At 73.2% G+C, this 92,439-nt stretch carries 73 protein-coding genes and 7 pseudogenes; 43 read left to right on the top strand and 37 right to left on the bottom strand.

Annotated features, from left to right (window positions below; genetic code table 11):
- From KSNIM_RS01515 to KSNIM_RS01425, 19 genes and pseudogenes are all read left to right on the top strand, one after another.
- A pseudogene (locus KSNIM_RS01515) lies at window positions 1-574 on the top strand (hypothetical protein); the annotation flags it as partial.
- Entirely contained in the window at window positions 571-834 is a 264-nt protein-coding gene (locus KSNIM_RS01510; RefSeq protein WP_263101366.1) for a hypothetical protein, read from the top strand. The pseudogene KSNIM_RS01515 and the gene KSNIM_RS01510, both read left to right, overlap by 4 nt.
- Entirely contained in the window at window positions 831-1,466 is a 636-nt protein-coding gene (locus KSNIM_RS01505) for a hypothetical protein (protein ID WP_263101365.1), read from the top strand. Before KSNIM_RS01510 ends, KSNIM_RS01505 begins: the two co-directional genes overlap by 4 nt.
- Window position 1,467: 1 nt before the next feature.
- The gene (locus KSNIM_RS01500; protein WP_263101364.1) at window positions 1,468-1,848 is read left to right on the top strand and encodes a hypothetical protein; all 381 of its coding nucleotides are present in this window, start codon (window positions 1,468-1,470) and stop codon (window positions 1,846-1,848) included.
- Complete coding sequence (locus tag KSNIM_RS01495; RefSeq protein ID WP_263101363.1) at window positions 1,841-2,968, top strand: hypothetical protein; 1,128 nt, start codon at window positions 1,841-1,843, stop codon at window positions 2,966-2,968. The genes KSNIM_RS01500 and KSNIM_RS01495 overlap by 8 nt, the downstream gene beginning before the upstream one ends.
- A complete protein-coding gene (locus tag KSNIM_RS01490; RefSeq protein WP_263101362.1) occupies window positions 2,965-3,492 on the top strand; it encodes a phage baseplate assembly protein V in 528 nt (175 codons plus the stop codon). The genes KSNIM_RS01495 and KSNIM_RS01490 overlap by 4 nt, the downstream gene beginning before the upstream one ends.
- Window positions 3,493-3,495: 3 nt before the next feature.
- Window positions 3,496-3,813, top strand: a complete 318-nt coding sequence (locus tag KSNIM_RS01485) for a hypothetical protein (RefSeq protein ID WP_263101361.1) — start codon at window positions 3,496-3,498, stop codon at window positions 3,811-3,813.
- A 10-nt stretch (window positions 3,814-3,823) separates the two neighbouring features.
- Window positions 3,824-4,189: a GPW/gp25 family protein gene (locus KSNIM_RS01480; RefSeq protein WP_263101360.1), complete on the top strand. Its 366-nt coding sequence runs from the start codon at window positions 3,824-3,826 to the stop codon at window positions 4,187-4,189.
- The gene (locus KSNIM_RS01475) at window positions 4,186-6,930 is read left to right on the top strand and encodes a putative baseplate assembly protein (protein WP_263101359.1); all 2,745 of its coding nucleotides are present in this window, start codon (window positions 4,186-4,188) and stop codon (window positions 6,928-6,930) included. The genes KSNIM_RS01480 and KSNIM_RS01475 overlap by 4 nt, the downstream gene beginning before the upstream one ends.
- A complete protein-coding gene (locus KSNIM_RS01470) occupies window positions 6,927-9,515 on the top strand; it encodes a putative baseplate assembly protein (protein WP_263101358.1) in 2,589 nt (862 codons plus the stop codon). The genes KSNIM_RS01475 and KSNIM_RS01470 overlap by 4 nt, the downstream gene beginning before the upstream one ends.
- Window positions 9,512-11,674 (top strand): hypothetical protein, encoded by a 2,163-nt coding sequence (locus KSNIM_RS01465; protein WP_263101357.1) that lies wholly within the window; start codon window positions 9,512-9,514, stop codon window positions 11,672-11,674. Before KSNIM_RS01470 ends, KSNIM_RS01465 begins: the two co-directional genes overlap by 4 nt.
- 16 nt (window positions 11,675-11,690) lie before the next feature.
- Window positions 11,691-14,948, top strand: a complete 3,258-nt coding sequence (locus tag KSNIM_RS01460) for a right-handed parallel beta-helix repeat-containing protein (RefSeq protein WP_263101356.1) — start codon at window positions 11,691-11,693, stop codon at window positions 14,946-14,948.
- Window positions 14,949-15,035: 87 nt separating this feature from the next.
- Window positions 15,036-15,545 (top strand): hypothetical protein, encoded by a 510-nt coding sequence (locus tag KSNIM_RS01455; protein ID WP_263101355.1) that lies wholly within the window; start codon window positions 15,036-15,038, stop codon window positions 15,543-15,545.
- Entirely contained in the window at window positions 15,542-16,789 is a 1,248-nt protein-coding gene (locus KSNIM_RS01450; protein ID WP_263101354.1) for a DUF4255 domain-containing protein, read from the top strand. Before KSNIM_RS01455 ends, KSNIM_RS01450 begins: the two co-directional genes overlap by 4 nt.
- Complete coding sequence (locus KSNIM_RS01445) at window positions 16,786-18,801, top strand: AAA family ATPase (protein WP_263101353.1); 2,016 nt, start codon at window positions 16,786-16,788, stop codon at window positions 18,799-18,801. Before KSNIM_RS01450 ends, KSNIM_RS01445 begins: the two co-directional genes overlap by 4 nt.
- Complete coding sequence (locus tag KSNIM_RS01440; protein WP_263101352.1) at window positions 18,798-21,989, top strand: DUF4157 domain-containing protein; 3,192 nt, start codon at window positions 18,798-18,800, stop codon at window positions 21,987-21,989. Before KSNIM_RS01445 ends, KSNIM_RS01440 begins: the two co-directional genes overlap by 4 nt.
- A gap of 131 nt (window positions 21,990-22,120) precedes the next feature.
- Complete coding sequence (locus KSNIM_RS01435; protein ID WP_263101351.1) at window positions 22,121-23,248, top strand: acyltransferase family protein; 1,128 nt, start codon at window positions 22,121-22,123, stop codon at window positions 23,246-23,248.
- A gap of 138 nt (window positions 23,249-23,386) precedes the next feature.
- Complete coding sequence (locus tag KSNIM_RS01430) at window positions 23,387-23,788, top strand: YciI family protein (protein ID WP_263101350.1); 402 nt, start codon at window positions 23,387-23,389, stop codon at window positions 23,786-23,788.
- Complete coding sequence (locus KSNIM_RS01425; protein WP_263101349.1) at window positions 23,785-25,041, top strand: RNA polymerase sigma factor; 1,257 nt, start codon at window positions 23,785-23,787, stop codon at window positions 25,039-25,041. Before KSNIM_RS01430 ends, KSNIM_RS01425 begins: the two co-directional genes overlap by 4 nt.
- Before the next feature lie 460 nt (window positions 25,042-25,501).
- Here KSNIM_RS01425 and KSNIM_RS01420 read toward each other — a convergent pair whose 3' ends face one another.
- The 4 genes from KSNIM_RS01420 to KSNIM_RS01405 form a co-directional block, all read right to left on the bottom strand.
- Window positions 25,502-25,927 (bottom strand): hypothetical protein, encoded by a 426-nt coding sequence (locus tag KSNIM_RS01420; protein ID WP_263108261.1) that lies wholly within the window; start codon window positions 25,925-25,927, stop codon window positions 25,502-25,504.
- Between the two features lie 481 nt (window positions 25,928-26,408).
- On the bottom strand, window positions 26,409-27,170 hold the full coding sequence (locus KSNIM_RS01415) for a YqjF family protein (protein WP_263101348.1): 762 nt from the start codon (window positions 27,168-27,170) through the stop codon (window positions 26,409-26,411).
- Between the two features lie 110 nt (window positions 27,171-27,280).
- Complete coding sequence (locus KSNIM_RS01410) at window positions 27,281-28,069, bottom strand: hypothetical protein (protein WP_263101347.1); 789 nt, start codon at window positions 28,067-28,069, stop codon at window positions 27,281-27,283.
- A gap of 88 nt (window positions 28,070-28,157) precedes the next feature.
- Window positions 28,158-28,640 carry a SigE family RNA polymerase sigma factor gene (locus tag KSNIM_RS01405; protein WP_317633978.1) on the bottom strand — a complete coding sequence of 161 codons (483 nt, stop codon included), beginning with the start codon at window positions 28,638-28,640 and terminating at the stop codon, window positions 28,158-28,160.
- Window positions 28,641-28,974: 334 nt separating this feature from the next.
- On the opposite strand from KSNIM_RS01405, the gene KSNIM_RS01400 reads away from it, so the two are divergent.
- From KSNIM_RS01400 to KSNIM_RS01380, 5 genes are all read left to right on the top strand, one after another.
- A complete protein-coding gene (locus tag KSNIM_RS01400) occupies window positions 28,975-30,039 on the top strand; it encodes a ParB/Srx family N-terminal domain-containing protein (RefSeq protein ID WP_263101345.1) in 1,065 nt (354 codons plus the stop codon).
- Between the two features lie 235 nt (window positions 30,040-30,274).
- Complete coding sequence (locus KSNIM_RS01395) at window positions 30,275-30,811, top strand: hypothetical protein (RefSeq protein WP_263101344.1); 537 nt, start codon at window positions 30,275-30,277, stop codon at window positions 30,809-30,811.
- Window positions 30,812-31,280: 469 nt separating this feature from the next.
- Window positions 31,281-32,072: an alpha/beta fold hydrolase gene (locus KSNIM_RS01390; RefSeq protein ID WP_263101343.1), complete on the top strand. Its 792-nt coding sequence runs from the start codon at window positions 31,281-31,283 to the stop codon at window positions 32,070-32,072.
- 279 nt (window positions 32,073-32,351) lie between these two features.
- Complete coding sequence (locus tag KSNIM_RS01385; RefSeq protein ID WP_263101342.1) at window positions 32,352-33,035, top strand: hemerythrin domain-containing protein; 684 nt, start codon at window positions 32,352-32,354, stop codon at window positions 33,033-33,035.
- An 82-nt stretch (window positions 33,036-33,117) separates the two neighbouring features.
- Window positions 33,118-34,029, top strand: a complete 912-nt coding sequence (locus KSNIM_RS01380; protein WP_263101341.1) for a TIGR03619 family F420-dependent LLM class oxidoreductase — start codon at window positions 33,118-33,120, stop codon at window positions 34,027-34,029.
- Window positions 34,030-34,073: 44 nt separating this feature from the next.
- Here the strand turns inward: KSNIM_RS01380 and KSNIM_RS01375 are convergent, their stop codons facing one another.
- Together KSNIM_RS01375 and KSNIM_RS01370 are read right to left on the bottom strand one after the other, a co-directional pair.
- Window positions 34,074-37,469 carry an AAA family ATPase gene (locus KSNIM_RS01375; protein ID WP_263101340.1) on the bottom strand — a complete coding sequence of 1,132 codons (3,396 nt, stop codon included), beginning with the start codon at window positions 37,467-37,469 and terminating at the stop codon, window positions 34,074-34,076.
- A 278-nt stretch (window positions 37,470-37,747) separates the two neighbouring features.
- Window positions 37,748-38,638: a S41 family peptidase gene (locus KSNIM_RS01370; protein ID WP_263101339.1), complete on the bottom strand. Its 891-nt coding sequence runs from the start codon at window positions 38,636-38,638 to the stop codon at window positions 37,748-37,750.
- A 754-nt stretch (window positions 38,639-39,392) separates the two neighbouring features.
- Here KSNIM_RS01370 and KSNIM_RS01365 point away from each other — a divergent pair.
- On the top strand, window positions 39,393-41,315 hold the full coding sequence (locus tag KSNIM_RS01365) for a lamin tail domain-containing protein (protein WP_263101338.1): 1,923 nt from the start codon (window positions 39,393-39,395) through the stop codon (window positions 41,313-41,315).
- A gap of 132 nt (window positions 41,316-41,447) precedes the next feature.
- On the opposite strand, the gene KSNIM_RS01360 is transcribed toward KSNIM_RS01365, so the two are convergent.
- The 9 genes from KSNIM_RS01360 to KSNIM_RS01320 form a co-directional block, all read right to left on the bottom strand.
- Window positions 41,448-41,750 (bottom strand): protealysin inhibitor emfourin, encoded by a 303-nt coding sequence (locus KSNIM_RS01360; protein WP_263101337.1) that lies wholly within the window; start codon window positions 41,748-41,750, stop codon window positions 41,448-41,450.
- Window positions 41,751-41,831: 81 nt separating this feature from the next.
- Complete coding sequence (locus tag KSNIM_RS01355; protein ID WP_263101336.1) at window positions 41,832-43,040, bottom strand: M4 family metallopeptidase; 1,209 nt, start codon at window positions 43,038-43,040, stop codon at window positions 41,832-41,834.
- Between the two features lie 759 nt (window positions 43,041-43,799).
- Window positions 43,800-45,386, bottom strand: a complete 1,587-nt coding sequence (locus tag KSNIM_RS01350) for an alpha/beta hydrolase (protein WP_263107793.1) — start codon at window positions 45,384-45,386, stop codon at window positions 43,800-43,802.
- On the bottom strand, window positions 45,386-46,738 hold the full coding sequence (locus KSNIM_RS01345) for an alpha/beta hydrolase (protein WP_263101335.1): 1,353 nt from the start codon (window positions 46,736-46,738) through the stop codon (window positions 45,386-45,388). Before KSNIM_RS01345 ends, KSNIM_RS01350 begins: the two co-directional genes overlap by 1 nt.
- Before the next feature lie 812 nt (window positions 46,739-47,550).
- A complete protein-coding gene (locus KSNIM_RS01340; RefSeq protein ID WP_263101334.1) occupies window positions 47,551-48,588 on the bottom strand; it encodes a polyprenyl synthetase family protein in 1,038 nt (345 codons plus the stop codon).
- A 320-nt stretch (window positions 48,589-48,908) separates the two neighbouring features.
- Entirely contained in the window at window positions 48,909-49,892 is a 984-nt protein-coding gene (locus tag KSNIM_RS01335; protein WP_263101333.1) for a hypothetical protein, read from the bottom strand.
- A gap of 121 nt (window positions 49,893-50,013) precedes the next feature.
- Window positions 50,014-50,427, bottom strand: coding sequence for a hypothetical protein (locus KSNIM_RS01330; RefSeq protein WP_263101332.1), 414 nt, complete (start codon window positions 50,425-50,427; stop codon window positions 50,014-50,016).
- Between the two features lie 387 nt (window positions 50,428-50,814).
- Window positions 50,815-51,255: a nucleoside deaminase gene (locus tag KSNIM_RS01325; RefSeq protein ID WP_263101331.1), complete on the bottom strand. Its 441-nt coding sequence runs from the start codon at window positions 51,253-51,255 to the stop codon at window positions 50,815-50,817.
- The gene (locus KSNIM_RS01320) at window positions 51,252-52,070 is read right to left on the bottom strand and encodes an LLM class flavin-dependent oxidoreductase (RefSeq protein WP_263101330.1); all 819 of its coding nucleotides are present in this window, start codon (window positions 52,068-52,070) and stop codon (window positions 51,252-51,254) included. The genes KSNIM_RS01325 and KSNIM_RS01320 overlap by 4 nt, the downstream gene beginning before the upstream one ends.
- A gap of 93 nt (window positions 52,071-52,163) precedes the next feature.
- Between KSNIM_RS01320 and KSNIM_RS01315 the strand changes: the two genes are divergently transcribed.
- Window positions 52,164-52,625 (top strand): Lrp/AsnC family transcriptional regulator, encoded by a 462-nt coding sequence (locus KSNIM_RS01315; RefSeq protein WP_263101329.1) that lies wholly within the window; start codon window positions 52,164-52,166, stop codon window positions 52,623-52,625.
- A 404-nt stretch (window positions 52,626-53,029) separates the two neighbouring features.
- Complete coding sequence (locus KSNIM_RS01310; RefSeq protein WP_411543636.1) at window positions 53,030-53,350, top strand: UBP-type zinc finger domain-containing protein; 321 nt, start codon at window positions 53,030-53,032, stop codon at window positions 53,348-53,350.
- Between the two features lie 190 nt (window positions 53,351-53,540).
- Here the strand turns inward: KSNIM_RS01310 and KSNIM_RS01305 are convergent, their stop codons facing one another.
- Window positions 53,541-54,683, bottom strand: a complete 1,143-nt coding sequence (locus tag KSNIM_RS01305; RefSeq protein ID WP_263101328.1) for a hypothetical protein — start codon at window positions 54,681-54,683, stop codon at window positions 53,541-53,543.
- Window positions 54,680-55,198 (bottom strand): SigE family RNA polymerase sigma factor, encoded by a 519-nt coding sequence (locus KSNIM_RS01300; protein WP_263101327.1) that lies wholly within the window; start codon window positions 55,196-55,198, stop codon window positions 54,680-54,682. The genes KSNIM_RS01305 and KSNIM_RS01300 overlap by 4 nt, the downstream gene beginning before the upstream one ends.
- A gap of 554 nt (window positions 55,199-55,752) precedes the next feature.
- Between KSNIM_RS01300 and KSNIM_RS01295 the strand changes: the two genes are divergently transcribed.
- The 3 genes from KSNIM_RS01295 to KSNIM_RS01285 all read left to right on the top strand — a co-directional run bounded on the left by KSNIM_RS01295 (window position 55,753) and on the right by KSNIM_RS01285 (window position 58,321).
- A complete protein-coding gene (locus KSNIM_RS01295; protein WP_263101326.1) occupies window positions 55,753-56,445 on the top strand; it encodes an SDR family oxidoreductase in 693 nt (230 codons plus the stop codon).
- A gap of 742 nt (window positions 56,446-57,187) precedes the next feature.
- Window positions 57,188-57,733 (top strand): hypothetical protein, encoded by a 546-nt coding sequence (locus KSNIM_RS01290; RefSeq protein ID WP_263101325.1) that lies wholly within the window; start codon window positions 57,188-57,190, stop codon window positions 57,731-57,733.
- A 387-nt stretch (window positions 57,734-58,120) separates the two neighbouring features.
- Window positions 58,121-58,321, top strand: a complete 201-nt coding sequence (locus KSNIM_RS01285; protein WP_263101324.1) for a hypothetical protein — start codon at window positions 58,121-58,123, stop codon at window positions 58,319-58,321.
- Between the two features lie 148 nt (window positions 58,322-58,469).
- Here the strand turns inward: KSNIM_RS01285 and KSNIM_RS01280 are convergent, their stop codons facing one another.
- Both KSNIM_RS01280 and KSNIM_RS01275 read right to left on the bottom strand, forming a co-directional pair.
- Complete coding sequence (locus KSNIM_RS01280) at window positions 58,470-59,561, bottom strand: SDR family oxidoreductase (RefSeq protein WP_263101323.1); 1,092 nt, start codon at window positions 59,559-59,561, stop codon at window positions 58,470-58,472.
- Window positions 59,562-59,643: 82 nt separating this feature from the next.
- Entirely contained in the window at window positions 59,644-60,225 is a 582-nt protein-coding gene (locus tag KSNIM_RS01275) for a TetR/AcrR family transcriptional regulator (RefSeq protein ID WP_263101322.1), read from the bottom strand.
- A 361-nt stretch (window positions 60,226-60,586) separates the two neighbouring features.
- Between KSNIM_RS01275 and KSNIM_RS01270 the strand changes: the two genes are divergently transcribed.
- Window positions 60,587-61,027: a VOC family protein gene (locus KSNIM_RS01270; protein WP_263101321.1), complete on the top strand. Its 441-nt coding sequence runs from the start codon at window positions 60,587-60,589 to the stop codon at window positions 61,025-61,027.
- A 144-nt stretch (window positions 61,028-61,171) separates the two neighbouring features.
- Here KSNIM_RS01270 and KSNIM_RS01265 read toward each other — a convergent pair whose 3' ends face one another.
- The 4 genes from KSNIM_RS01265 to KSNIM_RS01250 all read right to left on the bottom strand — a co-directional run bounded on the left by KSNIM_RS01265 (window position 61,172) and on the right by KSNIM_RS01250 (window position 65,789).
- A complete protein-coding gene (locus KSNIM_RS01265; RefSeq protein ID WP_263101320.1) occupies window positions 61,172-62,011 on the bottom strand; it encodes a DUF5995 family protein in 840 nt (279 codons plus the stop codon).
- Window positions 62,008-62,574, bottom strand: coding sequence for a hypothetical protein (locus KSNIM_RS01260; RefSeq protein WP_263101319.1), 567 nt, complete (start codon window positions 62,572-62,574; stop codon window positions 62,008-62,010). Before KSNIM_RS01260 ends, KSNIM_RS01265 begins: the two co-directional genes overlap by 4 nt.
- 196 nt (window positions 62,575-62,770) lie before the next feature.
- Window positions 62,771-65,392 (bottom strand): lanthionine synthetase LanC family protein, encoded by a 2,622-nt coding sequence (locus KSNIM_RS01255; protein ID WP_263101318.1) that lies wholly within the window; start codon window positions 65,390-65,392, stop codon window positions 62,771-62,773.
- Window positions 65,393-65,486: 94 nt separating this feature from the next.
- Window positions 65,487-65,789, bottom strand: coding sequence for a hypothetical protein (locus KSNIM_RS01250; RefSeq protein ID WP_263101317.1), 303 nt, complete (start codon window positions 65,787-65,789; stop codon window positions 65,487-65,489).
- A 641-nt stretch (window positions 65,790-66,430) separates the two neighbouring features.
- Between KSNIM_RS01250 and KSNIM_RS01245 the strand changes: the two genes are divergently transcribed.
- Window positions 66,431-66,691 carry a hypothetical protein gene (locus KSNIM_RS01245; RefSeq protein ID WP_263101316.1) on the top strand — a complete coding sequence of 87 codons (261 nt, stop codon included), beginning with the start codon at window positions 66,431-66,433 and terminating at the stop codon, window positions 66,689-66,691.
- Window positions 66,692-66,897: 206 nt separating this feature from the next.
- On the opposite strand, the gene KSNIM_RS01240 is transcribed toward KSNIM_RS01245, so the two are convergent.
- Window positions 66,898-67,263, bottom strand: coding sequence for a spore-associated protein A (locus KSNIM_RS01240; RefSeq protein ID WP_263101315.1), 366 nt, complete (start codon window positions 67,261-67,263; stop codon window positions 66,898-66,900).
- Window positions 67,264-68,309: 1,046 nt separating this feature from the next.
- Here KSNIM_RS01240 and KSNIM_RS01235 point away from each other — a divergent pair.
- Window positions 68,310-71,468, top strand: coding sequence for a hypothetical protein (locus KSNIM_RS01235; protein ID WP_263101314.1), 3,159 nt, complete (start codon window positions 68,310-68,312; stop codon window positions 71,466-71,468).
- 90 nt (window positions 71,469-71,558) lie between these two features.
- Here KSNIM_RS01235 and KSNIM_RS39325 read toward each other — a convergent pair.
- Together KSNIM_RS39325 and KSNIM_RS01230 are read right to left on the bottom strand one after the other, a co-directional pair.
- Window positions 71,559-71,813, bottom strand: a pseudogene (locus KSNIM_RS39325) (FAD-dependent oxidoreductase); the annotation flags it as partial.
- Window positions 71,814-72,020: 207 nt separating this feature from the next.
- Window positions 72,021-72,923: a LysR family transcriptional regulator gene (locus tag KSNIM_RS01230; RefSeq protein ID WP_263101313.1), complete on the bottom strand. Its 903-nt coding sequence runs from the start codon at window positions 72,921-72,923 to the stop codon at window positions 72,021-72,023.
- A gap of 187 nt (window positions 72,924-73,110) precedes the next feature.
- Here KSNIM_RS01230 and KSNIM_RS01225 point away from each other — a divergent pair, with 187 nt between their 5' ends.
- Window positions 73,111-73,404: a DUF1330 domain-containing protein gene (locus tag KSNIM_RS01225; RefSeq protein WP_263101311.1), complete on the top strand. Its 294-nt coding sequence runs from the start codon at window positions 73,111-73,113 to the stop codon at window positions 73,402-73,404.
- A 318-nt stretch (window positions 73,405-73,722) separates the two neighbouring features.
- Here KSNIM_RS01225 and KSNIM_RS01220 read toward each other — a convergent pair.
- Window positions 73,723-74,552: pseudogene (locus KSNIM_RS01220) on the bottom strand (oxidoreductase).
- A 92-nt stretch (window positions 74,553-74,644) separates the two neighbouring features.
- Here KSNIM_RS01220 and KSNIM_RS01215 point away from each other — a divergent pair.
- Complete coding sequence (locus tag KSNIM_RS01215) at window positions 74,645-75,223, top strand: TetR/AcrR family transcriptional regulator (RefSeq protein ID WP_263101310.1); 579 nt, start codon at window positions 74,645-74,647, stop codon at window positions 75,221-75,223.
- 325 nt (window positions 75,224-75,548) lie between these two features.
- On the opposite strand, the gene KSNIM_RS01210 is transcribed toward KSNIM_RS01215, so the two are convergent.
- A complete protein-coding gene (locus KSNIM_RS01210) occupies window positions 75,549-76,280 on the bottom strand; it encodes an SDR family oxidoreductase (RefSeq protein ID WP_263101309.1) in 732 nt (243 codons plus the stop codon).
- A gap of 124 nt (window positions 76,281-76,404) precedes the next feature.
- On the bottom strand, window positions 76,405-77,112 hold the full coding sequence (locus KSNIM_RS39005; RefSeq protein ID WP_317633977.1) for a transglycosylase family protein: 708 nt from the start codon (window positions 77,110-77,112) through the stop codon (window positions 76,405-76,407).
- 570 nt (window positions 77,113-77,682) lie between these two features.
- On the opposite strand from KSNIM_RS39005, the gene KSNIM_RS01195 reads away from it, so the two are divergent.
- The gene (locus KSNIM_RS01195; RefSeq protein ID WP_263101308.1) at window positions 77,683-78,024 is read left to right on the top strand and encodes a hypothetical protein; all 342 of its coding nucleotides are present in this window, start codon (window positions 77,683-77,685) and stop codon (window positions 78,022-78,024) included.
- An 87-nt stretch (window positions 78,025-78,111) separates the two neighbouring features.
- On the opposite strand, the gene KSNIM_RS01190 is transcribed toward KSNIM_RS01195, so the two are convergent.
- Window positions 78,112-78,576 (bottom strand): rhodanese-like domain-containing protein, encoded by a 465-nt coding sequence (locus tag KSNIM_RS01190; protein ID WP_263101307.1) that lies wholly within the window; start codon window positions 78,574-78,576, stop codon window positions 78,112-78,114.
- Between the two features lie 2 nt (window positions 78,577-78,578).
- A complete protein-coding gene (locus KSNIM_RS01185; RefSeq protein ID WP_263107790.1) occupies window positions 78,579-79,115 on the bottom strand; it encodes a cysteine dioxygenase in 537 nt (178 codons plus the stop codon).
- Window positions 79,116-80,088: 973 nt separating this feature from the next.
- Here KSNIM_RS01185 and KSNIM_RS01180 point away from each other — a divergent pair.
- From KSNIM_RS01180 to KSNIM_RS01160, 5 genes and pseudogenes are all read left to right on the top strand, one after another.
- Window positions 80,089-80,205, top strand: a pseudogene (locus KSNIM_RS01180) (MerR family DNA-binding transcriptional regulator); the annotation flags it as partial.
- 523 nt (window positions 80,206-80,728) lie between these two features.
- A complete protein-coding gene (locus tag KSNIM_RS01175) occupies window positions 80,729-80,881 on the top strand; it encodes a hypothetical protein (RefSeq protein ID WP_263101306.1) in 153 nt (50 codons plus the stop codon).
- A gap of 84 nt (window positions 80,882-80,965) precedes the next feature.
- Window positions 80,966-82,177 (top strand): LLM class flavin-dependent oxidoreductase, encoded by a 1,212-nt coding sequence (locus tag KSNIM_RS01170; RefSeq protein WP_263101305.1) that lies wholly within the window; start codon window positions 80,966-80,968, stop codon window positions 82,175-82,177.
- Window positions 82,178-82,202: 25 nt separating this feature from the next.
- Window positions 82,203-83,582 carry an NtaA/DmoA family FMN-dependent monooxygenase gene (locus KSNIM_RS01165; RefSeq protein ID WP_263101304.1) on the top strand — a complete coding sequence of 460 codons (1,380 nt, stop codon included), beginning with the start codon at window positions 82,203-82,205 and terminating at the stop codon, window positions 83,580-83,582.
- Window positions 83,579-84,277, top strand: a pseudogene (locus tag KSNIM_RS01160) (LLM class flavin-dependent oxidoreductase); the annotation flags it as partial. The gene KSNIM_RS01165 and the pseudogene KSNIM_RS01160, both read left to right, overlap by 4 nt.
- An 89-nt stretch (window positions 84,278-84,366) precedes the next feature.
- Here the strand turns inward: KSNIM_RS01160 and KSNIM_RS01155 are convergent.
- Window positions 84,367-86,685, bottom strand: coding sequence for an arylsulfatase (locus KSNIM_RS01155; protein WP_263101303.1), 2,319 nt, complete (start codon window positions 86,683-86,685; stop codon window positions 84,367-84,369).
- Between the two features lie 500 nt (window positions 86,686-87,185).
- On the opposite strand from KSNIM_RS01155, the gene KSNIM_RS01150 reads away from it, so the two are divergent.
- Window positions 87,186-87,500, top strand: a complete 315-nt coding sequence (locus KSNIM_RS01150; protein WP_411543635.1) for a winged helix-turn-helix transcriptional regulator — start codon at window positions 87,186-87,188, stop codon at window positions 87,498-87,500.
- 106 nt (window positions 87,501-87,606) lie between these two features.
- On the opposite strand, the gene KSNIM_RS01145 is transcribed toward KSNIM_RS01150, so the two are convergent.
- From KSNIM_RS01145 to KSNIM_RS01130, 4 genes are all read right to left on the bottom strand, one after another.
- Window positions 87,607-88,380, bottom strand: a complete 774-nt coding sequence (locus tag KSNIM_RS01145) for an amino acid ABC transporter ATP-binding protein (RefSeq protein ID WP_263101302.1) — start codon at window positions 88,378-88,380, stop codon at window positions 87,607-87,609.
- On the bottom strand, window positions 88,377-89,276 hold the full coding sequence (locus tag KSNIM_RS01140; RefSeq protein ID WP_263101301.1) for an amino acid ABC transporter permease: 900 nt from the start codon (window positions 89,274-89,276) through the stop codon (window positions 88,377-88,379). The genes KSNIM_RS01145 and KSNIM_RS01140 overlap by 4 nt, the downstream gene beginning before the upstream one ends.
- A complete protein-coding gene (locus KSNIM_RS01135) occupies window positions 89,273-90,160 on the bottom strand; it encodes an ABC transporter substrate-binding protein (RefSeq protein WP_263101300.1) in 888 nt (295 codons plus the stop codon). Before KSNIM_RS01135 ends, KSNIM_RS01140 begins: the two co-directional genes overlap by 4 nt.
- A 431-nt stretch (window positions 90,161-90,591) precedes the next feature.
- Window positions 90,592-91,263 carry an MBL fold metallo-hydrolase gene (locus KSNIM_RS01130; RefSeq protein ID WP_263101299.1) on the bottom strand — a complete coding sequence of 224 codons (672 nt, stop codon included), beginning with the start codon at window positions 91,261-91,263 and terminating at the stop codon, window positions 90,592-90,594.
- Between the two features lie 291 nt (window positions 91,264-91,554).
- Between KSNIM_RS01130 and KSNIM_RS01125 the strand changes: the two are divergent.
- Window positions 91,555-91,800 (top strand): annotated as a pseudogene (locus KSNIM_RS01125) (flavodoxin family protein); the annotation flags it as partial.
- Between the two features lie 170 nt (window positions 91,801-91,970).
- Here the strand turns inward: KSNIM_RS01125 and KSNIM_RS01120 are convergent.
- Window positions 91,971-92,096, bottom strand: a pseudogene (locus KSNIM_RS01120) (peptide ABC transporter ATP-binding protein); the annotation flags it as partial.
- Window positions 92,097-92,439 lie beyond the last annotated feature (343 nt).

Raw genomic sequence — 92,439 nt, 5'->3', positions numbered from 1 at the left:
GGTCGCGCCCGCCGCGATGCGGGACGTGCTCCCCGGCGGCGCAGGCCGCCCCGGGGAGGAGGCCACCGTGCCGTACCGGCGGCCGCTCGCCACGCCCCTTGCCGCCCCGACCGAGTCCGCCGCCCGGCCGCCGGCCGACACAACGGCCGCACGGACCTCTGCCACCCGCAGCGACACCTCCCCGGCCCCGGCCGGTGGACCCGGGCGGGGCGAGCACCGACCACCACGGCGCCCCGCGACGCCCGACCGGGACACCGCACGGCCGACGCGGCGCGAGGAAGCCACCGCCGCCCCCGTCGTCCGCCCCGCACCGGCCCCCGCCCCGCTCCCGCCGACCCTCGTGCCCCGGCCCGTGGCACACCCGTCCCTCGCACACCCGTCCGCGGTCGCCGCCGCCGAGCCGGCCCCTGCCGTCACGATCAGCATCGGCCGGATCGAAATCCGTGCCGTCCCCCCGGCGACACACCCGCCCACCGCGCCGGAGCCGGACGCCGCCGTCAGGGACACGGCCGGAGCGGGCAACGGCACGCTGTCGCTCGGCGACTTCCTTCGCAGCACCCGGGACGCACGATGAACGCCGACCGGCCGCGGGTGCGGATCGTCGTCGACGAGGTCGTCCTGCGCGGCCTGACACCTGCCCAGGCCGCCGCCGCGGTGTCCGGCCTGGAACGGACGCTCGGCGCCCTCGCCTCCGGCGCCGACCCCACCCGGCTCACCGACCGCACCGTCCCCGTCGTGCGCCACCGGCTCGCCCGCACCCCCGCACGGAGCGCCGCCGAGATCGGGACGCAGGCCGCGACGGCGATCTGGACGGCGCTGGGAGGCGAACGGTGATCTCGCCCCGCGTCGTCAAGGCGGGCCTCGTCCAGGTGGACACCACCACCGGCCGCGCCCTGCAGAGCATCGCGCTCCAGTACAACCCGGACGCCCTCACCCGCACCGTCACCGTCCAGGCCGCCGGCGCCGACCCCGGCCAGGCACTGCGACTGAAGGGCGTCGCCGTCGAGACGCTCCGCCTGGAGGCGGAGGTCGACGCGACCGACCGGCTCGAGTTCCCGGCCGCGAACCCGGGCACGGTCGAGTTCGGCATCCATCCGCAGCTCGCCGCCCTGGAACTGCTCGTCAACCCGCGGGCCGCCGCACTCGCGGAGAACGACGCCCTGGCCGGCCGGGGCGTGCTCGAGGTCCTGCCCGTGGAAGCACCACTGACGCTGTTCGTCTGGAGCCGGCAACGCGTCGTGCCGGTCCGCGTGACCGAGCTGTCCATCGCCGAAGAGGCCTTCGACGCCTCGCTCAACCCGATCCGCGCCAAGGTCACCCTCGGCATGCGGGTGCTCTCCGTCGACGACCTCGGATTCGCCCACCGCGGCGGAGCGCTGTTCATGAGCCACCTGCGCAACAAGGAGGCGCTGGCCGCCCGCGCCGGCTCCGCCGCCCTGACCACCCTCGGACTGGAGGTGATCTGAGGTGCCCGACCCGCTCCAGGCACTTCTCGCGGCCGGTGCCGTACCCACCGCCTCGCTGCCGCCGACCAGCCGCTACGCCGAGGTCGGCGTCACGGTCCACGTCCGCCAGGTCGGCCCGGGCGAGGAACCCGCGCCGCCCGTGCCGTACTTCCGCCGCCGACTGTGCCCGGCCTCCGACCGCTTCGCGCTGCTCCACGAGTACACGACCAGCGACGGCGACCGCCGGGACCTGGCCGCGGCCGCCCTGCTGGGCGACCCGGAACTCTGGTGGCGGCTCGCCGACGCCAACGACGTCGTCGACCCCGCCCGGATGACCCTGCCGCCGGGGCGCCGACTGCGCGTCACCCTCGCCGAAGGCGTACCCGGAGCCGCCGATGCGTGACCTGCCACCGGGCCCCGTCCGACTGCACCTGTTCCTCGGCCCGGCCGTCCCCGTGCCCGCGCCCCGCTTCGTGCTCGACGCGCTGACCGGCCTCAAGGTCGAGAGCGGCTCCGGCGACGCCCAGAGCGGATTCGAGCTGACCTTCTCCGTCCCCCAGGACTCCCCGGTCCAGGCGTTCTTCCCGGTCACCGTGCCGGTGTTCCGCTGCGTCGTCGCGGTCACCCTGCGCGGAGTCACCGAAGTCCTCGTCGACGGCGTGGTGACCCACCAGGACATGACGACGGCCGGCCCCGCGTCGGTGCTCCACGTGAAGGGCAAGGACCTCACCTGCGTCATGGACCTGGTGCCGATGGACGGCCTCCCCTACCCGGCGATGTCACCCGCGGTGCGCGCCCTGGCCGTCCTCGCCAAGTACGCGGCACTGGGCTGTACGCCTGTCGTGATCCCGAGCCTGCTGGAGGACGTGCCGATCCCCGTCGACCGCATCCCCGTCCACCAGGGCACCGACTACGCCTACCTCACGGCCCTCGCCAAGGAGGTCGGCCACGTCTTCTACATCGAACCCGGACCGGTGCCGGGGGTGAGCAAGGCGTACTGGGGACCGGAGATCCGGTTCGGAGCGCCGCAGCCCGCGCTCAACGTCGGGCTCGACGCCGCCCACGACAACGTCGCCACCCTCAACTTCACCTTCGACAAGGAGAAGAGGGAGCTTCCCATCGTCGCGATCCAGGAGCGCACGAGCAAAGCGCCGCTGAACCTGCCCGTCCCCGACATCGCCCCCATCAGGCCGCCCCTGGGCCTCGTCCCACCGATCCCGCCGAAGCTGCACCGCATGACCGACACCGCGAACCTCAGCCCGCTCGCCGCCGTGATGAAGGGCGTCGCCCACGCCGCCCAGCACTCCGACGCCGTCTTCGGCACCGGCACCCTCGACGTCGCGAAGTACGGCCACGTGCTGCGCTCCCGCAGGCTGGTGGGGGTGCGCGGCGCCGGCACCGCCTTCGACGGCCTCCACTACGTCACCCGCGTCACCCACGACATCCGGCGCGGCTCCTACACCCAGACGTTCTCCCTCGCCCGGAACGGCGTCGTCCCGACCGTCCCGGCGGTGCCGGCATGACCCGGACGGAGACCCCCGCCGTGACCGGCTACCTCGGCAAGTACCGTGGCACCGTCGTCAACAACGTCGACCCGCTGCAGATGGGCCGCATCCAGGCCCTCGTCCCGGACGTGTCGCCGAGCGCCTCCTCCTGGGCGATGCCCTGCCTGCCGCTCGCCGGGATCAACACCGGCGTCTTCGCCGTGCCGCCCATCGGCTCCGGCGTCTGGGTGGAGTACGAGCACGGCGACGCGGACTACCCGGTCTGGGTCGGCGGGTACTGGGGCAGCCCCGCCGAAGTCCCCCTGCTCGCCCGCACCGTGCCGCCCGGGATCGCCGGCATCACCCTGCAGACCACGCTGAAGAACGGACTGGTGATCAGCGACGCGCCGGGCCCGACCGGCGGGATCCTGATCACCACCGCGACCGGCGCCATGATCTCGGTCAGCGACGTCGGCATCGTCATCAGCAACGGCAAGGGCGCGACGATCTCCCTGACCGGACCGGCCACCGACATCAACCTCGGCGCCCTGACGGTGGTGTGACCGATGCCCGGACCGATCCTCCACCTCGGCGCCACCGTCCTGTGCACCCACGCCGGACAGGCCGCACCGACCACGCCCTTCCCCCGGGTGACCGTCTCCGGACAGCCCGTCGTCACCCTCGCCACCCCGTACGTCGTCGCCGGGTGCGGACTCACCGGCACCCCCACCCCGCCCTGCGTCACCGCCCAGTGGCTCGTCGGCGCCGCCCGCGTCCTGGCCGGCGGCACCCCCGTCGCCCTGCAGACCGGCACCGCGATGTGCACCCCCACCGGCACCCCACTCACCCCGCTGGCCGCCCAGACCCGGGCGATCGCCTCATGAAGGAGGCGCCATGACCATCGATCACCCCTACGACATCGGCGGCAGCGGCCGCACGGCGACGACCGACCCGGACGACCACGTACGGGACATGATCGAGCAACTGCTGCTCACCACCCCCGGAGAACGCGTGATGCGGCCCGACTTCGGAGCAGGGCTGCTGCAACTCGTCTTCGAACCCGGCGGCCCCGAGGCGGCCGCCACCACGCAGTACCTCGTGCAGAGCGCCGTCGAACAGCACCTCGGCCAGGTCCTCACCGCCGACCGGATCGAGGTGGAGGTCGCCGACTCCGCCCTGCTGATCACCGTCTCGTACGTCGTGCTGCGGACCCGGACCCGCCACGTCGCCACCTTCCGCACCCCCGGCGGCCGCCCGTGACCCGCTACCCCTGCGCCGAACCGCACCGCCTGCTCGCGCTCCAGCAGGCCGGCCCCCTCAGCCACCTCAACGGCATCGAGTACGTCGAGGTCCTCGACACCGCCGCGCCCACCCGGGAACTGCGCCAACGCATCCTGCACGTCCGCCTCGTAGGGCCCGTGCCCGCCGGACTCGACCGGCACAACGTCCTCGTCGAGGGCGGCGAACGCATCCCGGCCGTGACCGTCGAGTGGGCCGCCCCGGGCAACAGCCCCGACGTGCCGCCCGAACTGCTCGCCGGCATCGACGAACCCGACCGGGTGCTCGTCGTCCGCACGGTGCAGCGCGGGGACTTCTCCACCTACCGGCTGCGCCTCGTCGCCGACCCCGCATCGGGCCTCCCGTACGCCGGCTTCGACCCGCTGCTCGCCGAGGCCGAGTTCGCGTTCAAGGTCGAATGCCCGAGCGACTTCGACTGCGCCCCCGACCGCAGCTGCCCGCCCGAGCCGCCCGACACCCCCGCGATCGACTACCTCGCCAAGGACTTCCAGGGCTTCCGCCGGCTGATGCTGGACCGGATCTCGCTGCTCGCACCCGAGTGGACCGAGCGGAACCCGGCAGACGTCGGAACGACGCTCGTGGAACTGCTCGCCTACCTGGCCGACGGGCTGTCCTACCGCCAGGACGCCGTGGCGACCGAGGCCTACCTCGGGACCGCCCGCAGCCGGATCTCACTGCGCCGGCACGCCCGGCTCGTCGACTACCGCGTCCACGAGGGATGCAACGCCCGCGTCTGGGTGCGGCTCGGCGTCGCAGGGGGAACCGCGGTGGCGCTGCCCGCCGGCACCGCACTGCTCACCACGGTGCCGGACGCGCCGGCGGTGCTGACCCCCGGCTCCCGTGAGCACCGCGCCGCCCTCGCGGCCCGGCCGGTCGTCTTCGAGACCGTCGAACCGGCCGTGCTGCACGCCGATCTGGCCGAGATGCGCTTCCACACCTGGGGCGACCGGGGCTGCTGCCTGCCCGCGGGAGCCACGTCGGCGACGCTGCGGGGCGCCCATCCGCAGCTGAGGGCGGGGGAGGTCCTGGTGCTCGCCGAAACCGTGTCGCCGACCACCGGACGGGCCGTCGACGCCGACCCGACCCGGCGCCGGGCCGTCCGACTCGTCGACGTCCGGAGCTCCGAGGACCCGTTGGGCGGCCTGTTCGAGGAGCCGCGGACGGCCGATCCACTGCCGGTGACCGAGATCGCCTGGCACGAGGACGACGCACTGCCGTTCCCGCTCTGCCTCGGCGTCGCCGAGGGCGCCCTGGAGACGGCGCGCGCCTGGGGCAACATCGTCCTCGCCGACCACGGGCAGAGCGTCCCCGGCCCGGGCAGTGGGGGCGAACCGCTCGGCGAGGTCCCGGGGCCCCGCCTGCTCAGACCGGGCGGGACAGGCCGGGGCGGGACCGCCCCGCCGGACCCCGTACCGGCCCGCTACCGCCCCGCGCTCGCCCGCGGCCCCCTCACCCACACCGTCGCACACCCCGCCGCCGTCCTCTTCCGGCAGGCCGCCACCGCAGCCCTGATGGCCGAACTGACCGCGCAGGTCTACGGCGAGGAGCTGCGGACACTGCTCCGCTCCCACGACCGGCAGCCGACGGGCGGGACGGTCACCGTCCGCGGCGCCGACCCGCTCTGGTCGATCAGCGACGGCACGACCGTGCTGCGCGTCCGCCTCGCCGGGGAGGACCTGCTCGTGTCGGAGCAGTCCCCGCCCGCCTCGGCCGTCCCCGCCGCCGAACCCCGCGCGGCGCGTCCGGCCGTCGTCCTCACCGGCGAACAGGGCACCGACCGCCGGGAGTGGCAGGCGCGGCCCGACCTGCTGGACAGCCCGGCGGCGGCCGCCGAGTTCACCGTCGAGACCGAGCACGACGGGACGGTACGGCTGCGCTTCGGCGACGACGAGCACGCGATGCGCCCCAAGGAGGGCACGCGGTTCTCCGCCCGCTACCGGGTGGGCAACGGCCGCGCCGGCAACGTGGGCGCCGAGTCGATCACCCACGCCGTGACGGACGTCGTCGGCATCGTCGCGGTGTCCAATCCGCTCCCCGCCGCGGGCGGGACGGACCCCGAGTCCGCGGAGGAGATCCGCCGCGACGCGCCCCGGGCCTTCGCCGTGCAGGAACGCGCGGTCACCGAGGCCGACTGGGCCGAGGTGACGGAACGCGTCGGCGCGGTGCAGCGCGCGGCGGCGACCTTCCGGTGGACGGGCTCCTGGCACAGCGTGTTCGTCACCGCCGACCGGCGGGGCGGCAAGCCCGTCGACGCGGACTTCGAACGGGACCTGCGCGCCCGCCTGGAGCGTTACCGGCTGGCCGGCTACGACCTGGAGGTGGACGGCCCGGTGTTCGTACCGCTGGAGATCGGGCTGCGGGTGTGCGTGGAACGCACCCACCTGCGGTCCGACGTCGGCGCGGCGGTGCTCGCCCGGCTCGGCGACTCCACCCTGCCGGGAGGCGCCCGCGGCCTCTTCCACCCGGACCGGCTCACCTTCGGCCGGCCGGTCCACCTGTCCACGGTCCTCGCCGAGGTGCACGCCGTGCCCGGCGTGGAGTCGGTGGACGTCCACACCTTCCAGCGGCAGCGCCTCCCGGAGACCAGCGGCCTGGAGACCGGCGTCCTCGAGATGGGCCGGCTGGAGATCGCCCGGCTGGACAACGACCCGAACTTCCCCGAGCGCGGCATGCTCGGCCTCACCCTGGGAGGCGGCCGATGACCGAGCCGATCCCGGCCGGAACCGACGGGACCTGCGGCTGCTGCTCGGGCACCTCCGCGCGCACCCCCGGGACCCTCGGGAACCGCCCCGGCCTGACGGAGATCGCCTACCGCAGCGGTGTGCACGGCGACTTCCGGTCGAGCATGGTCACCGCCCTGTCGGACGCGAGCCGACCGGGGCTCGCCCGGCTGCTCACCCGCGACCCCGGCGACCCGACGATCGCCCTCATCGACGCCTGGGCGGTCGTCTGCGACGTCCTGACCTTCTACAACGAGCGCCTCGCCAACGAGTCGTACCTTCGCACGGCCACCGAACGCGCCTCGCTCCAGGAGCTCGGCCGACTCGTCGCCTACCGTCTCGCGCCCGGCGTCGCGGCCGAGACCCACCTCGCCTTCTCGCTGGAGAAGCCCCCGGAGACCGGGCAGCAGACCGGACTTCCCCCCGACCCCGGTCTGCTCCCCCCGGCGCCGCCCGCCGCCGTCGACCTGCTCCCCGGGCTCCGCGTCCAGAGCGTGCCGGGCCCCGGCGAGGCGCCGCAGCTGTTCGAGACGGTGGAGGAGCTCACCGCCCGCGCCGAATGGAACGCCCTGCCCGTCGTCCCCACCAAGCCCCACCCGCCGGTCAGGGGCAGCGTCGACGCCTGGTTCGACGGCGACGCGCTCGCCCTCCGCCCCGGCGACGCGATCCTCTTCGCGACCGACGACCTCGCCCACGACACGTGGGACGTGCGGCTGGTGACGGCCGTCGAGCCGGACCCGGCGAACCGGCGCACGCACGTCCGCTGGGACGGGGGGATCGGCCGGGACACCCAGGACAGCGCACCGGTCACCCGCCCGGGGACCTTCGTCCTGCGCAGACGGCTGCGGGTGTTCGGGCACAACGCGCCGGTGTGGCGGGCGATGAACGAGGAATTCCGGAAGGGATACGCCGCGGTCCACGGGGGGAATGCGGACGACAACGAGTGGCCGGCCTTCCACGCGGTCACCGAGCTCACCGAGTCCGGAGAGACCGTCGTCGACCTCGACGGATCGCAGCCCGACATCGTGGCCGGCTCCTGGGTGGTGCTCTCCCAGGAGAGCGTCGACGGCGGCACCGACGTCCACCGCGAGCTCTTCGAGGTCGTGGACCGGACGGAGTTCTCCCGCGCGGAGTTCGCCGTGTCGGGCACCGTCACCCGGCTGAGGCTGAAGGGCGAGCAGCGCCCCCAGGGCGCGAGACGGGCGGACGGCCAGGACTTCCGGACGCCGCGCGGCGTGACGGTCCTCGGCCTGTCCGAACCGCTCACGGTCGTCGAGGCACCCGACCCGGACCCCGTGACCGCACCGGACCTGCTCGTCGAGGGCGACGCCACCGCCATGCTCCCGGGGCGCCGGCTCGTCCTGTCCGGCCGGCTCGACGGCGGGACGGGGGAGCCGGCGGCCGAGGTCGTCGTCCTCGACTCCGCGCGGGACGCCGGCGACCGGACCCTGGTCACGCTGACCGAACCGCCCCGCCACCGCTACCGACGCGCGACCGCCGTCCTGTTCGGGAACGTCGTGAAGGCCACCCACGGCGAGACCGTGCACCAGGTCCTCGGCGACGGCGACGCCCGCCGCCCCTTCCAGACCATGCCGCTGCTGTACGGCCCGCTCACCCACGTCCGCGCCGACACCCCGCAGGGCTTCGCCTCCACGCTGACCGTCCGGGCCGACGACGTCGCCCGCCGCGAAGTACCCACCCTGTACGGCGCCGGGCCCGGCGACCGCGTCTGCACCACCCGCGACGAACCCGACGGCTCCGTCGTGGTCGCGTTCGGCGACGGCGTGCACGGAGCCCGGCTGCCCTCCGGCTCGCACAACATCCGTGCCACGTACCGCAAGGGCACCGGCCGGGCCGGCAACCTGCCGGCCGACCGGCTCTCCCAGCTCATGGACCGGCCCCTCGGCGTCAAGGCCGTCACCAACCCGGTCGCCGCCGACGGCGGCGTCGACCCCGAGGACCAAGGGCACGCCCGCGCCTCCGTGCCGCTCGCCACCCGCACCCTCGGCCGGGCCGTCGCACTGCGCGACTACGCCGACTTCGCCCTCGCCTTCGCGGGCATCTCGCTCGCCCGGGCCGACGTGCTGCGGCTGCGGGCCGGCCGGACGATCGTCGTCAGCGTCTGCGGACCCGAGGGCGATGCCGCCCCCGCCGTCACCGTCGCCCATCTCACGGCGGCCCTGCGCCGGTACGGCGACCCACTGGCCCGCGTCGAGGTCCTGCCGGCCCGTCAGGCACGCTTCCGACTGGGCCTCAAGGTGAGGGTGGACCCGGATCGCGAGGCGAAGACCGTGCTCGCCGCCGTCGAGACCGCCTTGCGGGCCGCCCACGCGCCGCTCGCCCGCGGCCTCGCCGCACCGGTGCACCGCTCCCGGGTGGTCGCCGTCGCAGCAAGCGTGCCGGGCGTCGTCGCCGTCGACCTGGACCTGCTCTACCGCGACCGACCGGGCCTGGAGAGCCGTCTCGTCGCCGCGGAGGCATCGGTCGACACCCGAGGCAGGGCCGTCGCGGCAGAGGTGCTCGCCCTCTCCGAAGCTCCCTTCGACCGGCTGCAGGAGATGCCGTGACCACACCTCAGCCCGAACCCGCCGCCGCCGACCGGCTGTACGCCCTGCTGCCGGCGGTGTACCGGCTGCGCGACGCCGAACGGGACGGCGTGCTGCGCGAGTTCGCCGCCGTGCTCGCCACCCAGCTGGAGGTCCTGGAGGAGGACCTGGAACAGCTCTACGACGACCAGTTCATCGAGACCTGCGCGCCCTGGGTGGCACCGTACATCGGCGACCTCGTCGGCTACCGCCCGCTGCACGGCGTGGCGGACAAGGTGCGCTCGCCCCGCGCAGAGGTCGCCCACACCATCGCCTACCGCCGCCGCAAGGGCACCGCCGCCGCCCTGGAGCAGCTGGCCCGGGACGTCACCGGATGGCCGGCCCGCACCGTCGAGTTCTTCGAACGCCTGGTGACCACCCAGTACATGAACCACACCAGGCCGCACGCACGCGCCACCCCCGGCATGCGCGACCAGGAGGCCCTGTCCTGGGGCACCCGGATGAACGGGGCCTTCGACGACCTCGCCCACACCGCCGACGTGCGCGCCGTCGCCACCCCGCCACCGCGCCGCGCGGGTCGCTACGCCGTCCCGAACGTCGGCATCTTCCTGTGGCGCACCCAGGCCGTGCGCCTCGACCGGACACCGCTCACCCCGCACGCCGCCGGTGACCGGCGCCGCTACCGATTCGACACGCTGGGCAGCGACTCGACACTCTTCGGCGCGCCGCGCACCGAGGAGGAGATCACCCACCTCGCCGAGCCCGAGGACGTCCCGCTCCCGCTCACCCGCCGCCGGCTCGCGGCCCACCTCGACGCCTCCTACGGCAGCGAGCGTCACCTCCTGCTGTCGACGGGCGTGCGCAACGCCGCCGGCACCTGGGACTTCACCCCCGTGCCGGCCGCCGACGTCACCGTCTGCGACCTGTCCGACGTGCCCGGCGGCGACGCATGGGCGCACGAGCCCGCCCCGGGCAAGGTCGCCGTCGACCCCGAGCTCGGACGGGTGTCCTTCGGCACGGCCGTCCCCCAGGGCACCAAGCCCGTCGCCACCCACCACTACGGACTCGCCGTGCCGTTGGGCGCCCGGGGTTCGGCGCGCAGCGCGGCGACGCCACCCCCGCCGCACCGCGAGGCCGCCGACGGCGCGGCGCCACAGGCCCTGCTCGACGGGCTCGCCGGCGGCGGCACGCTGCGCCTCACCGACTCCGACCGGTACCAGGACCTGCACACCGTGCGCACCACCACGGCCGGGGCGGGCAGCCCCGACACCGTCGTGTGGGTGCGCGCAGACGAGGGCGCCCGTCCCACGGTCGTCGTCCCGGACGGCCTGCGGCTCGCGATGGGCCCGCGCACCACGGTCGTCCTCGACGGGCTCCTGCTCGCCGACGGACCCGTCGTCCTGGAGGAGCAGGGCGACGGCGGCAGCCGCACCGTGGAACTGAACGACTGCACCCTCGTCCCCGGCCAGAGCCGGACCGCGGACGGGCGGCCGGCCCACCCCGAGCGGGCCTCCCTGCTCGTCCTCGACCCCTTCGCCACCGTGCGGCTGAACCGATGCGTCCTCGGGCCGATCGTCGCCGTCGAGGGTGCCGACATCACCCTCACCGACTGCGTCGTCGACGCCTCCGCCCCGACGGCCGTCGCCCACTGCGGACGCGCCGCACCGCCCGACGGCGGCCCGCGGACCGTCCCCGACACGACCGCGCAGGCCACCGGCGGCGGCGTGGAGCCCGGCAGCCGCCTCCACCTGTACGAGTCCACCGTCGTCGGCGGCATCCACGCCGTCGAGCTCGACGCGTCCAACTCCCTGTTCGTCGCCGAACTCGCCCCGGGCGACGCCCGGGAGGCCGCCGTGTGGGCCCGCCGTCGCCAGCAGGGATGCCTGCGCTTCAGCTACCTGCCGCCGGACTCCCGCACCGGCCGCCGCCACCGCTGCCGCCCGGACCCCGCAGACCCGCCCGGCACCCGCCCGTACTTCACCTCGCTCCGGTTCGGCGACCCCGCGTACGCCCAGCTCGGCACCGCCACCCCGGACGCCGTCCGGCGCGGTGCCGACGACGAGAGCGAGATGGGCGCCACCCATCTGCTGTTCACCCCGCAGCGGGAGAGCGACCTCCTGCTGCGGCTCGACGAGTACCTCCGCTTCGGACTCGAAGCGGGCTTCTTCTACGCGACCTGAGCAAGGAGGCCTCCCGATGGGAGCCGATCTGAGCCGCGTGCGGTTCGACGCGCTGCGCGACCACTCCGGCGTCGTCATGCAGCAGGGCCGACTGCTGCTCGACTCCGACTGGAACGAGTTCGTGGCGATCGTCGACCGCCGGCTGCGCGCCGCCGCCGCCGACCTCGGCACCCCCGGGGTCGCGGACGGGTCCACCGGCGTCGCCGTCGTCCCCCGGACGACCCCCGACGCCTTCCTGATCACCAGCTCGGCCGACGGCATGACCATCGGCCGCGGCCGGATGTACGTCGACGGCCTGCTCGCCGAGAACCACGGCACCGGCGACACCGCCTTCGACCCGCTGCTCGCCGACACCGTGCGCACGCAGGACACCCCGTACGAGGAACAGCCCTACTGGCCGGCCCCGGAGGACGTGCCCGACTGCGGCACCCACCTGGTCTACCTGGACGTGTGGCAGCGCGAGGTCACCCCGGTGCAGGCGCCGGACCTGGTCGAGGAGGCGGTGGGGGTCGACACCACCGCCCGCACCCAGACCGTGTGGCGGGTGCGCGTCCACGAGCCCGACACCCCGGGCATCGACTGCGGCACCAGGGACGAGGACATCCCCGGCTGGGCCGACGTCACCGCCCCCTCCGCGGGACGGCTCACCACCGGCACGGTCGCCGTGGCGGCCGACGACGACCCCTGCTCGCTGCCGCCCGGCGGCGACTACCGAGGGCTGGAGAACCAGACCTACCGGGTCGAGGTCCACGACGGCGGAGCCCCCGGCACCGCCACCTTCAAGTGGTCGCGCGACAACGGCTCCGTCGCCATGCGGGTGGTCGAGGTCGCGGCCCCCGACCGTCTGCGACCCGAGCACCTGGGCCGTGACACGGTGCTCGGCCTGCGCGAGAACGACTGGGTCGAGATCCTCGACGACCACCGGGAACTCGACGAGCAGCCCGGTGAGATGCGCCGGATCACCACGGTCCACGACGACGGGACGGTCTCCTTCACCCCCGCCCTCCCCGGCGACCTGCCGGCGACCACCGACGAGGCGCTCCGGCGGAACCTGCGCATCCGCCGGTGGGACCAGGCGGGCAGGATCAGGAGCGGCACGGGCGCCGTACTCGGGGACCTCGACGCCCCCGGCTCCACCGGGGTCGTCACGGTGCCGACCGGGGGAGTGGCTGTCGTCCTGGAACACGGCATCACCGTCACGCTCGACGCCCCCGACGGCGCCCTCCGCTCCGGCGACCACTGGATCTTCACCGCGCGCACGGCCACCGCCACCGTCGAGGAGCTCGACCAGGCACCCCCCTTGGGCGTCCACCACCACTACGCCCGGCTGGCCGTCGTCAGCTTCCCCTCCACTGCGGATGACTGCCGCACCCTGTGGCCGACCGACGGGAACTGCGGCGACTGCACCGTCTGCGTCACCCCCGACTCGCACGCAAGCGGTGTCCTGACCGTGCAGGCGGCGGTGGACCGGGTCGCGGAGGACGGCGGCACGGTCTGCCTCGCGCCGGGCGTCTACCACCTCGGCGAGGAACCCGTGCGGATCCGGCAGGCGCGGTCGGTGCGGGTGCGCGGCCACGGCCCCGCCACCCTGCTCATCGGGGACGGAGGCTTCGACATCAGCCTCTCCGCCTTCGTCACCCTGGAGGACTTCGCGCTGATCTCCAGCAGCCACCGGCCGGGGATCAGGATCGCCGTCGCGGCCGAGGTCACCGTCCGGCGGCTCACCGTGCTGATCGCCGGCGGCGACGGGGAGGGCGGCGGCCAGGGCCCCGCCGTCCAGCTGTCCAACGCATGCCTGCGCACCCGCATCCAGGACTGCGACATCACCGGCCGCATCGGCATCGAGGCCCGGGAGTACCTGGACAACGGCGACGGCGTCAGGGCGCACCTGCTGACGGCCGATCTGGAGATCAGCGGCAACCTGCTGATGTGCTGGTGGTCGGGCGTGCAGTTCGCCGGCAGCGCGGCCCACGTGCTCCGCAACACCGTCCGCGGCAACACGGTGCTCTTCGCACAGGGCGCCGGTCTTCGGCTGCGCGGCGCGCTGTCCCCGTGGGCCTCCTTCGACATCGCCGACAACCACGTGCAGACCATGGGGACCGGCATCGAGGTGGGGGCGAGCGGCTACACCGTGCGGGACAACACGATCACCGGCAACCCGGACCCGGAGACGGGCTCCGGCCACGGGATCGTCGTGCGCAGCGGCGAGTCCGGCGTCCTGCGCGGTACCACCCGCATCTCGGGCAACCACATCGGCCGGATCGGACGGGTCGGCATCCTCGTGCGCGTGCCCACCGGCGACCTCGACGTCTCGCACAACACGGTCGAAGGAGCGGGCGAGGGGGGCATCGTGGTCACCGAACGCGGCCGGCTCGCCGACGCCGTGATCGTCGGCAACACCCTGCGGGACGTCGCCACTCCCGAGTGGAGCGGAACCACCGGCACCCACGGCATCCGGATCGTCGGTGCGACCCATGCGCTCGTCGGCTCCAACACCGTCCGCGGGCTCACCACCGAACCCCCCGGGGCCACGGACGACGAGGAGGGCACGGAGGGCGACCGGCGCGACCGGGGCGAGGAGGGCGGCGATCCGGACCGCAGGACCGGGGTGGCCCTGCTGGCCTGCCGGGAGTCCCGGATCCACGGCAACCTCGTCGAGGGGATCGGCCCGGCCGACCCCGGCGAGGACGACCGGTGCATCGGCATCCACGTTTCCGTGTACGCCCGCACCACCGTCGAGGGCAACGTCTGCCGGCGGATCCCCGCGGACGTCGACGACGACGGGCACAACCCGTGGAGCGGCCTGCTGGTGGGCGACGACCCCGTGGACGACGACCCGGACCCGGACACCCCGCAGATCCGCACCGCGCACATCGGCCCGTACGTCTCCGTCCTCGGCGACCGGGTCGCCTACCTCGTCGGGCAGAACACCGCGTTCGCCCACGCCTCGCAGGACGTCAGCGCGACCGTCTCCGCCAACACCCTCACCGGCGCCGCCGAACACCCCGCGGCGCGGATCGACGTGGCCGGGGACGCCGTGGTCAGCGCCAACCAGTTCCGGCAGCACGGCGACTCGGACCCGCCCGCGCTCGTCGTGCGGGCCACGACCGCGACCGTGACCGGCAACCGCGCCAGGGGCGGCTTCCCGTCGATCCTCCTCGAGGTCGACCCGCAGTTCCTCGCCGTGCTCGGCAACATCACCAGCGGCGGCATCGACCCGGAGAACCTCATCGACCCCAAGTGGCTGAAGCTCAACGTCCGGGGCGTGCTCTGACGACCGGTCCGCCGCCCCGCCCCGAGGGGCCGCCCGCATCCCCGCACCCCGATCCACCCGACCCAACCGCCGGAAGGACCCGCACCGATGCCGATCGTCGTCGTCGAGCAGGAGAAGACCGTCGCAGCCCTCGCTGCCCGGCTCGTGAAGACCAGAACGTCCGAGGCGGCGAAGGACAGGGTCGTCCGGGCGATCCGCGAGGCCAATCCGGGCATCGACCCCGACCGGCTGCGGCCGGGAATGATCGTGGTCGTGCCACGGCTCGCCGAGATGCGGGACGACGACGGGGCGGACGGCCCCCTGGACGCCCTCCTCGATCAGGTCGGGAAGGAGCTCGACGCGCTCATCACCGCCGCCAACGACGCCTGCGACGCCGACACGGCCGAGCGCGCGACGACGGCCGACGTCATCGACGCCGACGCTGTCCGCGCCGCGGCCCGGAACGACCCCCTGCTCCAGTACTACCTGGAGCGGCTGCGCGCCACCCTCGACGAGGACGCGCAGACCGCACCCGAGATCACCGCAAGCCTGATCACCGGCACCGAGCAGTGGTACACCGACCTGGACGACCTGAGCACGCTGTGGTGGACCCGATGAGCAACACCACGGCCGTGGCCGCGGTCACCGCCGCTCTCACCACCCTCGTCCAGAACGCCGTGAACGGCCTCGGGATCAACCCCGGGCCGGTCGTCGCCCCCGGCCCGCTCGACGACACCGGGGACCACGCCCGCGTCGGTGTGCACCTCTACCGGGTCAGCCGCAACGCGACCCTGTCCCTCGCCGACCTGCCCACCCGCTCCTCCGCCGGTCAGCTCCGGCAGAAGCCGAGGGCGGCACTCGACCTGCACTACCTGTTCACCTTCCGCGGCACCAACGAGTGGGAGACGCAGCGGCTCCTGGCCCGGGCGGCAGCGGCGCTGCACACCGTCCCCCACCTCACCGACACCCTGCTCGCCGAGGCCGAGACGGCCCATCCCGAGATCGCCGACAACGACCTGGCCCGGGCCGACGAGCCGGTGCGCGTCACTCCGGAGGCCCTCTCGACCGACGAACTGACCCGGCTGTGGGCCCTCTTCCCGCCCGCCACCTTCACGGTGACGCTGGCCGTCGCCGCCGGCCCCGTGCTCGTGGACGGCGACGGGGACCCCGGCGCGGTCCTCCCCGTCCGCACCGTCCTCGCCGGAGCCGCCCCCTTCGCCCCGCCGCGGCTGGACGGAGTCGCAGGACCCGAGGGCAGGGGGGCGCCCGTCCGGGCCGCCAACCCCATGCCCGATCTCCACCTCCACGGCCACGCCCTCGCCGCCCGCCCGGGGGAGACGAGCGAGGTGCTGGTCGACGGCGCCCCGGTCACCGGTGTCACGGCCGTGGACGACACGCACCTCGTCCTGGCGTCGCCGGCTCTCGCCCCCGGCCGGCGGCGCATCTCGGTGCGCCGGAGCGGACCGCCGGCACAGCCCGCCCTGTCCGCGACACGCCCTTCGCAGGTGAGCGCACCCGTCGTGGTGCTGGTGGTCCCCGCCCTCGGTGCGATCACCGCCGCCACCGCCACCGGCCACCAGCCGGGCCTGCGCACCGGAACGGTCTCCGCCGCCGTCACCCCACCGGTCGGGCCCACCAACCGGGTACGGCTGCTGCTGGACGCCACCACGCCCGGATCGGCGGTGTCGCTCGCCCTGGCGGCCGACCTGCCGGTCGGCCATCCCCCCACCACACAGGCGGACTTCACGGTGACCGACGCCCCCGCAGGCCCCTACCGCGTCACGCTCGAGGTCGACGGCGCGCGCAGCATCCCGAACCTGGACCCCAACGGCCTGTACGTCCTTCCGGTGGTGACCCTGTGACCCTCTCCGACACCGAACCCCGGCCCGAGGCGGCCGACCGCGATCATGCGTGGGCCCGTGACAACCAGCAGCACCTCGCGCTCGCCGCCGCTGCCGTGGCGGCCCGCCTCGACGCACGACCCGACGACGCGGACGAACCGGCCCGCGCCGCCGGGCTGCTCGCCGCCGAGGTCCGGGCGGCGACCGGCCTGCCCACGGCCCTCGACCGGCTGTGCGGGCTGTTCACCCTCACCGCGTTCGAGCGGGACGTGCTGCTCGCGGCCGCCGCCCCCGAACTGGGGCTGCCCACGGCGACCGGACCGGTCACCTTCGCCCGGGCCCTCGCGGGACTGCCGGACGCGCACTGGAGCGCCCTGCTGCCCGACGCCCCGCTGCGGGGCTGGCGCCTGCTCGACATGCCGGCCCAGCTGCCGCCCACCGAGTTCGGCGGCCTCCCGCAGCTGCCCCTCGCCGTCGACGAGCGGATCCTGCACGCCCTGCTCGGCGCCGACACGACGGACGACCGCCTGGCCGGCCGTGCCCGCCTCGTCGCCGCGTCCTGCCTCCTGGCCCCCGGGCAGGCCGCCGCCGTGGCGACCCTGGCCGCACTGGTCCGCCCCGCCCCAGGTACCGAAGGGTGCCTGCTCACCGGCGAGGACCGGCTGACCCGCCGCCAGGCCGCCGTCGACGCCGCCGCGCGGATCGGGCTCACCGTCCTCGCCGTCGACGGCCTCGACCTGCCCGACACCGCCCCCGCCACGGACACCCTGGCCCGCCTGCTCGCCCGTGAGGCGGGGCTCGGCCTGCGGCTGCTGCTCGTCGAGGGGAGCGCCGAGTCCCTGCCGCGCTGCGTGCGGCTGCTGGCCGCCGGAGCACCGCTCGGCGTCCCCGTCGTCCTGTCTGCGGACGAGGCGCCGCCCGGCAGCGACCTCCCCGTGCTGCGGCTGCCGTCCGCCTCGGCGGCCGAACGCCGCGACCTGTTCGCCGCCGCCCTGCGCACCGCGGACCTCGCCGGCGACCCGGCCGAGCTCGCCGAGCGGCATCCGCTCACCCCGGCCGGCATCGCGCTGGCCGTCGAGCGCACCGGCCGGCTCGCCGCCGCTCCCACGGCCGTCGGCCCCGAAGGCACCGGACCGTCGACGGAGACCGGCACGCACACCACCACGCCGCGGAGCGCCGCCGCGGATGTCGCGACGGCCTGCCGGGCCCTCGCCGCACGGCCGCTGCACGGCCTCGCGACGGTGCGCCGCCCGGTGGCCGCCCTCGACGACCTCGTCCTGCCCGATCAGGCGAACCGTGCGCTGCGCGCCCTGCTCGCCCACGTACGCCGACGGCGACGGGTGCACGGCGACTGGGGGTACGCCGAACGCGGCCGCGGCCTCGCGGTCACCGCGCTGTTCGCCGGCCCGAGCGGCACCGGCAAGACCACCGCCGCCGAGGCGGTCGCCCACGAGCTGGGCCTCGACGTGATCGCCGCCGACCTCAGCCAGGTGGTCAGCAAGTACATCGGCGAGACCGAGAAACACCTCGCCCGGCTGTTCGACGCGGCCGAGTCCGGCTCGGTGCTGCTGTTCGACGAGGGCGACGCCCTCTTCGCCAAACGCACCCAGGTGCGGGACAGCCGGGACCGCTACGCCAACCTGGAGGTCTCGTACCTGCTGCAACGGCTGGAGACCTTCTGCGGCATCGCGATCCTCACCACGAACGCCCGCGAGTCGATCGACCCCGCCTTCGTCCGCCGGATGCGGTTCGTGGTGACGTTCCCCTTCCCGGACGCCGAGCAGCGCACCCGGCTGTGGGCCGGGGCGTTCCCGCCGGGCGTGCCCACCGAGGGACTCGACCCCCGCCGCCTCGCCCAACTAGCCGTCAGCGGCGGCACCATCGCCCAACTGGCGCTGCACGCGGCCTTCCTCGCCGCCGACGAGGGCGGGCCCGTGGGCATGCGCCACGTCCTCGACGCCGCGAGGATCGAGGCCGACAAGCTCGAACGCCCCCTGGCCGCCCACGAGATCCGCGGCTGGGTGCCCTCATGAGCGATGCCGTCCGCAGCACCGCCGCCTCGGGCCTGCGGGGAACGGGCGCGCCCCTGGAACCGGGCGTGCGCGACCAGCTGTCGACGAGCTACGGCCACGACTTCTCCCCGGTACGCGTCCACGTCGGTCCCGAAGCGGACCGGGCCACCGGCGAACTCGGCGCCCTGGCCTACACCGTGGGCAACGACGTGGTCTTCTCGCACGGCGCCTACGATCCGCTGTCCCGCCGGGGCCGGTCCCTCATCGCCCACGAACTGGCCCACGTCGCCCAGCACGACGGCCACCCCGCGGCACCGGGCTTCCTGCGGACGCACCCCTCGGTGGCCCCGCCGGACGCCGACGCCCGCCTGGAACGGCAGGCGCACGCCGCGTCCGCGTTCCACGCACGCGGCGAGCCGCTGCCCGCCGGATGGCGGTGGGAGAGGCCCGCCGGCCCGTTCCTGGGACGCGCCGACACGAGCTGGACCAAGCTCGCGGAGAAGGACCAGTACACCGTCGACTACGCGGACGGGCAGCGCACCGTCCAGGAGGAGCAGCGGTCCCCCGGGGACCCGGCCGGCACGGTCCGCGTCAACCTCGGCACCTTCGTCGTCCCGGAGTCCAAGGGCCCGTGGAAGGAGACGTACGACGCCATCGCCAAGGCCCAGGGCCTGCAGGCCGTCGTCAAGATGTCCGGGAGCCGCCCGAGCTCCGGCCTCTGGGAGAAGCGGGCGCCCTCGAAGGAACTACGCAGGCTGTGGCTGCTGCGGACCCAGTGGCCCCAGGACCAGGCCGCCGCATGGTGGAAGGACGCCGGCGGGGACGCCCCCACGAAAGGCACCGACTTCGACCCGTACGTCAACGCCGTGCAGTCGCAGATCGACCACGTGGTCGAGCTCCAACTCGGCGGCACCAACGTGCCCGAGAACCTCGCACCGCACGACGGGCCCGACAACGAGGACAGCGGCCGCACCATCGCCCGGCACGTCCAGCAGGCCGCGGCCTCCGTCTCGGACGCGCTGAACGCCAAGGGCCGCCGACGCCCCGACCACGTCGTCCTGTGGTTCTCCGGCGCCGACCAGCCCAAGAAGTACGCCAAGGAGACGACGCCGCTCGAACCGCCCTTCGCGTCCCGCAGAGCCAGGACGGCGCTCCAGGTGCACTTCACCGCGGAGGCCGACCTGAAGGCCGGGAGACGCCCCACGGCGGAGGACCGGAAGCAGGCCGCCGACGCCTGGGCCGCGTACCGGCGCTACCCCCTCGTCAGCGGACCCAGCCGGCAGGACCTGCGGGTACCGGACAGACCGGCGGGCGACGGCCACGACGAGATCGAGACCAGCGCCGTCCCGGAGAACCGCGCCGCTCGGGAACTGATCGCCGGCGTCACGCTGGAGAAGCTGAGGCGGCCCCCGTCGGGCAAGGGCGCACACACCGTCACCGCGTGGATCGACTCCGACGCGCACCCCGTCCGAACCGGCACCCGACTGCCCATCAGCATCCCGAAGGCCGAGGACAAGCAGCTCACCCTCGACGTCAAGGACCCCTTCACGACCGGCGCCCTGTCGCTGCGTGGCGGCAGACAGGAGGTCCGCTTCCTGTACCCGTACCTCTCCACCGGCAGGCTCACCCTCTCCTCGACGGACCAGGGACTCGAAGGCCACGGCACCCTCACCCCCAGCGTTCCCCTGCTGTCGCGCGTCCCGATCACCGTGGACTGGGACCGCGACGGTTTCCGCGGCTCGGCGCAGGCACCCGCCGACAGGCTGTCGCTGCCACCGTTCAAGGTCACCGAGGCCTCCCTCGCCCTGAGCATCGCGCCGCAGCTCCACGTGGGCGGCCACGTCGCCTTCGCCCTCGGCTCGCTGGTCACCGGCCGCCTCGACGCGGGCGTGGACGCGCAGGGGCTGTTCGCCAAGGGCCGCCTCGTCGGCCGCCTCCCCGGTCTCGACGAGGCCACCGGCGACGTGGAGTACCGCCCCGCGACCGGACTCACCGGCTACTTCGTCGCACGCTCCTCGAAACCCTCCGGGCTCGTGCGCGGCGGAGAGGTGCGACTCGACCTCGCCGGCGGCGCCTGGCAGGTCGGCGGCCAGGTCGACGTGGTGCTACCCGGCGACAGCCCCGCCCAGCTCACCGTCCGCAGATCCGGGGAACGGATCCTCTACGGCGGCAAGGCCCTCCTGAAGGTCCCGGGCCTGCGGCCGGTCGACGTAGCGGTGACCTACGACGGCGAACGCGTGACGGGAACCGCCCGCACCACCTTCGCCCTGCTCGGCGCCGAGGGCGAGATCGCGCTGCGCTACCGGGACGGCCTCTTCACCGGAGACGGATCCGTCGAGCTCCGACGCGGCCGCTTCGCCGGACGACTCGACGCGCACCTCGACGAGGACGGCCGGATCAGCGGCCGCGGCACCGGCAGCCTGACGATCCGGCCCGGACTCGTCGGCACCGTCGGCATCGAGTACGGCCGCGACCACAGACTCCGCGTCTCCGGCGAACTGCGCTTCCCCCCGTACCGCTTCCTCGAACCCCGCGGCGCCCGCCACGAGTTGTTCCGCCACAGCCTGCCCGACATCCCGATCTTCGCCATCCCCCTCGGCATCGGAGCGGTCGGCCTGGTCGCCCGCATCGGAGGCGGCCTGGCCGTGTTCTACCGCTTCGGCCCGGGCGAGATCCGGGACATGGTCATCCGCGGCGCCTTCAACCCCCTCGAAGAGGACACGAACACCGAACTCGCCGCGGAGGCACGTCTCGTCCTGCCCGCCGAAGCCGGCCTCGAGATGTTCGTGCGCGCCGGGATCGGCGCGTCCGTGGCCATCGCCAGCGCCACCGGCGGCATCACCCTCACCGGTGGCGTCCTGCTGCGCGGCGGCCTCGACGCCAGCGCCCGGCTCGCCTACGCGAAGGGAGTCCTCTCCTTCGACACCCTGGCCCGGATCAGCGTGCAGCCCGTGCTGACCCTGCGCATCGAAGCGGACATCCTCATCGAGGCGGCCGTCGGCGGGACCTGGCGCTTCCCCTACGAGCTGGCGTCCTACTCCTACGCCACGGGCCTGGAGTTCGGCCTGATCGCCCCGTTCCACTACCAGTCCGACCAGCCGCTGCGCCTCCCCGAGGCACGGGACATCCAGTGGATCGTCCCCCAGATCGACGTCGGCGCCCTGGCGAACCGCGTGGCCAACCAGGTCCGGGCCGGTCTCGGATTCTGAGCCGTGTCCTGCTGCCCACCGGTGGGCGAGACCCGACCCGGAGCAAGGTGCGCCACCCCGCCGGCCGGCGGGTCGCGCCGTCCCCCGGCCGCCCGATGCACCACCCGCGCAGGCCCGGCAGAGTGGACGGCATGTCAGAAACCGCCGGGTCCGCGACCGTCACCAACCGCCGCCCCCGACAGCCCGGGTCGCGCCCCGGCCGCCTGGCCGGACTCGACCTCGCCCGGGGCCTCGCCGTGTTCGGCATGTTCGCCGCCCACCTCGGACCCGACCCCGAGGTGGGCGGCCCGGTCGGCGCAGCGATGCGCCTCGCCCACGGCCGGGCCTCCGCACTGTTCGCCGTCCTCGCCGGCTGCTCACTCGTGCTGCTGGCCGGCCGGCGACCGAGGACCCGGCGGGACACCCGCCGGACGGCCACCGGAATCGCCGTCCGTGCCGTCCTGCTGATCGCCCTCGGCACCGCACTGGACGCACTGGACCCGCCGATCACCGTCATCCTCACCGCGTACGGCGCCTACTTCCTGCTCGCCCTCCCGCTGCTCCGCCTGCCCGCCGCCCCGCTGGCCGGCCTCGCCCTCACCTGGGCCGTGCTCGCCCCCCAACTCTCGTACGCGCTGCGCACGGCCGGGGCGGCCGAGCTCCTCCCGCAGCGCCTCGCCGAACCGCTGCTCACCGGCGTCTATCCGGCCGCGACCTGGATGCCGTTCGTGCTCGCCGGGATGGCCCTGGCCCGCTTCGACCCGTCCCGGCCGACCGTCCGGCGACGGGCCGCGACCGTCGGGGCGGTGCTGCTGGTGCTCGGGTACGGGGCCTCCTGGCTCGCGGTGCGGCTGCTCGGCACGGCGGCGCCGGAGGAGGGGTCGGGCGTCGTCGACCCGGGCGACCCGGCGGGCCTGCTGGGCGCCGCGCCGCACACCGGAACGACCTTCGAGGTGCTCGGCGCCCTGGGGTTCGCGCTGCTGGTGGTCGCCGGCTGCCTGGAGCTGACCGCCCGGCCCGGCGGGGCGGAGGGTGCCGGCACCGCCGCGGTGGCGGGGGTGGCGGCGGTGGGCCGGCTCTCGCTGACCGCGTACGTGGCGCACATCCTCCTGGTCGCGCTGCTCGGGATCGGGCTGGACCCCGGCCCGCCGCTGCCCCTGTTCGCGTCCTTCGTCGCCGGGACGCTGGTGGCGGCCGTGCTGTGGACGGCGCGCTTCGCCCGCGGCCCGTTGGAGACGGTGATGCACCGGGCGGCCGGGCTGTCAGGCCTGGTGCCGTAGCCACAGGTGGCGGGCAGGGCGGTCCCGCAGGTGGAAGTGGTCTGAAACTTCCGTTCCGAGGATGTAGAGATCCGCGTGGTGGCTCCGTCGAGGGGGTGAGTGCGCCACACTGGGCGCGCCGACGATCAAGGAGTTCACGTGCCGAGATTTCTGCTGATGGTCAACCACGACGGCGGGGTGTTCGAGGAGCCGATGGACGAGTGGGCTCCCGGGGACGTCGCGGCGCACTTCGACTACTACGCGGCCCTGACGGAAGAACTGGTCGCCAGTGGGGAGTTGGTGCAGTTCACTCCGCTGGCCGACCCGCGGCAGGCCAGGATCGTGCGTGCGGACGGTGCGTCGGCCCCGGTGGTGACCGACGGCCCGTTCCCGGAGTCCAAGGAGGTGCTGGCAGGGTTCAACGTGGTCGAGGTCGCATCCGAGGCCCGCGCTCTGGAGATCGCCGCCAGGATTTCGGCCGTGCCCGGCCCGGGCGGGGCTCCGACGCGGCAGCCGGTCGAGGTGCGCCAGGTGATGACCGACACCGCGTTCGACCTGTGACCGACCAGCCCGTCGTCGAGGACCTGCTGCGTTCGCTGGCGCCGCAGGTCCTCGGCGCGCTGACACGGCGGTCCGGCGACTTCTGCGCGTGCGAGGACGCCGTGCAGGAGGCGCTGATCGCTGCTGCCCGGCACTGGCCCGCACAGGGCGTGCCGGACAATCCGCACGGCTGGCTGCTGCAGAGCGCCACCCGCCGCCACACCGACCGGATGCGCAGCGAGGCGGCACGGCGGCGACGCGAGGAACGCGTGGCGCGGGAGCCGGCTCCGGGGCAGGCGCCGGCGACCGACGACTCCCTGGCACTGCTGTTCATGTGCTGCCATCCGGCGCTCACGCCGGCCTCGGCGATCGCCCTGACCCTGCGGGCGGTCGGCGGCCTGACGACCGCCCAGATCGCAGCCGCCTACCTCGTTCCCGAGGCCACGATGGCGCAGCGCATCAGCCGCGCCAAGCAGCGCCTCAAGGCGTCGTCGACGGTGTTCGAGGTGCCGGTGCCGGGCGCCCCGGACCGGCCGGAGCGGCTCCGGCGCGTGCTGCACGTGCTGTACCTGATGTTCAACGAGGGCTACACGGCCTCCGCGGGGCCGGTGCTGCACCGTGCGGACCTGTCGGAGGAGGCCGTCCGGCTGGCCCGGCAGGTGCACCGGCTCCTGCCGGCCGAGGGCGAGGTGACCGGGCTGCTGGCCCTGATGCTGCTGACCGAGGCCCGCCGGCCGGCCCGCACCGGTCCCCACGGCGAGCTGATCCCGCTGGCCGAACAGGACCGCACCCGCTGGGACCGCGGGCTGATCGCAGAAGGCGCCGCACTGCTCACCGGTTCGTTCGCCCACCGGGGACGGCCGGGGGAGTACCGGCTGCTGGCCGCCATCGCCGCCGTCCACGACCGGGCCGACCGCGCCGAGGACACCGACTGGCCGCAGATCCTCGCCCTGTACGGGCTGCTCGAACACGTCGCGGGCAGCCCGGTGGTCACGCTCAACCGCGCGGTCGCTCTCGCGATGGTCGACGGTCCGACCGCAGCCCTGGCCCTGCTCGACCGACTCGACGCCGACGGCGGCCTTCCCGCCGTCCTCCACCGGGTGCACGCGGTCCGGGCCCATCTGCTGGAGATGGCAGGAGAGGAAGCGTCCGCACTGGCCCACTACCGGTCGGCGGCGGCCCGGACCACCAGCACACCGGAACAGCGCTACCTGACCGCCCGGGCAGCCCGCCTGCACCAGCGAACCCGCCCGGCACCCGGCGAGGCGGACTGACGAACCAACCCCCCCGGTGCACGATCCGGAGTTCCCGCTGCGCGTGACCGCGGCCGGATCCCTATCAAGGCGGCCGGTCGACGGGCTCCTGCAAGCCGACCTCAGGGCGCCGCGCACGCAGCGGCACACGGTCACCCGGATCTTCCACCGCACCGCCTCGTGACCAGCCCGTTCAGAAGCACCTGGAGCGTGTCCTCAAAGGCGATTGGGCGGCCATGGGTGCCCCCACACGCCCCTACAAGGCACCCGTACTCCTTCGAGGACGCTCTGGTAATGCTTTGTCAGGTGCTCTTGTCACGCCCTGCGTTCGGAAGTCCGTTGTCTGAGGGCCGGGGAAATCGTGGTGTGTCGGGGCCGGTGGGAGGAATTCGCTGCCGAGGTGTCCGCACGACCGGAACCTGCCCCACCTGCCGGCAACCCACCCCGTGGCTGCCCTGCGACACCACCTGACAAAGCACTACTAGTCGTCAAAAGGGATGAACCCGGCAAGAGAAGCCCAGTCCAGGGGGCGCACGATCGTGGCCAGCTGGGCGAAGGGATCCTGCGCGGCCGTCTGGAACCACATCACCGAGAGCTCCGTGTGCCCGAACTCTGCAACGTCCTCGGGCGTCCACCACGACGTCAGTCGAGCACGGACCGCCTCGCGCGGCAGCCACTCCTCGACGTGCCCCTCCGCATCGGCTCGGAGCTTGTCGAGATCGTGCACATACACATGCGGCGTCGCCGCCATCGCCTTCTCGATGCCCATCAGACGAAAGCGACGGTGCAGGTGCGGCGTCCCTTCGAGCATGCCTTCACGGTCGTCGCTCACCGTGAGCGAGCGAAGTTCCGCCTGCACCGGTCCCACCTGGTAGCTGCGCAACTCGTCGGGGTTCATGTGGATCACGGGACCGAGGGTAGGCGTGTCCCACGAACGGACCAAACGACTTTCGACACGCGCTGCAGGAGCGCGGTGCCGAGATCGCCGACCAGCAGGTCCGAAGTCTCCTTCCGGCTGTCCTCGCCTCCAGCGTCAGCTCCGGGTACTGCGCCGGCCCGGTGAAGCCCAGCGCCGCGAACACGTGCATCGCGGGGGGCGACTCCGCGGAGGGCGTCGGGCGCGCAGTCGGCCTCTCGGTGGCGGTGCTGGTGGACGTGACGAGCGCGGCGGCACGTTCGAGGCCCGGGCGTTCCTCGGGCGAGGCCTCGGCGAGTGCCTGATCCAGGGCCGCCGCGGATCGCGTCCGCGTCCCGGACGACCACGACGAAGTTGTGTGTGGTGTCCGCGCCCGGGAATCGCGTCATGCCGATCATCGTGGTGGTCGTACTTCGTGTACGGCAAGGGACTTGGGGAACTGCAGAGGGTTCGGCCGGGGCGCTGTACGGGTTCAGGGGGTGGGTGGTCTGCCGGGGCGGCCGAAGCGGACGCGGACGCCGGGGGAGTAGAGCACGCTCACCGGCGGTCCGGTCGGGGTGGGGAGCCCGGCCGCGGTGATCAACTCGTCCTCGCAGTGCAGGAGGTCCGCACGGTGCAGCGGCCAGCGCGGGTGGGCGTTGGGCAGGTACACCGTCCGGCCGTGGACGGAATTGTGCATGCCCCAACGGGCGGTGAGGAAGTGTTCGAGGTCGGTCGGGTGATCGATCCGTTCGCCGACGCGGACGGCGATCCGGCTGCGGGCGCCACGCGGCCCGGGCCAGCGCCGGACGCTGGTGTAGCGGACGGTGTCCGCGTCGCGGCGGATCGCCATCCCGGCCCATGTGTAGGGCAGGCGGAACCCGGCCCGGGCGATGAGCACCGGCAGCAGCCGCGAGGCCTCCAACGAGCGGAACACCACCCCGCGCCGTCCGTGCCGGTCGACCGAGTAGAGCCGCACGTTGGTCTCGGGAAAGGTACCGAGATACGGGACGCCCGGCAGGTTCAGCCAGCCCACCCGGTACATCCGGAACGCGACCAGACCGACGTAGGTGAGTCCCTCGTACGTGTCCGGCACCGTGCCGGCCGGCAGCAGCGGCGCAACGTCCGCGGGGTCGGCCGCCCAGTGCAGGAACGCGAGGTCGAGCCAGGACTGGGTGAGCAGCGTGCGCGGGACCTCGCGCACCGGATCGGGCGTGATCGGCTCCGCGGGGACGGGGGCAGGGACCGGCGACATGCCATCAGCCTCCCACGCCCCCGGCTCCGCTGTCCGGGCTGTCCGGGCTGTCCAGGCTGCCCGGGCTGTCCGGCCGCCCGGGGAGCGCCGCCGCGTGCTCTCCGGCGGCATCACCCGGGTGCGTCGAGGGGGACGGCCTTCAGCGCGGCCAGCACCTCCGGGTTGGAGACCAGGGCCTCCAGGTCCGCGGGTGCCATGGCCTTGGATTCCTGTGGTTCGCCGCCTGCTCCCTGGGGCGGGACGGCCGTCGGCATCGTCCCGAGTCCGGCGATCCGGCCCTGCGGGGTGACCAGGGTGAACTGGGTGCCCGAGTAGGACGTGGACCGGTACAGCCAGCCGGTCGAGCCGTCCGACAGCGTCCGCAACACACAGTCGCTCGCGTAGACGGGCTTGCCGTCCTTCGACTCGCACGGCGAAGGCTCACTGCTGCCCGGCGTCACCGGGTTGCCCGTGATCGTCGCCACTGCCGTGAAACCGCCGTCCGCGCGGACCAGCCGGAACGTGGTCGGGCCGCCGCCGGCCAGCACCCCGGTGTACCCGGCCGGCAGGTGGGCGGCGAGGGCGGCCTGCAACCGGGCCTGCAGCGCGTCCAACTGGTCCATCCCGTAGCCCGACGGCTGCGCCGTCGACGGCCGGCCGTCCGCGGGGTCGAGTCCCACCAGGTCCCGCAGCCACGGTGCCGCCGCCCCCGGTACGGCCAGCGCCGCGCCGAACGCCAGCACCGGTGCCGCCACGAGCACTCCCGCGCCGATCGCGAGCCGCCGCCGGGCCCGCAGCCGCCGCCCGCCGGCCCGGACGGCCGCCAGGACGACCGGCTGCTCCGGCTCCGGCCGCTCCAGCACCGCCCGGAACACCTCCGCCGCCATCCGGCGGTCGGGGTCGTCCCCCCTGTGCGTCATGCCTGTTTCCTCCCTCTCGCTGCGCATCCCCGACCTCGCCCGTGCACCCGCTCGCTCGTCCGCCCTCGCCGCCCCGCGGCCGGCCCGCTCACGCTCCGGCGATCTCGTGCACCGAGTCGCCGAGGATCGTCCGCAGCTGCGCCAGACCGCGGTGGGCGTCCGAACGCACCGCGCCGCTGCTCCGGTTGAGGATCGCGGCGCACTCCTCGACGCTCTGGTCCTCCCAGTACCGCAGCACCAGCACCGCCCGGTAGCCCGGCGTCACGCGGGCGAGCGCCGCCAGCAGTGCCAGCCGCCGGTCCGGGTCGGTGACCGTCGCGGCCGTTTCCGGCGGCTCGGCGCTGGCGACCTCGCCGGCCGAGCGGCGTCGCCGCCCGTCCACGAACGTGCGAACCAGCGTGGTGCGGGCGTAGCCTCCGGCCGTGTCCGGGTCGCGCAACCGCGGCCAGCGTGCGTACACCTTGATCAGGGTCGACTGCACCAGGTCCTCGGCCAGGTGCCAGTCGCCGCACAGCAGGTACGCGGTACGGCGCAGCGCCCCGTACCGGGCTGCGGCGAACTGTTCGAACAATCTCTCGCGCTCCGGCGACATCCGTGCCCGGCCCCCTGTTCCGTCGTCCGCGCCGAGTTGTCCGCGGGACGGTGGTGCCCCGCGTCGACTACTACACGGGACGGGGTACCGGAAATGTTGCGTCCCCTGACCACTCCTCCACCGGCCGCCGCGCCGTGGAGCACGCCGCCTGACGCCCCGTCGGCACGGCGACGCAATGAGCCGGACCGCGGCACACCGGGTGCAGCGCCACGATCGTCGACCCGGGTTCTCCCGGAGGTCGCGGGCGCGACGGCCCGTGTTGGCCGACCGCTGCCACGCTCACGGGCGGAGCCGCCCCGATGCGAGGAGTGCCATGCGACTCAGACCCCCGTCCCGCCGTACCGCGGCGCTGGGCACAGCCGTCGTCGCGGTCGTCGTGGCCGCGCCGGCCGCACACGCCGCCCCCGGCGCGCCGGGTACCCGGCCCTCGTTCTGCCGGCACGACAACCGTTCCGCGCCGTTCGCGCAGTACCTGTGCGCCGAGCCCGGCGAGCTGCTCGACGTCCGCATCGGCGACGTCCACCCGACCCAGCCCTCGCTGGGCTACGACGAGGTGTACTACAAGCTCGGCCGCTACACACTCGGCAAGGACGCGATCAACAAGAAGTTCAGCGACTGGTGCGAGGCCGACGGCCGCGTCGACGCGGTGAACGTCCTGCCCGGCGCGCGCCTGGACGACCCGTCCTCCTTCACCTGCCGGCTCCCCGTCGGCGCCGAGACGGCGGACAGCATCGCGCCCATGAAGACGGTCGTCATTGGCCCGCACGGCGAGCCGTTCCTCACCGACGGGCACCACACGCTCACGTCGTTCTACGAGACCCCCGACGGCGGCGCCGACCTGCACGTCCGACTGCGGGTGCTGGCCAACTTCAGCAACCTCACCCGCCGGGCGTTCTGGGACCAGATGCAGGCGCACAAGTGGGTGTACCTGCGCGACCCCGAGGGCGACCCGGTCGCGGTGAACAAGCTCCCGACCGGCGTCGGACTGGCCAACTTCGGCGACGACAAGTACCGCGGCCTGCTCTACTTCGGCCGGGACATCGGCTACACGCAGAACGACCTGCCGTTCCAGGAGTTCTACTGGGGCGGCTGGGTCCGCGACGCGCACCCGGTCGACCTGTCCGACTGGAACCCGAACGACCTCGGCAGCTACCTGGCCACCGTCAAGGGCCTGACCCAGGCGATGACCGCGCTGCCGAAGGACGCCGTCGTCGACAGCGGCTTCACCGCCGCCGACCTCGACGCGCTGGACCAGTGGAACGCGGGCAAGGCCGCCGACAAGGGCGAGTTCGACAAGCTGAGCAAGCCGTACTCCGACGCCAAGCCCGGCAAGCTCGCCTACGCACTCGAGTACAAGCGGGTCCACGACCTGGGCTGACCGCCCGCCGTACAAGCCCCGCAGGCGTTGAACGCCTCCCGAGGAGGACCGGCAACCCACGGCCCGGTCCTCCTCGTTTTCGGCCCGGTCCTCCTCGTTTCGGCCGGCCTTCGGAACGGTGGACAGGACGACCCCCGTCCGCCCCGGATCCTGAGGCATCTGCCCGGCCACGTCGCGGGAGGCGCGACGCGGAAATCCGTTTCCGACTGCCTGCGGTGGCTGGCAGCATGCTGTCATGTCGACGCGCGAAGCCCCCGAGACAGGTCCCGAGACAGCCGCAGAGGCAGTGCGGGAACTGCGGGAGATCGCCCACTCCTGGGTCGACGGCCGACGTGTCGACCCGGAGCTTCTGATCGAAGCCGCACTCCGTGCGCTGATCGCGGGCGTTGACACACCGTCACTGCTGCACCTCGCCGCGTTGAACCGCCTCGAGCACGACCAGGCCTCGGACCTGTTCGGCCAGGTAATGGAGGAGCTCGGCTTCGGTTTCCACCCGCCCGAGGACTACTGGGAGAGCCGGCTGGCGCTCGCCCGCTGGTGGGCCACCGAGATCGTCGGCGGGTGGCTGGACCCCCTCGAGGGCACCGTCCTCATCTTCCACGAGGTCGCGGAGGCCTACGGGCGGTGCGAGGAGTTGGCCCCCGTCATCGACGCATTCATGGGGCCCCGGCAGCCCGGCGGGCAGCAGCAAGTCCCGCACGAGATCACCGCAGACCTGACACAGGTCGCCCAGGAACTCGTGGCCCGCATCCCGCCGCCCGGCCGCCCCTGACCGGACGCGGTGCCGACAGCGCCCCAGCGGGCCCTGCACCCCGTCCGGAACCGGCGCGCGCCCGCTCGGCACCCGCGGCAACGTCTGCCGGACTCCACCACTGCACCTCCGGCCGTCTTTCGACGCGCGAGCAATCAGGGCGGTGAGCGGTTTCGACGCGCGGGGCGTCAGGCCCTCGCCCGGGCGCGCCGACGGCCCGTCCTCCCCCGGGCAATCGCCGCGCGCCGATCCAGGCCCCGCAGGCGGTACGACCCACGCCCCTCCAGGCCCTGTTCCCCCCACGCGTCGGAACACGGCCCCGAGCCGGTCCGTCCGGTCCGTCCGGTCCGTCCGGATTCGCCGAAGGCGTGTCGCGGCGGCCGGCGGAAGGTGTGCCTGCGGAAGGCTTCCGACAGGGTCGTCCCGAGGCCGAGGAGGCCCGGAGCCCGCCTCGAAGGGGTGCTGCCGTGGCTGAGTCCGTGTCGGTGACGTGCTGCTGCACTACGCGGAGACCGGTGAGGGCGAGCCGCTGGTGCTGGTGCACGGCTCGTGGAACGACCACCGCCCGTGGCAGCCGGCCGTCGACGCCGGACTGGAGTGGGCCTTCCGCGTGATGGCGTACGACCGTCGGGGCCACGGCCGCAGTGGGCTGGTGCCGGGCCCCGGCACGCGGCCACAGGACGAGGACGACCTGGCAGCACTGATCGAGGCACTGGGCCTGGCGCCGGCCCATGCCGCGGGGAACTCGTTCGGCGCCTCGATCACGGCGGGTCTGGCCGCGCGCCGCCCGGAGCTGTTCGGGCGGATCGTCCTTCACGAACCCCCGCTGGCCGGGCTCGTTCTCGACGACGCCGTCGCAGTGGCGGAGATGCGGACGGTGACGGAGGCCATCGAGGAGGCGAAGCAGCTGCTGCGCGAGGGCGACGACGCTGCGGGCGCGAAGCTGTTCGTCGAGGAGATCGCGCCCGGCCCCGGCGCCTGGGGGACGATGCCCGAGCCGCTGCGGGACACCATCGTCACCCACGCGCAGACCTGGCTCGACGAACAGCAGGATCCGGGCTGGGCCCTCCTGGACCTCGACGGGCTCGGCGCCTGCACGGCGCCGGTGCTGCTCAGCCGCGGCAGCGAGAGCCCGGCATGGTTCGGTGCCGTACTGGACCGCCTGGCCGCGGTGTTGCCGCACGCACGGCGCAACACCTTCCAGGGCGCCGGTCACATCCCTCATGTGACGCACCCGCAGGACCATGCCGCGGTGGTGACCGCGTTCATGCGTGGCACCTGAGGACGAAGCCGCTGCCGAGCGCGGTCGACCGTGAGAAGCCGCGCCGTAGGCCGAGGCCGACGCCGTCCGGGAGACGCTCGCGGATCGGTGCCACCCCTCGGTCGAGCAGCCGCGGCACCGGGCCGCCACAGAGCCTGCACCGGAGCGCGTCATCAGGCCCGGCGCGGTCGCCGCGACCAGACATGGTCCTCCCGTGGACCGGGCCCCCTCCTCCCGCGCGGGCGGTCGAAGCAAGTCGGCTGCAAGTGCCGTGCAATCGGGCTGCGGAGACTGGGTGTCATGACTTCGAGCAACAACTCCGACTCCACCCTCCACCCCTACACCCGCGAGATGGCGATGATCCACCAGGTGTTCCGCCGCGAGTCGCGCCTGCTGGCCGAGCTCGTCCAGGACGTACGGCCCGGCGACACCGCACGTTCCCGGATCCTCGCCGAGCACTGGCGGCTGTACTCCATCGGCCTGCACGCCCACCACACCGGAGAGGACGAGATGCTCTGGCCGGTCCTGCTGCCCCACCTGGACCTCGACGCCGAGCAGGTCCTGGCGATGGAGGCGCAGCACCGCGAGCTCTCCGAGGGGATCACCGAGGTCCAGCGCCTGATGGAGCGGTGGCAGGCACGGGCCCTGCCCGAGGACCGCGACGAGCTCACCGAGGCGCTGCGCAGGCACCACCGGCAGCTGTGCGCCCACCTCGACGAGGAGGAGCGGGAGGTCATGCCGCTGGTCGCGCTCCACGTGAACGAGGAGCAGTGGCACGCGGTGGGCGAGCGGGGCCTCGCCGAGACGCCCCGGAACCGGCTGATGATCGCCCTGGGAGCCATCCTGGAGGACACGTCGCCACAGGAGCGCCGGGAGTTCCTCGCTCGGCTGCCCGTCCCGGCCCGGGTGCTGTGGAAGCTCCTCGGCCAGCGGCAGTACCGCCGCGAGACGGACCGGGTCCGCGGCCCGCGCACGACCGCTTGACGTGGCCCTCCCGTCCGGCCGCCCGTCCAGGGCCCGGAACCGACAGTCCGACCCGCCCGTACCGATCGAGGAACCGTCACCGATGCGCATCGGATTCTCCGTCCCCCAGTTCGGCCCGTTCGCCGATCCCGACCGCACCGCCGTGATGTGCGCGGCGCTGGAGGCGCTGGGCTGCCACAGCCTCTGGGCGGCCGACCGGCTGCTGGCGCCACTCACCCCGCCCGAGGGCTACCCGGGCGGGAAGGCGATGCCCGTCCGGTACGCCACCCACCTCGACCCGCTGCTCGCCCTGGGGGTGGCCGCCGCGGCCACCGAACGGGTGCGGCTCGGCAGCAGCACGCTCAACGCCCTGTGGTATCCGCCGGTGGTGCTCGCCCGGGCGCTGACGACCCTCGACCTGATCAGCCACGGACGTCTGGACGTGGGTCTCGGGCTGGGCTGGATGCGCGAGGAGTACGAGGCCGCCGGGGTGCCCTGGCGGGGGCGCGGCGAGCGGCTGGAGGAGACCCTCGACGTCCTCGATGCCGTCTGGCGGTCGGACACGGTCGCCCACACCGGCCCGCTGTGGACGGTGCCCGAGTCGACCGTCCTCCCGAAACCCCGCCAGGGCCCGAGGCCGCCGATCCTGCTGGGCGGGTTCACCCCGCCCGCCCTGGAGCGGGTCGGCAGGCGCGCGGACGGCTGGCTGGCGGCCTCGATGCCGTTGCCGTACTTCGGCGCCCTGTGGGCGGTGGCCGCCGGGGCCGCCGAGCGGGCGGGGCGGGACCCGGCGGGGCTGCGCCGGGTGTTCCGGGTGAACCCGGAGGTCACCACGGCCGAAGCCGGCCCCGAGGAGACCTACCACCGCGGGACGGTGCGCCAGATCTGCGACCACCTCCGGGTGATGTGCGAGGCGGAGACCGACGAGGTGCTCGTGGACCTCCAGCTGACCACGGATTCGCCCGAGGAGTTCCTCGACCTGGCCGCGGCGTTCCTGGCCGAACTGGCGAACTGACCGCCGTCCCGGACCGGGCAGCCCCTGCCGTGCGGGACGCCCCGCTACGCGGGCTCCGGCGGCAGGCCGGCCAGGCCGGTCCGGGCGGCGTCCGCCCAGTGGGGGGAGTCCCAGGCGGACGCCACCCGCGCGGCTTCGTGGAAGTGGTCCCGGGCCTCCTCGGGGCGGCCCAGGAACCGGGCCAGTTCGCCCAGGGTCTGCGCGACGGGCCGGAACACGACGCTCAGGGTGCTCGCGCCGCCCGCCAGCCCGCGCAGGGGCAGCAGCTCCCGGTACACCTCGGCGGCCAGGGCCTCGTCGTCGAAGACGACGGCGGCCGCGCCCCGCAGCTCGGCCAGGACGGAGAAGGCGAAGTCGCGCCGGAGCGGCACACCTCGGCCGAGGACGTCCCGGGCCTGTCCGGGGCGGCCCGCGTCCAGCAGCGCGAGCGCGGTGAGGGCCTCGTTGAGCGGCTGGTACTGCTCCCACACCGCGAGCAGCACGGGCAGCATCTCGGCGAGTCGTCCCTGCTGCAGCCTGATGCAGCCGATGCCCAGGGCGGCCAGGCCGTTGAGATCCACGGCCCCCCGTGCCCGCAGCGCGTCCACCGCCGCTCCCATGGCCTGCTCCGCCTCCTCGAAGCGGCCCCGGGCCATGGCGAGCATGGGATGCCGCAGCCTGGCCACCGCGAACGCGCCCTGGAGCTCGTAGGTGCGGGCGATGTCGTCCGCGCGGCCGAGGCACCGCTCCATCTCGGCCGGGTCGTTGCGGCCGGCGGCGATCCGGGCCGCGGTGTAGGCACTCATCCAGGAGTACTCGGGGCTGTCCTGGGAGTCGGCGACCTCGGCGAGTTCCCGCTGGAGTTCCCGGTAGACGCCGGGTTCGAGGTCGCAGTCGACCCGGCGCAGCAGCGAGGTGAGCGTCAGGCCGTGCAGCCGGGGCTCGCCCACGGACCGGGCGAGCTCCACGGCCTGGCGACCCACGGCCAGGGCGCGCGGGTCGGTGTCGTCGAGGGCGTCGGCGAGCTGGTCGAGGAGCAGGCACCGCTGACGGTCGGCCAGATTCGGGCTCTCCAGCAGCCGGCCGAGTTCCGCCACGGCCTCGGGGTCGGACGCCGCGTCGTACGCGCGGACACGCCACGGCGTCGGTTCGGTCCACGTCGTGTAGGCGGCGGTCAGCAGGTCGGCCCGGCCCGCCGCACGGGCCACCGCCACGGCCTGCTGCTGTGCCTCGCGGGCGGGCACCACGGCCCCCATCCGGATCCGGCAGTCCACCAGCTGACCCAGCAGCATCACCCGCAACAGGGCCGCGTCCTGACCGGCGAAGGCGGCCGGATGATCGGCGAGGAGCCCGAGAGCCGCGTTCAGCAGGGCCTCGGCGTTCTGCGGGGCGTAGCGGCGCACCGCCTGCTCGCACGCCAGCCGCGCATGGTGGACGGCGGGCCCGGCGTCGGCGGTCACCACCGCGGCCGCCTGCAGGAGGTGGTGGGCCGTGGCGGCGACGTCGTCCGAGCCCAGCGCGATCAGGCTCCTGCCCAGCCGGGAGTGCATCCGGGCCAGCCGCAGACGTGTGAGGTCGGCCTCCAGGGCGTCCCGCACGAGGGCGTGGCTGAAACGGACCGTGCCCGGACGCGGCTCGGTGAGCAGCCCGGCGGTGACACCCGCGTCCAGGGCGTCGAGGAGCTGCTCGGCATCGCTGTCCGCGGCATGGACGAGGAGGGCGACCGGCGCCTCGCGTCCGGCGACGGCCGCCAGCCGCAGCCCGGCCGTGACGGTCGGCGCGAGCAGGGCGAGCCGCCGCCGCAGCACGTCCTGGACACCCTGCGGCACGCGGGCCAGCGCCTGCTGCTCGCCCTCAGCGGCGAGCAGCAGCGAACTCTCGTGCAGGTGGAAGGGGTTCCCCCCGGCCCGTTCGGCCAGGGCCACCGCGGCCCGCTCGCTCATGTCGGCCGCGCTGCGCCGCAGCAGCTCCTTGGCCTGGGCGTCCGACAGGCCGCCGAGCGCCATCCGGACGGGCGAGCAGGCGGCCAGGCGCGCCAGTGCCCCGGTCAGGTCGCCCTCGCCGGTCCGGTACGAGCCGACCAGCAGCAGCGGTACGTCGCGCAGTTGCTCGGCGCAGAGCAGGAAGAGCTCGATGCTCTCCTGGTCACCCCGGTGCAGGTCGTCCAGCACGATCAGCAGCGGTCGCCGCCGCGCGGTGTCGCGGAGCCAGCCGAGCAGCGCCCTGTGCAGGCGGAAACGGCGGGCCGGGCTGCCGTCCGGCTGCGCGGAGTCGCTCGCGGTGCCCGGAGCCAGCAGCGGGGCGAGCTCGTCGGCGTACGGGCCCGGTGCCGCGGCCTCCGCCAGACCCGGCAGCATGTCGAACCAGGCCCGGCCGGGCGGAGCGCCCTCCGTCTCCGGGCACTGCCCGGACCCGGCCAGCCAGCCCTGCTGCGGCAGTTGGCGGACGGCCGCCTCCAGGAGACTGGACTTGCCGATACCGGGCTCGCCGGAGACCAGGACCACCTGGGCCCGGCCGCCCCGTGCCCGGTCCGCCGCGGCGGCGAGCCCGGCCAGCTCCTCGTCACGGCCCAGGAGCCGGTCCGCCACCAGGGCGGTCGGCGTCCCGCCTCCGACGGTCGCCACCGGACCGCGCCGTTCGGCCGCGGCGGTGGACGGCTCGGTCCGCACGGCGGCCACGGCGGGTGCCCCGGTCGCCAGCCGGAGCACGTCCAGACGCTGGTGCAGCAGGGCCTGCTCCAGCTCCAGGAGAGCGGGCCCGGGCTCCACGCCGAGTTCCTCACCGAGGATGCGCCGGGCCTGCCGCAGCGCGGCCAGGGCATCGCCCTGGCGGTCGCGAGCCCACAACGCCAGGGCCAGCAGCCGCCAGCCCTCCTCGTGCAAAGGCTGTTCCCGGGTCAGCAGGAGCGTGTCGGCGAGTGCCTGCGCGGCCTGCCCGCTGCCCAGCCGTGCGGCGGCGAGCCGCTCCCGGGCGGAACGGTGCAGCTCCTCCAGGCGGGCGCGTTCGGCGGCGGTCCACGGCTCGTCCAGGAACTCTTCGTACGGCTGCCCGCCCCACGAGGCGAGCGCCTCGGCCAAGCCCTCGGCGGCGAGGTGCGCGGGCATGCCTGCCCCCGAGCAGGCCGCCACCCGGCGCTCGAACACCCAGGCGTCCACCGCGTCCCGGTCAACGGCGAGGGCGTAGCCGTAGGGTGCGCTGACGAGCAGCCGCGCGGGCGCCCGCGGTGCCCGTTCCGGTTCGAGGACACGCCGCAGCCGCGCGACATAGGCGTGCAGCGATGCCTGGGAGCTCGACGGGACGCGGGTCGGCCACAGCCGCTCGACGATCTGCTCCGTGGGCACGACCGCGCCACCGGCGAGCAGCAGTTGGACCAGAACCATACGGGCGAGCCGGCCACCCGCATCGACCGGGCGGCCGTCGACCTCGACCCGGAACGAGCCGAGCACCTTCAATGTGACCATGACACGGTCATCGTAAACGGCCCACCGCAGTCCGATGCGCCGGGGAACCCGCGGAGGGCTCGCGCAACGAGTGAGGCCACGGGAGCCCTCCCCCGGGTCGCGGGGCCCTCGCAGGGCACCTCTGACCGGTCTCGGCCGGGCCCGATGACGTCTGACGGCCCCGCACCGGCCAGGGGCCGCCGCGCCGCCGTTGGCAGCCGGAGGGGCGGGCCCGGGCCGATCGGGCCGTGAGGGGCCCGTCCGACCAGGTCGTCCCGGGGCGGCGGCCTGATCCCGCTTCAGCCGAGCTGTTCGCGCAGGTAGTCCAGGGCCGCCTCCAGGGCCCGGTCGGCCGGGACGGCGAGGTCCGGCCGGACGCCGACGCCCTCCCAGTTGGTGCCGGTGACGGGGTTGATCGAGCGGGCGGTCGGCACGGTCACCGTGACGTGCGGGGAGACCGGAATGCGCGAGGTCGGGTGGGCGCCGCCGCCGGTGGTCTCGCCGACCAGGGTCGCGCGCTCGAGCACCTTGAGGTTGTACGCCAGCTCCTCGCCGCCGGAGAAGGTGACGCTGCCGGTCAGCACGGCGACCGGGCGGTCCAGGTAGCGCGGGCCGGCGAGGTGGCCGACGGTCCAGTACTGGCGGGTGGAGTCGCTGGCCCGGTCGTAGATGTCGTTGAGGTGCACCTCGTCATCGGGGAAGAAGTAGCTGCACCACAGCTGCACGCCCTCGGGCGAGCCGCCCCGGCACCCGCGCAGGTCGATCACCAGGGCGTCGGTGGCCGCGACCAGTTGCATGGCCGCGGCGAACACGGGACCGCCGAGCTCGGCGGGGGGAATCATGCTCAGGGAGAGGTAGCCGATGTTGCCGGCGAGCTGCTCGACCCTGCGGACGCCGTAGTTGTTGTCCCGGCTGTAGGCCTCGAAGCGTGCCCGGGCGACGTCCTCGGGCTCCTGGTCCATCGACTGGGGTTCCTCGCTCCACAGCAGCCGCAGGTGCTTGTCGGGGCAGGCCTCCTGCAGGTCCGCGGTGACCCGCTCGCACAACTCCTGTTCGTCCAGGCCGTCGTAGGCGCTGTCGGCCCATCGGCGCCGGATCGCGGCATCGATGCCGGCCGTCTGCTCGGGGAACACGTAGCCGGCCGTGATCCGGGCCAACGCGGTCTCGAGTATCTCGTGTTGAAGCGTCATAGTGGCGGCATTCTGGGCGGCTCGGAGTCCGCATGCAAATGACTTTCGGCCCGACCCGCAGTCTCCGCCTCCCGAGGCCGTGCCGGGTGGCGGCCAACACGGGGGAGCGGATCCCCCGGAGAGCCGCCGGGCTGCGACAGCGACGCCTGCTGCTGCCGTGGGGCGTGACGTGCTGCCCTACGTCGACCGGGTCACCACATACGCCCCTGCCGACCGCGACGAGCGCGGTGCCTGCGTCGGGGCGGAGGAGGCGGTCAGCGACCACGGCCCGGTCGAGGCCGCCCACCTCGCGGCCGTTGCCGCCTCCGCCGAGGACACCGGCTTCAGCACGCGGCCGTTCGCGAACCCCGGGCCCCGGCCGGCTTCGTGCACTTCGGCCTGGAGCCCGCCCCGGTGGACGGCGGTCTCGCGGGAGTCTTCCCACCCGACCTCACCGGCTTCCACGACGGAGCCCGGGTCCCCGTCGCGGTCGCGCCCGAGCTCGTGCGGGCGTTGCTCTGATCCGGTGCGGTCCGTTGCGGCGGTCGCCGCTCGGGTTCCACCGTCGGGTGCGCCGTGGCCGAGGGTCCCGCCCCGGCCGGCGGGGCCGGGCGAGCAGGACGATGCGCCAGGGACGGCGCGTGCCGAGCGTTCCGGTGGCCAGCAGGTGACATTCAGCCGCAGTACACGCCCTCTCCACGTCCCGTCGCCAGAGTTCGGCCTCGTGCCTACCTCACACTCGCGTGCCGGCGTCGCCTCCGTGTGCGCCGCGGCTTTGACGTTTTCAGGACTGGTCGTCACCGGGATGGTCGCCGCGCAGCCCGCGGCTGCTGCCGATCCTGCCGGCTACCAGAACGTTCGGATCAACGAGGTCACCTCGTCCAACAACGACACGGTGGAGCTGTACAACACCGGCTCGACCGCGGTGAGCATCAGCGGCTGGAAGATGTCCGACGACGGCTTCGCGCCGCAGTCGTTCAGCCCGTCCTCCAGCACGATCGCGGCCGGCGGCTTCGTCACCTTCAACTCGCCCAAGGGACTGGGCGACTCGGACAAGCTGGTGATCTACACGGCCGACGGCACGGTGGTCGACCGGGTCGAGTGGGCCACCAACGGGGCGAAGCCGGCGATGGCGCGCTGCGGCGGCGACGGCACCGGTGCGTGGGTGACCACCACCGCGGCGACCACGTTCGGCGCCGCGAACGCCGCGGGCTGCCCGTCGTCGATCCCGGCGGCGAGCCGGATCCGGATCAACGAGGTCACCTCCAACGGTTCGGACACCGTGGAGCTGTACAACGGCGGAACGAGCGCGGTCGGCATCGGGTCGTGGAAGTACGTCGACGGCGACACCACCCACTCCCCGGTGACGGTCTCGTCCTCCTCTCCGAGCGCGACCAGCATCCCCGCGGGCGGCTACGTCACGTTCAACTCCAGCCTCGGTCTGGGCGACAACGACTCGGTCTTCCTCCTCGACGGCAACGGCAACACCGTCGACTCGGTGACCTGGGCGACCGACGGCGCCAGGCCGTCCGACGAGCGCTGCGCCAACGGCGCCGGCTGGTTCCGGACCGCCGTGACCGCGACGCCCGGCAGCGCGAACTCCTGCTCGGGCAGCGGCGGTGGCGGCGGTGGCCAGACCGGCCAGCTGCTGGGCGGCGGCGGCTCGCTGACCAGCGGATGCGCCCCCGAGGCGCCCACCGGTACGGGTTCCACCCCGGCGGGCACCCTGGCGTGGCCCGGTGGGCTGGACGTCACGATCGCCGACAACGTCTGTGCGTTCACCACGTCCACCGGCCCCGAGGGCCGTGACGTCAGCGGTCTGGCGTTCGACCCGGCGAACCCGTCGGTGCTGTGGGCCGCCAAGAACAAGAACTGGCTGTACAAGCTGGTCAGTAGCGGCGGCAAGTGGATCCCGGACGCGACGTGGAGCGCGACCGGCAAGCAGATCCGCTTCGCCGGCGGCTCCGGCGAGCCGGACTCCGAGGGCCTGACGGTCGGCGCCAACGGCCACGTCTACGTGACCTCCGAGCGCGACAACACCAACAACACGGTGCCCAAGGACACGATCATGGAGTTCGACCCGGCCGCGACCGGCTCGACGCTCACGCCGGTCCACCAGTGGGACATGACCTCGCAGTTCCCGCAGCTCAACACCGGCAGCAAGGACGACGCCAACCTGGGCTTCGAAGGCGTCGGCTATGTGCCGGACAGCTGGCTGACCGCCAACGGCTGGGTCGATCCGCTGACCGGCTCCGCGTACAACCCGGCCAACTACCCCCTGCACGGGTCGGGCCTGTTCTTCGCCGGCCTGGAGTGGGACGGTTCGCTGCACGTCTACGGCCTGAACTCCGACGGCACGTTCACCACGTTCGGCACCATCGCGACCGGGAAGGCCTCCGTGATGGACGTGATGTACGACGCCGGGACCCAGCGCATCGTTGCGACCTGCGACAACACCTGCGGCGAGACGCACACGTTCCTCAAGGTCGACACCGGCGGTGCCATCGTTCCGGAGGTGACCTACACGAACCCGACCGTCGTGCCGACCGACAACCTCGAGGGCTTCGCGATCGCGCCGACCTCGACCTGCGTCAACGGCTTCCGCGAGGCGGTCCTCAGCGACGACGGCAACTACGGTTTCGGCTCCGGGAGCTCCTCCTCCGGACACGCCCTCTACAGCGCGACCTTCCCCTGCTGATCCCCTGACCTGCTGATCCCTCCGGCCGGCGGAGGCGGTCCCCGCCCGGGGCCGCCTCCGTGGTGGTGCCGGTCGGGGCCGGTGAAGCCTCCGGGCCCGGAGGAGTGCGAACCGGGGACCGGGTCACCGGTGTCACCGCTTCGCGAAGTACTTCTCCAGCCAGGTGAGCAGGGCCGCGAAGGCCAGGGACATGGCCGCGTCCGACTGCGTGAGCACCGTCGAGCGGGCACCGTCCTCGACCGTGATGGTGTAGCTCATCGCATCCGCGGCGCGGCCGCCCCCGCCTTCCTGCGGCGCCGCAACGGCCTGCGCGACCAGCCGGGACAGCTCCGCCGCGGCGTTCCCGGGCAGGGCGTCGCTGTCCAGCTCTCTGGGCGGGAGGCGGGGGTCGGCCACCGCCGCCTGCCCGCCGTACGTCGCCAGCGTCACCTTCACTGCGCACAACCTCCCCGTCGGTCGAGCCGCGGTCCTGCCGTCACGATCGCCCGAGGACCGGCCTGCGGCAAGCCCTGGTGATCACCTCGCCCTCTTCAGTGCCGCCACGTCGTCGGCGAGCTCCGCCACCCGGGTGCTCAGGGCCGACAGCTGCCGGCCGAGGGCCGCCACGCCGTCCTCCCGGCCCGCACCGTCGCTTCCGTCGACCGCGAGGCTCCGCGCCCGGGCGACCCCGGTCGGGATGCCGCTGATCGGGACCTCCACCTCGCGCCACGCCGCGAGCACGGCCGACTGCTCGGTGCTGCCGGCGCCGAACAGCTCCCCGGCCTTGCGGTACGTGGTGTCCGCGAAGTCCTGGAACTGGAAGTCGGCTTGGGAGACCTTGAGCGATTCGTACCAGATGAGCCCGGCGGCCTCCCAGGCGAATCCGCCGATCCGTTTGGCCGTCAGGTAGAACGCCTTGTTCGGGATGCCGGAGTTGTAGTGCACGGCGCCGTGGTCGCCCTCCTCGGTGTCGGGCATGTGGACGAACCTGCTCATGCGGTCCGGCTGGGGGTCACGGCCGAACTGTGCGTTGTCGAAGGCCGTCCCCGGGGCCTTCATCGATCGCAGGGCGTCGGCGTCGATGCCCGGGGTCCACACCTCGGTCCCGATCAGCCAGTCGGCCTCCTCGACCGACTGCTTCAGCGACCACTGCTTGACCAGCGTCCCGAAGACGTCCGAGATCGACTCGTTCAGGGCCCCGGACTGGTTGTGGTACTCGAAGCCCGCGGTGAAGTCGGTGACGCCGTGCGTCAACTCGTGGGCGATCACGTCGAGGGAACGGGTGAGGTCGCCGAACTTGACGCCGTCGCCGTCACCGAAGACCATCTCGCGTCCGTCCCAGAACGCGTTGTTGAACTTGACGGCGAAGTGGACGTAGCCGTCCAGGCGCATCCCCCGGTCGTCGATGGAATTCCGCTGGAACACCTCCTGGTAGAAGTCGCGGGTCAGGCCGAGGGCGTCGAACGCACGGTTGGCGGCCTCGTCCGTGGCCGGTGGCCCGTCCTCCGACCTGGCAAGGACGGCGAGTTGGAGGAACCTGCCCTGCTCGCAGTCGAAGACGGTCCGCCGGCCGTTCGCGGAGGCGGCCGCGGCGAAGGACGCCCGCACCGCCCGCTCGCCCCGCAGACGGGCCGTGGTCAGCAGGGTGTCCAGAGCGGCCTGGCGAACCTGCCTGTCGTCGCTCTCCAGGAGCTTCTCGAGAATGTACGGGGGAATGACGCAGTTGACGTGGCGGGTCCTGCTCATGGGACACCTCCTGGGAGGGGGAACGGAGGTTGAAGGGTGCACGGTCATGGCTGCGGGCTCACGCGTGCTCGTGCCGCGGCCCGCATTTCGTGGGGCTCGGGAACGCGCCCGGGAACGCGCACGTGATGCGCACGGGGACGAACGCGGGGCGGCAGAGGGGTTCGCCACCGGCACACGACAGGTTTCAGGGGCGCGGCCGCGCCGATACCCCCAGCTTCCTGCCGCCGGTGACGACCGGCAAACGTTCCGCGAGCGCACGACCGGCTCAGTGGGCGCCGGAGCCGCGATTCGACTACACAGCGGCAGCAGGGCCGTGGTGACGCCCTGTCGGAGCCAGGGGGCGGGAGCGGCGGCCGATGCCGGACAACGGCTTCGTTCCGGACCCGGCGGCTTCCACGGACCGTTCCGTGGCCGGGACGGAGGTCCCGAACCGGTCACCCTCCGACACCCGCGCGCGGAACGTAAAGCTCACGCAAAAAGTCTCGCGGCGCGAAGCGGCGCGCAGCGAAGTCGATCTTGCGGACTCACGGAGGGACGCCGACCTGCACGGCCCTGTTCCACGACGGGTGGGGGAGTGCCCCACGTCGTCCGTGTGCCCGCGCCGTGCCGCCCGGTGTCAACCGTGGGACGCAGCCGGGACGACTCGGGGGAGCGAGGGGCATCCTTCGCCTCGTCCGAGGACGGGCGGCGGCACGCACCGGCAGGCGGTCGCCCGCCGGTGCGTGCCTCGTGATCGGCCGGTCTGCCGGTCGGTCGATGTCACGGCGCGATGTCGAAGACCGGCGGCTGGAGGCCGGCGAGGCATCCCGTGTCAGGCGTGGCCGGGGTGTCGAAGAACGAGGTGGTGATCGACTGGGCGCACGGCGAGTCGGCGAAGACCACGTGGGCGACGTAGGGGACGGTGACCTCGGTGGACCGGCTCAGTGTGCGGGCGGCGTACGGTCCGCTGCTGGGTGCGGTCTGGGAGTCGAAGCCGCCCGACAGGACGAGGCTCGGGATGTCACTGCGCGTCACGTCCCGGACCGAACGCGGGGCCGCGGGGACGTCCCAGGCGCGGCAGTCCGCGTGGAGCCAGGGCAGCCCCGGAGCGTTGGCCAGCACCGAGTCGGGGAACGACGGGAACGCGCGCCGCCCGGCCCGGAGCACGTCGGCCTCGCTCTCGAACGGTGTCCATTCGCTGCAGAAGACGCCGTAGGCGAGCCCGTGCGAGAGTCTGCCGAAGGCCTGGGGGCTGAGCTTGCCGCCGGCCAGCTGCTCGGCGATCCGCTGCGGGTTGCCGTGGGCCAGCTCGTCGAGGGAGCGGGGCACGCCGGCCGCCAGGTGGCTGGCGAAGGTCAGCCAGTTCACCAGGGTGCCGCCGTCCAGTACGACCTTCACCGGGTCCGGGCTGTCCGGCACGGTGACGGTGGTGGTGACGGGCCGGGCTTCGAGCTGACGGACGAGGCGTTCGAAGGTGGCCTTCAGGTGCGGGTAGCGGTCGTTGCAGGCGGGCTGCTGCGCGCAGGCGTCGAAGATGCCGTCGAAGCCCTCCTGTGCGGCCTTCCAGGTCACGGCCCCGCTGGCGAGGGACGGCGGAAGGACACCGTCGATGCCGACCGACCGGAGACCCTCCGGGTGCAGGCGCATGTAGAGGAGCGCCAGGTCGGTGCCGTAGGAGATACCGAACACGTTCCACTGCCGGATGCCCAGTGCGACGCGCAGGTCCGCGTAGTCGGCGGCGCTCTCGGTGCTGTTGTACGCGCCGAGGTCGGCGCCGAGGCCCACCAGCCGGTCGCGGCAGGTCCGCGTCGCCGCGACGTGCCGGCGCCCGGTGGACGGCGCACCGTAGACGAGCCCGAGGGCGTCCGCGTTGAACTGGTCGATGTTCGGGCAGGTGAGCGCAGGGTCGGCCGAGTAGGTCCCGCGCTGGGACATGAAGATGACGTCCCGGTCGCGGTTCAGTCCGCCGTTGAGCGCCAGCTGGATCTCGGAGTTCGCGTCGTCGCCGGGACCGCCGGCGAGCCACACGATGGGGTCGGGCGCCCGTCTGTGCGTGGCGGGCACGATCGCGACGGCGAGGGTGATCTTCCGGCCCGTGTGCCGGGCACGGTTCTCGGGCACGGTGAGCGTTCCGCAGCGGGCCGTCTCCAGAGCCGGAGTCGGGTCCGCCGTCCTCGGGCAGGGGCCCGGGGTGAAGCGGGCGTGGCCCGCCGTCCGGGCGACCGTGCCGAGCGGCGAGTCCGCACCGGCCTCGGCCCGGGCGGGCAGTGCGGCGAGGCCGACCAGGAGGACACCGGCCGCGGCGCCGGCCAGTGCGGTCCGGAGCCGTCGCACGGCGCGGCGGTGACGGGGTGGACGGACGGACATCATGGGGTCTCCGGCTCAGGGGTGATGGTGAACGGTTGCGGGGCGAGTCCTGCCACACAGGCGGTGTCCGGCGCCGTCGGACTCGCGAGGAAGGAGGCCAGGACGCTCTGCGCGCAGGGCGACTGGGGAACCACCCAGTGGCCGATCCCGGGGATCAGCACGGCGGTCGAACGGGGCAGCGTCCGTGCCGTGTACCGGCCCCAGCTCGCCCCGGTCTTCGCGTCGAAGGTCCCGGAGAGGATGAGCGTCGGCACCTTGCTGCGGGTGGCCACCCGCTGGACGGCCGTGCGGTCGGGGACGTTCCAGACGCGGCAGACGTCGTGCTCGAAGGGGAGCTGCGGTGCCTGGGCCAGGACCGTGTCCGGCCAGCCGGGGAAGGCCCGGCGCCCGGCCTTCAGCACGTCGGCCTCCGAGAAGCCCGGCACCCACTCGCTGCAGGCCACCGACTGCGTCAGGCCGTGGGCGAACTCGCCGACGACGGGCGTCGCACCGGCGGCCTGGGCCCGGGCGAAGCGCTCGGGGTTGCCGTGCGCGAGCTCGTCGAGCGCCGCCGGGACGTCGACGGCCTTGACCGCGTTGGCGACCAGCAGGTTCACCAGCGCGCCCCCGTCGAGGACCACCTGCACCGGGTCGCCGCCCGCCGGCGGCTGCGCCGCCAGCCTCAGCGGGTGCGCCTCCAGCCGGCGGACCTGCTCCGTCAGCACGTCCGGGAGGTCCGGGTAACGGCTCCGACACGCTGGCTGGGCCGCGCACGCCGCGAAGATCGCGCCGATCCCCTCCCGGGCGCTGTCCCACGTCCACGGCAGGCTCACGATCTGCGGAGGCGCGACCGAGTCGATCGCCGCCGAGCGGATCCCCTCGGGGTGCAGGCGCAGATAGGTGAGGGCGAGGTCGGTGCCGTACGAGTACCCGTAGACGTTCCACTGCCTGACGCCCAGTGCCTTGCGCAGGTCCGCGAAGTCCGCGGCGTTCTCGGTGGTGTTGTAGGCACTCAGCTCGACCCCGTCGGCGGTCAGACGGTCCCGGCACGCCTTCGCCGCGCGGACCAGCCGCCGCCCGGTCGACGGCGCGTCATAGACCAGCCCCACGGCATCCGCGGTGAACCGGTCGATCTCGGGACAGGCGAGGTTCGGCTGCGCGTGGAGCGTGCCGCGCTGCGCCATGACGATCAGGTCGTGGTCCCGGTTCACTCCGGAACCGACCAGGAACGGGATGCTCCCGAACGCGTCGCCGCCCGGACCGCCTTCCATGAACACCACCGGCTCGGCGGCCGGGGCCGCCGACGAGGCCGGGATGATCGCGACGGCCAGCCGGATCGTCCGCCCGCCGTGCCGTTCGCGGTTCTCGGGCACCTCCAGGAACCCGCACCGCCCGGGGACCGGCTCCGCCGTCGTTGGGCAGGCACCGGGCACGAACCGCGCCGGACTCACTGACACGGCCTCACGGACGGGTGCTGACACGGCACCGCCCGACGCCGGCCCCGCCGCACCCAGCAGGGCGAGAACGCCCGCGACGACTGCCGCCCCGGCCGGCGCACCCCGCGAACGTCCCCGCGCGTACCGGTGCTGCGCCCACCTTCGCACCGACCCTCCGGTCCCGCGAACGGGCAGCGGGCAACCCGGACCGACTCCCTGATCCACCATGTGATTCCGTCCCTCTGACGTCCCGTCCGGTTCGACCGGGAGACGCGTCAACGTGCCCGCCGCGTGGTCCGGACGGGCACTGACCAGCCTGCGTGCGCGGGGATCCGATCACCACTCACGGGGGCCACCCGGAGCAGCTCCGCGACGGGGCAGTCGCCGTTCGGCGCTGCCGCGGACCGGACCGCGGTCGGGAGGCCGCGTCGAGGGCCGGTGCCGCGTCGACGTCCCGGGCCGAGCGGCCCCGCCGGCACGACCCGACCACAGGCCGCGAGTCGTCGCACGCGGACGACGCCCTCAGGCCGTTCGACACCGTCGGCGAGCGCTCCCGGATCCCGGTCGCCTTCCCGCACGGCCCGTGGTGGTCCGCCGCACTCGGCCACCGGGCGCTCCCCGTCACACCGGACGACGCCCTGATCCTTCGTCACCCCGACCGGCCCGCCGGCAGCGGCGACGCCCCCCGAGTGATCAGCCGGGGCAGGCGCGCAGGACGGGCCGGTGCCACCGCCCCAGTGGTGCGACGGTCAGGGCAGCTCGTCGGCGATGGCGGCGACGAACGCGCCGAGCTCGGCCTGCGCCACCGGGTCCGGGACGGCCTGCGGAAGGACTGCGTGGGCCAGCCGGATGTGCTCCCGGATCCGCGCCTCCAGCCAGGCACGGCCCTGGCACTCCTCGATGAGGTCGGCGACCTGCCGGAGCCGGTCGAGGTCGGGCTCGGAGGTGTCGTCGTAGAAGGCGGCGAGCTGGTCGCGGGCCGGTCCGCCGGACTGAAGGGCGACGGCCGCGAACGCCCGGCACTTGCGTCGCCGCAGGTCGGCCAGCGGGTCCTCGAGGGTGTCGCGGGAGGTGCCCCAGACGCCCTCCCAGTCGTCGAAGAAGGCCATGGCCATCCCGGCGTGGTGGCCGAACCGCTCGGAGGCGACCAGCTCCGCCTCGCCGGCGCCCCGCACCAGGGCGCCGGCGAGGCAGACCCCGGCGGTGGGCCGGGCGATGGTGCTCTCCAGCAGTTCCAGGGCGAGGTCCAGGCTCATCCGCGAGGAGCCCTCGGACTCCAGGTCCCGGACCTGTCCCGAGCAGCACTCCCGGATCGCACGGGCGGCCCGGACGATCAGTTCGGTGGAGACCCGGTCGCCCTCTTCCGCGAGCAGCTCGAACGCGAGGCAGTGCAGGGCCACCCCGACCTGGATCGCGGCCGGCTCGCCGAACGCCGTCCAGAGCGTCGGCCGGCCCTTGCGGCGCATCTCCCGGTCGATGATGTCGTCGTGGACGGTGCCGGCGGCCGACATCAGCGTGCCGGCGACGGCCGCCGTCCGGACCGCGTCCCACGCCTGCGGGCTGCTGCCCGCGCACAGCAGGGCGACGAGCGCGGGCCGCCGCCGGAACCCGACCGGAGACGTCGGACGGCCCTCCGCGTCGACCCACCCGAAGTGGTAGTCCGTCATCCGCCGCACCGGCTCGTCGAGCCGGGCCACCGCCGCCCGCAGCGCGGGCTCCATGTACGCGATGACGTCCTGGCTGATCTGCTGCGAGGTGCGCACGGTCTGCACGAAGGTCTCCGACACTCTCGAGTCGCCACGGAACGGCGCCGCACCTCCTCCAGCGGTCGGCGTGGCCCTCCTGCCATGACGCCCCGACCCCGTCACCGCCGCAACCCGGCGCGAGCACGCCCGAGCGGGCGCGCGCCGGGACACCGGCGGAGGGAAGGAGCTGCCACCGGCCCGTCGCCACGGGAGGCCGCGCACCCGGACGCAGACCCGTGCGGGTGACGACTCCCCTCCCGCGGCCGCGTACGGACAGCCGCGCGAGCACGCCGGCGGCCCGTCGGGGCGGTGGACCGGGCTGCCGGCAGTGGGGGTACCGGCAGCCCGGGGTGTTCGGGGCGTCAGCCGGCCAGCGCCCGGGCGGCCGCCCGCACCTGGGTCTCCAGGGCCGCCTTGGCGGCGGCCATGGCCTGGGCATTGTCCTTGATCGCCTGGTCCTGGTAGGCGAAGTCGACCGCGTACCAGACGCCGACCACGTTGTACTTCGTCCGGCAGGCCGCGTCCGCGGTCGCCACCTTCACCTCGCGCTCGGTGGGCAGCGCGGTCTTCCGCCACTCGGGGTCGCCGACCGCCGCCAGCGGGTCCGGATAGTCGTAGCCGCTGCCCTTCATGCACTGCGACCACTGCGCGAACACGGCCCGCGTCCGCGCATCCTCCTGGGAGTTCTTCAGGGTCGAGAACTTGATGTCGTCGGCGGTCTGCGCATCGCCCACCCGGCCGTTGACCGCACCCGTGAGCTGCTTCACCGACTCCCCGACGCAACCGTGCTCCGGCACCGTCTGCCCGTTGACCACCTGCCCGCCGGGACCGAGCCGCTGCTTGGGGTCGGACACACCGCGCTCGGCGGCGGCCATCTCCGGCGTGGTCGTCCAGCCGCCCCCGGCCGAGCCGTCGGGGGTCGCACGGATCCCGCCCTCCGGGTGGTACCCCCACTTCGCCATCAGCGCGGCGCTCTGGTGCCCGTAACGCCCGTCCACCCGGGTGGTGGGGGCATCGCTGTCGCGCTGCTGCTCGGCCGAGGCGGGAGGCGTGTACGCGAACCCGAACCGCTTCATGCAGCGGGTCACGAGCTCCTGCTGCGCCTTGGTGACCGAGGCCGCCTGCTGCGGGTTCAGCAGGTAGGCGTCCAGCGGCAGCGGCTTGTCGTTCGCCGACTCGAGCGTCGGCGTCGCGGACACCGGTGGCGGCGTCACCGGCGGCGTCACCGGGGTGGTCGCCCGTGCGCCGTCGCCGGGGTGCGAGGCTGCGGCGCTCGCGCAGCCGGCCAGGAGCAGCGGCAGGGCGATCAGGAGGGCGGCGGGGCGGCGACGCTGGCGACTGGACACTGGCGTGAGGGCCTTCCGGGTCGGCGAGGCGGGGTGGGCGAGCCGGTGGAACCGTGCCGGTCCCCGGCCCGGTGCACCAGGCCGGGGACCGACGCTTACGCTGGAGCGGCGCCGGTGCGGGTCAGACGACCCGGCCGGACGCGTTGTTGTTCTTCAGCGAGGAGTTGAGGTTCACGCTCGCGTACGGCGCGACGGTCTGGCACGCGACGCTGCAGTCGTACCCGCTGTTGTAGTAGACGCGGAAGTTGCTGGCGATCCAGCTGTCGACCGAGGCCGCGTGGTTCTTCACCTCGACGCCGGAGCCGCTGGAGCCGTTCGCACCGCCGCTGAAGTACTTGCCGGCGTAGTTCGAGACGTCGCCGGTCTGGATGTAGACCGCGCCGTAGCCGTAGCTGCTGGAGTTGTAGTACAGACAGACCTGGCCGTAGGTGCAGTCCTGGGCGGGCGCCGCCATCGCCGGTGCCGCGGTGGACAGCCCGACGGTGAGGACGCTTCCGGCCACGGCGGCCGCGGCGACGAGCTTCTTGACGCGCATGTCGTTCCTTCCTTCGACGGCGCCGGCACGTCCGGCGTCCGCTTGCTGGGAGGGCCCAACCCCCCTCTGGGTGGCGCATGAACCGGGTGGTGCGTGAACGCGACCCCGCGGGAACCGCGGGGGAGCCGTTCGTGTCGGCGATACTTGCCGTGCGCCGTATCGCCGCGGTAGCGGCCCGGTAGCGCGTGACGATGCGCCAGGTCGCGGGCCCGGCGGGGCGTGAGGGGGCGATGAGGAAAGGCGGCCCGGTCCAGGTGGCCGTCGGGTGCACGCCCGCGGGCCGGCCCGGCGCTCCGCGACGGCGGAGGGTGCCGCCGTGCCCGGTGGGCCGGTCTCGCCGTGTTCGTCGCTGCCGTCAGCGCCCGGGGTCGTCCTGCGGATCCGGTGTCACCGGCCCGGCCGGTAGTAGGCGTCGACGGGGGCCCGTGCCTCGTCGAACAGGGCCGGGCCGTCGGTCGCCACCGCCGGCCAGTCACCCGACTGCGGGTTGAGTTCGACGAGCTGGTCGGTGGAGAGCGCGTGGACGACCCGGCCCAGACCGGAGCGGACGATCCCGCCGGCGCACATGCCGCAGGGCTGGCAGCTGGTGTACATCGTGGTGCGGGCGGCCGTGTCCGGACCGAGTTCGCGGGCTGCCCAGCGGGCCAGCTTGAGTTCCGGGTGGGCGGTGATGTCGTTGTCGCGCCGCACCGTGTTGTGGGCCTCGGCGAGGACCGTGCCGTCCGGGCCGACCAGCAGGGAGCCGTACGGTGCGTCCCCCTGGGCGACGGCGCGGGCCGCGATGCCGATCGCGCGGCGCAGGAACGCCTCGTCGACGGTGGTGATCACGGTTTCGTCCTCCAGTGGGTGGCGACCTCGGTGAGCGCCTGCCAGGCCCTGTCCGGCCGGCGGGTCTCCTCCGGGTCTCCGTGGTAGGGGTCGAGCACGACGGTGCCGGCGCCGAGCAGGCGGAGCTGGTCGAGGTCGTCGAGGACCTGCTCGACGGTTCCGACGCCGGCGATCCGCTCGGGATCCTCGACCGGGGTTCCGGTCAGTCGCAGGGCGATGCGGGGTGCGAACCCCGGCAGCGCGTGGGCCGCCAGGATCGTGCGCATCCGGGGCAGGGAGAGCCGCAGCGGGTGCCAGGCGTCCCCGAGGGCGGCGGCACGCCGCAGTGCCGCCGCACTGTGGCCGCCGACCCAGACGGGGACCGGGCTCGCGCCGTGCTCGGTCTCCGTGCGCCATGCGTCCCGCAAAGTGCCCAGGTACTCGTCGGTCAGCCGGCCGCGCGCGGTGAACGGCACGCCGAGCGCGTCGAACTCCTGGCGGGCCCAGCCGACACCCACCCCGAGCACGAACCCGCGGTCGTTGAGCCGGTCGAGGGTGGCGGCCATCCGGGCCACCAGCAGTGGATGCCGGTACGGGAGGACGAGCACGGTCGTGCCCAGCCGCAGCCCCCGAGTGACACCGGCCAGCCACGAGAGCGTCGTGAACGGTTCGTAGAACGGCTCCGGGTAACGCTCCGCCACGTCCGGGGTCACGGCGACGTGGTCGGACACCATCAGGAGGTCGAAGCCGAGCCCTTCCGCGGTCTGCGCCCATTCACGCAGTACACCGGGATCGGTACCCGGCCCGAAGTTCGGTACGTTGACACCGAGTTGCATGATTCGAGGCTATCCCGGCGATCACGGGCCGAGGAACCGAGAGTTCCCTGCGATGAAGGGGTTCCGCCGTGGTTCTCCCGGTAGGATCGCGCCGTGGCCGTGAATCTCGACGACACCGACTGGGCGATCCTCGGGCAACTGCAGCAAGAGGCCCGCATCTCCCTCAGCGAGTTGGGGCGGCGCGTGAACCTCAGCGCCTCGGCCACCACGGAACGGGTCCGGAACCTGGAGTCGCTGGGCGTCATCACCGGCTACCACGCCGTGGTCGACCTGGCCAAGGTCGGCTACCCCGTGCTCGCCGTCGTCCGGCTGAAGTACCCGGGCAACCGTCACCAGCCGCTGCGCCGGCTGCTGGCCGAGCGGCGCGAGATCCTGGAGTGCCTGCGCACCACCGGCGACGACTGCTACACCCTGAAGGTGGCCGCGACGTCCATGGAGCACCTGGAGACACTTGTGGACGAGCTGGCCGGCTTCGGCAGCACGACCACCAGCGTCGTCTACAGCCGGACGCTGCCCTGGCGCGGCCCCGACCGGCCGGGCGAGGCGGGTTCTTGACAGCACGCGCGGGTCGCCGGCCCGAGCCCAGGGCGTGGCCGCAGCCGGGACCCGAAGGAGGGGCGACGGCCGCCATGTGCCATGCCGCGTCGCCCTGCTGCCGCTCCGCCTCCTCCTGCCGCTCCGCCTCCTCCTGACGCGGGCCGGGTACGAGGCTTCACCAGCCGGACCGGACTGCAACCGCCTGTCCGGCGTGTCGGTGTCAGTCGACGGCTGACGGGTGTTGCCCATGCCTGTGATCACCGGGTGGGCGTCGCCCTTCGGTGTCCGACCGCCGCCGGCGGGGGTGGCGGCACCGCGGCCGTCCGGGCAGCGGCCGAGGAGTGCGTGCATGCGGGGGACGGGGAGGGACGGGTTGGCCGCGCCGCCCTCCGCGGTGCGGGGGTCGGCGTAACGTGTGTGCCGTGAACGACCGGAGTGAATGGCGCGTCGCGGTGGATCCGGGCCGGGTCGTCCAGCGGACCTGCGGCCATCTGGACGGGCTTCGGGAGGTCCCTGCGAACACGACCCCCGGCTGCGAGGACTGCCTGCGGGTCGGCGGTACCTGGGTCCACCTGCGGGCCTGCCTGAGCTGCGGGCACGTCGCCTGCTGCGACAGCTCGCCCGGGCAGCACGCCTACCACCACGCCCGTGCCGACAGCGGACACCACATCGCCCGCTCGCTCCAGCCCGGCGAGGACTGGGCCTGGTGCTACACCGACGAGCTCTTCCTGCGCCCCGCCTGACCGGGGCACGTCCGGCCCGGGCCGGACTCCGTCGGTGCGGGCGGGTCACGCGTCCCTCCCCGAAGACCTCCACGCGGCGCTCCGGGCAGGAGCGCCGGGACGAGTCGGAGCGGAACCGTACGGGGCCGCAAGGACGGACGTACGCCCGGTGCCCCCGTGTGCACCGGGCGTACGCGTCCGCGACGGGTTGTCAGTCGCGCATGGCGGTGCTCCACGTGGCCGGGTCCGTGCCGAAGAGGGTGATCCTGTCCAGCAGGCCCTGTGCGCCGCCGGCCGCGTCGAAGACGTGCTGCGAGTGCCCCAGTTCGTCCAGACACGCCTTCACGCCGTGCTCGGACCTGCACGTCATCGCATGCGGCGTGCGCGGAGTCCCGTCCGGCCCGGTCTGCACCGGATCCGGGACGTCCGGCTTGACCGTGACGCCGATGAACCCGTCGTCCGACGCCCCGAGGCTCATGTCCAGCGTGAAGTCGCGGCCGTCGCGCGACTGCCGGAGCGTCACCGAGGTCACCGTGTACCCCTTCGGCATGTCACCGATCCGCAGCGGAAGGGGCACCTGCCAGTGGCCCGTGCTCACACCGGCCGCCACCTTCAGCGGAATGCGCTGCCGGTCCGCACCGGAGAGCGAACCGGAGCCGAGTTCCGCCCACCGGCCCTCCGCGGTCTTCCAGCGCAGGATGTTCATGCCCTCCGCGAAGTTCGGGTCGCTCGCGGTGATCCAGTACGCCTCCCGCCCGTTGACCGGCGGGGCATCGACCCGGATGGCGTGGTTCCCCGGCTTGTAGCCCGGCAGATTGGGCTTCCCGTCCGAGAGGGTCGGCAGTGCGGGCGTCACCCCCGCCGGGAAGACCTTCAGGCTGAAGGAGGGGGTCGGGAACTTCCCCGGATCCCCCAGCGCGTTGGCCCACTCGCCGTTGGCCTCGCGCGTGTAGCTGATCGTCTTGATCGAGTCCGGAAGCCAGCCGAACCGCCCGTCGGAGATCAGCGGATCGGTGCCGGTCACCGGGGCGGGCGTCCTGGTCTCGGACGGCGTGGCGGCCGATCCGCTCGGCGGCGGGATCGGGTTCCACGTGTGCACGCCGCTCGGCGACGGGGACACCGACGTGGTCGGCTGCACGGCGGGCCCCGCAGCCTCGCCGTTGCCGGGCAACACGGCGGCCAGTGCGACCGAGCAGGCCACCACCGTGGTAGCCGCGGTCAGCACCGCCACCCGCCGCCGCAGCAGCCGGCCGCGGCCGCGCCGCACCGCCCCGTGGACGTCCACGCCGCTCGGCGGGGTGGACTGGTCGGCCAGCGCCGAGAGCTCCTCGGCCAGCCTCGTCTCCTCGTTCACGCCCTGCTCCCCTCGACCGGTCGGTCAGCGAACGAACGCCGGAGCGCGTCCAGGCCGCGCGAACTCTGACTCTTCACGTTGCCGGCGGAGCACCCCAGGAGGTCGGCGGCCTGCTCGATCGACAGGTCGCAGTAGTAGCGCAGCACCACGGCCGCCCGTTGCCGTGGCGGCAGCGTGGCCAGGGCCTGCCGCAGGTCGAGCGAGACGTCGACGTCCGTCCACGCCGTGGCCTCGTCCGGTGCCGTCCCACCCGTACGCGTCCGCCGCCACCACGAGGTCCGCTGCTCCGCCAGGAAGGTGTTGACCAGCACCGTCCGGGCGTAGCCGTCCCGGTTCTCCACCTTCCCTGCCCGGGACCAGTTCACGTAGAGCTTGGTGATGCTCTCCTGGACGAGATCGTCCGCCCGGTCCCAGTCGCCGCAGAGCAGGTACGCGACCTTGCGCAACCACCCGACCCGGGACGCCGCGTACTCGGTGAACTCGGCGTCGCGTGAACTCGCCGCACGTCGCACCATCAGGCACCCCTCCCTCCCATTCGCGGGCACCGCCGGATTGCGCCGCCCGGATCCCTGATGCCGGATGCCGCCCGAAAGGTTGCATCGGCCTCCGGCGGCCCGCCGGCGTCGAAGCACGCCTTTGTGCCCGCCTCGACCCTTATGTGACGGGACGCCACCTGACGGCGCCGGACCAGACAGAACCTCAGAGCGGGAGACCGTCGCCCCACGGCCGTAAACCTGGGCGGCGGGTCTCTGGGGCGGGGGCGCCGAAGGACGGCCAGGGCGCCGTCGATGCGGTCGAGGCCGATGAGGTAACCCGCTTCAAGACCGGAACGACATCAGGCCCTGGGAGAAGCGTCGACACGCTGCGCGGGCTGGCGTGCAGGTGCTGTACGGGGAAGGCGAGTTCGGGCCGAGGGCGGCGAAGGAAAGCGATCGGGCGGCGCACCCGTGGGAGGTCGCGCTGGGGGCGGTGGAGCCGCCCCGGGTGGTGGAGTCGCGGCTATAGTGCAGGCGTTCTGGGGACAGCCGGTAAGGCCGTGCCCCGACCGCATCGCCGAGGAGGCCGTCCGATGGGACCCGTCACGCTGATCACCGGGGGCTCGACCGGCATCGGTGCCGCCACCGCCCGAGCCCTGCTCAAGGAGGGCCACCGGGTGGCTGTCACCGGACGGGACGCGGACAAGCTGGCCGCCTTCGCCGCCACGGCCGGAGCGGGCGAGCGGCTGCTGACGATCACCGGGGACACCAGCGACGAGCACGACGTCGCCGCCGCCGTGCGCCGCGTGGTGGACACCTGGGGCCGGCTGGACAACGTCATTGCCAACGCCGGGTTCTCGCTGCCCGGGAATCTGGAGAGCCACGCCCCCGAGGACATGCGGGGCATGGTGCTCACCAACGTCCTGGGCCCGGCGCTGCTGGTGCGGGAGACCCTGCCGCAGCTCAGGGAGACCAAGGGCCGGATCGTGCTGATGGGTTCGGTCGCGGGAGTGCGCCACACGCCCGGCAACCTGTACTCGGTCACCAAATGGGCCGTGCACGCGCTGGCCGAGAACACCCGGCTGCTGGTCGGCCGGGACGGGGTCGGCGTGACCGTCGTCGCTCCCGGGGTGGTGGACACGCCGTTCTGGGACGAGCGCGGCGGCAGCCCCGGGACGGCGCTGACCGCCGAGCAGATCGCGAACACGATCGTCTTCGCCCTCAACCAGCCTGTGGGCGTGGACATCAACCACATCACCGTGCGGCCGACCGGGCAGCTCGGCTGAGCAGGCTGTCAGAAGCGATTCCCAGTCCGAAGGCAGGGTCGAGTTTTCCCAGGTCAGGTGTCCGTCCTCTCCCTCGGTGGGCATGCTCGAACCGTTGTGTCGGCGCGGGACTGGCCCCGCAGCGTTCTGGCACCCGAGTTGTGCGGGAGTTCCCACTTCCCATCCCCAGCTGAGCGGGCCGATCGGCGGCAGTGCCGGTGCGCGGGCAGTCGGATCGGATCTGAGTACCGGTACTCAGGCATGCCCCCGGGACCCACGGCAAGGCTGGCGGGACGTCACCGCTGCAGAGGGAGAACATTCATGGGCGCACTGTGGTCACCACCTGGAGCACCGCACCGCCATTCCGGGCCCGCCCGACCGGCAAGGGCCTTGCCCGACGTCCTGCGCCTGCTCGCACTGACCGTCCTCGGGCTGGTCGGGGCCGCCTTCGTCGCGCTGTACGCGCTGGTCGCGAGCTCGGACGTGCCGCTCGTGCAGTTCTGACGGGCGGTGGGGGAATCGCCCATACCCTCCAGCAGCGGTACACCCGGCCGGTCGCCGCCGACGTCGGCATCGGCGACCGGCGTCGGTCGAGCGCCCATGGCATCCGGCGCACGGCGCACTGCGCTCAAGACCGAGGCCGAGAAGTTTCTGGCCGCCATCAACGCCTTCGTCGACGCCCATAACGACGGCGGACCGAGGTTCTCCAGCAGCGGCTGACCACCGACCCGGCGTTGTCGGCGGCCGCCGTACACTCCATGCCGTGATCGAACTGTGGCCTGTGGTGCCGGACGGCGAGCGCTGGCAGTGGACGCTGGAGCCGTTCGTGGGGGTGGGGCCGCTGCGCTTCGGCATGAGCCCCGGCGAGACGGTGGAGGCGATGGAGAACGTCACCGCCGATGTCCAGCCGCACTCGCACTACCACCCGGCCCCGTGCAGCGTTCGCGGGAGCGAGGACGGCCGGTACCTCGACTTCGGCCTGCGCCTGTACTACTGGCAGGAGCAGCTCGCCGCAGTCATCGTCGACGCCCTGTGCGGGCCCCAGGTCCACGCGGACGGCGCGGCCCTGGTGGCCCGGGTGCCCTCGGCGGTGGAGCGGTGGATGCTCGACCGGGCACCGGCCCACGAGCCGGACGGCGAGGTCATCTACATGGGCGGGGGCCTGGTCTGCTCGGAGTCCCTCGGCGTGGTGATCAACGTGCAGCGCGCCGGCGACCGCCTGCTCACCCGGCCGATGCTCCTCAGCGCCGAAGCGCTCGACGGCGGCTCCTACTTCCTCCCCGAGGACACCTGGGAAATCCACAGGTAGGTCGTCGGCAGGGCGCCCGCCCACCACACCCAAGGGCCACGGTCCGCCCTCGCCGCTGCACCCACGGTCCCCCTGCTGCTCACCGTCCCGGCCACGACTTGCGTCCGACACCGCGGCGGCCGGGTCGGGTGCGGCGGGCGGCCGGCGTCCGGTCAATTGATGGCCGCTCGCGATGTGTCGGGCATCGCCGGTTCTCGAACGGGTCACCCACTCGCCGTTCCCACGGGCCGGACGCAACCATAGGCTGGCCAGGTGGCGGATGAACTGCGGGCAGAGGCGGCGCAGGCTTGCGGGGCTCCCGGGTGGGGGTGCCCGCGGTGCGAGGAGGCGGCCGACTTCACGGTCTTCCGCGAGCAGTACCGAACCGTTGCCCGCGGCCGTGGCCTCGTGCGGTTTCTGGCGGCCGGGGTGCTCGTCGTCCTGGCCGGCGAACTGCTGCTGACGGGCCGCACGACGGGTGCGGCAGTCGCGTTCGTCCTCGGCTCGCTGTCTGCGGTCTCGTTCGGACGGGCCGTGTTGCAGTCCAGGGCCGGTGGGCCGGTGGCCGTCCTCCACTGCCGTCACTGCGAGGCCCGGTACCGGCTCTGAACCGTCGGCCCGGCGACGAGGCCGGCACGGGTGTCGCCGACCGCGCCGACCCGCAGGTGCCGGTTAGGGGCCGTCATGCCGGGGGCTGCCTGTCCTGCAGCCGGTAGAGCCCGTCGGCTGGCGCGGCAGCCCGGGGGTTCGCCGCTGCTCACGGCCGCGCGGCGGGTGCGGGCGGCACGGCGGCGTCGGGGAACCGGTCGGCGACCAGGCGGGCGGCCCAGTCCTGGATGAGCCTTCGTACCGGCGGGTGGGTCAGCCCGGCGGCGCGCGCCAGGGCGTCCGCCGAGGCGGTGTCGTAGGTCTCCTCCGTGAGGAACGACAGCGTCTCCGGGTCCACGCCGGTCAGCGCGCGCGGCAGCCTGCGGACCAGGCCGACGGGCAGCACCACCCGGGGCGGGCGCAGGCCGAGGCGTTCGGCGGCCAGGGCGACGAGTTCGGGCAGGGGCGGTGTGGCGGGATCGAGCACGGTGTGCAGGTGCAGCGACTGCCGGTCGTGGTGGGGGACTTCGGCGAGGAAGGCGGCCAGGTGGTCCACGGCGACCACCGGCACGACGGTGCGCCGGGTGCCCGCGAGGGCGGGCAGGCGTCGCTCCCAGAGTTGTTCGACGAGGGTGGCGAGGCCGAGGTACTGGCCGGCCTCGCCGGTGCGGGAGTGCCCGATCACGGCGCCGGGGTTGACCACCGTCAGCGGTACGCCCAGCCGTGGTGCGAGGGTGCGTACGGCGATGTCGCCCTCCGTCTTCGACGCCTCGTAAGCGCCCAGCGCGCGGTAGAGGCGGTCGGCGTCGGTGGCGGGCAAAGGATGGCACTGTCCGGTGCTGCGGCCGACCCGGTAGCCGGAGAGGTGGACCAGTCGCCGCAGCTCCGGGCGGCCGGCGGCCCAGTGCAGCGGGTGGATCGCGCCGTTCACGTTGGCCGTGCGGGCTTCGTCGCGCGTGAGGCCGAAGGCGTAGCGGGCCGCCAGGTTGACGACGTCGCGGACGCCCTCCAGTCGGTGTTCGTCGGCTGGGGGGAGGGCGAGGCCGGGTCGGGTGATGTCGGCGGCGACCGTGGTGAGCCGCTCGGCGACCGCGTCCGGTGCGGCGCCGTGGGCGGCCATCCAGGCGCGCAGCTCGCCGTCGCGGGCGGCGCCGCCGCGCAGGCCGACGGCGACGTGCTCGCCGCGGCCGAGCAGGTCGAGGACGTACCAGCGGCCGATGAAGCCGGTGGCGCCGAGGACGAGGGTGCGGGGACTGGACATGGAGATCCTTTCACTGGACCGGTCTACATATTCCTGGGTCATGCCACGGCTGTCGGGCGGGGCCGACCCGCGCGGGGCGGGATCAGGCGGAGTCGGGGCGGAGCAGCAGTTCGGCGGCGTGGGCGGCCCGGTCGAGCGGGGTGCGGCTGTGCGCGACGCGGGACAGCAGCAGCGCCCCCTCCGCCAGGGCGAGGACGGCGGACGCCGTGGCCTCGGCCCCGGCGCTGTCGCGGCCGTGGCGGACCAGCATGCCGGCGAGCGCGTCCTGCCACGACTGGTAGGTGTCGGCGCACACCCGGCGCAGTTGCTCGTGGCCTGCCGCGGTTTCGAGGGCGACGGTCGCCACTGGGCACCCCTTGGCATAGCCGGACTCCTCCATCCGGTCGCCGAGGGCCTCCAGCAGCCGGCGGACCACATCGGCGGGGGGCTCGCCGGATTCGGCGGCACCCGCGATGAGCGCTCCGATGTCCTGGCCGGCCTCGGTGAGCGCGAGCGCGACCATCTCGTCCTTCCCCGCGGGGAAGTGGAAGTACATCGACCCGCGAGGGGCGCCGCTGGCGGCCAGGACGTCGTTGAGTCCGGTGCCGTAGTAGCCCCGCTCCTCGACGAGCTCCCGGGTCGCCTGCACCAGTCGCGCCCGCGTCTCCTCGCCCTTGGCTCCCATACCGCCAAAAGTAGACCGGTCATCATATTCCTGTCCAGTCGCCCGGCCGCTCGCGATGACCGCAGCGCGGCAGCCGGCGGCCGCGGCCCGCCACGCAGCGCCTCCTGGCCGCCGGCCCCGGGCACACGGCGACGTCGAAGAGCCCGTCACCTCCGCCCCGGCGACGGTACGGCCGCCGGTGACGACGGTGCGCCCCGCGTCGTGGCCGATCTCGTTCGGCGATCGGGGCACCCCAGGAGGACGGGGCCAGCAGCGGTCCGCCGGAACTCGGCCCGTCGGGGGTGTCGAGAAGGGGGCGCCGGCTCCGTCCTCGGTATACCGGTGGCATCAAAGGTCCGCGCAACGCAGAGGGAGAACCGTCATGACGCTTCAGCGGATGGACAATGTCGGCATCGTCGTCGAAGATCTGGACGCGGCGGTCGCCTTCTTCACCGAACTGGGCCTGGAGGTCGAAGGCAGGGCGCAGATCGAGGGCCTCTTCGCGGATCAGGCCGTCGGACTCGACGGCGTCCGCAGCGACATGGCGATGATGCGGACCCCGGACGGCCACGGCAAGCTGGAGCTCGCGCAGTACCACAACCCCGCGGCGATCGACGACGGATCGCACAACCCGCCACCGAACACTCTGGGCCTGCACCGGGTCATGTTCGCCGTCGACGACATCGACGACACCATCGCCCGCCTGCGCACCCATGGCGCCGAACTCATCGGCGAGGTAGCGCAGTACAAGGACATCTACCGCCTCTGCTACCTCCGCGGCCCCTCGGGCATCATCCTCGCCCTCGCCGAACGGATCGGCTAGCGGGCCGTCGTGGCCGGCCTGCGAGCACCCGGGACGGTCCGCTGGACCGCACCGACGAGCCGAGCGGCGCCTCTGTGTCGTCGCGTCAGCCGACGCGCCGCAGCACGTTGCTGTGCGATGAGGCCGCCGGGCTCGGGCGCGGCATCAACCGGTGTCTGGGGTCGCGGGCGGCCACTCCCGGCGGGCAGGAACGAGCCGGCGGAGCAGGCCGTAGAGGATGCGCAGCTTCGGGTCCCCGGGGTGGCGGAATTCGCGGATCACGTCCTCCGTGATCCGGCCGATCGTCCGCTGTGCATCCGCGGCAGCCGAACTCTGAATGAGCCGGTCGAAGTTGAACCAGGCGTCGGCGCGCAGCATCCGGATCCCGCCGTCCGTGAGCAGCAGTTCGTCGCGGATGAACAGGTGCTCCAGGAAGAGCAACTGGCGGCAGTACCTTTTGGCGACGTCGGTCTGGACCTCCCTGATGTTCGTGCCGAGCAGGGTGTTCATCCGCTGGAAGTCGCCGATGTGGTCGTGGGCGTCACCCGAGCCGGCGGCGGCCAGGTCCCGCAGGGCCAACGGCAGGTCGTAGGACATGTGCGCCACCATGGAGAAGACGATTTCCTCCAGGACGTAGGAGCGCCGGATGCTCGCGGCCGCGAAGACCTCCCGCCAAGGCCTCGCGATGGTGTCCGGGAGGTCATCGGGCCCGACGGCCGTCCTGCGGTGGCTGGCTCGGGGACGGGCCTGCCAGGCGTCGATGGCATCCATGGTTGTCAGGTAGGTCATGGCCAACCGTCGGGAGAGCTCGGCGATCCACTCCGGGTCCACGAAGGCCGGCCGCCCGTCGCGCAGGCCCTGCTCCAGCGCCCGGGTCAGACGGAGGTAGAGATAGGCGAAGACGGCACGGTGGTCCCGAACGGCGTCGTACCGGTTGACGCGCTGTTCCAGGAGATCGGCGACCCGGGCGACCTGGTCCGCCGCCGGCCGGGTGTCGATCGTCATCGGTCGGCCCTCCGGTCCGGGCCGGCGACCGTGCGTCGGACCTCCTCGGTGGCGGCTGCCCACGGGCAGCGAAGCTGCCCGGACAGGCGGTCGCGTTCAGGTGCGACGTGGTAGGTCGCCGTCCACCGGTCGCCCAGCAGGGGCATGTGGTAGGTCGAGGAGAGGCCGCCCTCGTGAATCTCGGCCGGGTAGGTGAATGATCGTGTCAAGAAGCCGGCCAGCGGTCCGAACCGTTCCTCGGCGTGCACGGTGACGCGGGTGCCGTCCGGGTCGAGCACGTAGCGCTCGCGCAACAGGTACTGGGTGAGGCCGAACCGGGAGAGCCTGACGGTGTTGTCGGCCTCGCCGAACGCACCCCGGGAGGGTTTCGCACGGAGCGTCGATTCCAGCCGGGACCTGCCGGTGATCCACTGGCTCAGCTGCATCGCCACGACGAGCAGCCGGTTCCGCGGCCCGATCCCGCTGTGCCTGAGTCGGTTCCAGGACGTCACCCGGAAGGTGAAGTGTCCGTGCCACACTCCCGTACCGACCTGGAAGTAGTAGACGTGACTGGGTGCCTCCACCGGGGCCGGGGCCGCCATCACAACTCACCGCCCATCACTGAGGGTTTTCAGAAGAACGTCCAAGGTCGGGTGCGACCGAATGGTGATCACCGCTGTCTTCGGCCGACGCGCCCGGAACACCCTGCCCCCATGCCACGCCAAGGGTGACACCGCTGAGGGCGGGACTCGGCCTTCCGCAAGGCCACAGCAGGTTCTCTCAAGCCTCATACCGGAAACCCTCCCGGCTGAGTTGGTGGCGGCGGCGCGGTCTCGCCATCCTCAGCAGGACAACGGGGATGCCTGCGTACCCGACGAGGTAGTCGGGGGTGATCTGGCGAGGGGCGTCGGAGATCCACGCCAGGCCGTCCGGGGAATCGACCGCGAACGCCGGCAGGATGTCGATGAGCTCACGGGCTTGCGCCAGCAGGTCCCCGTCGTCCAGGGCCAGGCCGGCGTCCCACAGGAACTCGGCGTTCCCCGTCAGTCCGTGGCACAGGGTGGGTCCACTCCAGCGGGCCCCCAGAGCCGCCGAGCGACAGACCCGCCGGAGCGTCACCGTCGGGTCCGGTTCGAGGCCGAGGCGCCGGACGTGCAGGAGCAGCCGGCCGATGCCCGTCGCCCCGTGGCACCAGAACGGCGGGTGCGCCCGGCCACCCTCCGTGATGGGCCAGGCGATCCCGCTGAGGTCCTCCAGACAGGGGATCGCCTGGCCCGTGATCCATCCGGCGGCCTCGCGCGCGGCCTCCTCGTACCTGGACGTTCCGGTCGCTTCGTACAGGTCGAGCAGGGCGTCGGCTACGCCGGCCGCACCGTGGGCATAGCCCAGGAGGCTCTTGCCGCTGAGATCGCCGTATCCCGGCGGAATGCGCCAGTGTGCGGTGCCGTGCCCGCCCTCGCGCTGCCGCAGAAGGGTGTCGCCGCAGTGCACCGCCCGGTCGAGGCTCCGCCCGTCGCCGGTCTCGTCCCAGAGCATCAGGTGCACCCGCAGCCGGCCGGCGAGACCGTGGAAGAGATCGGGGGAGTCGTCGAGATCGGCCGCAGGTTGCGCCTCCGCCAGGGCGACGGCGTACCCGACGAGTTCCTCGTCGGACAGCACCTGGCCGGCCCGCAGAAGGGCTGCGACAACGCCCATGTCCCCCACATAGAGACCGCGCGGCCGGTCCCCGGGGACGGCCGGCATGGCGTCGAGCGTCCGTGCCGCGGCGCGCAGGATGTCCACGTGCCTCGGAACGCGGAGTTCCTGGGCCAGCTCAGCCAGCGCGAGGACCGTGCCGGCCATCCCGGTGTTGATGTCGCGGCCCACGAGTCCCTTGCCCACGTAGTACGTGCTGCGCCATGTCACCCCCTGCTCGGAGGACTCCGCACGGGCACAGAGGAAGTCGCCCGAGCGGCGCGCCAGTTCGAGCAGGTCCGATGTCTGCGTCCGGTCGGGGCCGGCGGCGTCCGGTGGTGCGGGTGCGGGTGCGGGTGCGGGTGGCTGTGAGGACGGGTTCTCCCCGATGGTCAGCAGTGCCCGCCGGACTTCGCGGGCCGAGCGGAACCGTTGCTCGGGATCCGGGTCCAGGCATCGCGACACGACTTTCGCCAGAGAACCGTCGACGGCCGGCCGAAGCCGTCCGGGTCGTCTGGCGAGCAGGTCGTGCGGGTCGGGGGCGCGTGAGGGCTCGGCGCCGGTGACCAGCAGGTAGAGCACCGCCCCCAGGGCGTAGATGTCGTCGGCCGGTGACACCGCGTCTCCCGCCCTGCACGCCGGCGAAAGGTAGCCGCGGGTCCCGGCCTCGGCGGGCCGGTCCCTGGCGCCGACGGGATGGGCCAGCTCGAGATCGATGAGTCGTACCGGGCCGTCGGCCGGGAGCATGATGTTGGCCGACTTGAGGTCCCCGTGCACGTGGCCGGCTTCGTGGAGCACGGACAGGGCATCCGCGACGGCGGCTCCGAGCTCCACCACGCGGGCGGTGGAACAGCTGTGACCAGACCCGGCGAGTTCCCGCACGTGCCGGTCGAGCGTCTCCCCGCCCAGATCTTCCGAGACGAGGGTCAGTTCGTCATCGTCCTCGACGACATCGAGGACCTCCGGGGTCACCTGCCGTCCGGAGAGCCTCAGGAGCACGGCTGCTTCGCGCCGCAGCGCCGTGGTGCCGTCGCCGGCCTCGCTGCCCTGGCCCACGGGTCGCTTCGCGGCGCGCTTCAGGATGCACCCGCGCGGCGTGGCCAGATCGAGGGCGAGTTGGACCACGGCCGCGGGTGAGCGGGCCAGCGTCATGGCGGGGCGGTACCGGCCCGCCACCGTTCTCGCCAGCACGGGCGAGGCGCCCAGGCCGTTCCTTCGGAAGGGGTCGTCGGCCCAGTCCGGGACCGAGGGGGTCGCTCCCCGGAGATCCGGGACCAGACGGCCGTCGGGATCCACCACGGCGAGGACGACGTCGCCGAGCAGCGTCTGCATTCGGGTGCCGTCGAACCCTCCGTAGCGGTAGAAGACGACGCTCCTGTCCGCATAGCAGCGGTCCGACGGGATGCGCGGGCCACGCAGGCCCCCGGTGGCGGCCGACAGTGCGGCCGCGACCTCGAGGGCCGAATCCTCGTCCTGCGGATAGACGGTGATGAACTTGCCGACCTGCGCGATTCCCGCCGCCCCGAGGTTGAGCCGTTCGAGCCAGCGGAGGGATCCCATCACCTTGAAGGCGACTCCGTGTGTGGCCAGGGCGGGCAAGGCCCGTCGAAGGGTCTCGGAGGCCGTCGAGACGTAGCTGGAAACGTGGAGCTTCCATCCCTGGCGGGGGAGGTCGGGCCCAGGCGGGAGAGCGCATATCCATGGCTGCAGCGGGCCGTCGGCCGGCACGATCCGCCAGTCGGACAACCGGCCGCCGACCGCTTCGACGACCGTGTCGAGGAGCCACGGCTCGGGCCGATCGGCCGCCACCGGGGCGGCGTGCTCACGCATCGGGCGGATCGATCGGAATCGTGATGTAGCAGGTGGGTCCGCAGCCCGAGCTGATGCAGGTGAAATCACTGCACCCGTCCGTATGGACGCACTCCGGGGATTCGTCCGCGAGACCCCTGGCACGTGCCTGGGCGATCGCCTGGGAGTACTCCGTGACCGCTTTCTCGGGAATCCGGTACTCGGTGAAGACGGACCCGGGGTCCTCGGTCAGGCGCGTTCGGAACGTTTCATCGGCTTCGGCCTGCGCAACAATCTGTGCCAGGCGAAGTCTGACGGCAGCGACGTCGTCGGTCATGGCCGACTCCCAAGGGGGAATGACAGTGATTCGTGCGGCAGAGGCACCGTCGACATCTGCCCCCGCAGCGTTCCCCGCCGCAGCTGTGATTTCCGGCCCCCTGGCTCCAGTCTCCGCCGCGTCCTGCCTCATCGCTACCCGGGTGACATCGACTACGGATCGTCATATCGACTACGGAGGGCCACCCCTCACTATCTGTATTCCGGGTGACCGGCCGTATCGGCAGGCGCGAGCATCTCCCGGGCTCCGACCCAGGAGTGCGAGGACCCGGCCGAACCTCGGTCTCGAATTCGTCGAATTCCTTCCGGTCGGCCGGGTGTCGGAGATTCTGAAGATCACGCGACCGCCAGGGCTGACCTCTTCCCCGTTCCCCTGCGGCGCCACGTGTGACAGGCGACGCGCGCGCCCACGTCTCGTTCAACGATCACCAGCACCGGCAGTCACCAAAGCACCCCCAACAACCAACTACCCGGATCGCGTGCTCCTTTGGCCCGGGATCCGGGTAGCGGCGAGGTGGGACGCGGCGGAGACTGGAGACAGGGGGTCGGTGAGTATGAGGTGCGGTGGGGACCGTTGCGGGGGCAGATGTCGGCGGTGCCTCTGCCGCGCGAAATCATTGGATGTCCCTTTGGGAGGCGGCCATGACCGACGACGTCGCTGCCGTCAGACTTCGCCTGGCACAGATTGTCGCGCAGGCCGAAGCCGATGAAACGTTCCGCAAGCGTCTGACGGATGACCCCGGATCCGTCTTCACCGAGTACCGGATTCCCGAGAAAGCGGTCGAGGAGTACTCTCAGGTACTCGCCCAGGTGCGTGCCAAGGCTGACGGGTGCAGCGACTTCACCTGCATCAGCTCAGAATGCGGACCTACCTGCTACATCACGATCCCGATCTTCGTCTGAGGACGAGTGGGGAAACCGCCCCGACGACGGCCGATCGTCCCGAGCCTGGCTTGCCTGCCCGCACTGGGCGGACGAGGCCGGAGCTCGCCCCTGGGCGGGGCCGGGGAGCCACAGCCAGGGACGACCGGCCGCCAGAACAGCGCCCGGTCCGCTTCCCGGGTGCTGCACACCGTCGAGGCCGTCCGCGCAAGGAACACGGGCCGTGGTCAGCCGCAGTGCGACTTGAAGCCGCCGCTGACGTTGTCCTCGATCCCGCCTTCCCAGTCGATGCAGCTGTGCTCCGCGTGGAGGTAGACCGGCCCGGCGTATGACCGGTAGTAGCCCTCGTCGAGCTTCGTCCAGGTGGAAGCGCCGGCCAGGCTGAGCCCGGCGAGCATGAGGACCGGCTGCCCCGGGCTGTTGCGGACCGTGACCACGCAGTTGTTGCCGTTGCTGCTGTTGTAGGTGAGGTAGACCGTGCCGCCGAGATTGAGGTCACGGTGGTCGATGACGGTGTAGCCCGAACCGCAGACGCCGTTGTAGCCGGCGGCCTGCGCGGCCGTCGGCACTGCTGTCGCGGCGGCGCCCGCCACCAGGGCAAGAGTGCCAAGGCGAGCCGCGGCTCGCTTCATCGATTTGTGCATCCGGTTCACTCCATCGGGTTGGGCTCGTTGCGGCCGGTCCTGGCCGGCTCCTGCCTGGGGCCTGCCGGTCCCGCCGCCTCTGGGCGGGGCCGGTGCGGCGCGGGGGCGTGCCAGGCCAGGGGAGGTGCGCGGCGCGCACGGGGAGGCGGCGATTCCGGTCCTGATGAGCAGACTGGTGAAAGCCCGTATCGCCGAGGTAGCGCGGGCCGGTGATCGTCACCGGCGACACCGACCGAGGCCGGCCTCGGACCTGCTGCGCACCTGAGCCAGGGAGCAGGTCCGCACCCGCCGGTCTGCAACCGCGTGAGCCCGTACGACGGCGGTGGTCCGGGCGGTGGGAGGCGTCGCCAGCCGGCCATGGCTGGACCTGACGGACCATCATGGGAGCCCCACCTCGCGAGGCTGACAGCGGCGGGGTCCCGGTCCCGCTGCCGGGACAAGGGGAGGGGCGAGCACCCAGGGGCGTGCCGGTGCGCGCTGTCCCCCGGTCGTCACCGGGCCGCCCGGTCGCTCAGCCGGGCCGGCCCCGGCGACAGGACCTGCCGACCGGCTGTCGTCACGGTGGCGGTCCGATGTCCGTGGGGCCGCGAGGGGGAGTGGGAGGTGGTGCTGAAGGGCAGGCGGCCCGTACTCGCCCTGGTGTCTGCCGGCGGTCCCGCTCGGCCGGTTCGCGAGCGTCTCGTTCACCGCCGACGCGATCCGCGGCTGTCGGCCGGTGCGAAGCGCTCGGCACTCTCAGAACCGATCACCGAACGGTATCTCCGAGGGCTTGAAGCGGAGTCGCCGTGACGCGTCGTGGCGTTGCCGGGGGTCCGGGCCGCCTGCGGCACACTGTCAGACGACTGCCGCAGAGGGCTTGCAGCGCAAAGCCCCTTCGTCTTCGAACTGATTGCCGGTCGTGGATGCCGGACGGTCGGGAAGAGCCGGGTACGACGAGAGCGGTGCCGACCCGCGCGCAGTCCTCCGATCCTGCCGCCCGCCACCCGAGGACCCCGATGCCACGAATTCTCCGATGGCCGCGAACCGCGACCGCCCGCGGCGGCCCGCGCCGGCTGGCGGCCGTGCTGGTGACCGCGCTGCTGGCACTGGCCCTCACCCCACCGCCGGTCGGCGCCGCTGCGCCCGGCACCCGGCCGTTCGCCGTCACCGTCACGCACATCGAGTGCGTCGACGACTGCGACGAGGTCGGCCTGGAGGGCCTGTTCGACGGGCACGCCGACTTCTACGTGAAGGTCTTCATCAACGGCGAGGAGCACCGGACACCCACCCGGGACAACAGCCCCGACATCGACCCGTTCTGGACGGTCTCAGCCCAGGTCCCCGACGATCTGGAGGACGTGCCGGTCACCCTCCAGGTCTGGGACGAGGACGACGCGCCGGGCAAGGACGACCTGGGTGACGCCAGCCCCCACGACGACGACAACAACCTGGACTTCACCGTCTCCTACGCCACCGGCAAGTGGCGGGACGCGGCGAGGCCTTCGGGCGACGGGATCAAGTGGCCGCAGTCCTGCTCCAGCGGCGACGGCGAGACCGGCAGCGAGAACGACGGCCCCAGGGTGAAGGTCTGCTGGGAGGTCAGCACGCTGTCCGCCAGCGGCGACGAGGACGGCGACGGCCTGCTCGACGGCTGGGAGCGCAACGGCTACAACGACGGCGACGGCACCACGGTCGACGTCAACCTCCCCGCCATGGGCGCCGACCCCCGGCACAAGGACCTGTTCCTGGAGATCGACTCCCAGGCCGGCCACGTCCCGTCCCGGGCCACCCTCCAGGCGGTGAAGAACGCCTTCGCCTTCGCCCCCGACAACGCCGGGACGCGAGCGACCGAGCACGGCGGGGCGGCCGACGCCCGGCCCAACCCCGACGGAAAGCCCGGCATCACCCTGCACGTGGACACCGGCGCGCCCCTCGACCCGAGGGCCTCCGAGGGCCTGCTGATCGGCGACTGCGCGGACGGCAGGGACAACGAGCACACCCCCGGCAGCCCGGACGGTGACGGCCGCATCGACGGCCTCGACGGCCAGTGCAACCAGGGCGAACCGCTGGACGTCAGCTACGAGGAACCGGCCCTCGACTGCCGCGACGACCTCGACAACGACAACGACGGGCGGCCCGACGACAAGGACCCGGACTGTCACTCCGGTGAGGACCTCGGCGGCGGCCAGATCCTCTCCGGCTCGCCCGACACCTGCGAGCTGGGCCGGAACTTCTACGACAGCAAGAAGGTCAACTTCGAGCGGAGCCGCCGGTGGATCTTCCGCTACGCACAGTCCGTCGCCTACACCACCGACGACGAGCCGAAAGGCAAGGACTGTACGCCCAAGGCCGGGCAGGGCGAGGTCGGCGGCAACGACTTCGTCGTGTTCGACCCGGAGGCGGAGGTCATCCTGCACGAGCTCGGCCACACCCTGAACCTGCGGCACGGCGGTCCCGACGAGGGCAACTGCAAGCCCAACTACGTGAGCGCGATGAACTACAACTACGCGTCGCACGGCATCAACCGTGTCGGCGGCGGATACATCGTCGACTTCTCGCCGCCGAGGATCCCGGCCCGGGGCTTCGAACGCGGCATTGCACCCCTGCCGGACCTCGTCGAGAACCACCTCACCGAGCCGACCGTCCTGGACGCCACGGACCCGGCCAACGAGTTCGTGTTCACCGCCAAGGGCGGCGACAGGACGCCGAGCCCGCTGAACGAACCCGCCGACTGGGACGGCGACGGCAACCCTGCATCGGGGCGGCCGATCGACCCGGTCAACCTCGACACGGCCGGGTCCGCCAGTGATCCCACGGACTGCACCAACGACACCAGCGACTCGACCCTGCACGGCGCCGAGGACTGGCCGTTCATCTCCCTGACGGTCAACTCCTTCGGAGACTCCGCCGAGGCACCGGTCAACGTCGAACAGGACCCGCCACCGCCGGCGGTCGTACGGACCGCGATGGCCGAGGAGATCAACACGACCGACATCGGCGTCACCCTCGCCGACGGGCCCGACCCGGTCGCCGCGGGCACCGACGTCACCTACACCGTCACCGTCACCAACCACGGCCCGCGCCCGTCCGCGGCGACCGTCCTGGCCGACACCCTGCCGCCGCAGGCCGTCTTCGTCACCAGTGACGCCGGCTGCCGTGCGGAGGAACGGACCGTCAACTGCGGCGTCGGCCAGCTGCGGCCGGGTGCCGGCCGAACCCTGACGATCACCGCGCACGTCCCGGCCGACATCGTCCACAACGCGGGCGGACCCGTCACCCTGACCAACCGGGTGACCGTCGACAACCTGATGGGCCCCGACCCGCTGCCGGACAACGACACGGCTACCACCGAGACCACCGTCGTCGCGGTCGCCGACCTGACCGTCACCGACTTCACGGCCCAGCAGCCCCCCACCCAACTGCTGGTCGGCGAACCGGCCGACGTCACCCTGCGCGCCACCGTCGCCAACAACGGGCCCTCCTCCCCGATGGACACCACCCTGACCACCCGGGCCGCCGCCGACCCGGAAGCCACGGCGACCCCGGCGTCCGTCACCCAGCCCGTCGCCGCCCTCGCCACCGGCACGCCCCGCACCGCCGACAGCACCTTCACCCTGCGCTGCGACCGGCCGGGCCCGCACACCTTCCGGTTCACCGCCACGATCGCTCCCGCCCGGGAGGGCGACACCGACCCGGAACCGGCGAACAACCACCGGCCGACCGAGCTCACCGCGGACTGCGTCCTCCCGGTCGCGATCGACATCGAGCCGCAGGGCACCCTCCCCGCCACGGTGACCGTCCCGCACGGACTGATCACCGTCGGAGTGCTGACCACCGCCGCAGGGGAGTACGGGCTGCCGCTCGCCTTCGACGCGACCCGCATCCAGGTGCCCACCGTGCACTTCGGCCCGCGCCGGGTGGTGTTCGCCGGCCCTGGCGGCAGCACCGAACCGCACGGCCAGGGCCATCCGGCCGACCTCGTCGAACACACCGACACCCCCGGCACCGAGGTGAAGGACGGAGACCTCGACATGCTGCTGCACTTCGACACCGAGACCTCCGGCCTGCAGGCCGGCGACACCGAAGCCTGCGTCAAGGGTTCCTACACCGATGCCGCCGACGGCCGCACCTACCGCTTCTTCGGCTGCCGCCCGGTCCGCGTCCTGCCCTACTGAACCGCACCCGACCCGGCCCGTGCCCGCCCAGGCGGGCACGGGCTGCCGGGTGTCGAGCGGCCACCTCCGGCGGCGGTCGGGGTCGCCGGTGGCTGACCAGGCGATGGTGCCGTCGGGCCGGACCGGCAAGGCGCGCACCCCGAGGTCGTTGCGCGCCGTCCCGGCCGTACACCGGATCCGTCTCCTTCGATGCGTCGCCGGACCGTGCAGGGAGCGGTCGGCGGTGAGATCGAGGACGACGCCCCGTCCGTCCCGCATCAGATCTGTGAGGCGGGTCCCGTCCTCCAGCCGGAGGTCCGGCGCGTCACGGCCGACCAGCGGGTGCTCGCCGGCCAGGTCGCGCACCGGTCCGTTGGAGTGCCTGGTACAGCCGCTCGGCAGATACGTCGAAGGCGCGTTCGGGCTCGGGCTATCGGATGCTGATCCGCCGGCGTAGCGAGGTCGGGTCGGACATTCACCAAGGCCGCCGTCGTCATCACCGCGAAGTCCGCCGGGCACAGGGACTTGGGCCTCGCCACCGCAGGCGTCCGTCTCGCTCGACCTCTTGCGCGGTCAGTCCGGCAGCCAGTGCAGCTCGTGCGCCAGGGTTCTGGCGACGGCACGGATGCGGCGGTGCAGTGGCGACTGGTCGCGTGGGAGGACCAGGTGGAACGTCAGGCTGGGCGCGCCCCGCAGCGGTCGCCAGGTGAGACCGGCCGGTTGTGCCGTGGCCGCGGCTTCTCCGGCCGGGGCGAGGGTGACCCCGTCGCGCAGGTCGCGCTGAGACATGTCGAAAGAGACTGGGGGCGTGTGGAATCGGGGGTGTGGTCGAGTGTCTCGGAACAGTGCGGACAGCTGATCGTGGATCACGGGGTTGGTCGCACGGTCCGGGAGCCGCAGCGGATACGCGGCCGCGTCGGCGATCTCGATCTCCGGGTGTCCGGCCAGCGGGTGGTGCTGCGCCAGCTGGACCCCGATGCGCGCACGCCGCAGCAGGAACCGGCGCACGCCACGGCCCGGTTGTTCACCGCGGGTGATCCCGGCATCGATACGGCCGTCGGCGACCGCGGGGGAGATCTCCGGTGTCGGCATCGGGACCGCGCCGACCTCGAGTCCGCTGTTGCCGCGAATCAGCCTGTCCACCAGGGCCGGTGCCGTCTCGGCCCCGGCGCTGAGGCTGTATCCGATGCGCAGCGTGCCCAGTTCACCGGCCGCCGCGCTCCGGGCGGTGTCCCATGCCCGGTCCAGCGCCGCCAGCGCGGGCGGCGCGGACTCCGCCAAAGCCGCACCGGCCGTGGTCAATACGACGCTACGCGTGTTGCGGACCAGCAGGGCCGTACCGAGTTCCGCCTCCAATCGGCGCATCCGGGCGCTGAGTGCGGGCTGTGCGATCCCGATCCGTGCGGCCGCGCGGGTGAAGTTCAACTCCTGTGCCAGCACCAGGAAGTACCGCAGGCTCACCGTATCCGGCGCCACGCGCCCTCCCTGCCGATTGATAACGAGCCGTTCTGAGTCTATCCCGTACCGGTCTTTCCCTCGGCCGCACATCGAGCCCTAACCTGCACATACGGCGGTTCAACCGACCGCAGGACCCGTCGCCGGATCGATCGATCTGAATGTCAATTCGAAGTCGGACCTGTCCGGCCAAACACAGGAGGTTTCCATGGCCAAGGGCTACTGGGTGAGTGTCTACCCCGCCATTTCCGACCCTGAGAGGCTGACTGCCTACAACAGGCTGGCCGGTCCGGCTGTCCGGGCTGGGGGCGGGCGCACCCTGTCCCGTGGCGGTCGAGTCGTCGCCCACGAGGCCGGAATCACGCAACGCGTCGTGCTGGTCGAGTTCGACAGATTTGAACAGGCCGTCGCGGCATACGAGAGCGAGGCATACCAGAAGGCGCTGGTGGCCCTCCCCGACGGCGTCGAGCGCGACTTCCGCATCATCGAAGGCATCGACTGACCGGCGGGCCCAGCCATCGCTGACCATCCGACACCTGAAACGCGAGCAGGTAGGACGGGCGCCGGTGCGCGATCGTGCTGCGCCGTCCACTGCTCTCACCGCCATCGCCCGCGCCGTTCGACGCCGCCGTGGTCCGGCGGTGTCGGGGCACCCGATGCGACCAGCCTGGCGGTGGCCGTCGTCCCGGTCCAGCAAGGCCGCATGGCCCTGTTCACGAGTTCCGACAGCCGTCGTATGCGACGTGGGAAGGCACTCCGGGGTCATGGCCAATCGAACAGTTCAGGAGATCGGGCAGCGCCTCGCGGGCGGATGTCCGTCTCAGCGGGGCAGGCCGACAGCGCGGGAGATGATGGCGTCGAAGGCGCGGTCGGGCAGGATGCGGCGCAGGGCGATCAGCGGGCGCGCGCCGAAACCGGTGGCGTAGCGGGTCCTGGGGCGGCGGGCGGTGACGGCCTTTCCGATGGTGTCGGCGATGACGCTGGGCGGGGAGTGCGCTTGGCGTTGGCCTCCGAGCGCAGGGAGGAGGCAACGGCCCTGGCCTGTGGGGCGCAGGCGCCGCTGCTGGAGGACTCCTCCAGCTTGTCGGCGGCGATGGCGCCCCATTCGGTGGCGATGCCTCCGGGTTCGATGACGACGACGTCGATGCCGAAGGGTTTGGCCTCCAGGCGGAGGCAGTCGCTGAGGGCTTCGAGGGCGAACTTGCTGCCGTGGTACCAGCCGCCGAGCGGGGTGTAGATCTTCCCGCCCATGGAAGTGACGTTGACGACGGTGCCGGCGCGCTGGGTGCGCATGTGGGGCAGGACGAGCTGGGTCAGGCGGATCGCGCCGAAGACGTTGACCTCGAACTGACGGCGGGCCTCGTCCAGGGGCACGTCCTCCAGGGCGCCGTACGAGCCGTAGCCGGCGATGTTGGCCAGGACATCGATGCGGCCGGTCTCGGCGACGATCTGCTTGACACCGGCCTGCAGGGAGTCCTCGTCGGTGACGTCCATCGCCAGCGGGCGGATGCCGCGCTCGGCGAGCTCGGCGAGTCGGTCGGTGCGGCGGGCGGCTCCGTAGACGGTGTAGCCGAGTTCCTGCAGTTCGAGAGCGGTGGCTTCGCCGATGCCGGAGGAGGCACCGGTGACGAGGGCGGTCTTGGCGGGCATGGCGGGATCCTCACGCATAAGATGAACTACGGTTCACCATCTATCCTGAACGACAGTTCACCTTGATGCAAGTGAAAGGGCAGGCGTCTCCCGTGACCCAGGCCAGGACCCCCCGCGCCGACGCGGTCCGCAACCGCAAGAAGATCCTCACCGCCGCCGGCGAGCAGATCACCGCCCACGGCCCCGAGGTCGGCATGGACGAGATCGCCTCAGCCGCGGGCGTGGCCGTGGGCACCCTGTACCGGCACTTCCCCACCAAGACGGACCTGGTCGCCGCCGTCGTCGCCGAGTACGTCGCCCGCGTCGCCGACGACGCCGAAGCCACCCTCGCGCGTGTCGACGGGGGCGCTACCCGCGCACTGGAGGAACTGACCGCGTTCCTCGGCCGCGTCATCGAGCAGTCCGCGACCGACCGAGCTGTCAAGGCCGCGGCCCAGACCCTCGGCGCACAGCCGGGCGACCACGCCGACGAGGACCGCGCGAGTGCGGCTGTCGCCGGCCTCATCCGGGCCGGGCAGGCCGACGGTGACATCCACGCGGACATCACGGTCGAGGACATCTACCTGCTGTTCTCCACCGCCCCCACCAACCGGCCACCCGCGGCCCGGAAACGCTGGCTCGCCCTCGTCACGCCCGGACTGACCAGCCAGGCCCGACGAACGGCGAACTGACCGCTGGAACCCGGGCGGCGAGCCGAACAATGCTGCCGTTTCCATGGCCATCGAACACGGCCGCGCTGCCCGGGCTCGCGAACATCTGCTGTCGAAACCCGTGAACGGACCAGGGCGCAGGAGTGCGCCGGCCGCCGTGCGGGGCGCCCGTGGGGCGACACGCGAAAGATATTCGCACAAGTATTCGAACGAAGTCTGCGCTGGTGGGACACAGGGGTTCCGGATCGGCGAGGGGTTGTGCGCGCGAGGACCACTCCACCGCGCTCGCAGTGGATGCACGGGAGAGCGGGTTCGTGTCCTCGGCGGGTTCCTCCCATGGGAGCGGTCAGCCGTTGAGCCAGTCCTGGTAGCGAGTCGGTGCCAGTCGGGCGCCGGGGCCCGGGGTGAGGACATCCCCGTGGACGGCGGCGAACAGGCCCGCCTGGTCGTCGACGACGACGGGTCGCCGGTCGCCCCGCGCGGCCAGCGTCATGCGGCCGATCTCGTCGAGCGTGAACGTTTCGGGGCCCGCGATCTCGAGAATCCCGCCGAGCGGCGTGCCGGTGGCCACGTCTGCGAGGACGTCGACGATGTCGCGGCTGGCGATCGGCTGGAGCAACGTCGCGGGCAGTCGCACCGTGGTCTCGTCCGAGGTCCACGACATGGTCGGCTCCATGAACTCGAAGAACTGCGTGGCGCGCACGATCGAGTAGGGCGTCGGACCGCCGCGCAGCAACTCCTCCTGGAGCGCCTTGGCGCGGTAGTAGTCCAGTTCGGGGACCTGGTCCACGCCCACGATGGACAGAACCACCTGGTGGCGCACGTCGGCCCGCTCGCCTGCGGCGAGGAGGTTGCCCACCGTGGTCCGGAAGAACTCGATCGACTGCTCGTCGAACGTGGGGGAGTTGGTCACGTTCACCACTGCCTCCGCGCCGGCGAGCGCCTTGTCGAGGCCGGCCCCGGTGAGCAGATCGACGCCGGACGACAGTGACGCGGCGGTCACCTCGTGGCCTCGTGCGGTCAGCTCGGTGGCGAGCTGCGAGCCGATGAGTCCGGTGCCGATGACGGTGATCTTCATGGTGGGGCCTTCCTTCGTGAGTCGATCCTCCGCGAACTCGAACGGCTGTATGGGCGCTTCCTGCCGCCTTCCGGCCTTCCCGCCTCTCCGCGGCACCGCTGCGCCGGCCACGAACTGCCAGGCGTCAGGGCAGGCGGAGGGTCTGTCCGGGGAGGATGAGGTCGGGGTCGTCTCCGATGACGTCCAGGTTGGCGGAGTGGAGGGCGGGCCAGCCGCCGGGCAGCTGCAGGGTTCGGGCGATGCCGTCGAGGGTGTCGCCGTCCTGGACCACGACGGTCGCCGAGTCGGCCGGGACGGAGCCTGTGTCGGCCTCGGCCGCGGTGTCCGGCTCGGCCGCTGCACTCTGGCCGGCGGCCGAGGTGGCCGGCTGACGGGCGGCGGGGTGCCGCGCTGGTCGCGGCGAGGGCACCGTGTGGTGGGTGCCGGCGCGGCCGGCGCGGGCGCCGCAGACCGGCCACGGCGCGAGGCCGCGGCGGGAGGCGAGGTGTTCGGCGACGGCGATCTGCTGCTCACGGCTGGCCAGGTCGGGGCGCGCTGCGTAGGCGGTGCCGCCGTTGGCCTTCCACGTGGCCTGGTTGAACTGCAGGCCGCCGTAGTAGCCGTTGCCGGTGTTGGCGTGCCAGCGGCCACCGCTCTCGCAGGACGCGACCTTGTCCCAGTCGACGCCCCGTCCGGCGGCCGGCGCACCTCCGGAAACCGTGCCCGCCGCGGCGGACGCGGCATGCGCGGGGGCAGCCTGCGCGGGGCCGGCGAAGGCGGTCCACAACCCGGCGGCGCAGGCGAGGGCGAGGAGTAACTGCAGGATCCGGTGGGCGACGGAGACGACGGACACGGCGGAACACTCCCCGAGAGGTCGGCGGTCGGGCGGCCGGTGCCCCGGGGCACCGCCCTCCCACCGTTGACACACCCCGCCGCCGAGGACCCGCCGACATTCCGCACGGGTCACCCGCCCGGCCGCGCCAGGCCACCCGGCTGCACCACACCGTCCGGGCGCGCCCTGCCAGGCCCAGGCCTTTTCAGGGGGCGGCCTGTCGGTGGCGCGCAGTACGGTCCCTCCACGACGTGGCCCTCGCCCCGGCGCGCAGCCCGGTGCGGGGTCACCGTCCGGTGCGGCCCGGCGCCCGGCATACTGCCGGCCAGATCCATCAAAGAGGGCGAGAAGCGGGTGGTGACGGTGGGCCAGGCGCACGCGGCAGGTGCGCGGCCGTCGCGTCGGCCGGCCCGCAGCCGGGTGCGTCACGGGCAGACGTCGTGCGCGGACTACGGCTGCCCCCGGAGCACGTACCGTCAGACGGCGCTGCGGGCTCGCCGGCGCCGCGACACCGAGCGCGCCCAGGGCCGGCCCGCACAGGGCGATCCCGCCCCTGCAGCCGTCCGGGCCGCTGAGCTGGTCCGTCGCGGCATGTCCGCCCAGGACATCGCGGATGCCGCAGGGATCGCCGTCACCCTTGTCCGCCGTCTGCTGCGCACGCCGGAGCGTCGGCCGGCCCGGAACGCCCCGCAGCACCGCCGAGGCGACGGCGACGTGGTGTGGGAGTTCGTCGTCCCCGAGTTCGGCGCCTTCGGCCAGGGCGTCGGCCTGGAGTCCTCCCGTGGCGCGCAGAACGCCGTCTTCCGGGCCTACCGGTACTCCGCCGAGCAGATCCCCTGGCTCTGGCATCGGTCCGACACACCGGGTTGCGGGCCGGGGCGCTGCCGCGTCCCGGCCGGCTCCGGCAGGCACCCGCGGGGCCGAGAACGATGACGACCGACGACCGACGCCCGAGGGCCTCGTCCCCGGGTACGCGCCCCGACCGCCTGTGGCGGAACCAGGTGGTCCCGACCGACGGAATCAGCCCGCTCGCCCAGACGGGTCGGGCGCGTGCGGGGACAGGTGGGCAGTCGGGGCGGACGGCTCCGGGCCCGGTGGGGTGACCGGCAGGCCGGCGGCCGCCCAGCCCTGGAAGCCGCCGATCACGTCGGTGGCCCGCCACAGTCCGAGCTGCCGCAGGGAGGCCGCGGCGAAGGACGAGGCGTAGCCCTCGTTGCACAGCACGATCACCCGCAGGTCGTGGCCGGTGGCCTGGGGCAACCGGTAGGGGGACTGCGGGTCGAGGCGCCACTCGAGTTCATTGCGTTCCACGACGACCGATCCGGGGACGAGACCGTCGCGGTCGCGCAGTGCGCCGTACCGGGTGTCCACCAGCAGTGCCCCTTCCTCGCGTGCGGCAGCGGCGGCCTGGTCCGGTGTCAGGCGGTCCAGGCGGTGCCGGGTCTCCTCCAGCAGTTGGTCGACGCTCTTGGGGGTTACGGTCATGATCACCACTCCTGCGACTGCTCGGTGGTCGCCAGCCGCAGGATCCGGCCGTCACGGGTGTACCGGCGCATCAGGGGCAGCGGGGGATAGTAGACGTGAACGGACACGGCGTGCTCGGCCCGGGACGGATTCACCACCTGGTGGACGTGGTGCGGGCCGAAGGTGCGGCCTCGGCCGGCGGGGAGCTCCCGCTGGCGGTCCATGTCGTCGGCCAGCTCCAGCACCTGCCGCCCCCCGGTGGGCAGCTCCACGGCGATCGAGCTCTCGCGCAGCAGTCCCGCCGCGGTCGCGAAGGCGCCGCGGGATCCGCCGTGGTCGTGCCAGCCGGTCTCGGCGCCCGGAGGCCACCCGATCACCCACGCTTCGGCGCCCCCTGGCCCGGGCAACGAGATCCACGTGCGTTCCCCGGGCCTGCGAGGCAACCTGCCCAGGATCCCGGGATCGGCCGCGGCCCGATGGGCGAACGCGAGCAGCTCGCCGGTGGTCGGCCCGTCCGTGTGCGCGGCGGGGATTCCCCGGGCGGGGCTGGATACGGCGATACCAGGGGTGTGGGGCAAGGGAACCGTCCTGCGGGTGGGGCGCCCGTCGCGGGCTGCGGATGGTGACGCGGTCCGGAGCCGGCCGATCGGGTGCGCAGAGCCACACAAGTGCAGGCCGCGGCAGGTGTCCCTGGGAAGGCGCTGGCGGAGGCCCGGGCAGACTCGAAGGATGCGCTTCGATCAGGCGGCGTTGCGACAACACAGGCAGCCGGCGTACCGGACGGTGTCCAGGTGCGTGCGCCGGAAGAGCCTGAGGTCGATGGGTCCCACGATCGGCAGTGAACCAGGCGACCCGTGACACGGTCAAGCACGACGGTCCCCAGGGCGGGGCGAAGCACCTCCACGGCCGGTAGGACTGGGACGGGAGAACCGCCGAGCGCACCGGGCCGGCCTGAGGGTCGGCCCGCGACCTGTAGACCTCCCCGGGCCGCCCCGGGCACTTCGTTCCCGGGGCGGCGCCCTCGCCCAGTCGGACTCCTGCCGCCCGCGTCACCACCCACATCGCCACCACCGGACTCGAGATCAACGGACCTCTCTGCCGGCGGCCGAGCCCTCGCACCCGCCGCTCTCGCCTGCCTGCACAGCGAAGCCGTCACCCTCGACGAGGACCAGCGCGGCAGCGGCACCACCATCGCCGGCCAGCGCGAGGTCAAGCCGCTCGTTCCTTGAAGCCCCGCGGCCGGGGCGTGCGGGCCATCGAGCGCGAGGGCCGGTTGCCGAGCCGGGCGAGGAGGACGTCCTTGCGGCCGTCCGCCGGCTGGGCGGTGCTGGTGTGGCCGCCTCCCGATGGTCGGGATCGGCGATGCCGTTTCCGGGCCGCCCGGGCGTGGGAGCGGCGGTGTGCCCGCGTACGAGCACTCCTCCAAAGGGCAGGCCCCGCCCCCGCCCACGCGACTCCTCGGCCCCGTTGTCCGCCGCGGCGGAGTAGCTTCTCGACCCTCACACGGTGTCGGGCACTGAACTCGGAGACATCATGTGCACCATCGGAGACTGCGCCCGGCACGGCCGCGTCTCGGGCCGGATGCTGCGTCACTACGACGCGACCGGCCTGCTGCGTCCGGCCCGTGTCGACCCCGCCACGGGCTACCGCTCCCAGCCTGGAGTGCCCGGAGAACCACGACGACTGGGTGACGGAACTCCAGGCCCCCGTGACCCGGGACTGACCGACGACAACGGCCGGGTGTCGGGCACCGCCGCACACGGTCACTCGGTCGAGCGTGGTACGAGCCGCCTCGGGCTTCGCCCGGAATCCCGCCGCTGGTGGAACCGCCCGAGGGACCCGGCCGAGGCGTAGCGCTGTCGCACCGCCCAGACCGGCCGCCCCCTCCGGGCCCGGCGTGCGCGATGCCGCCCGGCCCTGACCGGCGGCCGGTCCGCCGAACCCCGAGCCGGCGGACACTGCCCTGACCGGCCGCCCGCGCGGTCCGCGCTCCGCAGGCAGCATTGTGCGCGACCGATCCGCCGGGTTACGGTGCATCAGGCTCAAGCGCGTCAGTCGCGCAGCCCCGGCTCCCGACCCGGCCACCTCCCCCGCGTGGGGCTCCGGGTGAGAACCAGGTGGAGCCGGCGAGGGCGCCGCGAGCGCGAGTTCGGACCGGACGGAGGTGACGACGGTGCAGAGGACCACTGAGGTGCGCACCGCCGCCGACCGTACCCGGTGCCGCGCGGCCGCCACCTTCTCGCGGCGCCACATCGATCTGCTGCGCATCGCCGCCGCGCTCTGTCCGGTGCAGCTGCCGGTCTCCGCACCGGCCACCGCCGTCTAGCCCCTCCACACCTCCGCCGACCCTCCGGCCGCGACCGGCCGCGGGCACGGACGCCGTTCGGCGCACCACGGGAGCAGCACGCCCATGCCTCGATCGTCACCCGCCCCTCTCCACCTGGCCGTCGCCCTGGACGCCGCCGGCTGGCACCCCGCCGCCTGGCGGGAGCCCGGTGCCCGCCCCGCCGAACTGTTCACCGCCCGCTACTGGGCCGACCTGGTCGCCGAAGCCGAGCGCGGGCTGCTGGACTTCGTGACCCTCGAGGACTCCCTGAGCCTGCAGTCCTCGCTGCCGGACGGGCCGGACGGGCGGACCGACCAGGTGCGGGGCCGGCTGGACGCAGTGCTGGTCGCCGCCCGCGTCGCGCCGTTGACCCGTCACATCGGCCTGGTCCCGACCGCCGTGGTCACCCACACCGAGCCGTTCCACGTCTCCAAGGCGATCGCGACCCTGGACTTCGTCAGCAGCGGGCGGGCAGGGGTCCGGGTGAAGGTCTCCGGACGCGCCGACGAGGCGGCGCACTTCGGGCGCCGCACCGTGCCCGCACTGCCGGCCGAAGGCCTCGCCTCGGCCGAGGCACAGGCCCTGGTCGCCGACCTCTTCGACGAGGCCGGCGACTACGTGGAGGTGCTCCGCAGGCTCTGGGACAGCTGGGAGGACGACGCGGAGATCCGTGACGTCGCCACCGGCCGCTTCGTCGACCGGCGGAAGCTGCACCACATCGACTTCGAGGGACGCAGGTTCAGCGTGCGCGGGCCGTCCATCACCCCGCGCCCGCCCCAGGGCCAGCCCGTCGTCGCCGCGCTGGCGCACGACACCGCGCCGTACCGGCTGGTGGCCCGCTCCACCGACCTCGGATTCGTCACCCCGCGCGACGACGAGCACGCCCGGTCGATCGTCACCGGGATCCGGCGGGAGCAGGCGGCCGCGGGCCGCGCCGACGAGACGGTCCACGTCTTCGGCGACCTGCTGGTGTTCCTCGACCGCAGCCCGGGCGCCGCCGCCGACCGCAGGGCCCGGCTGGACGAGAGCGCCGGAGCCGCCCGCACCGGCGATGCGGAGGTCTTCACCGGAACGCCCGAACAGCTCGCCGACCTCCTGCAGGAGCGGCAACGGACCGGTCTCACCGGCTTCCGCCTGCGGCCCGGCGCCCTCCCGCACGACCTGGAGCAGATCACCCGGCACCTGGTGCCCGAACTCCAGCGCCGCGACGCCTTCCGCACCGCCTACGAGGCGGACACGCTGCGCGGGCTGCTCGGTCTGCCCCACCCCGCCAACCGCTACGCCACCACGGTCTGAGACCGGGCGGAAGGACACCACGACCATGGGCAAGCCCCTCAAGCAGATCCACCTCGCCGCGCACTTCCCCGGCGTGAACAACACCACGGTGTGGAGCGACCCGGCCGCGGGCAGCCAGATCGACTTCAGCTCCTTCGTCCACCTCGCCCGGACCGCCGAGCGCGCCAAGTTCGACTTCCTCTTCCTCGCAGAGGGGCTGCGGCTGCGCGAACAGAACGGCGAGATCCACGACCTGGACGTCGTCGGCCGGCCCGACACCTTCACCGTCCTCGCCGCCCTGGCCGCCGTCACCGACCGGCTGGGACTGGCCGGGACGATCAACTCCACGTTCAACGAACCCTACGAAGTGGCAAGGCAGTTCGCCTCGCTGGACCACCTGTCCGCCGGACGCGCGGCGTGGAACGTCGTCACCTCCTGGGACGAGTTCACCGGCGAGAACTTCCGCCGCGGCGGCTTCCTGCGCCAGGAGGACCGCTACGAGCGGGCCCGCCAGTTCCTCGCCGCCGCCGCGGAGCTCTTCGACTCCTGGCAGGGCGACGAGATCGTCGCGGACAAGCAGTCCGGAGCCTTCCTCCGCGCCCCGGACCCCGGCCGGTTCGACCACCGCGCCGGTCAGTTCGACATCGCCGGGCACTTCGACGTCCCGCGCAGCCCGCAGGGCCGACCGGTGATCTTCCAGGCCGGCGACTCCGACGAGGGCCGGGAGTTCGCGGCCGCGGCCGCGGACGCGATCTTCACCCGCCACGGCACCCTGGCGGCCGGCCGAGCCTTCTACACCGACGTCAAGCGACGGCTGGCCCGCTACGGACGCTCCCCGGACGAGCTGAAGATCCTGCCCGGTGTCACCTTCGTCCTCGGTGACACGGATGCCGAGGCGCACGAGAAGGCCGCCCTGATCCGCCGGCAGCAGGTCAGCGGGCAGACCGCGATCAGGCTCCTCGAACAGCTCTGGAACCGTGACCTCAGCGCCTACGACCCCGACGGGCCGCTGCCCGCGGTGGACCCGCTGCCCGGCGAGCACACCGTAGCCCGCGGCCGGGCCTCCGTGCGGATGTTCGGCGACCCGATCGCCACGGCGGCCGAGTGGCGGGCCCTGGCCGAGGCGAAGAACCTCTCGATCCGCGAGCTGATCATCGAGGTGACCGGACGGCAGTCCTTCATCGGCACACCGGCGGCGGTCGCCGGAACGATCGACGAGTTCGTGCAGACGGACGCCGCCGACGGGTTCATCCTCGTCCCGCACCTCACACCGGGCGGCTTGGACGAGTTCGCCGACACCGTCGTCCCGCTGCTCCAGGAACGGGGCGTGTTCCGCACCGAGTACGAGGGCGGGACGCTGCGCGACCACCTCGGGCTCGCCCACCACCCCCGGCCGGCCGGCGCGGACGCCCGGGCGGCGTCGTGAAGTTCCTGGCCGTCACCCTCATCGTGCACGCCCCCGATCCGGTGACCGGGGTGCAGAAGTCGACCCACGACCGTTTCCGCGAGGTCCTGGACAACGCGCTGCTCGCCGAGGAGTTGGGATTCGACGGATTCGGCGTCGGCGAGCGCCACGAACGGCCCTTCATCTCCTCCTCACCGCCCGTCGTACTCAGCCACATCGCCGCCCTCACCCGGCGGATCCGCCTGGTCACCACGGTGACCACGCTGAGCCTGCTCGACCCGGTGCGCGCCTACGAGGACTACGCCACCCTCGACCACCTCTCCGGCGGCCGCCTCGAACTCGTCATCGGCAAGGGCAACGGCACCGCCCAACGCGAGCTCTTCCGCGTCACCCCCGAGGACCAGTGGGAGCGCAACGCCGGGTCGTACGAACTCTTCCGCCGGATCTGGCGGCAGGAGAAGGTGACGTACTCGCCCCGCTTCCGCCGGGAGCTGATCGAGGCGGAGGTCCTGCCCCGGCCGTTCCAACAGCCGATCCGGGTCTGGCACGGCAGCGCGACCAGCCGGGAATCCGTCGACCTCGCCGCCCGCCACGGGGACCCGCTCTTCTCCGCCAACGTCACCCACCCGATCGAGCCCTAAGCGGAACTCGTCCGCCACTACCGGCAGCGGTGGGAGCACCACGGCCATGACCCGGCCCTGGCCGTGGTCGGGGCCGAAGATCCCGTTCGAGCGGGGCGGCTGCCGGTAGCTCCCGCAGCCGGGTGGCGGTCCCGACGGGACCGCCACCCGGCCCGCGTCCGCGGTCATTCGAACGCGGCGGCGGCCTCCCGGAGCGCCTGCGCGACCGTCTCCGGGTCGTACGGGGCGGGGGCGCCGGGCACGTAGGTCACGGAGCGCAGTGCGCCGGTGTAGCGGAAGCTGCGGTGGCGTTCGAAGACCGGCCAGGAGACGGGGGACTTGCGGTCGACTCCGACGCTGATGCCCTGGAAGGGTGCCATGCCGATGAGCTGGTGGACGGCGGGGAGCCGGCCGGTCTCGGTGCCGTCGACCAGCAGGCGGAAGTCCCACTTGAGGTCGGCGACCGCGGACGCCTCCACGGTGAGGGTGTGCGGGCCGGGTCCGAGCAGTCCGCCGTCCGCCTCGTGGAGTTCGCCGTACTCGTTGTAGGCGAGGCGGAGCCGCCCGGCCTCGACGTACAGGCTGTACCCGCCGCCCTGGTCGCCGTGCGACACCAGCACGCCCTGGTCGGCCGCGCCGTGGTCGGCGAGGTCGACCACGATGTCGAAGGAGCGGAACGAGATCAGCCGGGAGGAGCGGTAGCGCTCCAGCTCCGGTGTGCCGGCGAGCAGGGTCAGCGGCCGGCGCAGCCGGGCTTCCCCCGGGTCGCGCAGGGCGAGCGCCCCGCTGCCGTCGGCGAGCGGGAAGACCCCGTTGCGCCAGGCCGCGTTCTCCCAGGCCTCGGACAACTCCTTGACGATCTCCGGGTGTTCGTCCGACACGTCCACGATCTCGGTGGGATCGGTGCGCAGGTCGTAGAGGGCCCATTCGCCGTCGTCGTAGGGAGTGCCGGGGCGGTGCAGGGTGACCAGTTTCCAGCCGGCTCGGTAGTAGCTGCGGTTGCCGGTCATCTCGCAGTACTGCTCAGGGTGGGTGCTGTCGGCCCGGGGGTCGCGCAGTACGGCGGCGAAACTGGCGCCGTCCAGTTCCTGGACGGGGTTCCCGGCCCGGTTCCCGGGCCGCTCGACACCGGCCAGTTCGAGCAGGGTGGGAAGGACGTCGGTGACGTACTGGTACTGCCCGCGCACTCCGCCGTCGTCCGCCGAGCGCGGCAGGCCGGCGGGCCAGGAGAGGACGAACGGCACGCGCACGCCGCCCGCGTAGGTCTGGCCCTTGTAGAAGCGGAAGGGGGTGTTGGAGGCCATGCCCCAGCCGCGCGGGTAGTGGACCAGGCTCTGCGGTCCGCCGATGAGGTCGATCTCCCGTTCGACGTCCGGGTTCCAGTCCGCGGGCAGGTTCGGGTGGTGGACGAAGCGGCTGAAGTAGCTGCGGGTGCCCTCCGGGCCGCCTTCGCCGGTGCCGCCGTTGTCGGAGGTGAACAGGATGATGGTGTTGTCGAGTTCGCCGAGCGCGGCGAGGGTGTCGGCGAGCCGGCCGAGGTTCTGGTCGACGTTGTCGACCATCGCCGCGTAGACCTCCATGTAGCGGGCGTACAACTTCTTTTGTACGTCGGTGAGTTCGTCCCAGGGCCCGACGTCGTGGCCGGCCTCCGAGTTGCGGTCGGGCAGCCGGGCCCCCTCGGGGAAGTGGCCGCTCGCGAGCTGGCGGGCGAAGCGGGCCGCGCGCAGGTCGTCCCAGCCGCCGTCGTAGCGGCCCCTGTGCCGGGCGAGGTCCTCGGGCTTGGCCTGGAGCGGACCGTGTACCGCGTTGTGGGCGAGGTAGAGGAAGAACGGCTTGTCGGCGTCGTGGGCACGCAGCGACTTGACCATGGCGATCGCCTGGTCGGTGATGTCGTCCGTGTAGTAGTAGCCGTCGGGGAACTCGTCGATGTCCAGGGGGCTGTTGTCACGCACCAGTTGGTGCGGGTGGAAGAGGCTGGTCAGACCCTCCAGCACGCCGTAGTACTGGTCGAACCCCTTCTGCAGGGGCCAGTTGGACCGGTCGTCCGCGGCGTTGGACGCCGAGTCGCGGGTGAGGTGCCACTTGCCGACGGCGTAGGTGGCGTAGCCGCTGTCGTGCAGCAGCTCGGCGAGGGTCGGGATGTCGCCGGCCACTTCCATGCCGTAGCCGGGGAAGCCGGGGTCGGCGTTGGCGACGAAGGAGTAGCCGACGCGGTGCGGGTTGAGGCCGGTCAGCAGTGCGGCGCGGGCGGGGGAGCAGAGCGGCATGGTGTGGTAGTTGGTCAGCCGTACGCCGTCGGCGGCGAGGCGGTCCAGCGTCGGGGTGGGGATCTCGGAGCCGAACGGACCGATGTCGCTGTACCCCATGTCGTCGATCAGGACGACCACGATGTTGGGCGCGCCCTCCCGGGCCCGGGTCCGGGCAGGCCAGGCCGGAGCGGACTCGCGGAAGGTGCGGCCGATGGTGCCGGGGAAGTCCGCGTACGGGTCGCGGCGGCTGCTCATGTGTGCTCCGGGCGGTGGGTCGGGGGACGGCGGAGAGGAGCTCCGCAGTGCGGGACGGCTGGGACCGGTGACGGCGATGCGGTGGCGGACCCGCCGGAGCACGGCACGTCGAGGGCGGAGACCCCAGTTCGTGGCAGAGGGGACGGACGGCTCCGGGGCCCTTGCGGTGTCAGAGAACGCAGGCCCGGGCGCGGCAACAGAGCGGACGGCGGACACCGTTCATGGCGGTCGTCGTCCCTCCCTCCGGCTGCGCGTGGGTGCCGGACCATCGTGGGGAAGGTCCCCGGGCGCTGTCAATCGACATCTCGCCTGGTGAGAGCGGGTGTTGCGGCCGTGTGACGCCGCGTTGCCGCCCGTGCCGACCGGATGCCGTACGTGTTCTGGCGGCTTCGGGGGCACGCCGTCCTCAGGGCGGGCCCACGGCACCGGGCCGGGAGCACTTCGACCTGTTCTCCAACACCTGGAACCCCGTGGTGCTGTGGGCGCCGCGCGACGGCCCCGTGCGACCGGTCGAAGTGCGGGAGCGGATCGGCGGCATCAGCTCCAAGGTCCTCACCGAGACTCTGCGACGGCTGCACTTCAACGGACTGGTCGACCGGCACGCACACCCCGGGGCGCCGCCACGGGTCGAGTACCGGCTCACCGCCCTGGACCGGACCCTGCCGGCGCCCGTCGGCGCCGTCGGTGCGCGGGCCTTCGACCACGGTGACGAGGTCATGGCCGCCCGGGAAGCAGCATGCAGGTCCCCCCGCAGCCCGGTCCTCCTGCTCGTCGGCCGGGTCAACGGCGCGGGCGTGGACGTCGCCGGCGGATGACTGCGCCGAGGGAGGACAACGACCGGGCGACCGCGCGGCCGAGGGACCGACCCCGCCGAGGCGTCGGCGTGCCGGGCCCGGCACACCGACGACTCGGCGGGGTGCGTCAGCGCGCGGTGAAGCGGCCCCTACCGGTGACCCGGTGGAGGAAACGGCGGGTCCGCTCGTGCTGCGGGTCGCCGAGCACCTGCTCGGGGGTGCCCCGTTCGAGGACCGTCCCGGCGTCCAGGAAACAGACCTGGTCGGCGACCTCGCGCGCGAAGTCCATCTCGTGCGTCGAGACGACCATCGTCATGCCCTGCTCCTTGAGGTCCCGGACCACCGCGAGCACCTCGCCGACCAGTTCGGGATCGAGGGCGGCCGTGATCTCGTCGAGGAGCAGCAGCCGCGGGTCCGTGGCCAGCGCTCGTGCGATGGCGACCCGCTGTTGCTGGCCGCCGGAGAGCCGGTCGGGGTAGTCGCCGGCCCGGTCGCCGAGGCCCAGCCGGTGCAGCAGCTCGCCGGCTCGCGCCTCGGCGTCGGAACGGGAGAGTCGGTGCACCCGCCGGGGTGCCAGAGTGACGTTCTCCAGCACCGTCATGTGCGGGAAGAGGTTGTACTGCTGGAAGACCACCCCGATGCGCCGCCTGACGGCGTCCTGGTCCGTCTCCGGGTCGGTGATCTCCTCGCCGTCGAGCAGGATCGCGCCGTCGTCGACCTCCTCCAGCAGGTTGGCGCAGCGCAGCAGCGTGGACTTGCCGGAGCCGGAGGCGCCGATCAGCACGGTCACCGAGTGGGCCGGCACCACCAGGTCGACGCTGTGCAGCACCAGGTGCGGGCCGTAGGCCTTGCGGACCTCCTGCAGCTCCAGCACGGGCCGGGTCGGGTCGAGCGGCGTCACACCGCACCTCCCTGGTGTCGGCGGCCTTCGGTCCGGGCGGTCACCCAGTCCGTGAAGCGCGTGAGCGGAACGGTCAGCGCGATGAACACCAGCGCGGCCACCAGGTACGGCGTGTAGTTGAAGGTCTGCGCCGTGATGATCTTCGCGGCGTAGACCGCGTCGATGACGCCGCCGATCGACACCAGCCCGGTGTCCTTCTGCAGGGAGACCAGGTTGTTGAGCAGGGGCGGTACGACGCGCCGCACTGCCTGCGGCAGGACGACGTACCGCATGGCCTGGGCGTGCGTCAGGCCGAGGGAGCGGGCGGCGGCCCGTTGGCCGGGGTGGACGGACTGGATGCCGGCGCGGAAGACCTCCGAGACGTAGGCCGAGTACGTGAGGACCAGTGCCGCCCCGCCGAGCAGCAGCGGGTCCGTGGTGACGCCGGTCAGACGCAGCGCCGGCACCCCGGTGATCATGATGAGCAGGCAGATGATCATCGGCAGGCCGAGGAAGAAGTCGACGTACGCCGTCGCCAGCAGTCGGACGGGCAGGAACGCCGGTCCCCGCAGGGTCCGCAGCAGCGCCAGGACCAGGCCGAGCACCAGGATGAGCGCACCGCAGACCGTCATGAGCTGCAGGTTGGTCCACAGGCCGTCCAGTACCCGGGGCAGCGCCTGCCGGGCATAGTCGGCGTTCAGGAAGGTCTCCCGGAAGCGCGGCCAGCCTGGCGACTCGACGACTGCCAGGTAGAGGGCGGTGCCCGTGATCGCGGTGCTGGCCGCGGCCACCAGCCCGGCGCGCCGGGCCCGGCGCCGGCGGTGCGCCTCGCGGGCGAGCCGCCGGGCCGAGGGCCGGTACGGTTCGTCCGCCGCACCGGCCCCCGGCATGCCGCCCCCGGCCGTGGTCGCGCTCATCCGAGCACCGGTGCGGAGACGGCGTCGGAGAGCCACTGCTTCTCCAGGCGCGCGAGCGTGCCGTCGGCCCGCAGGGAGTCGACCGCGCGGCTCACGCACCCGGTGAGGGGGCTGCCCTTGTCCAGGACGAGGCCGAACTGCTCCGGCGACCCGCCCGCGTTCTGCAGCTGGCCGATCACCTGCGCGTCGGTGACCTCGGCCCCGGTGACGTAGAACGCGGTGGGCAGGTCGAGGACGAGTGCGTCGACCTGACCGTTCTTCAGCGCGGTCTTGGCGAGGTCGTTGCTGTCGAACACGGCGGGCTGCACGGAGGGCCTGATCTGTCCGGTGATCGCGGCCAGGCTGGTGGAGCCCACCTGCGCACCGAGCTTGACCCCGCGCAGGTCCGCCAGGCTCTTGGCCGAGGCCGCCTTCGACCCCTTCAGGGCGACGACGGCCTGGTGGACGTCGTAGTACCCGGGGGAGAAATCGACCGCCTTCCTGCGGTCGTCGTTGATCGACACCTGGTTGATGTCGAAGTCGAAGTCCTTGGCGCCCGGCGCGAAGGCCTTGTCGAACGGGCTGACCGTCCAGGCGACCTTCTCCTTGGGGTAGCCCAGCCGTTCGGCGACCGCGTAGGCGACCGCCGACTCGAAGCCCTTGCCGTTGCCGGGCGTGTCGTCGGAGAACCACGGCGCGTAGGCGGGTTTGTCGGTGCCCACCGTCAGCGTGCCGGCCGCACGGGTGGTCAGCGCGCCCTTCGCGCAGTCGGCGGCACCGCCCGCGCTGCCGCTCGCGGGCGGCGCGCCGGCGGAGGGAGAGTCCTGCGGAGCGCACGCGGTGAGCGCGGCGGCGGCGAGCAGCAGGGCGGCGGCACCGGTGCGGCGGAAGAGGGCAGGGGACATGTCGGGACTCCAGTCCGGAGGGAGCGGATGAGGGTGGGCGGCACCGGTGGAACGGCCGCGAACGCGCGGCGGCCGCCACCGCGTGCGGGGAGGAGGGCAGGCAGGCGGCGGCGCCGCAGTGCCCACCGGGCCGGCATCAGCGGCCGCGACAGCAGCCGCCGGTACGGCGACAGGGCACCCCGGGCGGTACGACGCGGCCGTGGACGGCCTGCGGAGGAGCCGGGATCATGGCGGGAGGCTCCCACCCCGACCGGGTCGCTGTCCAGGCAAGTCCGCCACGTGTCCACATACCGGGCACAGCGGCCCGGATTCGGTCGGATGCCGCTGCGCCCACGGTCATCTCCGGCACCTGCCACGAGGGCCTGCGCGCCGCTCGCGCAGTGCCCGCGGCCGCCCTCCGCGGAGGGAGCGGGCGTGACGTCCGTCCTTCGTCACACCGTTGCGGCGGCTGCTCCACGCAGGGCGGCCGCCGCACCGTGCGGGATCGGGTCGCCGTGCCCGAAGACCGCGGTGTCGGCCTCCAGTTCGGCAAGCCGGTGCAACGACTCGACGGCCCGGACGCGGTCGGTGTGGAAAACCCCCAGCATGGTCCGACCGACGTTGGCGACCGCATCGCCGGTGAACAGCGCCCTCGGGGCGGGCAGATGGAGTGCGATCGACCCGTCCGTATGCCCGGGCGCCGCGACCACCACTGCCCCGCCGCCGAACTCCAGCACATCGCCGTCCTCCACCTCCCGGTCCACCCGGCACGGCGGGGCCGGCGGCAGCGGCGGAAGGGCCGCCCGGATCGGCACCTCGAACTCCTCCAATACCGGCGGCGCCCCGACCGCCTCGCTCCGGATCACCGGCGCCTCCAGCCGATGAGCCACCACCTCCGCGCCGTACCGGGCGGCCAGTTCGGCGGCCGAGCCCGTATGGTCCTCGTGCCAGTGCGTCAGCACGATCCGCCGCAGCTCGCCGTCCAGTACCTCCTCGATCTCCGCTGCGCAGTCCGCCGTCCCGGTGTCGATCAGGGTCAGCCCGTCGTCGTCCCGCCACAGATACGCCGCCCCCACGGGGAAGCGGAGCATGCGCAGTCTCGGCAGCACCTCGATCACATCCATGCCCCCAGCCTGTACGACCGTCCTGGCTGTCGTGTCTTCGTTCGCTGACGGCGCACCAGGTCTGCGGGGTGCGGTCGAACCCGCCGACGCGTCTCCTCCGCGCAGCCGGGGACGGAGCGTCTCGCAAGGTCAAGACGCACAGTCCCGGGCCGTGCATGCCGTGCGGTGGGCGTCGACCGGGCGCCGTGCACGCTCCTGCCCGGACAGGTGCCGGTCGGCTCGGTCGGTCTCGTCGAGGTCGAGGACGCGGGCGAGCGCGTAGAGGACCTGCTCGGAGGGCTGGGTCGCGCGGCCCTCTACTACCCGGGCATCGAGGTGCCGCCGCCGCTCGTGCCGTACGGCACCGACCGGACGACCGACGAGGACCACCCGGAGGTCGCCAAGGCCTGGCAGCAGCGCCTGCTCACCCTGGAGCCGACCGAGCCGATCGCGTTCCGGCGGCAGAACTTCGGCGACTACGAGATCCCCTCACTGCACCTGAAGGAAGGACTGGAGCCCGCAGGCCGCACGGGGTTCGGACTGCACGTGCGCGACTGACCGCAGACGATGGGCGGGCCGGGGTGCTGACCCGACGCCGTGGCCGGACCCCGCCCCCACCCTCCAGGAAAGTGGACCGCCGGACGCGGCCTCGGACGCCGGCCCGGCCGACCTGCCCCCCGGCCGCGGCCGGTCCGACCGCACTCCCTTCCGGGGCCCGGTCCGTGCCGTCAGAGCACGTCCGACAGGAACTGCCGCAGCCGGGGGCTCCGAGGCGCGCCGAACACCGCCTCGGGCGGACCGGACTCGACCACGACGCCGCCGTCCATGAAGGCGACGCCGTCCGAGACCGAGCGGGGGCGCAGGAGGGTGCCCGGCCGGGCCGCGACATCGTCCGGCAGGTTCGTCGGTGTTGCCACAGGGCGCGGCCCACCGGGCCGCCGGGCTGCACGGGCAGCAGAAGGCCGCTCCGGAGATGCCCCGGGTGCGGTGACCACCGGACCGGGAGCCCGGCAGCGAACCCGGGCAACTCCGGCGACCACGCCACGACCGGTCTTCGAGCACGGCCGCCCACCGTGCTGCGCCAGCTTGTGGACGTCATCTCCGGCCCGTCCATCAGATCGTTCTCGCCGTGATCGATCGGCCTGGTCCTCATCACCCTGTGGGGCTACCGCATGTGGTGGCAGCGCCGCCCCGCCC

It is taken from the genome of Kitasatospora sp. DSM 101779 (assembly GCF_025655475.1).
Classification (GTDB): domain Bacteria; phylum Actinomycetota; class Actinomycetes; order Streptomycetales; family Streptomycetaceae; genus Kitasatospora.
Note: the sequence above shows the minus strand (reverse complement) of the source record. Positions and strands in the feature narration are given on the sequence as shown.

Coding starts and splice junctions, on each gene's coding strand:
- KSNIM_RS01510 (WP_263101366.1), top strand. CDS start 571: ATGAACGCCGACCGGCCGCGGGTGCGGATCGTCGTCGACGAGGTCGTC.
- KSNIM_RS01495 (WP_263101363.1), top strand. CDS start 1,841: ATGCGTGACCTGCCACCGGGCCCCGTCCGACTGCACCTGTTCCTCGGC.
- KSNIM_RS01490 (WP_263101362.1), top strand. CDS start 2,965: ATGACCCGGACGGAGACCCCCGCCGTGACCGGCTACCTCGGCAAGTAC.
- KSNIM_RS01485 (WP_263101361.1), top strand. CDS start 3,496: ATGCCCGGACCGATCCTCCACCTCGGCGCCACCGTCCTGTGCACCCAC.
- KSNIM_RS01480 (WP_263101360.1), top strand. CDS start 3,824: ATGACCATCGATCACCCCTACGACATCGGCGGCAGCGGCCGCACGGCG.
- KSNIM_RS01470 (WP_263101358.1), top strand. CDS start 6,927: ATGACCGAGCCGATCCCGGCCGGAACCGACGGGACCTGCGGCTGCTGC.
- KSNIM_RS01460 (WP_263101356.1), top strand. CDS start 11,691: ATGGGAGCCGATCTGAGCCGCGTGCGGTTCGACGCGCTGCGCGACCAC.
- KSNIM_RS01455 (WP_263101355.1), top strand. CDS start 15,036: ATGCCGATCGTCGTCGTCGAGCAGGAGAAGACCGTCGCAGCCCTCGCT.
- KSNIM_RS01450 (WP_263101354.1), top strand. CDS start 15,542: ATGAGCAACACCACGGCCGTGGCCGCGGTCACCGCCGCTCTCACCACC.
- KSNIM_RS01440 (WP_263101352.1), top strand. CDS start 18,798: ATGAGCGATGCCGTCCGCAGCACCGCCGCCTCGGGCCTGCGGGGAACG.
- KSNIM_RS01435 (WP_263101351.1), top strand. CDS start 22,121: ATGTCAGAAACCGCCGGGTCCGCGACCGTCACCAACCGCCGCCCCCGA.
- KSNIM_RS01415 (WP_263101348.1), bottom strand. CDS start 27,170: ATGTCGCCGGTCCCTGCCCCCGTCCCCGCGGAGCCGATCACGCCCGAT.
- KSNIM_RS01410 (WP_263101347.1), bottom strand. CDS start 28,069: ATGACGCACAGGGGGGACGACCCCGACCGCCGGATGGCGGCGGAGGTG.
- KSNIM_RS01400 (WP_263101345.1), top strand. CDS start 28,975: ATGCGACTCAGACCCCCGTCCCGCCGTACCGCGGCGCTGGGCACAGCC.
- KSNIM_RS01395 (WP_263101344.1), top strand. CDS start 30,275: ATGTCGACGCGCGAAGCCCCCGAGACAGGTCCCGAGACAGCCGCAGAG.
- KSNIM_RS01385 (WP_263101342.1), top strand. CDS start 32,352: ATGACTTCGAGCAACAACTCCGACTCCACCCTCCACCCCTACACCCGC.
- KSNIM_RS01380 (WP_263101341.1), top strand. CDS start 33,118: ATGCGCATCGGATTCTCCGTCCCCCAGTTCGGCCCGTTCGCCGATCCC.
- KSNIM_RS01375 (WP_263101340.1), bottom strand. CDS start 37,469: ATGGTCACATTGAAGGTGCTCGGCTCGTTCCGGGTCGAGGTCGACGGC.
- KSNIM_RS01370 (WP_263101339.1), bottom strand. CDS start 38,638: ATGACGCTTCAACACGAGATACTCGAGACCGCGTTGGCCCGGATCACG.
- KSNIM_RS01355 (WP_263101336.1), bottom strand. CDS start 43,040: ATGAGCAGGACCCGCCACGTCAACTGCGTCATTCCCCCGTACATTCTC.
- KSNIM_RS01350 (WP_263107793.1), bottom strand. CDS start 45,386: ATGTCCGTCCGTCCACCCCGTCACCGCCGCGCCGTGCGACGGCTCCGG.
- KSNIM_RS01330 (WP_263101332.1), bottom strand. CDS start 50,427: ATGCGCGTCAAGAAGCTCGTCGCCGCGGCCGCCGTGGCCGGAAGCGTC.
- KSNIM_RS01320 (WP_263101330.1), bottom strand. CDS start 52,070: ATGCAACTCGGTGTCAACGTACCGAACTTCGGGCCGGGTACCGATCCC.
- KSNIM_RS01300 (WP_263101327.1), bottom strand. CDS start 55,198: ATGGTGCGACGTGCGGCGAGTTCACGCGACGCCGAGTTCACCGAGTAC.
- KSNIM_RS01295 (WP_263101326.1), top strand. CDS start 55,753: ATGGGACCCGTCACGCTGATCACCGGGGGCTCGACCGGCATCGGTGCC.
- KSNIM_RS01280 (WP_263101323.1), bottom strand. CDS start 59,561: ATGTCCAGTCCCCGCACCCTCGTCCTCGGCGCCACCGGCTTCATCGGC.
- KSNIM_RS01275 (WP_263101322.1), bottom strand. CDS start 60,225: ATGGGAGCCAAGGGCGAGGAGACGCGGGCGCGACTGGTGCAGGCGACC.
- KSNIM_RS01270 (WP_263101321.1), top strand. CDS start 60,587: ATGACGCTTCAGCGGATGGACAATGTCGGCATCGTCGTCGAAGATCTG.
- KSNIM_RS01265 (WP_263101320.1), bottom strand. CDS start 62,011: ATGACGATCGACACCCGGCCGGCGGCGGACCAGGTCGCCCGGGTCGCC.
- KSNIM_RS01250 (WP_263101317.1), bottom strand. CDS start 65,789: ATGACCGACGACGTCGCTGCCGTCAGACTTCGCCTGGCACAGATTGTT.
- KSNIM_RS01245 (WP_263101316.1), top strand. CDS start 66,431: ATGACCGACGACGTCGCTGCCGTCAGACTTCGCCTGGCACAGATTGTC.
- KSNIM_RS01235 (WP_263101314.1), top strand. CDS start 68,310: ATGCCACGAATTCTCCGATGGCCGCGAACCGCGACCGCCCGCGGCGGC.
- KSNIM_RS01225 (WP_263101311.1), top strand. CDS start 73,111: ATGGCCAAGGGCTACTGGGTGAGTGTCTACCCCGCCATTTCCGACCCT.
- KSNIM_RS01210 (WP_263101309.1), bottom strand. CDS start 76,280: ATGAAGATCACCGTCATCGGCACCGGACTCATCGGCTCGCAGCTCGCC.
- KSNIM_RS01195 (WP_263101308.1), top strand. CDS start 77,683: ATGTCCGCCCAGGACATCGCGGATGCCGCAGGGATCGCCGTCACCCTT.
- KSNIM_RS01190 (WP_263101307.1), bottom strand. CDS start 78,576: ATGACCGTAACCCCCAAGAGCGTCGACCAACTGCTGGAGGAGACCCGG.
- KSNIM_RS01170 (WP_263101305.1), top strand. CDS start 80,966: ATGCCTCGATCGTCACCCGCCCCTCTCCACCTGGCCGTCGCCCTGGAC.
- KSNIM_RS01165 (WP_263101304.1), top strand. CDS start 82,203: ATGGGCAAGCCCCTCAAGCAGATCCACCTCGCCGCGCACTTCCCCGGC.
- KSNIM_RS01155 (WP_263101303.1), bottom strand. CDS start 86,685: ATGAGCAGCCGCCGCGACCCGTACGCGGACTTCCCCGGCACCATCGGC.
- KSNIM_RS01140 (WP_263101301.1), bottom strand. CDS start 89,276: ATGAGCGCGACCACGGCCGGGGGCGGCATGCCGGGGGCCGGTGCGGCG.
- KSNIM_RS01135 (WP_263101300.1), bottom strand. CDS start 90,160: ATGTCCCCTGCCCTCTTCCGCCGCACCGGTGCCGCCGCCCTGCTGCTC.
- KSNIM_RS01130 (WP_263101299.1), bottom strand. CDS start 91,263: ATGGATGTGATCGAGGTGCTGCCGAGACTGCGCATGCTCCGCTTCCCC.